Here is a 115,343-nt window from a genome sequence, read left to right as displayed (position 1 = left end):
ACAATATACTTTGGCAACAGCTGTTTTTGTTTGCCTATTGGACATATGACGATTCTCAGGCTCACGAAAATGTAATTACTTCCTTGAGAGTAATTAACCTTATAGAGTATCTAACCAGCAATGAAATCAAAACAAAGAATATTCAAGATATACATACTATTTTAAATGCATCAGTTGTTATTCCAAAGGATTTCTTCGATAATAAAACCTCCTCAAGTTCATCCCAGAATAAATATTTCAAAGTGCTGGGCGTAGGCGACCTTAAAGTTGTCAAGCAGACATATAAAGGGGCTAAAATGGGCGATATAGCTTATATTGAAAATGTGCTGAAGGGAGAATTTAAAGAGAGGATCCACCGGCGCCTTGACAGGACAGAGGATACCGCATTTCTAGAAACAGAAACAACAAAAGAGGACGAAAAGGATCTACAAAACGATGAAAGATTCAGTCTTCAAAGAGAATCCCAAAATATAATTTCTTCTAATACCGATTTTAGTGCAGGCTTAAGTGTATCTGCTTCTTATGGACAATTTGTCAAACTTACTGCAAACACAAATATATCACACTCCGGCTCACAATCAGAAACAAACAGAATAGCTTCAGACTACTCCAGAGAAATAGTGTCACGGGCAGTCTCAAAAATAACGGAAAGAGTTAAAGAGTCCCGTAAAAGTATATCAATAAGCGAGATAGAAGAAAAAAACAACCATTCTTTTGACAACAAAACAGGTGATGATAATATTGTTGGCATATACAGATGGGTTGATAAGGTTTACGAAGCAAAAATTTTCAACTATGGCAAGAGAATGCTTTATGAATTTATCATACCTGAGCCGGCCGCCTTTTATAACTTTGTAAATAAGAAATTAAAGACTGAAATGAAAAACGGCGTAAAAATGCCCAATGCACTGAATATAACACATAAAGATATAAATGAGAGCAATTTTATGAACTTTATACATCAATATAATGTAAAAGGAGTTACACCGCCACCTGTTAAGCTTGTAACAATTGGAGAATCCTATGACATACCTTCAAATCCTCCTTCTATAGTAACTAATGTAACCAAAAAACTTAAAGTGCCGGAAGGTTACAAAGCTGTGCGAGCATATGCCGGAGGCGGCGGAAATGGTAATAACACTGATTTTCAGGTAGTGATAGGAAAAGAATGGAGGGGTAAACCCCAGCTTTTTGAAATAATAAACCTTGACGGTTACATAGGTGAAATACCTGTAGCCATAATGATGAAAAATTATAGCGGAGTTGCAATAAATGTTGTAGTTGAGTGTGAAAGAACTCCAGAACTATATGAAAGCTGGCAGATAAAAACTTATACAGCCATAATGGAGGCTTACGAAGCTCAGATGGCAGAATATCATAAACAGATTTCTGAATTGGAATATACCCAACCTGTTTATAGCAATTCGGTAACAAATAGAGAAATTGAAAAGAAAGAACTAAAAAAGTGGTGTATTCACTTACTAAGGGGAGAGGAATTTAATTTTAACGCATTCAAAGAAACAAGTACCGAGGTTGAAATAAAACTAAACACTATTGAGAAAATTAGTGAAAATGTGCAATTCTTTGAGCAGGCATTCGAATGGGAGCAAATGTCATATGTTTTCTATCCCTATTTTTGGGGAAGAAATGAAGGTTGGGATGATGCAATTAAAGACGTTGAAGGCTCCGATCCACAATTCACTAAGTTCCTTCATGCCGGTGCAGCAAAGGTAGTTGTCCCTGTACGCCCCAGTTATGAAGAAGCACTGGCCTTCTATACAAGCACCGGAAAGCTTTGGAATGGAGGAACTGTACCTCTTATTGATGATGATCTTTATGTATCAATTATTGATGAAATAAAATCACAAACGAATGATACGGCGGAAGGCGAATTTACAGGTGAACAGTGGGAAGTTACAATCCCAACTTCATTAGTTATTCTTCAGAAAAGTGATGAACTGGAAGCTTAGGGACAGTGAATTTGATAATACCAGTTACTTATTTGTTTAGAACAGTCTTAGGGGGTTACTTAAGTTGAAAATTGAAAAGGAAGAGATAGAGTATCTGGCTTTAGAAGGCGGAGGCGGCCGAGGCAATGCTTTTATTGGAGCAATCAAGGCTCTCGAGGACATGAAAGTAATTCAGCATGAGAACTTCCGCCTAAAAAATATAAAAGGAGTAGCCGGTGCTTCTGCCGGCTCTATAACATCGCTCTTTCTGGCATGTGGATATAATTCCAGAGAGATAACGGACATTTTAAAGTTGGAGAACTTTAATAAATTCTTTGATGGACCGGATTTAAATAGACAGCCCTTTTTAATAAACAATAATAAAATGATTGACAAAAGGTTCCGTGATAGACAAAAACAACGTTTAACGGGGCTGGGTAACATACACAAGCTGATATTAAGTGGGCTTGGAATAGATGTATTTAGTGAAATAAGACCCATGGAACTCGGAGATTTTCAGGGAATATGGAGTTTTTTAAACTCAATTATAGACAATTTGATTATATATTTCGGCAAAAACAATCTGCCCGCTGAAGTACTCCTTAGAATTAAGAAAAGGAAAAGGGATTTAATTTGCTGTCTTTATGCCGACTTTGGAGTATTTACAGGAAATGAAATCAGAAACTTTTTTGATAAATGGATTACTATGGCGAGGGTGAGAATCGAAAACCCCGATATGTTTAGAAATGCCAGTATATCCGATTTATCTCGTATTTACGATAAAAGTAAGTCATCTATTGAATTTAACAGACAATATATGAACACTTCTATCGGTGATTTGGGTGAGTTGACTAAAATAAAGCTTGCATTTACAGGTACTAATATGTTGGATATGAAAAGTTATACCTTTTCCAGCTTTGATGATATGACAAATAAAATATCCGCCGCAGATATTGTCCGTATTTCAATGAGTATTCCATTTGCATATAAACCTATAATAATTGAACCCGAAGACCTGCAATACATCTTTAAAAGTTCAGACTGGAAAAAATACAGAGTATTAGAAGGAATATGGGTAGACGGAGGTCTTACTAACAATATTCCCATAAATGCTTTCAAAGAGTTTTCAAACAGCTCTTCCAGGCCAAATACTTTTGGCCTCAGGCTCAATACAGATGAGAAAACACCGATATTAAACATTTTAGATTTTATAAAACAATATATGAGCCTTCTTGGAGGTACCGGAGAGGCGCATATGTCAGGAACACAGTCTTTTTATGATAACTGTATTCAGCTAGACGCAAGTCCACTCAAACTTTTTAGCTTCACACCAGACCCCAAAGATTTTGATAAGGTCAATGCCAAATCTTACATGGATGTGGTAAAGTATTTTGAGTGCCAGAACGTATGTAATCCTGTCTGTGAGTTTTATTAAAACTCCATAATCCCATAAAGCAGAATTACGGTTATATTCAAGCTTTGAAGGAAGCATTGGTGAACGTGCAAGCTGAAGATTTCTCAAACTCACAAATCTCACTAGAGAACTATGAAGGAAACCATTCAATTCGTTCAATCAATTAAATGTTACAATAGCCTAAGAACGCCAAAAAACTCGCTAAAACAGCGAGTTTTTGAACAAATTTTGGTGCGGACGGTGGGACTTGAACCCACACGGTCTCCCATACGCCCCTCAAACGTACGCGTCTGCCAGTTCCGCCACGACCGCATCTATAAAATTTCTATGTTTTCGCTGTCGCATTCCGCATCAGCAAGTATGATTATACTAGCTACTATTCAGGTTGTCAATACAATATTTCAAAAAAATTTATTAAATTATATTACCATAAGATAATGTAAATTAATTATTTATTTTATTTAAAATGTGTTGAAGTGAAATGCAACGACTGGTAAAATACTATTTAATGACACAAACAAAAAGGAGAGTTATACGTGGGTTTATTTAGTGGAAATTACAATAAGCCGGGGCCAGGGGTTGATAAAGATGCACCTCCAAAACCGCGATTTTTTATATTTTTTGAGGTATTAAAAAGGAAATTTTGGCATCTTATAAAAGTTAATTTGCTGTATGTACTTTGCAATATACCCGCTTTGCTGCTGGCATTTGTTGTTTCTTCTGTTTATCTGCAGAAAATCAGTATAGATAATGTAGCAAGTGATTTATATATCAGGTTTTTTCTTGCAATCATTATGATTTTTTTATCAGTAGTAACAATTGGACCCGTACAAGCAGGTTTTACCTATATTATGAGAAATTATTCTAGAGAAGAACATGCATTTATATGGTGGGATTTTAAAGATAATTTTATTAAGAACTTTAAGCAAGGTATGATAATTACAGTAATTGATTTTGTTGTTATGTATATTTTGGGTATAGCATTGAATTTCTATCTCAGCACCCCAGGAATACTTTCAACAGTAGCATCAGCTGTTGTATTTCTATCTATAATTATATATTGTATTATGCATTTGTATTTATATCCAATGTTGGTAACAGTAAAATTAAGTATAAAAAATCTATATAAAAATGCATTTATATTTTCTATTATAAGGCTATTGCCAAATATACTGTTTCTAGTTTTAAACATTTTAATAGCATATGCAACCTTCTATAATCCAATTATTGGAATGGTTTTATATTTATTTATTATTCCTAGCTTCATTGGACTTATGAATAATTTCTTTGTTAATCCTACTATAAAGAAATATGTTGTAGAACCTATGCAGCCTACAGTAGAAGATGATGAAGACGAAGAAGAAGATTCAGATGATGACAGCGATGAAGGTTTCTACAAAAAAGAGTTACCTGAAGATAAAGAATAAAATAATTGAAAAAGAAGGTGCTGTTGCAAAACAGAAATACTCACTGTTTTAATACTAGTACTTCCGTATAATTAAATGACACATATGTGGTGCTTTGCACGTAAATCTGATTACGGTACAAAGTGTTATAATGTGTCTTTTTCATTGTCAAAAATTTAATAATCAGTAAGGTAGTTTTAATGCCAACAACAAAGTTTCAAAGAGTAGTATTTGCATTTATAATCGGTGTAATTACAGTTCACTTATTCGTATTTTATAATCTTGCCATTGAGATGGGAGGAATGTCTAATCAAGTATTTATATCATCTCGAAAAGTAGAATCAAATTAACAATAAATTAACTGTTTCAAAATACTAAATTAATACGATAGATGTAAAATAAATACAAACCTTATCCATAGGGTACATCCTTTTAACGACTTTGTGCATATCGAAGCTAAATTGCTATTAATTCAGAAAACAACAGGAGGGGGCTGCAGTATGGCTTGGAGTACATGTCCTAAATGTAATAATCATAATTTTGAGGTTGTTGAAAAATCTTTGGTAGGAAGCAGCCTCAATTTTTCATTTGTTCAGTGCTTGGTATGTGGTGCTGTTGTTGGTGTGACAGATAGTAATAATTTTGATAACAGGATTACCGAGTTGGAAAACAAGTTGAATGGCTTATTGGGTAAAATGAGCAGCTAATAAAGTTAAAGTACGGCCAGAAGGGGTCTTGGCAGTCCGACATATGGATGACAGACCCATTTGATATATTTTCCGTATTTGCTCTTCACCAATGGACAGAAGGCAGTCATACATTAGCATATGGGTACTTCAATAATGACGGAAATACAGATGTCTAGATGCTAATACTTTTTATCTGATAAGTACTTCCTCTTAAAACCTAGTTCAAATTATTTACAATAATAGTAAACATATGTATATTTATAGTATATATAGTTTTTTAGGAGGGGGAAAATGATTAAGAAAATAACAGTTTTAATTATGGTTATGCTAACTACATTAATATTAGGTACTACTGTGGCCTTTGCCGAAATCGGTATAATTAATAACGGTACGAAATTCGGAGGAGTACAGGCACACGGTGGAAGTATTATCAAAGTTGGCGATACATATTATTGGTATGGAGAAAATCGTGATACAAATAACCTGTTTGTATCAGTAAAAGTTTACTCATCAACCGATCTTGTAAATTGGACAGACAGGGGTGATGCCCTATCAAAATCATCAGCTGCAGAGCTTAACTACTGCAATATTGAGCGACCTAAGGTTATGTACAATGCCTCAACAAAGCAATATGTAATGTGGATGCATTACGAAAACGGCAGGGACTATTCATTAGCAAGGGCAGCTGTGGCATACAGTACAAGTCCCACAGGGCCTTTTATTTATCTGGGAAGCTTTAGACCCAATAATAATATGTCAAGGGATTGTACTACCTTTGTAGATACTGATGGAACTGGCTATTTTATTTCTGCTGCAAATGAAAATGCTGATTTAATTATATACAGACTGACTTCTGATTATAAGTCAATAGCGTCACAAGTGGTAACTCTTTGGCCGGGACAAAAAAGAGAAGCTCCATGTATGTTTAAACGTGACAATACATATTATCTGATAACATCCGGATGTACGGGATGGAGTCCAAACCAACAGAAATATGCTACATCCACATCTATTTCATCGGGATGGTCAAATTTAATAGATATAGGAAATTCAACCTGTTATGATTCTCAAGGGGCATGTGTTTTCCAGGTAGGACAAAATTTTGCTTTCCTTGCTGATAGATGGGCCGGTGCCTGGGGGGGAAAAGTCAATGATTCATCATACCTGATGCTGCCTTTAATTTTTAATGGTACTTCAATGTCTCTGAATTTTGCAGATACGGTAATGGTTGCAGCAGAATTTGGTGCCATTGCTAATGATTATCGTAAGTTTACTTTCGAAGGAGTACTGACAAATGCTGACCCATATCAATGGGGTATAAGTCAACCTGCATCAACTGATATACAAGTACTTTCAGTAGACGGAGATAAGGCTCTTCAAATGTCAGATAGCACTACATCTAATTATTGTTATGCTTACAAGGATTTTCCAGCGAAAAATGGTATAGTTACATTTAATGTGAGTTATAAATATGCCAATACCGGAAGATGGGATAGAATCAGATTTTACAATGGAACAAACATAGGAATAGACATTATAAATTTTGAAGAAGGGCTTGGTTGGCTTACCGGAACTTCTACAAGAAATGTAATACAAAGGATTTCTGCAAACACGTGGTATAATTTAAAAATTGTTGCTGACACTTCTACTCAGAAATTTGATGCATATATTAATGATGTACTTGTTAAATCAGGTTGCCCATTTACTGGTTATGTTACTCAGTTTGACAGAATTGCACTGGATACTGGAAACAGTTTTACAAATACTGCAGTATATGACGATATAATCATTAAATAGAATGACTTAAAAAGAACTGGTTGTTGTACTATTAAAAGTGCAACAGTCAGTTCTTTTAGACGCTGTAAATAATTTTGTGTATGAAACATAGGAAATACTCTTTTCTGGTTAAGAATTTAAGTATTAACCAGAAAGGAGTATTTTTTATGAGCGTATTATCAAAAGAGTTAGTACAGGAAATAATTGCGGAGAATGATTTTAAAAATCCCGGAGAAATAATCTCCTTTTTAAAGGAGGCATTTAAAGATGTTCTTCAGGAAATGCTTGAAGTCGAAATGGATGTTTCTCTTGGGTATTCCCGAGATGAGTCAAGACATAAAATTACCGACAACAGTAGAAACGGTTACTCAACAAAAAAACTAAAGAGTGAATTCGGTCCTGTACAGATTGATATTCCAAGGGACAGAAAAGGTGAATTTGAGCCTAAAATAGTTCCCAAGTACAAAAGGGATGTATCAGGAATTGAGGATAAGGTGATTTCTCTTTATGCCCGAGGCATGTCTACCAGAGATATTCACGATCAGGTTAAAGAGCTTTATGGAATAGATATTTCTGCTGAAATGGTTAGTAAAATAACTGAAAGAATCCTTCCTGAAATAAAAGAATGGCAAGGTAGGCCCCTTGAGGATATCTATCCTTTTGTATTTATGGATGCTATCCATTACAAGGTAAGAACTGATGGACAAATAGTAAATAGAGCTGCTTATGTTGTTATGGGTGTAGATATTTCAGGTAAGAAAGATATCCTTGGAATATGGATTGGAGAGAACGAATCCTCCAAGTTCTGGTTAGGTGTGTTAAATGACCTTAAAAACAGAGGTATAGAAGATGTACTCATATTCTGTGTGGACGGACTTACAGGGCTCAAAGAAGCTATTGCAGCTGCTTTTCCAAAGTCAGAAATTCAAAGGTGTATAATTCATCAACTAAGAAACTCATTTAAATATGTTTCATATAAGGATTTGAAGGCTTTTTCAAAGGATTTTAAAACTGTCTACACAAGCCCCAGTGAAGAAATAGCATTAAACCGGTTTGAAGACCTGAAAAACAAATGGGGCAAGGATTATCCATATGCATTTAAAAGTTGGGAAAACAATTGGGAAGTTTTATCACCATATTACAAGTTCCCGGAGCAGATAAGAAAAATAATATATACAACCAATATAATTGAAGGATTGCATCGGCAGTTCAGAAAAGTTACTAAGACAAAATCCGTTTTTCCTTCTGATACTTCTCTTGAAAAGATGCTTTATTTGGCATCAATGAATGTAATAAAAAAATGGACTCAACGATACCGGAATTGGGATCAGGTCATGAGTCAATTAATGATTATGTACGATGGGAGACTGGATAACTATATTTAAAACATAGAGCAAAGCCCCCACCGCCCTGAAGGGCTCGTCCTCATTGCCGGACGGGCTAGACCTTCAAAATACAGGTATAAGCATAGAAATACCATTTTTAAATAATTATTGCCAGATTTAATCTAAATAATGCATAAAAATAGAATAATCTGGCAATAATTTGAAATATAGTATTAAATTTTTGAGAGTTAATACTTTGGAAATACTTAGCCATCATTGAGTTTGAAAGGCTTCATACACAAAATTATTTACAGTCCCTTCTTTTAGTTTAGCTAGTTATTTATTTTTTCATTCAATATATCGCAAATAATGGTGGCATACAGGTTACCCTCGCTTTTCCTCAGCTTTGTAAGCAAGTCTTTTATAAAGGTATCATCTTTAGAAAGTCTTGCTTTTATCTTATTTTTAATGGCTTCCAGTCCTTCCACAGCAGAGCCGTATTCTTTAAAGACCCTTTCTTCCACTAAGTCAGAATAGACAAAGGTGTTAAGGGAATCTCCCTTTAGCCTAATCCAGATTCCGTTGCCGTTACTTTCTATAAATTTCCCTTCACAGATAAGCCCTTCTTTTATATCTATATAGAAAATCTTTTCGTTTTTTGAAAAACTAATCATACAAACAGTCCTTTGCAATTTATTTTAGCTAATAAATATTATTCTATATTATATAAAAACTTTCTCATATTTTGAGTATATTTGAAAAAATTACTTCGGATACCTTTTTTAAATATTCTTATACTAATTACAACTAAAAATAGATAAAGGTGAAAAAATATGAGTAAAAAGAAAGGTCTATTAAAGTCTTTTTTTTCTTGTATAACTTATAAAGAGAAAAAGCATAAAAAGAAGTTTTATATACCTGAAATAGATAATGAAGATGCCACTGAGGATAACAATGGACAAGATAAAGATACAAGAATCATGAAACGTGGCAGTTTAAAAAACAGAAGAATTAAAAGGCCCGTGCCGGTTTCAGAATCAAACAAAGAAAATAAGCCGGAATATAAAAAGGCTGATGATGAGAAGATATCTACTAATATAGAAGAAAACATAAAGTATATCGAAGACAAATTTAATTTCCCAATTAATAAAGATATTGTTATAAGGGAATTAACAGTCGCAAAAAAGTACAAAGCATTTATTGCATATATGGACGGGATGGTTGATAGAATAACCATTAACAACTTTATTTTAAGGGCGCTAATGGTAAATGATGAGAAATTCGATGAAGAATCCAATGATAAATGCAAGCTGGATTTTATATTGTCCAATATACTGCAGACCAATCAGGCAAAAAAGGTAGATAATCCCGATGAATTTATGTACGAAATTCTCTCAGGAAACACACTGCTTTATGTTGATGGTTGTGACTTTTATATTAGCAATGAAACAAAGGGCTTTGATAAAAGAGGAGTAGATAAACCTCTTATTGAAGGAGTAGTTCTTGGCTCACAGGAAGCATTCAATGAAAACCTGAGAACAAATGTAACTCTTATCAGAAAATTGATAAAGAATAACAATCTTACTACCGAATTTATTAAAGTTGGAAATGTAAACAAACAGTTATGTGCTGTTATGTCAATAAATGGGATAACTAATCCTGCAATAGTAGAAGAGGTTAAGAGAAGAATAAAAGGTATTAAAAGTGATATGGTGCTTGGAGACGGACTTTTAGAACAGTTTATTGAGGATAATCCATATTCAATAGTCCCAACTGTATTAAGTACCGAAAGACCTGACAGAGCTGCATCACATATACTGGAAGGAAAGGTTGCAATACTTGTTGAAGGAGCACCCTTTGCAAAGATTGTACCTGTTACTCTGCCATCTCTAATCCATAGTCCTGAGGATTCGTATATGAGATGGCCATATGGTACCTTAATAAGGCTGATTAGATTTGCCGCAGCCTTTATTGCAACATTATTACCGGGAATTTATGTTGCAATTACTAGTTTCCATCAGGAAATGATACCTACAGAGCTTCTTATTGCCATAGCAAAAGCCAAAGAGAATGTGCCGTTTCCAACAATCGTTGAAGTAATCCTAATGGAATTATCCTTCGAACTTATAAGGGAAGCAGGAATAAGAATTCCGGGTATAATCGGTAACACATTGGGTATTATTGGTGCTTTGATTCTGGGACAGGCAGCTGTTCAGGCCAATATTGTTAGTCCTGTTTTAATCATTATTGTTTCTGTAACAGGACTTGGCAACTTTGCATTACCCAATTACAGTCTGGCGCTAGCAGCGAGAGTATCTCGTTTCTGTTTTATTCTTTTAGGTACTTTACTTGGGTTTTATGGAATAAGTATTGGAATTGCTCTGTTTGCTATACTGGTTACCAATATTAAATCATTTGGAGTGCCGTTTTTTGCTCCTATTGCTCCGAAAACAAAAGAAAGCAGTGACTTATTCTTTAAAAAACCTGCATGGCAGCAAATTTACAGACCGGATTATTTAAATACCTTAAAACAGAAAAGGCAGGCTAAGATATCCAGACAGTGGACGGAGGAAGAGCCAAAATACAGCTATGAAAGGGATGAAGAAGATGATTAAAGAAGGAAAATTCGGAACAGCAGAAGCAGTTTACCTGATTACTCTTGCAATAGCATCAAAAACCTTTTATACAAGTATACGTGTTATGATTAAAAAAACAGGAACAGCTGCATGGTATATGACTCTTATGTCATGTCTAGTAAGTATAATATTTTTTCTTCTGATATCATTGGTTATGAAAAGATTTCCAGGCAAAAATTTGGTTGAAATATTCGAAATTGTTACAGGCAGATTTTTCGGAAAGATATTGGCGCTTATGTTTTCGGCGTACTATGTATACTATGCAGGCTCAAGCTTAAGGGAGTTCCTTGAAATGATAAAAGCATATAATCTTCCATATACCCCCCCAAGCTTAATAATTTTTGCTTTCATGACTGTTGTTGTAATTTTGGCATATATAGGTCTGGAAGGTATAGCCAGAATGGCAACAGTTAGTTTCTATCCAATATTTATAGGATTAGCTATAATCCTCTTTCTTGCATTTCCTTACTATAATGTAAGAGCTATATTTCCAATTGGTGGATATGGCATTACAGAAACATTAAAATCAGGTTTTTTCAGAAGCTCAGCATATGATGAAGTAATCATTTTAGCATTTATAATAAATTCAATTAATGGTGTAAAGACATTTAAGAAAGTCGGAGTTTATAGCATTGTTATCTCCGGCGTTGCTTTAATATTTACATGTTTATGTGTTATTATGGCTTTTGACTATACAATGGCAAGCGAAAATGTATCAGATCTTTTTCAGTTAGCCAGGATTATATATTTTAGTAGATTTTTCCAACGAATTGAATCAATATTTCTTTTTATATGGATTATTGCATCCCTGATAGCTGTTGGACTGGCATTCTATGTTTCTATTAGCATTTTTTGCAAAGCATTTAAGATTAGCAATCACAGACCTTTGATATTGCAATTTGCATTTTTAACATATATGGTGTCCCTTTTACCAGAAGGACTTATAGAGCTTGCTAAAAAAAATATTGTGGTTATGCGTGAATATAGCATGATATTAATTTATGGAATACCAATACTGGTTTTATTTATCTCCGTAATCTTTGGTAAAAAGGGGGATAGACAATGCTTAAAGTCAGTAAAGTAATTGCTTTAATACTTATATCTGTATGCATTTTATCAGGTTGTACTACAGACAGTAAAAATATTGATGAGCAGGTATATGCAATAATGGTTGGTATTGACAGGGGAGCAAATAATAAAATAAGGCTTACCCTTCAGTTTCCCACATATAAAGGAGGGGGAAGCGGCGGTTCTTCAGGTTCTGGAGGCGGCGGGGGAGAAAAAAGTGAAGAAAAAGAATCAGGTAAGGTTGACGGTACAATCGTTACAACAGTAGAATGCTCAACTGTACTGGAAGGGATAAATTTACTTAGTACTTCAACATCTAGGCATATATCCCTCGTCCATTGCAAAGCCATTATTTTTTCAGAGAAAATAGCACATGATGGAATAAACTTATATTTGTCTGATTTTGCAAGATTCAGAGAAACCAGACGTATTGGAATGATAGGTGTTTGCAGAGGAACCGCGGAAGAGTATATTATGAAGAATAAAACCCTGATAGGTGAGAATATTTCTAAATCAATAGAACTATCATTTTCACAGTCAAGAAATGCAGGGTTGTTCCCTATGACGGTGTTTACAAATTTCTACAAGAATACTATATCGCCGTATTCTCAGGCGTATTCACTATATATGGGTATAAACAACTTTAAGAACTTAGAAAAAGAGGATAAAGGTCAGGATTCTTCACTTAAAACCGAAGAGGAATATTATCCTGGTGATGTCCCTAAAAAAGGAAATTTACAACAAGAGATGATTGGAACAGCCGTTTTTAACGGTGACAAGCTAATTGGTACCTTGAATGCCGATGAAACTCGCTATTTTATGATGATAATAAATGATTTTAAACATGGAATTTTGACAGTTGAGGACAAAAAAAATCCCGGAATGGCTATACCCTTTGATTTACGTCCTGGAAGAAAACCCCATATAAAGGTGAGATTTGACAAAAGCACACCGATAATTGATGTAAAGCTTAATATTGAAGCGGATATAGTTGGTATACAAAGTGGTATGCACTATGAAAGCCTGGATAGGATAAAGGAATTAAACGGATTACTAAAAGGCTGTATAGAAGAGGGAGCAAAAAAAACCATAGAAAAAGTTCAAAAGAAAATGGGAACTGATATTTTTGGTTTTGGTTATTATGCAGCAAGCAAATTCCTAACAATAAAGGATTTTGAAAAATATAACTGGTTATCACATTTTACAGATGCAAAGATAAATTTAAGTGTGTATACCAATATAAGAAGAACCGGGCTTATGGCTGAAAGTATGCCAGTAAAATATCGTGATAAAACAGCAAAATAGGAGTTAAAGATATGATATATATATTAATGTTTTTAATGCTTTTAAGCGGATATTATACATTTACTTTTGGAATTAGCCAGATAAAACGGAAAAACAGACTTGGAGGCTTTAGTACAATCGTAGTTGCCGTATTTGGTACAATAATCCCAATGGTCATTTTGTATATAAAGAATAAATAGGATAAACCGCTGTAGTATGGAGGCAATATGAGAAAAGACAGACGATGGAAAAACTCAACAGTAGCTATTACAAGGAATACTAATGAGGCTATTGCTATAAAAGAAGCTATTGAACTCCTTCAGGTTTTGCCTGCAATTGGTAAAGAGGATGTTGTTGTTATTACTCCTAACTGGGTAAATAATAAAAAAAGTCCTGATTCAGGAGTAGTTGTAGGACAGGACAGTTTAAGACGAATTATATCCTTAATAAAGCAAAGAGAACCCAAAAGAATTGTAGTTGCAACAGGTACGGCAGATGGAGAGACAGCTGATGTAATGAACAATGTCGGGTTTGGAGAAGTAATAAGAAATGAAGGGGTAGAATTTATTGACCTTAACCATGGACCATTTATACGTATAAATCTTAACCATTCAGTAGTACCTTCCACTAATATAAACAAGCTTTTGGAAGAGGTTACAGTACTCATCTCTTTTACGCAGCTAAAACAACATGAAGAGGCAACAATATCGGCTGCAATTAAAAACATAGCATTGGGTTGGCCTCCGGCAGACGAGCATGGTCATCCAAAGAAAAACACCGGAATCCATAAAGAGCTTCATGGCTTCATATCAGCAATGGCTGAGCAAATACCTATTGATTTGTCAATAGTAAGTGCAAGTCCGGCAATGATAGGAACAGGTCCTACAAAGGGTATTGCCAGACATACAGGACTGGTTGTTGCAGGGTGTGATCCGGTAGCAACAGATACTGTGGCAGCGCGGCTTATGGGTTTTAGGCCTCAGGCAATACGATACCTATTTGAATGTAGTAATAAAAAAATTGGAGAAAGTGATATTGAAAATATTACTATTGAGGGAATACCACTGATAGAGGCAGAGAATATATTCAGTCAGGCAGCATATGGAGATGGATTTTCGGTGGACAAAGCATAGGATACTAAAAGGAGGTAATGTATGAAAAGTATAATACCAAATATATCAGTAGATAATTGTCATGAAGCTATGGAATTCTATAAAAATGTTTTTGGCGGAGAACTTAAAAATGTTAAGATTGCAGATAAACAAGAATTGTTCAAAGGACATGAAGGCAAGGTAATGCATTCAGAAATTTATATGGGTGAAAATTGTGTTATGTATTTTACAGATATTTTTGGTGCCAAGTCACAACAAGGCTCCAATATTCAAATGATACTTGGAATGGATTCGAAAGAGGAAATAGAGAAGGTATATGCAGAACTTATTAAGGAAGGAAAGATAGAATATGAACTTCAGAAAACCTTTTGGGGAGCGTATCACGCTGTAGTAAGGGATAAGTATGGAATAACATGGGGATTGGATTATAATGAAAATAACTAAAATTTAGAAAATATAGAAACCCGAAAATCTGCGTAAAAGCAAATTTTTCGGGTTTTTTACAAGACCAGTTAAAAAAATTATCTAAACACTTTTGCAAGAGCTTCAAAAGCAGGCAGAGAATTTTTAATTGTTTCAAGACTTACGCAGTATGCAAGTCTGAAATAGCCCGGAGCGCCAAACCCTGAACCAGGTACAATAAGCAGATTATATTTTACAGCTCGATTTTTAAATTCAACATCGTCAGGAATTAATGCTTTCGGAAACAGATAAAAAGCTCCATCAGGCTTAACACATTCATAACCGAATTCTGTAAGACTGTTGTACAATAAATCTCTTCTTTCTTTATAGATGTTTATGTCAACTGATGAATTAATAGATTTTGCAATAACTTTCTGGAACAGAGCAGGGGCGTTAACAAAACCTAGTACTCTGTTGCAGTAAATAAGGCCATTCATAATGGTATCTATGTCGTCGGCTTCAGGATTTGTAGCGATATATCCCATACGTTCGCCGGGAAGTGATAATGATTTACTAAAACAGTCAATCATTATGGCATTTTTATAAATGGTTAAAATATTAGGAACTTCCACATCATAAGCAAGTTTCCTGTAGGGTTCGTCAGATATAAGATAAATAGTATTTCCGTACTCCTTGCTCTTATCCTCTAAAACTTTAGCAATACTGTTTAAAGTGTCTCTTCCGTAAACAACACCTGTAGGATTGTTAGGGGTATTTATAATAATTGCCTTAGTATTAGGAGTTATTTTTGACTTTAAAACCTCCGGGTCAGGAAGGAAGGTTTTGAAATCAGTATTAATTATTACTGTTTTTCCTCCATGATTATCAATATATGAAGTATACTCTACGAAAAAAGGTGCAAATACAATTACTTCTTCACCTGGGTTAAGAAGTGTTTTAAGAACGACATTTAAAGCACCACCTGCACCAACAGTCATAACAATATTGTTAAAACTTAGATTTAGACCTGTTTCGCTGTTTATTTTCTGAGCAATAGTTTCCCTTACCTCAGGATATCCTGCATTGTTCATGTAGGCATGCATTTTTAGCTCGTGGGAGCCTGCAAGTTCCCTGAGAGCAGATTTAACCTCAGCAGGAGGCTCCGGATCAGGATTACCTAAGGAAAAGTCATAAACTTTGTCCGCACCATAAATTTTTCTTAATTTTTCACCTTCCTCAAACATTGCTCGTATCATTGATGAATTAGCCAGATTATTGCTTATCTTTTTTGATATCATTTTAAATGAGCCCTCCAATCCTACTTAGCCAAATTATTTTTATTATTAATTATTTTTGTTATTATTTCTTCTTCAGGTGTAACATTAATAGTTTTAAAATTCTCATATATAACCATTCCCGGTTTAGCACCGGATGGTTTTTTTACATTTTTGACAGTGGTATAATCTACAGGAACATTGTAAGACATTTTCGCACTGCTGTGATATGCTGCAAGAGTTGCTGCTTCCAACAATGTTGAATCCGGAACATTTCTGCGCTCAGTTCTGATAATAACGTGTGAACCAGGTATGTTTTTTGTATGAAGCCATAAATCATTGGAAGCTGCTGTCTTTAGCGTAAGCAAGTCGTTTTGCTTATTGTTTTTACCCACTAAAATCTGAAATCCGTCACTTGATACAAATTCCAGAGGGGAAGACGGCTTATCTTGCTTTTTTCTGGCATTTTTCAATGACTTTCTAATGTAACCTTGGTCAATTAACTCTTGCCTTATTTCATCGATTTCCTGTCTTGAACTGCAATTTTCAAGCATTGCCAGAACACTTTGAAGGTATTCAAGCTCTGACAAGGTTTCCTCAAGTTGTTTGGTCACATTTAAATGAGTACTTTTTGCCTTTGAATATTGCTTGAAATATTTTTGAGCGTTATCCTGAGCAGATTTATGCTCGTTAAGTGGAATATCAATATATTCTTCATTATCACTGTAATAATTCAGTACTTTCACTGATTTTGCACCTTCAGGGATGCAGTAAATATTTGCAGTAATCAGCTCTCCATATAGCTGAAGTTTATCTCTGTCTGATACTTCCTTGAGTTTTTCATCAAACATTGAGGCCTTTTTCTGGCATCGTTCAATACCGTTTTTAACAACCTTTAAAACATCACCCATTTTCTGTCCAAGACGCTCATTGGTGTCTCGCAGCATGTAGTATTCATCTAGGGCTGTGGACAAAAGGTCATAGCTTTTGTAGAAAACCTCCTTTGAAGGCTTAAAACAATAAAAGTCAATTGGTTTTAACAAACTTTTATCTTCATAAATAATACAGGGTGAGAAATTGCTGCTTTTTATTTTGTCAATATAATTTACAAGGGCAGCCTTAATTTTTTCTTTATCAGAGTCATTCAGCTCATTTAAAGGAGTTTTTGGTTGAACCCCTGCAGCAGCACATATGTCTCGGCAGGTATAAGGACTAAATCCCTTAATAGTATTTAAGAGTAAACCTTCCGGATGCTTTGCCCTTTCCATATTCTCTTCGAAAAAAATATTATCAACTTCTATATTCTCAGGAAGCTCCTTGTTTTGTGCAGGTGGTAGAATGTAAATTCTGGCAGGCATGACTTCTCTAAAACTGCTTATATCACTGTCAACATGCTTAACAGAATCAATTATTTTATTTTCGCTATTAAGTAGGATTATATTACTGTGCTTACCCATGATTTCTACAACAAGCTTTTTTACTGTAAGGTCTCCAAGCTCATTAACTGACTCTATATTTAATGTAATAACACGCTCATAATCATGGAAGCTTATATCCAAAAGCCTTCCGCCTGCAACATGTTTCCTCATAAGCATACAAAAAACAGGGGGAGTAGAAGGATTTTCCTTTTGTAAGGTAGTCAAATGAAGTCTTGGATTACTTGCATTTGCACTTGCAACAAGTCTGTAATTCTGACCTTTTGAACGTATCAACAAAACTATCTCATCGTTCTCAGGCTGAAATACTTTATCAATTCTGCCTCCTGAAAGTAAATCATTTAGTTCACTGACTATACATTTTGTTACTATTCCATCAAATGGCATTTTTAAAGCTCCTGACATGCATATTTTAATCAAACGCAATCTGTAAAAAATAAAGCTGCAATGCTTGCAACTTATTTTTAAAATCATATTTTAGTATACCATTTTACAGGCTGACAAACTAGCTCTGTTTTTGGTCCATTGAATCTACCGGCAGGCAGAAACTCTGTTTGTCAGTACTTAGAACCATGCTGGTTTCAATTTTATTTACCCCCGGAAATGAAAGGAGAGTATCAATAAGAAAGTCACGGCAATCAGCTAGATTGTGGGCAGCAATCTTAATAAGGTAATCCCAGCTCCCTGAAATGTTATAGCATTCAAGTATCTGAGGTGTTTCATTAATTTTTGATATGAAGGCATTTGTTATATCCCTGTTATGGGGTGAAAGGTTAACAAAAGTAAACGCTATTACTTCATATCCAAGCTTTTTTTCATCCATAATTGCTGCAAACTTTTTTATAACACCTATTTCCTTTAATCTTTTTGTTCGGCTAAGACATGCAGAAGGAGAGAGTCCAACCTTTTCTGCAAGGTCTTTGTTTGAAATTACGGGGTCTGCCTGTATTATTTCAAGGATTTGCTTATCTAATTCATCAAATGTAAAGTGCACAATAACCACCTCATTAAAATATTGGCTGGCATTTTATGTCTATATAATTCCATAAAAGTATTAATCTTCTAAAGCTTGTTTTATGTCCGCTATTATATCATCCACATTTTCGATACCTACGGAAAAACGAATAAGTCCAGGGTCAATTCCAGCCTGTACAAGTTGCTCATCACTCAACTGTCTGTGTGTAGAACTGGCAGGGTGCAGTACAGCTGTTCTGCAATCAGCCACGTGAACTACTATGGTTGCAAGCTTTAACTTATCCATAAACTTAACTGCACCTTCTCTGCCACCCTTAATTCTGAAGGACACAACTCCGCTGCAGCCCTTTGGAAGATATTTTTTTGCAAGTGAGTGATATGCATCGTTTTCAAGAGCAGGATAGCTTACAGATAACACCTTATCACTGGTAGAAAGATATTCTGCAACTTTTTCAGCGTTCTGACAGTGACGTTCAATTCTCAAGTGAAGGGTTTCAAGTCCAAGATTCAGTAAAAACGCATTATTTGCAGACATGTAACAGCCATAATCTCTGATAAGCTGTACTCTTGCTTTGGTTATATATGCAGCTTTACCGCAGTCTCTTGTATAAACCATACCATGATAAGTAGCATCAGGTTCTGTTAAACCCGGGAACTTACCATTATCCCAGTTAAAGTTACCCGAATCAACGATGACTCCGCCAATGCATACAGCATGTCCATCCATGTATTTACTGGTGGAATGCACTACAATATCGGCACCATATTCTATAGGTCTCAATAAAATAGGTGTTGCAAAGGTATTGTCAACTATAAGAGGAACGTTGTTTTTATGAGCTATTCTTGCAAACTTTTCTATATCAAGTACACTTATTTTAGGGTTAGCAATTGATTCACCAAACAGAGCTTTGGTATTAGGCTGAAAAGCCTTTTGAATCTCTTCTTCAGAGCTGTCTTGATCAACAAAAGTTACACTTATACCATGTTTTTTCAAGCTGGCACCGAAAAGATTAATTGTTCCTCCGTAAATAGTGCTGGAGCATACAAAATGATCTCCTGCTTCACATATATTGAGAATGGATACTAATGAGGCCGCTTGTCCGGAAGAAGTACATAGAGCACCAATACCGCCCTCTAAAGCAGCAATCTTGTTTTCAACACATTCCACTGTAGGATTGCTAATCCTAGAATACATATGACCCGGAACAGATAAGTCAAAAAGCTTTGCAACATGTTCGGTTGAGTCATATTTGTAGGTGGTACTTTGGTAGATAGGAAGCACACGTGGTTGACCGTTTTCAGGTTTGTACCCTTCCTGAAGACATTTGGTTTCAATTTTCCATGACATATAATCACCTCAAATAAAATTAAACGATTTATCACTAAAACGAATATTATTTTCACATAAGAAAAGAATATAAAATAGAATACATATTTGTCAAGTCAGGTGAGAATATAATTTAATTAAATGAGGGAAAGGGGCTGTTTAAAAATAGTAGGATATTTTACCGTCGCTCACATTCATCGTCCATGATTCTGTGTTTTGCTAATCCCTACATGGTACAGGAGGGCGGTAAAATATCCATGTTCATCTGCAAATAGCTTCAACCAAGCTGCCTTTGATACAATTTATGCTCATTTACAGGCTAGTAAAGATAAAAATTATCTAAATTTTTCGATATCTTCCTCAGACAATTCACTGTCATCATAAGAATTCTCCCTTGTTTTACTTTGAAATCTTATTGGAAAACTATTTATTATTCGTTCAAAAACGGTTAAAAGAGAATCATCGTCTATTCTTCTGTTTCTCATTTTTTATACCTCCGTCTGCCAGATTATGACTGTGCTATAATGTGAAATACCTTTAAAGATATTTTGCTAGAAAAACAGTAAATATATGCTTCCAATAAAAAACTGGCACAGCTTAATACTATGCCAGTTTGCGAAATGTTGGAAATTAATTTTGATTATGCAGAAGCTCCTTCTGATATTTTAACGAAATCGTCAGAATCGGAAGAAATGCTTCCAAATCTTAGCTTAGATACTACAAGGTTCAATATAAGGAAACCTGTCATTATGGCAACTAAAACAATTAGGTTTTGTGCCAGGAATCCATTATTGATACCTGAAATTACTTCTCTTAATGCATCAACTGAATATGTCATTGGCATAAACGGATTAAGCACATTGAAGAATTTTGGAACAAGTTCCATAGGGAAGGTTCCTCCGCAGGAAGTAAGCTGTAATATTAAAAGAAGAATTGCAAGGAACTTGCCTACATCTCTTAACTGTACCAGTAAAAATCTCATAATCGACGTAAATGACAATGATATTATTACACTAGTCAGTACAAAAAGCCCCATATTGGCAACTTCCAAGTGTAAACCTTTTACTATTACAAAGTCTAATACAAGTGCTTGAGCAATGCCTATGAAAGTATATGCCAAAAATCTCATGATGCCTTTAGACTCGGAACAGGACTTGCGGAATCTTACTTCCTCATCCAGATAAATTCCAAAGAACATCAGCAATGCACCAACCCAAAGAGAAAGTGATACAAAATAAGGTGTAAAGGCAGTACCATAATCAGGAACACTGTAAACCTTCTTTTCTGTTATTTTAACAGGTTCTGCCGCATATTCCTTCAGCCCTTCTGTACCGTTTAATTTATCGTCAGCTTTTAGAAGGGAAGAGGACACACCAGTACTAGCTTCAGTTATTCCATCCTTAAGTTTGCCTAAACCGTCCTGAATCTTTGTTTCACCGTCAAGTAACGCCCCAGAATTCTTAGATAATTCTTTGCTGCCGGCTGCCAGGGTTGAAATACCATTTGAAAGTTTTGCAACTCCATCATTAACCGATGAAGCACCTAAAGCAAGTTCTTTGGATTTATCGGAGGCAGTTTTAATGCTGGAAGCAGTATCAATGATACCTTTGTTAATCATAGGATATGATTTATTTAATTCATTTGATCCTGCAGCAAGTTTATTAATACCTTCTGTTACAGAGCCTAATTGTGCAGCTAATTGGGAAACTCCACCTGCAACTTTTCCAGAACCTTCAGCAAGCTGTTTCCCGGAAGAAGATAATTGTTCTCCGGCAGCTTTTAATTGTTCGGGAACAGACTTTGAGGCTTCCAGAGTAGCGATTACAGCTTTGAAATTTGGGTCTGTCATAGCTTCAGGATGACTCGCTACATACTTTTGTATAGAGTCTGCCAAAGAAGATTGAGCCTGAGAAACCTTATTTACTGATTCAATATACTTATCAACACCTGATGTATAGGACTGTACTCCGGTGTTCAAATCAGAGCTTCCTTTAGTCAGTTGAAGTATCTCTGGAGCAGCACTAGTAATGCCTGAATTCAACTGATTTAAACCTGAGTTCAGATTTGACAGGCCTGACATAAAAGTATTTGAACCGTTAACCAAACTAGTTATTTTATCGGAACCGCCGGATAAACTCTTGTAGAACAGTTCAGCACCGTCGCTAAGCTGTTTTGAACCTTGTGCCAGAGTATTTGAACCGGTATTGGCATCTGCAAGTCCGTTGTTCAGCTTATTGACACCATCGTTAAATTTCTTTTGACCGTCTGCAATTTTACCATTGCTGTCATAGAGTAATTCAGCACCGCTTTTTATTTCCTTTAAGCCATCATCAAGTTCTTTAAGGCTATTAGGAAGGTCCTTTATTTGATCTAAAAGGGTTCCTACAATTTCTTCTGAAACAGATTTGGAGATGCTGTCCTTAAATTCTAATGTGACCCTACTCAGTACCTGACTTGCCAAATAATTTCCCTTTTCATTCACAGTATATATCAGATTACCTTGAGTCTTCTCACTGTCTGCTACTGAAGAAATATTATTGGAGAAATCACCAGGTATAGTAATCATTGCGTAATACTTTTTGCTCTCTATACCGTCTTTTGCATCGGATTCCGACGTTATAACCCAATTAAGATTTTTATCGGTTTTTAGTTTGTCAGTAATTTCTTTTCCCAGATTTCTGTTTTCACCGCCGATAGTTGCTCCGTTATCCTGATTTACCACGGCTACAGGAAGTTTGTCAAGTTTGCTGTATGGATCCCAAAAAGCATCAAGATAGAAGAAACTGTAGACCAATGGAATTAGTATAACTGCGATGATCACGGCAAATTTCTTGTACTTTTTTAATGTTTGCATCATTTTTACCTCCTTGTTTCTCTGGATAGATGTTTGTTTTATTTTTACTTCACCACCTCGAATGTTGTAATTTTAAATAATTTGAAATTCAAAGCATTTCGACAAAAAAACTACTTACTTTTAAAAGAAAAAATATCATCAAAGTGTGAATTAAGTGATGAAAGTATATTAATCAGTGCTTTTCTGTCGTCTTCACTAAGGATACCGTATATTTTTTCAGCAAGTATATTCCTAATTGTAGTGATTGATTTAAAAACATCCTTCCCGGTTTCAGAAAGAGAAATAAAAACTCGTCTTCTGTCTTCATTATCACGCCTTCTTATGACATAACCTTTTTTTATAAGTCTGTCAACAGTTACAGTTGGAGTTCCAAAGGTTACCCCTAGAGTATTGGCAATCTCGGACATTTTCTTATCTTCTTCACCGTGGCCTATAACAACTATTGTATTGATTTCAATAACAGTAAGATCATCAAGTGTTTTGCTAAAAAATTTCTTACTTTCAAGTTTATTGTACTTATCAAAAAGTTTCCTAAATAGTTCATCCACAATAAGTAAACTATTTTCTGTTTCTGGGTTCATGATTCACATTCCTCACTTAATTTGAATTTCAAACTATTTTATTTTAATATACTACTGAAAGTTTAAAAAGTAAACTGTTTTTTGCAAAAAAATCAACGAATGTGAACTTACAAATTTTAGGATATGTATTTACTAGAATACAAAATAATGGTAAAATAATTATGTATTTTACCAAAGAAAAGAAGTGGGGTTACATAATGCAAACAAACATTTATACACTTAACAAAGAAGTCGAGTGTCTTAAGCAGCAGCTCTATGATTTGTTGGACAACGAACCATGGGCAGAACACGACATTCTTAGGATTAGTGAAAGATTAGATGACTTAATTTTGCAATTTTACAGTTTAAATTAGTAACTACGATTAATTTCCATACATTCATGAATTACACACTCAATTGATGATCTTCTTTCAGATTGTATATGCTTAAGGTTACTTTGGATATAACTGATTTTAAGCTCAGAATTGCTCTTGAAATCAGTTATATCTATCAAATTTTTTTTAAACACTTCCAATAACAATTTAAGAGTTATGAATGAACATTCAAATAGTTGCGGGTTAAATGTCTTACTCATTTTTTAATCCTCTCTGTCTTTTGTAAAATGTTTATGTGCTTATATAATTAAAATATAGTTATTTGTAACAGATGTCAAATATTTCCTATTTTAAATTGGTCTTTATGCTGAATTGTTTGGTATAATTCAATATACAGTACCTTTTGCTTAGTAAGGATATGGTAATATGCTAAAGATAGATATATTGTGTGATGATTTGCGTATAAAAAATATTAAATATGAAAGTATTGAAAATATATATTCAATATACAAAAATACAGATAGTTTCAAATATGCAACGGGAGTTAATAATTTTATAAGCTTTGATGTATTTTCCAGTCAGCTTTTTAAGTTTATATCTCAAAATAATGTGTTCTTTTTAGATATTTTCCTTGAAAAGAAGGATTCTTTATGTAGCAGCAAATCTATAGGTCTGGTTAAAGGTGCTTTAAATGTAGAGGAAAATATACTTTGGATAAATTCAATAGCTATTGATTTGCCCTACCAATCTAAAGGTTATGGTAAAAAAGTTGTTAGTACTCTGGAGAATTATTTTAAGAATTCATACAATGTAAATACTATTTGCCTTTCGGTAAGCAAAAATAATATGTCTGGTGTAAAATTTTGGGAGAAATGTGGTTATTCCGAATATGAATTTGACTCAACTTATGATTTACACAAAATAACTGATCATGCCCTGATCATGTGGAAGAAAGTGTAAAAAATCATTAATATTACAAAAATATTACCAAAAAATTGCTGTAATATTACTGAAAGTTTGACAAACTGTAATAAATTAAATATAATAATAACGAAATTAACAAGCTGAATCCTCGAAAGAGGTACGGAGGAACCAAGATTTGGGGTTAATCCATTCTTTATTTTATTGAATGGTAGGGAGGTCCTATTGCCCGAGCCCGTCAGCTAACTTCGGAAGCGCTACTATAGGAGGGGCCAATGACAGGTAAGATTACCAAGGTACTTGTCGGTTGTATTTTTGCCTTTTCGCTTGTGTTGGTATGTTCTGCTGCTATGGCTGCTTCGCAGTCAGCCCAGATTAGCGGTACTAACGTCAATGTAAGAAAAGAGCCCAATACTTCTGCAAGTATCATCACTAAACTTTCTAATAAGAGAGTTTCAGTGCTTGATAAGTCTAGCGGTTGGTACAAGATTTCTTTTGATGGAAAGACTGGTTGGGTAATTGATGACTACATAAAAGTTGTAACCACAAAAGGAAGTATTAATGCTAATGGTGTCAATTTCAGAGAAAGTGCCAGTACAAGTAGTAAAGTAATTAGTTCTCTAAAAAAAGGAACAGAAGTACAAATACTGGATACACTTACTGGATGGCACAAGGTTAAAGTAGGTTCAAAGGTTGGATACGTTTCAAAAGAATTTGTTTCTTCAGCAGCGAATTCAACAAAAACTTCCCGTTCTACGGAAGCTGCAACTATTGTCAGCGATGAGGATGATTCTCTAGTTGGCAGGATAATTGCATATGCAAAAAAGTTTATTGGTGTAAAGTATGTTTATGGTGGGAAGAGCCCAAGCGGCTTTGATTGCTCTGGCTATGTTGGCTACGTATACAAGAATTTTGGTATTAGCCTTAACAGTTCAGCATCAAGTATGTACTCAAATGGTACAAAAGTTTCTAAGACAGCTTTAAGAGCTGGTGATTTATTGTTCTTTGATGCTTCTTCCAGAAAATCGACTGGCGATATAGACCATGTAGGTATTTACTTAGGTAATAACCAATTTATTCATGCATCAACTTCCAATGGAAAAGTGCTTATTCAGAGTTTATCTGAATATCGGGGAACTTTTATTGGTGCAAAAAGAGTGATTTAAATCTTATCATAGACCACAAAAACGTCTTTTATAAGACGTTTTTGTGGTCTATATCAACTTTTAATTCTTAACGTTTCTTTTTATTTTTAAAAATTTCTAATTACTAATTCTATATAATTTAATATGGAGGTTGTATTGAATATCAAAAGACCGCTCTGTCTATTTACTGTGTCCTTTACTTTGGGGATACTTCTCGTTAGCAGTATCGGATTGAACCCATTTCTTTTAATTTCTTCAATCATGCTGTTATCTATAATCTGTTTTTTTAAAAAACTTGGCAATTTAAAAAACGTAATTTTTATCTCCCTTTCTTTTTTTATTATGGGTGGAATGCTTTTCTATAATGCAGAATATCGATATACCGGAAGCTTTAATTCATATTATGATAATCCCATAGAAGTAAGAGGTTTTATTGATAGCGAAGTACAGAATTCGGAAGATGGAAAGTCAAATTTTATTTTGCAAACGGAATCCGTAATTTATAAAAATAAGACATTCAAGGTAAAAAATAAGATAATGGTTTATGTAAACAATTTTAATATAAAAATTGGATACAGAACGAAAATTGGCTTTACGGGAGTTGTTGAAAAACCAAAGCCTGCAACCAATCCTGGAGGTTTTGACTATAGAAGGTATCTGGCATCTATAGGAATTTCAGGACGAATATATTTACAGGGTACATCAGATATTCAGGTTACTGGTCAAAAGGGCGGAGGCTACTTACATAGAATAGGATATGCAATAAAAAATAAAGTTCTAGACATAATCAGTTATTCTCTGGATAAAAACCAAGCAGGACTGTTGGAGGGTATGCTCATCGGGTATAAGGACGGCTTGGATGAAAATGCCTTTACAGCATTCAGTAAAGCCGGACTTACTCACATCATGGTAGCGTCAGGAATGAATGTAGCATTTATAATTCTTCCATTTACTTTTATTTTTAAAAAGCTGAGATTAAGCAGTTTTAAAGCAAACATAATTACTATTTTTGTACTTGTATTATTTGTATTTGTGACGGGTTTTTCAGCTTCGGTAGTCAGGGCGGTTATTATGGGAATAATTATATTGGCAGGCAGAATTATAATGCGGGAACCGGAAATATATACAAGTATTTCAGCCTCGGCACTTATTTTACTGATAATTAATCCATATACACTATTTGATATAGGATTTCAGCTTTCATTTGGTGCAACACTATCACTTGTTATGTTCTATCCCCAGATTAAATCCTTTACAGAGTGTAAATACATTCCAAATATAATTTCAGATACTCTTGCAGCAACAATTGCAGCCCAGTTAGGAGTTATACCAATTACATTATATTATTTTAACAACTTTTCAACATTTTCTATTATTTCTAACATTCTAGTTGTGCCCTTGGTTGAATTTGTAACAATAATAGGCTTTATTATGGTTTTCGCAGGTTTACTTAATATATATCTTGCGGTTATTATCGGATATATTAACAACACATTTCTATCCTTCATATTATTTGTCACTGAAGTTACTTCTAAAATACCATTTGCGTTGTTAAAATTGCCTACACCATCACTGGGAATGGTTCTATTTTACTATTTGCTTATAATTTACATATTTAAAGCCAGGAATTATTTTAAAGCCAAAAAATACACAAAACACCTTAAAATAGCAATAATTATGCTGATAATTATTTTATTCGGAGGTAGAGCATTATTACCTAAACCCCTTGAAATAACATTTTTAGATGTTGGTCAAGGTGACAGCACATATATAAGAACAGCTCATGGTAAAAAAATATTAATTGATGGAGGAGGGCGTGAAGCAAACTCGAAATCTAAGTTTGATATAGGTGAGTCAGTTATGGTACCATATATTCTTGACAGAGGGACGAAAAGGGTTGATATTGTCATTGCTTCCCACGGACACTCTGACCATACCGAGGGGCTTGAGGCAGTGCTTAGGGAGCTGTCTGTGGGGACAGTTATAGTACCTGAAACTGATGGACGGGGATTTGAGAAGATAAAAAAAATATGTAAAGAAAAAAATATTCCAGTACTTAAGTGTAAGCAAGGAGATATAATTAATCTTGATAAGGAAACGGTATTTGAAGTATTAAACCCGCTGCCTTATAAATTAGACACTCTTGCCCAAGAGGATTTGAATGAAAGCTCATTAGTGCTAAAATTAGTTTATAAGAATGTAAAAGTTTTGCTTACAGGTGACAGTGGAATTCCTTCAGAGGAAAGAATGTTAAAACAAGGTCTGGATTTAAAAGCGGACATAATAAAAGTAGGACATCATGGTTCTCCAGGTTCTTCTAGTAATGATTACATAATGGCGGTCAAACCAAAATATGGAGTTGTTTCAGTAGGAAGAAATAATTTTGGACATCCAAGCCAATTTGTTATTGATATACTTGAAAAAAATGGAGCAAAACTTTTTAGGACAGACGAAAACGGAGCAGTTATCGCAACTAGCTATGGGAACGGGTTTAACATTAGCTTAATGATGCCATAAAATATATTAAAAAGAGGGAAAATATGAGTTTTGATATTTTAAAAAAAGAATTAAAGGATAATAAACTGCGAAATGTATACCTCTTTTATGGTCAGGAAGATTATCTTATAAAATATTATATGAATACTATAGCTGACCTGATTGTTAATGAAGAAACCAAGGAATTAAATTATATATATCTTGAAGGAAAAAAAGATACGGAAACTCTTATTGAAAACTGTGAAACAATGCCTGTTTTCAGTGATAAAAAGATTGTTATTTCAAGAAATTCCGGCTTTTTCAAGTCCAAAAAAGGCGGAGGCGATAGTTCTGACAAGAAATCAGAAAATAATAAACTTGCAGACTATATTGAAAATATGCCTCCTTATACATGCCTCATATTTGTGGAACAAGAAGTAGACAAGAGGATAAAGCTGGTAAATGCTGTTAAGAAAAAAGGACTTGTTGTAGAGTTTGCTTATCAAAAACCTGCTGACCTTGTAAAATGGGTTGCAAAGGTCTTTAAAAGCCATAAAAAAACAATAGATTCTATTGCAGCATCTTATATAGTTGAGAACAGCGAATATTCCATGACAGAACTGCTGAACGAAATTGACAAAATAGTGAATTTTATTGGAGATAAACAGGAGATATCTCTAGAGGATGTTCAGTCAATATGTACGAAAACTATAAAAAGCAGGATTTTTGACCTTACAGATGCAGTAGCAGAAGGAAACATTTCAAAAGCACTAAAACTGTTAAATGATATGGCTGCTTTGAAGGAGCCAATGCAAAAAGTAATGTACATGATTGTAAGACAAATAAGAATGGTTTACAGAATGAAATTACTTAAGCAACAGGGGATGAGAGAGGATGCAGCAGCAAAGCAAATGGGATTAACACCTTTTGTTGCCTCAAAAGTCCTAGGATTAAGCAGGAATATGGAAATAGGTATTTTGGAAAAGGCCATGTATTACAGCCTTGAATTGGATGAGTCTATAAAAACGGGGAAAATGGCTGATAGAACGGCGATTGAACTTCTCATAGCCTCAATGAAGTAATACTATATACGGGGGTCAGGTAGAGTTGCAAAAGTGGATATTAAGGAATCCTAAGTTTGATTTCAAGAAAATGTCAAAGGAATTGGGAATTAGCGAACTTCTTTGTAGAATTATTGTAAACAGAGGCATAAAGGATATAGATAATGCCAGAAAATACATAAAGGCTGATTTGCAAGGGTTAAACGATCCTAAACTAATGAAAGATATGATGAAAGGTGTTTCCATTGTTAAAGAAAAAATTAAGCTCAATAAAAAAATACGAATAATTGGCGACTACGATGTTGACGGTGTTGTAAGTACTTATATATTATATAAGGCCTTGACTAGGTGTGGGGCAACCGTTGACTATGCCATTCCTCACAGGATACTGGACGGATACGGTATAAGTAACAGCTTGGTTGAAAATGCTTTAAATGACGGAATTGATACAATTATTACCTGTGATAACGGTATTGCAGCAAAAGAACAGATACAATTTGCTAAAGAATCCGGCTTGACAGTAATAGTTACAGACCACCATGATGTACCTGAGATTATTCCTGAAGCTGATGCCATTATAGATATGAAGCAGGCAGATTGTCAGTATCCCTTTAAACTGCTTTGCGGGGCAGGAGTAGCGTTTAAATTTGCACAAGTACTATATGAGCAAATGTGTATTCCCAGGGAGGCGGAAGCGGAATTTTATGAGTTTGTAGCAATTGCAACTGTTTGTGATGTAGTTGATTTGACAGAAGAAAACAGGATTCTTGTAAGACAGGGCCTTAATGCAATAGCAGATACAAAAAATATAGGACTTAATGCACTTCTAAAAAAGACCGGAATATGGGGAAAAAATATCGGTGTATATCATCTCGGCTTTATAATAGGTCCGTGTATTAATGCATCAGGTAGGTTGGACTGGGCAATGAAGGGGCTGAAATTACTACTTACTGACGATCCACAGGAAGCAGAAGTTTTGGCAGCTGAATTACATGACCTGAATAATGAACGAAAATCCATGACTGTAAAAGGTGTGGAGGAGACCATTGAAACCATAGAAAACAGCGATTTAAAAGACGACAAGGTTTTGGTTGTATATAAGCCGGAAATTCATGAAAGTATTGCAGGTATCATTGCGGGTAAGATAAGAGAAAAATATAATGTTCCAACATTTATACTTACAAAGGGTGAGAATTGTGTAAAAGGCTCAGGTCGCTCTATAGAGGAATATAATATGTTCGAAGAGCTATCAAAATGTCGAGAACTATTTACGAAATTCGGGGGACATCCAATGGCAGCAGGATTTAGTCTGGATGCTGACAAAGTTGATGTTTTAAGAGAAAGGATAAACAGTATTACTACACTTACGGATGATGACCTTATCCCTAAAATATATATTGACGCACATATACCATTATCTGCAATAAATTTAAGAACGGCTGAAGAATTAAATTATTTAGAGCCATATGGAAAGGGAAACACAAAACCTTTGTTTGCAGAAAAAAATATATCAGTAAAGCGAGCCGCAGTATTCGGAAACGAAAGAAAAGTACTAAAGCTGAGATTGAAAAGCGGAAACAGTTTTGTTGACTGCGTTTACTTTGGAAATATTGATGAGTTCGATTCATACGTTGCTCAAAGGTATGGAAATACGGAGTTGCAAAACATGTATGCAGGACGGGACAATAAAATAAAGCTGGATATGATTTTTAACATTGATATCAATGAGTATAATGGCTATAGAAATGTACAAGTTGTTTTACAACATTACAGATAATATTTTTATAAAAGTAAATAAATATACTTAGAGTATAAATTATATCAATGAAAGCTTAGAAGTAATCAAAAAAGCAATCATTGATATAATTTTATACAACAAAAGTATTTCTTTTTTCCAACAACCCCAAATAGTTACAAAATTATCATACAAAAGTCAAAAGAATTTATATTGAGATGTAAAGGGCTTACATTTTATAATGAATTAGAATGAGATTTACTAATAGGATCTTTTCATTTTGCTCCTATTCTTTATACCTGCCTATTTGAAAAAAATTTCCTTGTTCGGATCGTGGTATTAGATGTATTAAGGAAAGGTGCCTTGTTGATTCGAAAAGTTAATTTATAAAGTAAGAAGGGAGGTTAAAAATCAGAAATCGAATCACTTATAAACTTCTTTAAATTCACGCTAATTTGTGCTAATAAAGTAATTAATAACTTATCTTTATTCAAAAATGGATATAGGAGTATATTTTTAGTGCTTCACTTTTTTAATCACATTAATAATTTTAAAGGAGGCTTATTTTATGCTTAAAAAAGTTAAGAAATTGTCAGTTCTACTAGTTGTTTGTATACTGGTATCAATGTCAGGCATTAATACTGTATTTGCGGATTATCCGATTTTTTACCAGCGCTATACAGCTGATCCTACCGGAATTGAAGCCAACGGCAGACTGTATCTTTATTGCTCCCACGATGTATACAATCCGAATAACCCGGGTTATATCATGAATGATATAACTTGTATATCAACAGATGATTTGAAGAACTGGACGGACCACGGAGAGGTTTTCAAAGCATCCGGCTGGGCTTCATTGTCATGGGCTCCTTCAGTTGTAGCAAGGAACAATAAATACTATATGTATTTCGCTAATGGCGGCGGAAGTATAGGTGTTGCAGTGAGCGACAGTCCTGCTGGACCTTTTAAGGATGCACTTGGAAAAGCTCTTGTAACCGGAAGTACTCCCGGTGTAAATCCTCCTAACGGATTCTGGTGCTTTGATCCGGCCGCTTTTATAGATGATGACGGACAGGCTTATTTATATTTTGGCGGAAACGGTGAGGGAAATACAAGAGTAATTAAGCTTAACAATGATATGATTAGTGTTAACGGTTCTGCATCAAAGATTGTGGCTCCAATTTTCTTTGAAGCTTCATTACTTCACAAGTATAACGGAAAGTATTACTTCTCATATTCTACTGATTTTTCTAAGGGAGCTGCTACTATTGATTATATGATGAGCGACAACCCAATTACTGGATTCCAATATAAAGGAACAGTATTGGCAAATCCTCCATCCAATGAAGGCAATAACAACCATCATTCCATATTCTCATTTAAAAACAACTGGTACATAGCTTATCATAACAGAGCTCTTGCAATAGCTAACGGTGCTCCAAGCGGTGATGCAAGAACATACCAGAGAAGTGTGTGTATAGATAAAATAACATATAACGCAGACGGAACAATGCAGAAGGTCAATATTACAAAAGATGGACTTACACAATTAAAGTATGTAAATCCTTACGTTGTTAATGAAGCTGAAACAATGGCACAGGAAATGGGTATAAATACTGAGGCGTGCGGCGAAGGTGGCCGTAATGTATGCAATATCGAAAATGGAGACTGGGTAAAAGTAAGCGGTGTTGATTTTGGTTCTACGGGTGCTGCCTCATTTGAGGCAAGAGTTGCATCAGCAACCAATGGAGGTAATATAGAAATCCGTCTTGACAGTGTTGATGGAAAACTTGTTGGTACTTGTAGTGTTCCAGGAACCGGCGGTTGGCAGACTTACACAACAAAATCATGTGCAGTCAGCGGTGCAACAGGAGTACATGATCTCTATCTGAAATTCACAGGTGGAAGCGGATATTTGTTTAATGTAAATACATGGAAGTTTAATGCTCAAGCAAATAAAGTTGTATATGGAGATTTGGACGGAAGCGGAGACATAAATGCAATTGACTTTTCACTTATGAAGCAGTACATTCTTGGAACAATAACAAAATTCCCTTCTGCAGATGGACTTGCTGCTGCAGACTTGGATGGTAACGGTGCAATAGATGCACTTGACTATGTACTTTTAAAAGAGTACCTTCTTGGAAAAAGAACGCAGTTTCCCGTTGAAATTAAGTAGTGGGTTACAGATGTTGGAGCTAATGGATAAAGATAAGTAATGGACAACCAAACCATAAACAAAAATCATAATTTTCTTTAATATAGACTTCCGAGATTGATGTTAGAAGTAAAATCTCGGAAGTTTTTATGGTTCGTGAATTTACTTTTTCATTTTACTTTAATAAACTTAAGCCATTATATTTATTGTAATAACTTCAATATTATGTTAAAATTAACATGTTATTTAAGTTGTACAAGTTACTTACTTTTATAAACCGTAACTATTAAAGGATGTTACTTAATAAATCCATTTACCAGGATGACCCTTATGTTAAATAACTTATCAATATCCTGTGGTTAGATATGAATTATCTATGGGAATTTTATACTAACATGCTATAATTTTGGAGAGGAATATAGTACCTCAAATAGTAAGAATTTAGTACAACAAGTGAATGCAGTATTTTGCAATTGACCTATTAGAAACCTTAATATATTGAGGAGTGAATGAGTTGAACATCGTAGTATGTATTAAGCAAGTTCCAGATACAACCGAAGTAAGAATGAACAAAGAAACGAATACAATCATCAGAGAAGGCCAGAAATCCATAATTAACCCGTTTGATACTTATGCAATTGAGGAGAGTATACGGATAAGGGAAAAGTTGGGTGGAAAAGTTACGGCAATAAGTATGGGCATACCATCTGTTGAAGACTTGCTTAAACAAGCAATAGCATTGGGTGTTGACGAAGGTGTTTTGTTGAGCGATAAGGCGTTTGCAGGTGCGGATTCGCTTGCAACTGCCTATACACTTTCAAAGGGAATTATGAAGAACGGAAAATTTGATTTAATTATTTGCGGTAAGCAGGCAACAGACGGGGATACAGCACAGGTTGGTCCGGGTCTTGCTGAAAAACTAGGTATACCTCACACAACATGTGTAAGGAAAATTGAGGAAATCCGTGAAGGATATATCAGATGCCAGCGTATGAACGAGGATGGATATGAAATTATAGAGATGCCTTTGCCGGCAGTGATAACTGTTGTAAAGGAAATAAATGAACCAAGACTCTCGTCTATAAAAGGTATAATGAGGGCAAATAAAGCAAAAATTAGTGTTTGGAATGCGGAGGATATTAATGCCACTAAGTCATTATGCGGACTTAGCGGTTCACCGACACAGGTAGTGGACACTTTTGTTCCGGAACTTAATATAAAAGCTGAAATGATTGAAGGAGATTCTGATCAGCAGGCTAAAAAATTGGTAGACAAGTTGCTCTCTATGCAACTTCCTGTATTTAAATAGACGGAGGAAAATATGACTGGTATAAAAATAGAGACTGATAAATGTACTGGGTGTAAGTTGTGTATCTCCGCATGCCCTTTTGGAGCCATTACAATCAAAAATATGAAGGCTGAGATACTTAACAACTGTACATTATGTGGAGCATGTTCATCATCATGCAAATTTGATGCATTGCAATTTGAAAATGAAAAGTTACAAGTGGATAATGATATTACTGAATACAAAGGAGTATGGGTTTTTGCAGAACAAAAAAACGGGATACCTGTAAGTGTAGTTCTGGAATTACTTGGACAAGGTAGAAAACTTGCTGAGCAGCTACAGGTTCCTTTATCTGCAGTGTTGCTAGGCGAAAATGTTGAAGATGCTGCAAAAACTCTTATTACCTACGGTGCAGATGTCGTATATTTGGTAGATAGCCCGGTATTAAAACACTATAATGATGAAGCCTACACTGATGTATTTATACAAATAATTAATAAGTACAAACCGGAAATCATTTTAATAGGAGGTACTACATACGGTCGATCTCTTGCCCCAAGAATTTCTTCAAGATTAAATACCGGGCTTACAGCCGATTGTACAGGGTTGGAGATTGATAAAGATAAGAGATTATTATTGCAAACCAGACCTGCGTTTGGCGGAAACATTATGGCAACAATTGTATGTCCTAACCAAAGACCACAGATGTCAACTGTCAGGCCTAAGGTTATGAAGTCGCTTGAGCCTGATGCATCAAGAGTCGGTGAAATAATTAAAACTGATGTAACAATACCTAGTAATGTCAAGACAAAGGTTACGAAGATGGTATCGGCAATAAATGAAAAGATTAACTTGTTGGAGGCCGATGTAATTGTTTCAGCAGGTAGAGGAATAGAAGATCCCCAAAATATGAAAATAATTGAAGAACTTGCTGAAGTATTAGGCGGAGCCGTTGGGGCTTCACGGGCAATCGTTGACAGCGGCTGGATAGGCTATAATCATCAAATCGGGCAAACTGGAAAAGTGGTTAGTCCTAAAATATATTTTGCATGTGGCATCTCAGGCGCAATACAACACCTTGCAGGTATGTCATCTTCTGATGTAATAATAGCGGTAAATAAGAATCCTGATGCTCCTATCTTTAAGATAGCGAACTTTGGTATTGTCGGAGATGTTTTAGAGGTAGTTCCATTGTTGGTAAAAGAGTTCAAATCAAGAATTAGCTAATTCATAAAGATATTGAATGGAAAGAAAGCTGTTGGGAACAGAATACCCCTCTTTTCTTAATATACCTGAAACAGGAATATAACATGCATTTTGTGCATGGTCTGAAAGTACTAATTTTTACTGTAAGGATACTATACATTGTTAAATGATTAACAATAGTATTTGTTTTAATAAAAAAGATAATAAATAGGAGGATGTAATTATGGATTTCAATTTGTCGAAGGAACAGATGCAACTTAAAGAGATGGTAAGCAAATTTGTTGATAAGGAACTGATACCTTTTACAGCAGAGTATGATAGGAAACAAAATCCAAAGGATTGTATTCCTTTGCCGATTATAAAAGAAGCTATGAAGCTTGGAATTGGAAGTGCTGCTGTTCCAGAAGCGTATAACGGAAATGAACTGTCAAATCTCGAAATATTAACCATCATGGAAGAACTTGCTCGCGGTGACGCAGGGGTTGCATATACAATTTTGTCAATGATAACTGGTGCAAAGATATTAAAGAAGTTCGGGACAGATGAACAGAAGGATAAATGGCTAAGAAGGATTGCTGATGATAAAGAAGATCCATTTTTAATAGGTTTAGCCATATCTGAGCCTCAAAGCGGATGTGACAATATGTCAGGTAACCCCAATGCAGGGTTGCTAACGACTGCAGAATTAAAAGGTGATAATTATGTAATAAATGGTTCCAAAAGTTTTATTACAAATGCAGGTATTGCCGGTATATATATTGTCTGGGCCAGAACTGATAAAACAAAAGGTGCCCCTCAAGGAGGACTTAGTGCATTTCTAGTACCTGCAGATACACAGGGGTTAAAAGTGGGCAAAATAGAAGATAAGATGGGACTTAGGTTAGCACAACAGGGAGAATTGATTTTGGACAATTGTATAGTTCCAAAAGAAAATTTGCTTGGTAAGGAAGGAATGGGTTTTCCGGTAATCATGACATTTGTTGAGAATAGATTACCTGCTGTAGGTGCTATAAGTACTGGTATTGCACAGGCGGCTTTTAATGTTGCTTATAAGTATTCTAAACAAAGGGTTCAAGGTGGAACACAAATAATTAATCTTCAGGCTATTGCTCATAAACTGTCAAATATGCTACTAATGATAGAATCATCTAGGTTATTATACCAAAAAGCTGCTTTTTATCAGGATAGCGGTATACCAAGTATGATTAATTGCCAAATGAGTAAAGTGCAAGGTTCAGAAACGGCTATTATGGTAGCCAATGAGTCAATTCAAATTTTAGGCTGCTACGGATATTCAAGAGAGTATCTTGCGGAGAAGTTTTTAAGGGACGCAAGGGCATTTACAATTTGTGAAAATGGGAATGAATTTATGCGAAATAGAATAATTGCAACATACCAAAAAATGGAGGAACAAAAATAAGAAATTACAACTTCTGCTAAGTGCAAATATAATATCAGCAATTTTACACAAATACACAAAAATTCAGAGCGATAGATGTGGAAAGCCTTATAAAATTAAAGCCTCTTATGTTTGAAATGAAATATAAGAGGCTTATTTATATACGCTCAAACTAATTAAATGACAAGCTTATCAAAAAGGATAAGGTTAAATGAAATAAATTGTAATATATTTGAATTTTACAGGAAGTAAGGAAAAAACTGTAAAAATCCATAGTATACCCATAATATAACTATATTTTACTTTATATATCAAATTTCACAAATTTAACCAAAATTTTGTTGCTTATTCATGGTAAATGTTATATAATAGTACCAATGATTAGTAAAAATACTAAATATATATCAATTTTTTATCAGGGAGGAAAATATGGATATTTTTAACAAAGTGATGGATAGCATTAAACAACATGCAAAGGAGATATATCCACAAGAACTTTTTAATGAATATCAAAATTTAGAAAAAAGTTATATGGATAAAAATGAAGCTAGTATAAAAACAACTGCAGATAAAATTACAGAAATTAAGAGTTCATTGAAGAAAAGGGCAATAAGTATTGACTGGGATGTATTCTTCAAAGATTTATCAAAAAAAGTGGAAAGTGGAGAAGAGGTTTCCATAAATGATATTGTTACTTTGGAATATGCCCCTAGTGAAACGAAAGAGTGCTTAGTACAGCTGGCAAAAATAATTGCAAAACGTCGAAACGAGCAAGATGAAGAAAAAATGAGACTATGTAAATCTATTTATGGATTTACAACTTGTATGGAACCATGTGCTTACGGAGCGTACGGATCCTGTCTATTTGCATCAAGAAAGGATAACGAGCCAAGTATTGCAGAACAAATGCTCGGAAATATAACTACAGCAGACGAATATACGAAAGAGATAAAACTAGCTACAGAATACGCAACTAATCTTAAGTTAATTACCACCTCTCATAAGCCTACAAATGAGGTGTTAGATGTAATACTGGAAGCAGTAAAAAGGACTAGAGCAGATGAAAAAATAAAAGATTTTCCGATGTGTGCCTCAGTAGGAAGCTTGAACGAGGAACAAATAGTTATGGCGAGAGACGCAGGAGTAACTAGAATAAACCATAACTTAGAGACTTCTTATTATAATGCCCTGTACCTATCAAGTATTGCAAATAACAGCGGTGAAAATAATGGTCAAGGAATAAGTACTGACAGTGCAACTGAATATCAAAAAAGGCTAACGACATTAACCGCAGCACTCACAAATAAAATAGGTATTTGCTCAGGCGGTATGTTCTTTTACGGTGATGATGAAATCCCTGAAGACAGAATATTATTATATCTTACATTTAAAGAGCTTGATAAAATTTACAAAATTAATTCATCACCATTTAATGTTTATGTTCCATTGCAGGATATTATTGATGAATCAATTGGTTGGTTTAATGCGTTTTCACTGCCCTGCGTAAAAAGAGATAAAGTAATAGATAGTTTTACTATATTTAAGACACTTGTAACATTTTCGTTAGTAGTTAATGCTAAACATAAAATTATTATAAGTGCCGGATCCAAGTGGATTGGCGACGAATATTATAGCTTGGCGGTTGAACTTGGCGGTGGTGCCGGACTAAAAAGTTATTTACAACAAATGAACAGTGAGAAGTCAATAGAGATAGCTAAAGAAATTAATAGTAAATACGCAGCTTGTGATGTTTGTCCCTGAGGATAGCACATAGAAGTCCAGTAGTATTTTGAATTTGTATGTAGACGGGGTGATTTTGATAGAAAAGAAAATGAATGCAACGGCAACAGCTCTATTTGTGGCTTATTTGCGTGGCTATCATGCTACATGTGATTCACCAAAGATATTTGATGATAATCTGGCTTTTCAAATAATAGGGAAAGATGTATGTACATACTACGAGCAACAATATACAAATCCTCGGATTCTTTGGTTTTTAGAGCATTTAGGCTTCCCGGGTGCTACACAGATTACCGATAAGGCATCTGCGTTGGCTATGGCTATGCAGGGTTACTCGCCTTTATCCCTTCCGGTAAGCCGGGCGCGGTTTACAGAAGACAAGCTTGAGCAAGCTGTGGAACAAGGTGTACGTCAATACGTAATTTTAGGTGCTGGATTGGATACATTTGCTTTCCGGAGGTCATCAATGTTAAAAAACTTACAGGTATTTGAGGTTGATCATCCGGACATGCAGGAATATAAGCGCCAGCGTATTGAAGAATTGGGTTGGAATATACCTGAACAACTACATTTTGTTCCCATTGATTTTATGAAAGAAAGTCTGAATACAGCTCTTGCTAAATCTTCATATGACCCTCAGGCTCCAAGTTTTTTTAGCTGGTTGGGTGTGACATACTTCTTGCCCCGTGATACAGTGTATAATACTTTGTCTGGCATTGCCAAGATTGCACCGGCAGGTAGTACTATTGTATTTGATTATGTCCATGAAGACATATTTAATCCTGAGAAGACCTCTGAGGTTGTACAAATCGGATTGAGGATTCGTCAGCAACAAGGTGAACCTTGGATAACAGGATTTAAACCATCTGAAATTACTAAGGAACTTGAATCAATAGGTTTGAATGTTAGGGAGAATTTGGCTCCACATGATATTCAACAGAAATTTTTTCAGGAGCGCGCAGATAGATATTGTGCATATGAACATGCACATTTTATATCAGCAATAACTAAATAGTTTAGGTAATAAACGTAAAATTCAGTAAGTAGAAAATCAGATTTGCAAATATAGAGCGAAGCACAGGCTTGAATGTGTAATCAATACTGCAATTACTATAAATATAATTAAACTAAAATTTATAGTAATTGCACGCCGCTCTTATATTATCAAGATTATAAATAGAATTTTGGAGGAGAGAATTTATGCCTTATATTAATGTGAAAGTTGGCGGGCCGCTAACAAGGGAACAAAGAAAAACAATTGCCAAAGAATTTTGTGGAACATTAGCAAGAGTGGCTGGAAAGAATATAGCAACTATATATACTGTTTTTGATGAGGTAGATAGGGATTATTGGGCAGTTGGTGAAGATTTATTAACTGATAAAGATGCGAAAGCAAAATAATTATTACAATGATTTTAAAATAGGATACTGGAGGAGAGAATTCATGCCTTATATTAATGTAAAAGTTGGCGGGCCGCTAACAAGGGAACAAAGAAAAACAATTGCCAAAGAATTTTGTGGAACATTAGCAAGAGTGGCTGGAAAGAATATAGCAACTATATATACTGTTTTTGATGAGGTAGATAGGGATTATTGGGCAGTTGGTGAAGATTTATTAACTGATAAAGATGCCAAAGCAAAATGACAATGATGGTATGGAGTTGAGACAATGAAAACAAACGAAAATCAAGCGTGTGAACACGGAGATTCAGTCTTTCCTGATAGCGATAACCAACGTCTTTATGAATTAAACAACAGATATTCGTGTACCTGTGATGAATCAAAAATGTATAATCGTTTTATGGTTCCTGTTAAAGCTGAGGGAATGTGGGTTTGGGGTATGAACGATGACGAACCGTACCTAGACTTAATCATGGGCTATAGCTCAATAAATTTTGGACATAAATGCCCGGAAATTGAGAAAATTGTAATAGAAGCACTTGAATCTGTTGTCCACATTCATTCCTTTCATACTCAGTCTCAAATAGAGCTATCGTATTACTTGAGCCGAAAGCTTTCAGAAGAATTCATATACAAGGTATATTATAATCTTGGTGGGAGCAATGTAGTTTGTGACGCTATCAGATTATGTCGCCAGTTTACCGGTAGACAAAAAATTGTGACTTTTGATGGTGCTTATCATGGTTCCAACTATGCTTCGGGAGCCGTTACTGATGATAGTTTCCTTAATCCGGATCAATATGGGAATAATCCGTTAAAAAAGGATGTGGTACGGGTTCCTTTTCCTAATATGAACAGAGGCATTAATACAGATTTTTGTATTGATAAATTGGAGGAGGCACTTAAAAGTTCCGATAAACCGGCAGGTCTCATTATTGAACCTGTTCAAGGGGCGAATGGATTTATTATTCCTGATAATCAATTTATACGAGCGGTACGTGAATTAACGTTAAAATATGACGTAGTTATGGTAGATGATGAAATACAGGTTGGAGTTGGAAGGGCGGGATACCTTTACAGCATTCATAACTGGGGAGTAACTCCAGACATTGCATTGCTTTCCAAGTCACTGGCAGGTAGTTACTATCCACTTAGTGCAGTAATAGCAAAAGAAGAGATATTTAATGCTGTATCACCAAAAAGAACAGCTTTTCAGGCTACTTTTAATAATAGTCCTATTGGTACATACATAGCCTTAAGAACGCTAGAATATGCTGAAAAAAATAGTATTTTTGAAAACGTAAAGCCATTAGGAGAATTATTATTAGACCAGTTAAGTTTTCTAAATGAAATATCCTGGATTGATAATTTGCGTGGCATTGGTTTAGCCATTGCTTTTGATGTGATTGATAAAACTACAAAACAGCCGGATAGAGTATTAGCAAAGGAATTTGTCGAGTATGCCTTTTATAACCACATACTTATATATCCTTCAGGAGTCAACCAAAATGTTATTAAAATTGCACCTCCACTAAATATTACCAAACAAGATATAGAGAAAATTGTTAACTGTTTAAAAAGGTGTATTTATAAATTTAATAGGGATAGCTAGATGAATAATATAAAAATTATGGATGTTAGTCTTAGAGATGGAGGATACCTTAACAATTGGCAATTTAGCAAAGATCAAATAGAGAGAGTTTGCTATTCTTTAGATGATTTCAAAGTTGACTATATTGAAACTGGTTATTTGAGTAATGAGCTTTGTTTGGGGATGGATTATAAAGCTGCTTTGGGGCTCTTAGAAAAAATAAAGAATAACATTAGTTACTCACAGTTAGTCCTAATGATTACCCCTAAAAATAAAGCCGTAAGTAATAGAATGTCTGATTTTACAGATTATATTAGTTACGTTCGAATACCCTGCGATTTTAGTAATATACAAGACGCTTTGGTAATTGCAGAGAATGTTAAAAAGTCAAATATTAAGGTGTCATTAAATTTGATAAGTGTTACTCAATATAATTATGATGAGTTTCTCGACTTTATTTCTTCATTCAGTAGCACTAATTTGATAGATGCACTTTACATAGCTGACTCAAGGGGGGCGTTACTTCCTGATGATGTTTATGAGATTATTAGAACCTTAAAATCATACTGTAACAAACCGATAGGGTTTCATGCTCACGATAATTTAGATCTGGCACACTCAAATACAATAGCGTCTATAAAAGCGGGATGCGAATTGGTTGATGGTTCTTTAAATGGATTTGGATTAGGGGGTGGGAACACCTGTACTGAATTCTTGTTAGATTATGTTAAAGGCTTAGATATTAAAAACGACGAAGTAAAAGAAAACATTCGAGAACTTATACAGCTTTTAAATTTGGAAAAACCGAAAGGATTAGAAAAAGAACTATATAAATATTCGGGTCTTAAAAATTTAGAACAAGAGTGGGTTCCTATTCTAATTGAAAATTATTATAAAGATTCATTAGCTTTAATCAAAAGTATATCTAAGAGAAATTATAAAAACAGTGAAAGTATTCACCAAATAATTCTAGAACATGGGGCTAGAGGTGCAGATTGAGGCATAGAATTTTGAATGTTAATTTATGCCCCATTTCTTAGAATAGAGGGCAGTTTTATAGCAAAAGCAAGTAATTTACTAGTAAAAAGTAATAAAAGTGAGTTATAGATAATAGATTATCGAATTCAAGTGGAATTAGGCATTAATTTAAGGAGGTAAACCATGAGTTTTGAATATCCACTTTCACTATCACAACAAATGATTTGGAATCTTCAGCAGTCAGAACCAACAAAATCCTTTTATAATGAAGGATTTGCTTTTAAAATCATAGGTCCGCTTAATCCTTCTATTTTGGAAGAAGCTTTAATGAAAACCTTAGAAAAGCATAGCGTATTTAAATCTAGTTTCATAATTCGTGACGGCATACCAATTCAACAAGTCCAATCTCTTGAGAATTTTAAACTCAGGATTGAAGATGTAAGAAGTATCACTACATCCGATAAAGATGAGTTCCTTGAGAATAAGATATATCAAGAAACTATAGTTCCTTTTGATTTTGAAAAAGCCCCGCTTTGTCGAGCGATATTATATATTTTAGGTGACAATGAATATCTTTTTCAATTTGTAATTCACCATATGATTTGTGATGGATACGCATTAGGTGAGTTAACTAAAGAATTATCTGCTATTTATAATGCTTTAGCATGCAATGAGGAAATTCCAAATAAGCCAGCAAAAGCTGATTATTCCGATTATGTAAATTGGTTACAACAATGGGAAAAGAGTGAAGAATATTCACAACATTTGGAATATTGGAAAAAGAATTTGCAAGGTCTACCTATGAGTAATTTGCCTACAGACTATAAACGCCCTAAGGCAAATACGTACTCAGGAAAAAGATATAGTTTTTACATATCAGAAGAAATAAGGAGTAACTTAAGAGATTTATCTAAATCTTACGGGGTAACTTTGCCTGCGGTTTTTTTAACTATTTTACAAATTCTTGTTTATCGTTATGGCGGGCAGTCTGACTTTGGAATGGGGGTGCCTGTTCTCAATCGTTCAAAACGAGAGTTCAGAGGTATATTTGGTATATTTGTAAATATGATTGTGTTTCGTTGCGGTATTGATGGTCAGTCTACATTTGAAGAACACCTAAAATCTGTATGGGAGAAGCTGAAAGAAGACTACCGTCATGATTCCTTTCCATTTCACAGATTAGTGAGCGTTTTGCCGAACCAAAGAAATTCTAACTATAATCCGTTTTATGAAACTCAGTTTGTATATAGGGATTTTGGACTACCTCAAATTGACTTTAAGTCGATGCAAATTGAACGGGTATCAATGTATCAAAGAACGTCAAAAGTTGATATAAATTTTATACTTGACGAGAGACCAGATGAATTATTCTGTATGTTTGAATACAATGACAGTTTATTTCATTCATCTACGATTGAGAGAATGGTATCAAGTTTCTTTAATATAATTGATGATGTTATCAAAAATCCGAGACAAAAAATTGGTTTGTTGTCACTGATGAAAGAAGATGAAGTTCAAAACATTTGTAATAATTGGAATCATACAGAAGAAAAATATCCGCTTGAATGTATCCATGAACTCATTGAGAAGCAGGCTGCACTTACACCGGACAGATGTGCTATATGTTTTGAGGATCAAGAAATCAGTTATAAAGATCTTAACAATAGAGCTAATGCTTTAGCAAGGTTTATTTGCGGAAAAAATTCTAATCCCAATATACCAATTGGTGTTTGTCTTGATCGCTCCCCAAGTGTGATTATTGCGTTACTTGCTGTATTAAAATCTGGTCATCCATATATTGCGATTGATCCGAACTATCCTGATGAACGTATATCATACATGTTGGATGATGCAGACATTAGTTTGATTATTACGGAAAAGACTCATCAATCTAAATTTTTGACTAAAATTGATCAATGTATATTGATTGATGAACAAAGAGAGTTAATTGAAAAAGAAGATACCAGTAATCTAAATTTGAGTATAGACTTAGATAAGCTGTTTTATATTATCTATACGTCTGGGTCTACTGGCAAACCCAAGGGGGTTCCAATACGACACAGATCGATAAGTAATCTTCTATACACTATGAAGAGCAGACCGGGAATACAGAAAGATGATGTGGTGTTAGCCATGGCTAGCATTTCCTTTGATATGTCGGTACCGGAAATTTATTTACCGCTTATTACCGGTGCAAAGGTTATTCTTTTGAGAAACAATGAAGCAGATTTGGGGCCAGCCTTAATTAACACATTGGAAAAGCATGGGGTAACTATGATGTGTGCCACACCTACAGCGTATCGTATTTTAGTTGAGTCCGGATGGGAAGGAAAACAAGATTTGAAAATCCTTGCAGGAGGAGAAGGTCTTTCACCTGATTTAGCAAAAGAACTCTTAAAAAAATCTAAATCTGTTTGGAATGGATATGGACCTAGTGAAGCTGTATTTTCGTCGTTTTATGAGGTTGGCTCTAATCCCGATTATAACGACTTGAATTGTACCCCTCTAGGTTTTCCAATCGCCAACACACAATATTACGTTGTAGATGAGAATTGCCAAGTTGTACCAATTGGTGTAGCTGGTGAACTTTTAATTGGAGGAGAATGCTTATCTCCTGGTTACTTGAATAAACCTCAGTTAACTAAAGAAAAATTCATTGATAATCCATGGAATAGGTCGGCGCATGCGCCCCTTTATAAATCAGGTGATTTAGTAAAACGTCTACCTGATGGTAATATTGAATTCTTGGGAAGAATTGATCATCAAGTGAAAATAAGAGGGTTTAGGATTGAAATTGAGGAGATCGAAGCAGTCTTGAATGAGCATGAAGAAGTCATCCAATCGGTTGTAATAGCTAAAACATATAATACAAATGATCGCCGATTAGTTGCTTATATTGTTCCACGCTCTGCTAAGAATGAGAATTTAGTATTTGATTTAAAAGATTATTTAAGCCTCAAACTCCCTGCTTATATGATACCAAGTGCTTTCTGCCTAATCGAGAAAATGCCTCTTACACCTAGTGGTAAAATTGACCGAAAAAACCTACCTGAGGAAGCATTATTCCCTATTCAAACCAAAACCCATGTTGAACCTCAATCAGATGTTGAAAAGGCGATTGCTAGTGTATGGAAAGAATTTTTACATATAAGCGAAGTAGATGTAAACGATAGCTTTTTTAATATTGGTGGTGACTCTCTTGTAGTTGTCTTCGTCGCCAACAAGCTCAGTGAATTGATGGGACAAAAGATACCGGCAGTTACTATATTTGAATATCCAACGTTGAAAGGGCTAGCGGAATATTTATCTAAAAATGTATCAAAGGAAGGGACTCTAAATGAAGGAACTTAAAATATCCATAATATATCACTCTGATTCGGAAGATAAAAATACTGAGAAAATGGCCCAGTGCATCGCTGAAGGGTGTTCTATGGAGGGCATAACAGTAAGAGTTATGTCATTAGATAGTTATGATAAGGTGTTTATGTGTGATAGCCAAGCAATAATTATTGGTTCGCCAAATTGGGATGGTACATGCTGTTGGCAGATTAAACGCTTTTTAGATACAGAACTGAAAGGAAATGTTGCAGGAAAACTCTGTGCTGCTTTTATTTCCCAAAACCAACCATGTGGGGGAGGAAGTTTTGCATTGATGTCAATCATTGCAGCAGGATTAATCCATGGAATGCTTATTTATTCCGGAGGCATGTCTTTGGGAAGGCCGTTTACACATTTTGGGGCCATATCAACTAAAGCACCTATAGACAATGATCGTGAGTGTTGTGTTAAATTAGGTCAAAACATTGCCAACAAGGTGATTGAATTATTTGGGGACAAAAATTAATATCTAAGAAAGGACTAGAAGCTATGAAAAAAATTATGGTAGTTAATGGGCCTAATTTGAATTTGTTAGGACAAAAAGATCCTACACTTTATGGGTGCTTTACTTTAGATGATTTAAATCAAAAAATATTAGACTTTGCAGATAAAAATGAGTTGGAAGTTAAACTTTTCCAATCAAACTATGAAGGTGAAATTGTCGAAGAACTCCATAAGGCAAGGGGAAACTTTGATGGTATTATCATCAATCCGGCTGCTTTAACTCATAATTCGTATGTTCTCAGGTCGGCTATTGAAAGCATTCAAGTACCTTGTTTAGAAGTACACATTAGTAACGTTCATAAAGGAGACGACTTCCGTAAACAAGATGTTATTGGACCAGCATGTGTCGGTGTAATTACTGGTCTTGGTTGGTTAGGCTACTTACTCGCTTTAGAATATTTCCTTAAACTTTGAAAGAATAAACAAATATTGTGAGATTAGTTTATGTCAAGCGAATTTTGATTTTAAAGTTTTGAGACCATTGTTTTAATTGAAATCATGTATATGGTTACAAAGGACAGGTTGAAGAAATTCAATCTGTCCTTTGTAAGAATTTGCTTATAAACAAAGAGGAGAGAATTAGCATGCTAACAAAAAAATTATTAAGAGACGAGAATATAAACTTTATTAAGCTATTTCAAAGTCAGGTGGAAAGTAATTATGATAAATGTGCTATCCATTATCAGGATAATAAGGTTACTTACAAACAATTAGATTTGTATTCCAATAAAATCGCCCATATGATTAAAAAGAATTGTGCTAATCAGAACAGTGTAATTTTATTGTTAAGTAATCCAGTATCTCAAATTAGTGCTATGTTAGGTGTTTTAAAAAGTGGATTATGTTATATTCCTTTAGATCCTACTTATCCAGATATAACAAATGAGACTATCGTTAAAGATTCCTGTGCAAAACTAATTTTAGTAGAAGATGATCAATTACCTTTTGTGAAGAAATTTAATAATATGGGTATGGAAATTTTGAATCTCAGGGACGCAGAGAATTATCCTTCAGATAATTTAAATGAAAAAGTTACACTTGACGATAATTCATATATTTTATACACTTCAGGTTCTACAGGGAAACCTAAGGGAGTGGTGCATAACCATAGAAACTTACTTCATGTTATTACTGTTTATTGCGAAGATTTGAAAATTGAAAGTTGCGATAGATTTTCATATCTTTATTCATACAGTTTTAGTGCCGGTATTAAAGATATATTTGCTCCTCTGGCTTGCGGAGCTACTATATTCCCTTATTCCATAAAAAAAGAAGGTATTAAAGGTTTGATTTCCTATCTCAGGGATAATGCGATTTCTGTGTATCATTCCGTACCTACAGTTTTTCGTCACTTATGTGATGAGTTGAAAGAGGGGGACAAATTTCCGGATTTACGCTTAGTTAGCTTGGGAAGTGAGGCCATTACTAATAAAGATGTACAACTATATACCGAGTATTTCGGTGATAATGCACGCTTACATATAGAGTATGGAATAACCGAGGCAGGTGTTATTACACAAAATTTTATAGACAAGAATACTATTATTAACACAGATGGAGTACCAGTTGGAGCACCGTTATTTGGAAAACACGTAAGTTTGTTGGATGATATGGACAATCCGGTTCAACCCGGCGAAATTGGTGAAATAGTTGTAACAAGTGCATATATTGCAAAGGGGTATTGGAAACAAGGAAAATTAGAGGAACTTAGTAAAAGTAATTGCCCGGATGAATTGGAGACTAGAGTTTTCAAAACTGGAGATCTTGGGAGATGGTGTGAGGAATCGGTTCTAGAACATCTTGGAAGAAAAGATAACCAGATAAAAATATATGGACATAAAGTCAACTTAACTGAAATTGAAAAGATTTTAAATAACTTAGACTTTATAGATGAAGCGGTAGTTCTTTATAAAAAAGACAAAACAGGAGATAATAGCCTTATTGCATTTTGTGTACTAGGTGATAATAAAGAGCAAGATGCAAATTCACTTATCAGAGAACAGTTAAAGCAAAAAGTTCCAGAATACATGATCCCTGCCCGCTTTATTCAACTAGATCAAATACCAAAGCTTCCTAATGGAAAAACGGACCGCCAAAACTTGATATGTGAACTTGAAAAGCTTAAGGAAGAAAATAGAGCTTACTCATCCAACATCATCGAACAGGCCATTGCGCTCATATACTCTAGCATTTTAGATATTAACAATTTTGATATCAATGATAGTATATTCACCTTAGGAGCGAGTTCTATTAAAGTATCATTAGTTTGTAGCATGATCGAAGACTTATTTGATATCGATTTTCCTGCTTCGTATATCTTTAGCAACCCATCAGTAACCAATTTAGCGAAATTTTTGACACAATGCGAAGATATAACAAAGTTAGAAACTAAGGCTCATATGATTGTAGAAAAAGGACTGTAATGCATGACAATGCCGAAACTATGTTTAGGCATAATTGAAAGGGGGAGCAAAATGAAGATTTGCACAAAATGTATACTACCTGAAACCTATCCTGGAATAAGTTTTGACGAAAATGGGGTATGTAATTTTTGTAAGGAAGATGAGGTTAAGAAAAAAGAAGCAATAGTAAATTTCCAAACTGAGAATGAATTGAAAAATTGCCTGGAGAAGTATAAGAATATTAATAAAAAATACGATGTGTTAGTGCCACTCAGTGGAGGCGTTGATAGTGCGCATACATTGATAAAACTGGTAAAAGAGTATAACCTAAGACCTCTGGCTTATCATAATGATAATGGCTATGAGCATGAGACTGCAGTGAATAATGCAAGGAAGCTTTGCAAAGCATTGGATGTTGACTTGGTTATTACTCAGCCGGGATCAACTTTCTTGAAAAAGTTATGGAAGTATCTTCACGAGAGCAAGGCGTATGGAATTCCTAGCTGTTATGTGTGTGCCAATATTATATTTATCAGTGCTGTTGAAGTTGCGGAGCGTTACGGGATAAAGTTGGTAATTAATGGGTATTCAAAAGGACAGGCCCAGGTAATGAAAGATACCGTTATGGGTGTTAATATGCTCAAAGCAATGTACCAAATTACACGGAATAACGGTGACAAGGAGTTTTATGAAGAGTTTGTTGAAAAATTTGAAAAGCTCTCAAAAGTTATAACCTATCGTGAAAAAGAAGATTTGAAGAAAAATGTAGATTTAGATAAGATTCTTGTGGTTCCCTTTTTCATTTTTAAATTTAACAAGACTGACAAAGAGATGCTTAAAAGTGAAATACGTAAAGTGTTTAATTGGGAACATATACCGTATAGTTTTCCTTCCCGTACTACAAACTGCAGAATGAATTGGCTAAATACATATATTGACAGAATAAAAATAGGTTATTGTAGTTACGATATCGAATTTGCCGAGCTCATAAGAAGTGGGGAAATAACAAGAGAACAGGCGTTAGAAGATCTAATTTTAAATCCACCAGAAGGCATGGTGGAAAAGCTTGCTGACGAGGTAGGTGTTAATCTAAATTCCATCAAGCCACTTACAAAGAATAAGGTTTAGAACAGCATTTTGCGCCTTGATGGTAGTTGTACACCATGATATAATGGAATAAGTTTACAAATATTTAAAATGAAGGAGAATGAGCATGAAGTTTTTGTGGACAACAATCAATGTAAAAAGTTTAGATGAATCGATTGGTTTTTATTCTGACCTATTAGGGCTTAAACTGTTAAAGAGGTTTCCTGCGGGAGCTGGAATGGAAATTGCTTTTATGGGTAATGGTATTGAAAATGAAACATTAGTTGAACTTATGGTGGATAGTAACAATAATGCAGTTAATTTCAGTGAATTTATATCTATTGGTTTTGCAGTCGATTCTGTTGATGCAATGCTGAATACGGTAAAAAGTAAAAACATTCCTGTACAAAGTGGACCGGTTGATACCCCTAGTTCTAAATTTTTCACTATAAAGGATCCGAATGGTCTTAATGTTCAGTTTTTTCAGCAAAAATAACCGCTTTGAAGTATCTTTTAAGGATAGCTTAAAAATAGTATAAAGTTTAGTTTTATTATAAAAAATGATAGTATTACGTTTAAAATTGAGCAAACAAAAATACCCATTGCAATGAAGGACTGGTATTTGATTTGCTCAATTTTAAATATATACGGTTTGTTTTGCTATAAATAGTATTTTATTAACGGATTAACATATAAACTTTAATTTAAAAAATATTCTGAGTTAGTAGGTGTAAACATGACAGTTAATAAGCATCTTTGTTTTATTTCTGATGTTGTAAAAGAAAAGAATATTTACCAAAGCAAAGAATCACTCTGCCCATTTTGTGATCGCGAAGCACTTTCTGATATTATAGATGAACAAGATTCAATAATATTGGTAAAAAACAAATTTCCAACATTAGCTAATACTTTTCAAACAGTACTTATAGAAACTAACAATTGCTTTGAAAATATTTCTACGTATGATACATATCATATGAGAAAATTAATTACATTTGGAATAAACCATTGGTTAAAAATGGAGAAAAGCGGTGATTTTAAATCTGTAGTTTTTTATAAAAATCATGGACCAATGTCTGGTGGAACAGTAAATCATTCACATATGCAAATAGTAGGACTAAAAGATATTGATTATAAAATAGGCTTAAATGATGAAATTTTTGAAGGAATTGAAATTTATCAAGAAGGAAGTTGCTCTATAAACATATCTAGTAAACCCAAAGTTTGCTCAACTGAATTCAATATTATTACTACCTCTCGCAATGACAATTTTATGGCGGATAATATACAAAATATCGTAAAATATTTACTTAAACGTTGTAATAGCTTTAACTTATTTTTCTACCAATGGAAACGATCTATTATCTGTAAAATAGTTCCAAGGTATGTAACTTCTCCACTATTCGTTGGCTTTTCTATTCCTCAAACTTCCAATAGGTTGAATGAGATTGCTGAAGAAATTAAAAATACATACTATAGTATTAAAAAGTAAATAAAAAAAATATGGAAAGGTACGGTACCTTGCGTAGTAAATATTCTGATTTGCATAATAACAAAATAAAATGGATGTTTATTCTTTTAATGATTTCATCAGTAACAGATGGAATAACACAAGGGATTTTGCTTTTACAGGAGAAAATTGCACAAAACCCTCTTAAATCGTCTGACCTTGACATAACTGTGATCAGTATTATAGCTTCAGCGACGATTATTTTTTCACTACTGTTTACTGTATTGTATTCCGGTAAAAGCAAAAAAAAACTACTTGTATGGGGGTATATTATTGGTAGGTTTATTTTTTTATTTAGTTTTGTTATAAATTATTCTGCTGTATATTTAGTTTTTCTTTTTTTCTATCACTCAGTGTTTGCAATACAGTTCCCTGTAACCAATAGCTTTTTTCCATACTTTTTTAAAGAGAGAAGCGGATTATATTTTGGTATTGTACGAAGCATACTTATGTTCTCCATGATGATAACCTCATTACTTGTTGGCAAATTGTTAGATTTTAACCCCAGCATGTTCAAATGGATTTTATCGATAATAGCAGTTGCTTCACTTTTAACATATGGAGTTTTCTATTATATTGAATCAAAGGTTGATTACACTGAATTGAAAGGTACTAAACCGGTAACTTTTAAAATATCAATGACTTCAATTTTTAAAAATACTGATTTCATTGTCTTTGAGATAATATTTATGATTTATGGTTTTGCATATATGATAAGTATGCCTACTGTCAACTTATTTATGTTGAATGTTCTAAAACTGTCTACAGTAGAAATGGCTAATGCTAAGGGCATTTACGCACAACTTTTTATTATTTTGACCATGCCTTACGCAGGGAGAATTTTTGACAGAATAAACATATGGAAAGTTGGGGCAATCTCGTTCGGTATACTAATTTTATATCCTTTGTTTTTTATATTATCAGATGTAAGTATATCTAAAATTTATGCATACTTGGGACTTGCTTGTTATTCATTGGGGTTAAGTGGGATAGGTATATTATGGAACCTAGGCACAATAAAATTTTCTACAAAAGAAAACGAGCTTATTTATCAGGGATTTCACCAGACACTTACAGGAATAAGAGGCTTTATAGGACCACTACTTGGATATTATTTGCTTTTACAATTCGGATACAATTTGAACTTTTATATGGCTTTAATTCTATTTTTAATTGCTACTGTTTGGAGTGGTGGCATATATATTAAGCAAAAAATGTGCAGACAGTTCAAAGAATTGAGGAAGTAAAGAAGTGTAGAAGATTGTGTATTCTTGTGTGAACTTAAGTATACACTATAGATTAATGGATGCACTTTCCGCACTATTTTTTTACTAATTGTAACATATTTATTGCATAACTAGAAAAATTTTCCAAATTAAATTATACATCCTTGTAACTAAGAATTTATTTATTTATAATATATTTATGTGTGATATAATATTTATTTATGAGAGGAGTTTACTATGAATTTTAAAGATAAACTCAGACATGTTATGGATTTTCCTAAAGAAGGAATCGATTTTATCGATATTACTACAGTACTTCAGGATGCGGAGACATTCAGAGCATGTATGGATTCATTAAAGGCACTTTCGGAAAATATGGGAGATTTTGATATTATTGTAGGTTCAGAGTCAAGAGGATTTATTTTTGGAGCCCCCCTAGCTTACCACATGAATAAAGGCTTTGTTCCTGTAAGAAAGAAAGGAAAACTCCCATATAAAACTGTACGTGAAGAATATGATTTGGAATACGGAAAAGATGTCCTCGAGATGCACTCAGATGCAATCAAGCCAGGACAGAGAGTGTTAATAGTTGATGATCTTCTTGCAACTGGCGGAACTACTCAAGCTAACATTAGACTTATAGAGAAGCTGGGAGGAGAGGTTGCAGGTATAGTATACTTTATTGAGCTTCTATCACTAAATGGTAGAGATAAGCTCAAAGGCTATAAAGTTGATTCCATAGTAAAATTCTAACAAGATTAATAATGAATTTATTGGTAGTCATTTGGACAGGTGGAGGGACACATTGATAGACAGCTTTTCAGTACTTGTTGAGAAAGTAAATAAATATGACCCTGACTGTAATTTGGAAATGCTTAAAAAAGCATATTCTGTTTCAAAAGCTGCGCACATGGGTCAACAGAGAATATCAGGAGAGCCATACATTATTCATCCGGTTGAGGTTGCGATAATACTTGCCGAGATGGAGCTGGATTGTACGGCTCTTGTAGCTGCCCTTTTACACGATACCATTGAAGATACAACATGTACTTATGATCAACTGAAATCTCAGTTTGGACAAGAAGTATCAGAACTAGTGGACGGTGTAACCAAATTGGGAAAGATACCGTTCACTACAAAAGAAGAGCAGCAGGTTGAAAATCTGCGTAAAATGTTTTTAGCTATGGCTAAGGACATAAGGGTTATCATGATTAAACTTGCAGACAGGCTTCATAATATGAGAACCCTTAAGTATATGACCCAGGACAAACAACTTGAAAAAGCCAGAGAAACCCTAGAGATATATGCTCCACTTGCCCATAGGCTTGGTATATCCAAGATTAAGTGGGAGCTTGAAGATATTTGTCTCAGATATCTTGATCCAAAGGGCTATTACGATCTTGTTGAAAAAATTAACACCAAGCGAAAACAAAGAGAAGCATATATAGCAACAATTATTGATACTCTACGTGAAAAAACAAATGAACTTGGGATAGAAAACGCACAGATAGACGGAAGGCCAAAGCACTTCTACAGTATTTACAGGAAGATGGTAAAGCAGAACAAGACACTCGAGCAAATATACGACTTGTTTGCGTTTAGAATAATTGTAAATTCTGTAAAAGATTGCTATGCTGTTCTTGGACTTGTGCATGAGCTATATAAACCAATGCCAGGCAGATTCAAGGATTACATTGCCATGCCCAAACCAAACATGTACCAATCTTTACATACCACATTGATTGGGCCTGAAGGACAACCTTTTGAAGTACAGATAAGAACATGGGATATGCATAGGGTTGCCGAGGTTGGTATTGCAGCGCACTGGAAATATAAGGAAGGAATTAACAGCGCAAAGGATTCAGACAATAAGTTTGCATGGCTCAGGCAGCTTTTGGAATGGCAAAAGGATACCAGAGACGAAAGCGAATTTATGGAGACCCTTAAAATTGATTTGTTTACCGACGAGGTATTTGTATTTACCCCAAAAGGTGATGTAATAAATCTTCCAGTGGGCTCCACGCCTGTAGACTTTGCCTATGCAATACACAGTGCTATTGGTAATAAAATGATAGGTGCCAGAATAAATGGAAAAATGGAGCCTATAGATTACAAGCTAAAAAACGGCGATATAATAGACATTCTTACGTCATCAACAATTCATGGTCCCAGCAGGGACTGGCTTAAAATTGTTAAGAGCAGTCAGGCAAAAAGTAAGATTAATCAGTGGTTTAAAAAGGAAAAGCGTGAAGAAAATATTATCAGGGGCAAGGAAATGCTTGAGCGTGAGCTTAAAAAGCAGGGATTGACCTATTCACAGTTATTTAGAAATGAGTGGGTTGAAATTGTATTAAAAAAATACAATTTTGCATCCCAAGAGGATTTATATGCCGGAGTAGGGTATGGGGCAATTACGGCAAATAAGGTTATAACTAGGCTCAAGGAAGAATTCAAAAAGACACTTAAGCCGGAAGAATTGGAAGAAATGCTGGAAACAATAGCCCAGACCAAAAATGACAGAAAGAAAAGGCATACACTTGAAAGTGGTGTAGTAGTAAAGGGAATAGACAATTGTCTTGTACGTTTATCTAGATGCTGCAATCCGGTTCCTGGTGATGAGATAATAGGTTATATAACAAGAGGAAGAGGTGTTTCAGTCCACAGAAGCGACTGTATAAATATTTCTGCTGATAGAGAGGAAGAAGAAAGGCTTATAGACGTTAAGTGGCGTACTACCAATGATGTTGCCTATAAGGCAGACATTACACTTATGGCTAATGACAGGACTTCTCTTCTGTTGGATGTAACCAACTGTATCACAGAAGTAAAAATACCTATAAAGGCAGTTAACGCAAGGACTACCAAGGAACAGATTACGGTTATAACACTTACCCTTGAGATAACAAATACCGAGCAGCTTGAAAAAATAATTAAAAGACTGAGAAAAATAGACAGCGTATTTGACGTAACTAGAAATAAACAATAATCGGGGGTTTACATTTAAATGAGAGCAGTTGTTCAAAGAGTAAAAAAATCAACGGTTACTGTAAATGAGAATATTGTAGGAAGCATTGGACAGGGACTTTTGGTGCTCCTTGGAGTTGGTAAGGAAGATGACGACAGTGATATAGAATATCTATCAGATAAAATACTGAATTTGCGTATTTTTGAGGATGATGACGGCAAGATGAATAAGTCTTTGGTAGATATTGGAGGTCAGTTGCTGGTTGTATCACAGTTTACACTTTTCGGAGATTGCAGAAAAGGCAGAAGGCCCGGTTTTGATAAAGCAGCCAAACCAGAGATTGCGAGAGAACTGTATGAACGTTTTGTAAATAGATGTAGAGAAGCCGGCGTACTTACCGAAACAGGAATTTTTCAGGCAGATATGCTTGTAGATATAAGTAATGACGGTCCAGTTACACTTTTATTGGACAGTAAAAAGGAATTTTAGATGATGGAGGTTTGGCATAATGTTTGTAAAACCAATATACGGAGGGTTATTTGACTCTGTTTCCTATATGGTTGGAAATGAAAATGAAGCTATTCTGATAGATGCAGGAGTTCCCCCTGAAAAGGTAATTGCTGCACAAAAAGAATATAATACAAAAATAAAAAAAATAATTCTTACCCATGGGCATATTGACCATATATTACATGTTGATGATATAGTACAGAAAACAAATGCTATGGTTTATATCCATGTTGATGAAGAGCAGGCAATGACGAATGCAAGATTCAACATTTCTGCATTTACAGGAAAAGCGAAAACCTTTGAAAGCAAGTATGAAGTTCTTAGAGATGGAAACAGTGTGAACTTGGGAGAACTGAAGTTTAAGGTAATTCTTACTCCGGGACATACACCAGGCTCTATCTGTATTCAGATTGAAAACCTTCTTTTCTCAGGAGATACATTGTTTAAGTTTGGATATGGAAGAGTTGATTTACCAAATGGTAATTTTTCTGATATATATAATTCAATCGTCGAGAAACTTTTTGTACTGCCCGGTGAAACAATAGTTTACCCCGGTCATGGTGGAAGTACAACGATTATAGATGAAATAAGAGGCAATCCTATAAAAAATGCAATTCAATGGTAAAACAAAGAGGATAAAATGTTAATTTATAATAACGAGACAAAATACTTTGATTATGAATTGGAAGATGTTATAAAATTATTCTTTACTCAAAATGAAATAGTAAAATCCGATGAGCCTTGGGATGAGTGTTCCGGGGCATTTCTTTTCTGTTTTCTGTCCTATGAGGATGGAAAGGACTGTTTTAATATAAGCCTGAAGGCTAAGGATTTTAGTGAGCTTATAAGCCTCCCATGTACAGGGATAATTGGCTCTTCTGACAAACTTAAAGTAAAAGAGTTTAAGAGAATACTAAAGAGGAAGACGTTTTTGCTGCTTGCAAAATATACTAACAAGGTAATTCCTTGGGGTATTTTGACAGGTATAAGGCCTGTTAAGCTGGTAAACGAGTTGATTGATGAGAAAATGACAAAGAGTGATATTCTAACTGTTTTACAGAAGGATTATTTTGTTACGAAGAATAAATCAAGGCTTCTATATGAGGTGGCAGTCAATCAAAGGAAATTGTTTTCAGAGTCAAAGGAAAACAGCATATCACTGTACATTGGTATTCCATTCTGTCCTACCCGTTGCTTGTATTGCTCTTTTAGTTCAAGTACCATAGGGCAATATAAAAAAATGGTAGATGTTTATGTGGATACACTTTTGAAGGAAATAAAGCATACGGCCATGCTTATGAAAGATAAAGGACTAATTGCTGAGAGTATATATATTGGGGGCGGTACACCAACTTCCCTAAATGAGCAGCAGTTGAGCCGTCTCCTAAGAGGTATAGAGGACTGTATTGATATGACATACCTTAAAGAATATACCCTTGAGGCTGGCCGTCCAGATACCATAACTGTTGATAAGCTAAAGGTTATTAAAAATAGTAGGGTATCCAGAATAAGCATAAATCCTCAGACAATGAATGAAAAAACCCTTGCCAGAATAGGGAGACTGCACAAACCGGAAGATGTGGGGATGGCTTTTTATGCCGCTAGGGATATGGGTTTTGACAATATAAATATGGATTTAATATGTGGACTCCCAGGCGAAGATGTCCAAATGTTTAATGAAACTTTAAGAAAAATAAAAGAATTAAACCCGGACAGTTTAACAGTTCACACAATGGCTATAAAAAGAGCTTCACAGCTTACAAAGGAAATGGAAAAATACAATCTGGAAGCTCAATATGTTGATTCTGCCGTAATGGTTGATATGGCACGTACATGTGCAAAAGAAATGGGTTTAAGCCCATATTATCTTTACAGACAGAAAAATATTCTAGGTAATTTAGAAAATGTTGGATATAGTCGGCCTGGTATGGAATGTTTATACAACATACAAATTATGGAGGAACGTCAGACAATTCTAGCTTGCGGAGCTGGGGCGGTTACAAAGGTGATTTTCCCTATGAACAGACTGGAAAGGTCATTTAACGTAAAGAGTGTTGAGGAATATATCGGTAGAATCAATGAAATGCTGGAACGGAAAGCCAATATTCTCATGGAAGGAAATAATAAATATTGACAAGCTTAGATGTAAATTCTAAAATATATGTATGCAAATAGGGAAGTAGCCTTAAAAGGGAAGAGTAATTAGAAACTGCTATTAAGGGAAAAGCTGTCATGGACTGAGAGCAGCTTATAGTAAGACTACTGAAAGACACCCTTTAGAGCCGTAGCTTAAGGGCTGATGAGAAAGACTCATCCGTTTTCCGCGTTAAGGATATAAGTGGGTTCTGTATTGGAATCATTAGGGTGGCACCACGGGAAGTTCCTCTCGTCCCTTGTTGGGATACGGGAGGTTTTTTACTGTTCTTGGGTATGCTTTCATTAGAAATTTCATATTTCTTTTTATTTATTAATTAATGTGTTAATAATTGGTAGTGTATTATACTTTTATGATAGGAGTTGTTTAAATGGCAAAAGAAGTAATTACGCCTTCAATATTACCGGGATTTATGGAACTGTTACCGGCTGATCAGATTGTTTTTAACAATATGCTGGAAATAATTAAAAAAACATATGAAAAGTACGGTTTTATACCTCTTGATACACCGATGATTGAGAAGTCGGAAGTTTTGCTGGCAAAAAGTGGTGGTGAAACAGAGAAGCAGGTATACAGGTTTAATAAGGGAGATAATGATTTATCCTTGAGATTTGACCTTACGGTTCCCCTTGCCAGATACGTGTCACAGCACTTTGGTGATTTGACGTTTCCATTTAAAAGGTATCATATCGGCAAGGTCTTCAGAGGTGAAAAACCACAAAAGGGTAGATTCAGAGAGTTTTATCAATGTGATATAGATATTATTGGAAATGAAAGTCTTAGCGTAATTAATGATGCTGAAATATTAAGTGTTATCTATTCAACTTTTAAAGCCCTTGGATTTGATGACTTTACAATCAGGATAAATAACAGAAAGATACTTAACGGTTTTTTTGAAGCACTTCAGGTATCAGACAAAACCGAAGTTCTGCGAACTATAGACAAGCTTGAAAAAATAGGCAATGAAGCGGTTCTAAAGGAGCTTGAAGCCATAGGACTATCTAAGGAAAATTCTCAAAGAGTATTGGAATTTGTAGGTACTAAGGGCAGCTGCAGAGATATAATAAAATATCTTAAAGAAATGAATATTCAGAATGATATGTTTAATGAAGGTATAGATGAACTGGAATTGGTGGTTAACTACATAGATTCCTTCAAGGTTCCAGCTGAAAATTATACTATAGACCTTACTATTGCAAGAGGATTGGATTATTATACCGGTACGATTTACGAAACTGTTCTTAACCAGTATCCGTCTATTGGAAGTGTATGTTCAGGCGGCAGGTATGATAATCTTGCTCAAAAGTATACAACAAAGAAATTGCCGGGTGTAGGTATTTCCATAGGCCTTTCAAGACTGTTTTATCAACTGAGAGAAGCCGGAATCCTTGGAGAAATGAAAAGAGCCACTCCTTCAAAGATACTTGTAATACCAATGAATGGAACAATGGAAAATGCTTTGGAAATAGCAACAAAAATAAGGGATGAAGGCGTGTCTGCTGAAATATACTTTAATGAAGGAAAAATAGGAAAAAAGTTTTCATATGCCGATAAACTGGGTATACCTTATGTAATAGTTGTTGGTGAGGATGAGGTTAAATCGGGTATATATAAGTTAAAGGACATGGCTACAGGTGAACAGGTTAATATGACTGTTGAGCAAATAATTGAAAAATTAAAGGCACAGTATAACATATAATCAGAAAAATCTGGTGGGAGGAAATAGCAAATGGGAGAATCAATACACGGCTTGAAAAGAAGCCACAAATGTACAGAACTAAGCAGTTCAAATATAGGTGAGAAAGTAACTGTTATGGGCTGGGTTCAAAAACAAAGAAATTTAGGAAGCTTGGTTTTTATTGACTTAAGAGACAGAACAGGAATTGTACAGATTGTTTTCACTGATAAAGACGGAGAAATGTTTGACAAGGCTAAATCAATAAGAAGCGAGTTCGTAATAGCAGCTGTGGGAACTGTTGCAGCTCGTTCTCCAGAAGCAGTAAACAAAAAAATGGCCACAGGAGAAATTGAGATTATCGCCAGCGAATTAAGGATACTCAGCACTTCTGAAACACCGCCTATGTATATAGAGGAGGATTCTGAGGTTAACGAACAAACACGTCTTAAGTATAGGTTTTTGGATTTGAGAAGACCTGATATGCAAAGAAATCTTATACTTAGACACAGAGTTGCAAAAGTGGCAAGAGACTACTACGATGAAAACGGATTTCTTGAAATTGAAACTCCGATATTGATAAAGAGTACACCAGAGGGTGCAAGGGATTATCTTGTTCCCAGCAGAGTTCATCCCGGAAAGTTCTTTGCATTACCTCAGTCTCCACAGTTATACAAACAGTTACTGATGGTATCAGGATATGACAGATATTTCCAGATTGCTAAATGTTTTAGAGATGAAGATTTGAGAGCTGACAGACAGCCTGAATTCACTCAGATTGATATTGAGATGTCATTCGTAAATGTTGATGATGTTTTGGAGGTTAATGAAGGATTTGTAAAGAGAGCTTTTAAGGAAGCTTTAAATATAGACATTGAAACTCCTTTTATTAGAATGCCTTACGCAGAAGCAATGGAGAGATTCGGTTCCGATAAGCCGGATATTCGCTTCGGTATGGAACTGATAAATATGTCTGACATGGTAGCAAATTGCGGATTTAAAGTGTTTACCGATGCAATTGCCATGGGTGGTAGTGTAAGAGCAATAAATGCAAAGGGCTGCGCAAAATTCAGTAGAAAAGAAATAGATGCGTTGGTGGAAGTTGTTAAGACATACAAGGCAAAAGGAATGGCGTGGATTTCCATTAATCAGGAAAATGAGATAAAATCTTCATTTGCCAAGTTTATGTCAGAAGAGGAAATGAAAGCTATTTTGGAAAGGGCTCAGGCTGAGGCTGGAGACTTGATATGTTTTGTTGCTGATAAGAACAATGTAGTTTTTGACGCACTGGGTCAGTTGAGATTAGAAATTGCAAGAAAACTGGATATTTTAAATCTTGATGAATTCAAGTTCCTGTGGGTTACTGAATTCCCACTCTTCGAGTATGACGAGGAAGAACAGAGATGGGTTGCAAAACACCATCCTTTTACCAGTCCTATGGATGAAGACCTTGAATATTTGGATACAGACCCAGGAAAAGTACGTGCAAAGGCTTATGACATGGTTTTAAACGGTGTTGAGCTTGGTGGAGGAAGTATCAGAATTCATATACAGGAATTACAATCCAAGATGTTTGAAATGCTCGGATTTACTGAAGAAGATGCAAATAGAAAGTTTGGATTCCTACTTGAAGCATTCAAGTACGGAACTCCTCCTCACGGCGGAATGGCCTTTGGTCTTGATAGACTCATAATGCTAATGGCAAAGAGAAACAGCATTAGAGATGTAATTGCATTTCCAAAGGTACAGAATGCATCCGAACTGATGTCAAATGCACCTGACGTTGTTGATGAAAAGCAGTTGGAAGAATTGCATATAAATATAACAAATAACTAATTAATTTTAAAATTCTAGTTTGGAGAGATTAGGTCGTTAATTATGAAGAAAAAATATCATGTGGGGTTAGATGTTGGTTCAACCACAGTAAAAATGGCTGTGCTGGATAAGGATAATAGAATTGTATATTCAAAATATCAGAGACACTATTCAGATATACGTAAAACTATATTTGAATTGATGAATGAAATGTGCAATTCTTTTTACCAGGAAGAATGTACGATAATGATAACTGGATCCGGCGGATTGTTGGTTTCTCAGTGGTTGGGACTTGAATTTATTCAAGAGGTAATTGCAGGTTCAGAAGCAATTCAAACCGTCATTCCTCAAACAGATGTAGCTATAGAATTAGGTGGAGAAGATGCTAAAATAACATATTTCCGAGGAGGACTTGAACAGAGAATGAATGGTACCTGTGCGGGAGGTACAGGAGCATTTATTGATCAAATGGCTTCCTTGCTGCAGACTGACGCAGCAGGGCTCAATGAATATGCCAAAAAAAGTAGAGTTATATATCCAATTGCGGCGAGGTGTGGAGTTTTTGCTAAGACAGATATACAACCGCTGTTAAATGAAGGTGCTGCAAAGGAGGACATAGCAGCTTCAATATTTCAGTCTGTAGTAACCCAGACAATAAGCGGGCTTGCATGTGGAAAACCAATAAGCGGAAATATTGCGTTTTTGGGAGGTCCTCTTTATTTTCTCTCTGAGCTTAGAAAAAGGTTTGAGATTACACTTAATTTGAAACCGGAGCAAGTTATTTTTCCTGAAAACTCACAGCTTTTTGTAGCAATGGGTGCAGCTCTGTCTTCGAAGGAATGTAAAATAATATCCTTTAAAGAAATAAAGAATAAACTTCCGGTTTTAAACACTATATCTGTACATGAGGTTGAACGTTTAAAACCCCTATTTAATTCACAAGAAGAATTGGATGAATTCAGAAATAGACATGCCCAGCAATCAGTTTTAGTTAAACCTCTTGAGAATTACAAGGGGGATTGTTTTCTGGGGATTGATGCCGGGTCCACAACAACAAAGGCTGTTTTAATTAATAATGAGGGAGAACTTCTTTATTCCTTCTATGGCAGCAATGAAGGAAGTCCTTTGAGCTCATCTATTAAAATATTAAATGATATCTATTCCAAATTGCCTGTAGATGCAAAGATAGTTAATTCTGCTGTAACAGGTTACGGGGAAGGTCTAATTAAGGCAGGTTTAGGAGTAGACATTGGAGAGATAGAGACGATTGCACACTATAAGGCTGCGGATTTCTTTCTGCCGGGAGTAGATTTTATTCTGGATATTGGCGGTCAGGATATGAAATGCCTTAAAATAAAAGATGGTGTAATTGACAGTATTATGCTAAACGAGGCATGTTCTTCTGGGTGTGGGTCTTTTATTGAGACTTTTGCCAAGTCACTGAATTTTTCAGTTGAAGATTTTGCCGAGCAGGCATTATTGGCTGAAAAGCCTGTTGACCTTGGTTCAAGGTGTACTGTATTTATGAATTCAAGAGTTAAGCAGGCTCAAAAAGAAGGAGCTCAAGTTGGAGATATATCAGCAGGCTTATCGTATTCGGTAATAAAAAATGCACTTTTAAAGGTTATTAAAATAAGAGACCCTAAGGAAATGGGCAAGAAAATAATTGTACAGGGAGGAACATTCCTCAATGATGCTGTACTAAGAAGTTTTGAGCTCATATCAGAGAGAGAGGCTGTAAGGCCTAATATTGCTGGATTAATGGGTGCTTTCGGGGCTGCTCTTATAGCAAAAGAAAGGTATACCGGGGGAACATCAACTATTTTATCAAGGGACAATATAGGAAACTTTGTTTTTGATACAGAGCTCCAAAGATGTAAACTGTGCAGCAATAACTGTCTTCTTACTATTAATCAATTCAGTGACGGAAGTAGATTTGTATCCGGAAACAGATGCGAAAGAGGCGCGGGTATTGAAAGTACAGCACAGGATGTTCCGAATTTGTATGACTACAAATATAAAAGAATTTTCGGATACAAGCAAAACAGTGATGTTGTGCGTAGTAGGGGAACAGTAGGTATACCTCGTGTTCTGAATATGTATGAGAATTATCCGTTCTGGTTTACTTTCTTTGATGAATTAAAATTCAAGGTGGTTTTGTCACCACGTTCATCAAAGAAAATATATGAACTAGGTATTGAGACTATGCCGTCAGAATCGGTTTGTTACCCGGCTAAACTCGTACACGGTCATATTATGAGCCTTATAAACCAAAAGGTTAACTATATTTTTTACCCTTCGCTGCCATATGAGAAGGTTGAGGATGAGGAAGCCGACAATCATTATAATTGTCCGATTGTTACATCATATCCGGAAGTAATTAAAAACAATATGGATATACTTCACACTAGTGGAGTTAAATTCTTTAGTCCATTTTTACCATATGATGACAAGGAGAAACTTAAGGCACGACTTTTCCAAGTACTGGGTAAAGAATTAGGTATTTCAAAAGCTGAAATTGAACAAGCAGCAGAAAAGGCATGGGCAGAAGAAGAAAAGGCTAGGGAAGACGTCAGGAAAAAAGGTGAAGAAACCCTTAAGTACTTACAGGATACCGGTAAAAAGGGTATAGTCCTTGCAGGAAGACCTTATCATGTGGACCCTGAAATAAACCACGGGATTCCTCAGATAATTACATCCTTTGGATTTGCAGTACTTACAGAGGACTCTGTGGCTCATCTGGGAAAGACAGAAAGGCCTCTTAGAGTTGTTGACCAGTGGAAATATCATTCACGTCTGTATGCAGCGGCGACTGTAGTAAAGGAGCATCCGGAGCTTGAAATGATTCAGCTCAATTCCTTTGGATGCGGACTTGATGCTGTTACAACAGACCAAGTTCAGGAGATACTAAACTCCAGTGATGAAATCTATACTGTATTGAAAATAGACGAGGGTAACAATCTGGGAGCAGCGAAAATCAGAATCAGATCATTGGTTGCTGCCATTGAGGAAAGAGATAAGAAAACAGTTAAGCACCAGAATAAATCAGGCAGATTTGAAAGAAATGTATTTACTGAAGAAATGCGCAAGACACATACTATTCTTGCACCGCAGATGTCACCGATACATTTTCAGTTTGTTGAGGCTGCCTTCAAAAAAGCAGGATATAATATTGTTGTTCTTCAGGATGTTGATAATAGTGCAATTGAGGATGGTTTGAAGTATGTAAATAATGACGCGTGCTACCCCTCTATTATTGTTGTTGGACAGATTATACATGCACTAAAATCCGGACAGTATGATCTTGATAATACTTCTGTTTTAATTACTCAGACAGGAGGAGGCTGCCGTGCTACAAATTATATAGGCTTCCTAAAAAAAGCCCTTGTAGAAGCAGGAATGAAGCAAATACCGGTTATATCTTTAAATGCACTGGGAATGGAAAAACAGCCGGGATTTAAAATTTCTTTGAAGCTTTTAGATCTTGCTTTAAAGGCTATGGTTTATGGAGATTTGCTTATGAGGGTATTGTACAGGGTTCGACCTTATGAAAAAATACCCGGTTCTGCAAACGAACTATATAGAAAGTGGGCAGATATCTGCAAAAAGTCAATATATGAAGATAAAAAAGGTAGCTTTAAGCGGAATATAAAGGCTATTATTAAAGATTTTGACGAACTGGAAATCAGTGATGAGATAAAACCAAGAGTTGGACTGGTTGGTGAGATATTGGTTAAATTCCATCCTGATGCAAATAATGATGTAGTTGATGTTGTGGAAAAAGAGGGTGCAGAAGCGGTGATGCCTGACCTCATTGACTTTTTCCTTTACTGTGCTTATAGTCCAATCTTCAAGCGTAAGTACCTGGCAGGTACCTTAAAGAGTAAAATTGTGAGCAATGCTGTCATAAGTGGAATAGAGTGGTATAGACGTCATTTGAAGAAATATCTTCGCAAAAGCAAGAGATTTGATGCACCGCATTCAATATATCATCTTGCAAACAGTGCTTCAAAGATTCTTTCTCTGGGAAACCAGACAGGAGAGGGCTGGTTCTTGACGGCAGAAATGATTGAACTTATTAAGAGCGGAGCCGGAAATATCATATGTATGCAGCCATTTGCCTGCCTTCCTAACCATGTTACGGGAAAGGGAATGATTAAGGAGCTCAGAAGGAGATATCCTGAATCAAACATTGTTGCAGTAGATTATGACCCAGGAGCCAGTGAAGTTAACCAACTCAACAGAATAAAGCTTATGATGTCGGTTGCGTTTAAAAATATGAGAGGTGAGACTGACTTGATACAGGAGGAATATCAGGCTCCCCAGCAGGAGAAAAAGCAAGCGTAGCTTTTCAGTTTAAAAGAAATGTAAGAAGCAAAAAGGTGTAGAAGCAAAATTAGTTTTACCTTTTCTAAGCCTGTACGTTATTAAAAATTGTATCAATGGAAGCTTGGTTAAAGATATTATTGATGCAATTTTATACGGAAGTACAGGATAGAAAAGATTTATGGTTTTGCAACTACACCTTTCAACATTTTATTTTGCTTTAGGTATTACAACTGTTGCTTTAAAAAGGTCTCCATCAATATTGATTGAAAAACTTCCACCTTGAATTTCCGTAAGGCTTCTGGCTATTGAAAGGCCGAGACCAGAACCTTCACTGTTACGTGACGAATCTCCTCTTTTAAAGCGCTCCATAAGCTCATCTGGAGGGATATTCAATTCATATGCAGAAATATTTTTTATGGAAACAACTACGTTGTCATTTACATCTGACGTTTCAATATAAACTCTGGAGTTGGGCATTGCATATTTTAAAGCATTTGAAATCAGGTTTTCTATAACTCTCCAAAGAAGCCTGCCGTCAGCCATGACAAGCAGTTTGTCAGATGAAAAATTAGTCCTGAAATTTAGACCGGAAGCCTGAATTTTGTCTGATAATTCACCAAGGCCTTGATTTATTAAGGATACAATATTTATTTCTTCTGGGTTAACTGCTATACTTCCACTGGATGCTTTTGCAGCCTCAAACAAGTCTTCCGTTAATGTTTTGAGCCTTTGAGACTTTTTATCAATTATATCCAGATATTTTTGAGAGTTTTGAGAAGTAAGTTCCTCATTTTTTAACAAATCAACATAAGTTATTATAGAGGTCAAAGGAGTTTTAAGGTCATGAGAAACATTGGTAATCAACTCGGCTTTCATCCTTTCCGCTTTAACTCGACTGCTGACTGCGTGTTTTAGTCCATCAGCAATACTCTCAATGATTTCTGAGAGTTCTCTGAACTCAGGAATTTTCTGAGGTGGAATATTAGTTGACTGTTCCCCAGAGCGAATTCTTTTAGCTCCTTCCGTTATATCCTTTAAAGCCTTAAAGGCCGTCAGTACAAAATAAACTGCTGTAACATTAATACCAACCATTAGGGCCAGCCCGAAGAGTATACCAAATGATCCAGTGAACAGTAATACTACTCCAACTAATGTGACAACAGCATATATTCCGAAAATCAGAATTAATCTTATTGCAGCAGGACTGTTATCATATACAGATAGCATTTTTTCGTATAATCTCTTAAAAAAGCTGTCTTTAATCCAAATAAAAGCTTTGTAGGTAAGTGTACTCTTTATAACTTCATGCCTCTTAAGCCTTCTTACAAACATTGTAACAAAAACGATTCCGACAAGGGTTCCAAAGGATATTGCAATGCATAACAGAACAGTCAAAATGTTCATATTATAATAAGAGCTGTTTTTGAATATGATATACCCTCCATATTGGAACAATGTTGCAATACAAAGTATTATAATTCCCGCTAAAACTACCATAGCCACATCAAGATATATATCATCTATGGGTATAAGAAGGAGCCCATCTTTACGGGTGCTTCTTCCTGTGGCATAAATAATATAGGAAAGGGCAATTAGAAAGGCCACTATTCCAATACCTAAAAATCTTATTCCTGTAAGGCCTTCTCTGACATTATGGTTATAGACTGAGAGTTCAGAATCATATCTTTCCTGTGATAGTCCTATAAAGATAGTAGTATCAGAGGGGAAATTGCCTGTATAAAAAAATGTGTCTATATTATTTCCTGCTTGCTGAGTTAGTTGAAAACTTACAGGGAGTGAATTAAAGAAACCTGTAACATTACTGTTATTGGTATTAGTTAATGTTACAGTACCATTATTTACGACGGTGTAATAGATTCCTTTGATTTTATTTAGAGAATCTAGTTTCATATGGTAATCAGCCAATTGTTCTTTGATATAATCGGTTTCGATGTTAGATATCTTTGTTTTATACTCATTTTCTATTTTTTCTATTTCGCTTTTTCTTTCATCCAACAACTTCTGTATCTCAGTATTTTTTTTTAGCTGAGACTCGGTAATATCATCTAAATCATCATTAAGATTTGAAGAGTCAGCTAGTATTGAACGGTAATAATCGTTTATTCTGTTAATCTCTGTTTGCTTATCCTTAAGCAGTTGCTCTTTTCTATCATTTATATCATTTTTATCCAAACAGGTTCCTGATTTTATATTATCTTCATTTATGTAGTTAAAAGAAATATCACAAACCTGAATGTAAGTTTCGTTTAGAATGTCCCGTAGGTAAATACTTTTTTTAAAATCCTTATTCTGAATTCCTATATCAAAATAAGGGGCTTTTGTTATTCCGTACGCTGTCGTAAGCATTCCAGCAACACATACTATAACTGCCAAAGCTTTAAGCCATACGGAATAGCTATATTTTTTCAATTTTATATCCAATTCCCCACACCACCTTTAAATATTTTGGTTCTTTCGGATTGATTTCAATTTTTTCGCGAATTCTTCTTATATGGACAGCAACTGTATTTTCTGGTGAAAAGGAGGGTTCATTCCACACTTGCTCATATATTTGATCAATTGAAAACACTTTTCCGGCATTTTCACACAAAAATTTTAAAATTTTATATTCTACAGGTGTTAACCTTACCAGTTTATCGTCAACTTTTACTTCTTTTGCATCATCGTTAATAACAAGGTCTCCTGTTTTGAATACACCAGATTGTGCTACAAAACTGCCCAATGATAAATATCTTCTAAGTAGTGACTTTACTCTAGCAAGAAGTTCTAGGGGGTTAAAGGGCTTCGTTACATAATCATCCGCCCCCATGTTAAGACCTATAATTTTATCAGTGTCTTCTGATTTTGCACTTAACATTAAGACAGGAATATTATATTTTTCACGAATTTTCATTGTAGCACGGATTCCATCCATTACAGGCATCATTATATCAATAATGAGCAGATGTATTTCTGTATTATCAAAGACTGAAAGGGCTTCAGAACCGTTATATGCCTTATAAACACAATAACCTTCATTTTTAAGATAAATCTCGATGGCATCCACAATTTCCTTATCATCATCACAAACAAGAATATTCACAAAATACCTCCCAAAAAATGTTGCTAAAATTGATTTATCAATTCAATTTATTCTCAGCAAACATTATATCACATCCTTTTTTTCGATTTTGACCAATGTAAAATATAGCTATAATCTACAATACACAATATAGCAGTACAATCTTACGGAACTATTGATAATATTCTTAAGAAATTCTTAACATAAGGGATTAGTTACAAATGGAAGGAGATTCATATAAAAAATAAGTACCATTACTGTAGTTTGGTAATGGCACTCCCGTTTTGTTAGATATTCAAGTCATATTTATACAGATTATAAAATGTATCAGTACTAATGTCCTTTGATACATTTCTTCCTTCAAGTAAAAGTTTATGCCCGCAACTTTCACACCTGAAAGTAAGTCCGTTCAGCCTGCTTATTTCTTCTTCCGGAAGGTTTAATAACACACTTTCACAAATGCAGCATCTAATTGTGCAAAAATTCAAAATATCGTCCCCCATTTCAATTATATTCTATAAGGTATATTTAGAATTGACTATTTTTAGAACTTCATTCATATAAATAGTACTAAGATATATTACAATATTTCCCATAAATACGTTACAAATATTTTAAAGTATGTACAAGCCAGTAATATTTCTATTTTATATGAATATAGTTTTTATAACCCGAAATTTATGAGGATTTTACTGTTAGATATGGAGGTCAGTGCTATGAGAGATACTATTTACGATAATACCTATCTGGAAGGAAATAAGGGTAATCTGACAAAGCTACCTATAATTTTGTGTGCCGTTGGCGGTATTGTACTGGGGGGGTTAGCCTTTAGTTTGGCAAATGGAAAGGTAAAAATACCTATTGATTTAAAACAGATTAGCTCGGGAAATGTTACAACAATACAATCATCTGAAAGCATAAAAGAGTATGTTTTTAAGCTTTTTGGAATTGACATTTACAATCCTATAACAATATTAAATACAAATTATCCATATTTTAAAATGTTTTACGATGAAAAGTATCAGCCTCCTGCTTCTGAAAAAGTGCAGCAGGAGATTAAGAAAATCCAAAATGCACAGACAGAATCCATACAGCCTCAGGAAAATTTAGCACAAAAGCCTTCAGATACTTCTACAGTACAATTTAAAGAGGCATCAAGCAGTATAACCTTTGAGGGGGATGTAGAAGAAACAGATCAAAATAATAATCCTATTGTTTCAAGCGGAAAAATCAACATTAAAAACGAAACAAGCCTAAAAATTGATATAAAGAAATTGCTAAATGAGCCTTTAAAGCTTGCTCCTGATAAAAAAGGTCCCAAGATATTAATTTATCATACCCACACAACGGAGTGCTTTTTAAAGAGTGCGGACGAAATTGGTAAGAGCAATACTCCTTCAAGGACTACCAATAATAAATACAATGTTGTCAGAGTGGGAGAGGCTTTAATAAATAATCTGAAAAAATATAATATAGATGTTCTACATAATACTACAATTCATGATGCCGACTACAACAGTTCCTACATAAAGTCTCTTAATACGCTGACAGGCTATGTTGAAAAGTATTCTTCTTTAAAAATGGTCATAGACCTTCACCGTGATGCTGCAAGCGAAGGAAAGCTAAGAGCAGTGCAGAATATTAACGGCAAAAATGTAGCAGAAATAATGTTTGTTATTGGAACAGATGCCAAGCTGAACAATCCTCGGTGGAAGGAGAATTTAAAACTTGCAATTAAAGTTCAGGCTAGACTTAACGAAATTTGCCCAGGAATCGCTAAGCCAATCTACGTAAGTAAAAACAGGTACAACCAGCATTTGTTAAACGGTTCGGTTATAGTTGAAATAGGAGGGGACGGAAATGTAATAGATGAATGTGTCCGCAGTACATCGTATCTAGCACAAGCTATAAATGATGTTATATTCAAAAAGAAATAGGATTAAAATAACTTCGTATTGTTAAAAATAATACATAAGGGTTTAGATATAATAAAGACTTGAACCCGAAAACATTAAATGCGGGGTTATATATGCCAAGAAAAACAAGATTTAAGCAAAGGAGATTGTACAGATTAAAAATTACACTTGTATCAGCAGTATTTGTGTTGATTCTTATATTCGGACTTTTAGCAGTGGATTATAGTAAAAGTTTTATTTACTATGGTGAACCCAAAATGGAAATTATGCAAATATCGCCTGTTGATACTGATATATATCGAATAACCCTGTTAGGTAAATATTTTGATCTCAATTTAAAGTATTTAAAGGGTAGTGTAATGAAAATAAGAGCTTTTTTTATTGCTGACAGGTAGTGTAACCATATTGTTACCATTATATCAATAGGATGTGCTAAGCTAAATTAAGTAATAAACATAATAAAAGAAAGGGTCTGACACAATGAAAAAAGCATTATTATTCTTTATCATTATTGCAATTACACTAACTTTATTTCCAGGTGTTTCCTCTGCTGCTGCGGATTCAAAAACCTTAGCAAAAGTTGAGACTGCAAAGATTGAAAAACTTGATGGCATCTGTTCTATTAAGATTATATATCCTGTTTTAAGCGGTTTTGATTCAGCTAAAAAAATCAATGATTTACTAAACGACGAAAACCTTGATTCTATCGGATATATCAGAAGAGAACAGGTGTATTTAGAAGAATACATAAAAGATATGCCCCAAAGAGAGCAAAATCTTCCTTTGGCTTCCATAGACTCATTATATGATTATAACACAAGCGGAGATATTCTCTCTTTGGTTACAAATACATATGTATACACCGGTGGTGCACATGGTACAACTACACTTGAAGCTTACACAATGAATACCAAAACTGGTGAAATATATACCTTTAATTCTTTATTTAACCCTAACTCGAACTACAAGAAAGTTATTCAGGATAAAATAAAGAAGTCAATAGATAAAGAAAAGGATTTGTATTTTGATGATGCAAAGACTACTGTAGATGAAGCAAACAGTAATTACAAATTTTATATTGACGGAAACAACCTTGTAATATACTTTGGATTATATGAATTAAGACCATATGCAGGTGGGATAGCAAAATTCAGCATACCTGCCAAGGAACTTAAAGGATTGCTTAAAGATGATGTCTATAATCAGATGATAAATGCAAAAGCTTTGGAGAGAATTAGATTAAACGGTATAAGTATAAAAAACCAGTTTAAAACCTTTGATAAAGACTATGTATTAATGGTACCCCTTAAAGCTGCTGCTGAAATTCTTGGCTACAAAGTAGGATGGGATTCAAAAAAAGGAGCAAGCATAGCCGGCGGATATATTAAGAATAATGTTGGCACGTATTATACAGCAGATTCTAAAAAAATAAAGCTTACTCCGGCCCAAATAGTTGAGAATGTAATGTATGTACCAATAACATTTTTTTCAGAGGTTCTAAAAGAGGATGTAAGTTATGACGGGGAAGCAATAAGGTTTTTTACCAAATCAACAGTAGCCCCAAGTCAGTTTGACTTACAGAGCACTGAGTTTATGAGAGCTGACAGTGCAAAAGAATGTGCTGAGCTATATGCAAAAGCAATAGAAGAACGTAAAGGAGTACTTCAATATGGTCTTATGTCACCACAATTAAGGGCTGTTAAGAAAACTTACTTTGAAGAATTGGATTGGGTAACAGGAGTATCCAGCCCATGGATTACAACATACAATATTAAAGATAATGGAGATGGTACTTTTAAAATAACATTCCATTGGACTACATCTGCAGGAAAATCACCTGACACAATAGTAACCCTATCCATAAGTAAGGTTAAGGATCAGGATTACTTTGAGATTACTGACATTAAAGAGTAATTAATATTTAGAGCTTAGTTCAAAAGCTATAGTTACCTGCAAAAGTGGTGACTATAGCTTTGTTTTTTAAGACAATAAGTACAAAATCACTATATTGCACCTTTAAAAGTATATGGTATAATTAAATGCGCATAATTGTATTTATGTGGAATCAAAGCTTTGGAGGTAATAAATGCCTAGTGAACGACAGAAATATATAAGAAATTTTTGTATAATAGCACATATAGACCATGGTAAGTCAACTCTGGCAGACAGATTATTGGAAAAGACCGGAGTTCTGACAACCAGAGAGATGCAGGAACAGGTTCTAGACAATATGGAGCTTGAAAGAGAACGTGGGATAACCATAAAGGCCCAAGCGGTCAGAATGGTTTATAAAGCCTCTGACGGTCATGAATACATTTATAATTTAATAGATACTCCCGGACATGTTGACTTTAACTATGAGGTATCAAGAAGCCTTGCAGCGTGTGAAGGTGCAATTCTGGTTGTTGATGCAGCACAGGGTATAGAAGCTCAGACTCTGGCAAATGTTTATCTTGCACTGGAGCATAATCTAGAGATAATGCCGGTTATAAATAAAATAGATCTTCCAAGTGCCCAACCTGACGTTGTAAAGAAAGAAATAGAAGACGTAATAGGTCTTGATGCTTCGGAGGCGCCAATGGTATCAGCTAAGAATGGGCTAAACATTGAGGAGGTTCTTGAGAAGATAGTTGATATGATTCCGTGCCCTGATTCTGATGAAAATGCTCCTCTTCGAGCATTGATATTTGACTCATTCTATGACAGCTATAAGGGTGTTATAGTTTATATGAGGGTTAAGGAAGGTACTGTAAAAACAGGTGACACAATAAGAATGATGTATACTAAAAAAGAATTTGTTGTCACCGAGTTGGGATATTTAAGACCGGGAGGACTATCTCCTTCCGATGAATTAAAAGCCGGTGATGTAGGATATATAGCGGCAAGTATCAAGAATGTAAGGGATACCCGTGTTGGTGATACCATAACTCTTGCTGACAATCCTGCAAAAGAACCGCTTCCGGGATATAAAAAAGTAAATTCCATGGTTTTCTGCGGTATTTATCCTGCCGACGGCTCAAAGTACGGCGATCTTCGCGATGCTTTGGAAAAGCTTCAACTAAATGATGCGGCCCTTACTTTTGAACCTGAGTCATCGGTGGCTCTTGGTTTTGGTTTCAGATGCGGATTCCTTGGATTACTTCATATGGAAATAATTCAGGAGAGGCTTGAAAGAGAATATAATTTTGACTTGGTTACAACTGCTCCAAGTGTTATATATAAAGTTACTACCACAAATGGTGATGTCATTGAGATAGATAACCCTACAAATCTTCCGCCAGTTACTGAAATTGATATGATGGAGGAGCCTGTGGTAAAGGCAACAATTATGGTGCCCACAGAATATGTAGGTAACATTATGGAATTGTCACAGGAGAGAAGAGGGGTATACAAGGACATGTCCTATATTGATGAGGGCAGGGCTGTGCTTACTTATGAAATGCCTCTGAATGAGATAATATATGACTTTTTTGATGCGTTAAAATCAAGAACAAAGGGCTATGCATCCTTTGACTATGAGCTTATCGGTTACAGGGAATCCGACCTTGTAAAGCTTGATATAATGCTAAACGGTGAAATAGTGGATGCTTTGTCCTTTATAGTACACCGTGAAAAAGCTGTGTCAAGAGGCAGAAGAATGGCGGAAAAGCTAAAGGAATCAATACCAAGACAGATGTTTGAAATACCTATTCAGGCATGTATTGGAGGAAAAATAATAGCACGTGAAACCGTTAAGGCATTCAGAAAAGACGTATTGGCAAAATGTTACGGTGGTGACATAACCAGAAAGAGAAAACTCCTTGAAAAACAGAAGGAGGGGAAGAAACGTATGCGTCAGGTAGGCTCAGTAGAAGTTCCACAGGAAGCATTCATGAGCGTTCTGAAGCTTGATTAAAAAAATAAAAAAGCCAAAAAAGACTGTGCAGATATATTCGCACAGTCTTTTTTTAATTTTAAATCAAAATATCATTACCAAATATTCCGTAAAGCTAGATAGAATAGTTTCTATACATAAGGTAAAAATAATTTCATTATCATATTTGGAACAATTAATTATAAAAACAGTTCCATAGGCTCTCATTCAAATTTTGCAGTTTTATTGGACATACCAAAAGGTTATACAAAAACATTTTGAAAGGATGGATCTGATGAAAGCTGTGATTATGGCAGGTGGAGAGGGATCACGTCTAAGACCGCTGACCTGTAATAGGCCAAAACCTATGGTGCCAATTGCCAACAAGCCTGTGATGGAGCATATTATTGAGCTTTTGAAAAAATATGGGATTAGGGATATAGCAGTAACCTTGCAGTACATGCCAGAAAAAATAAAAGATTATTTTGGTGATGGAAGAGAGTATGGAGTTAACCTTAAATATTTTACAGAAGATGTTCCCCTTGGCACTGCTGGAAGCGTAAAAAATGCTGAGGAATTTTTGGATGAGACATTTATAGTTATAAGCGGGGATGCCCTTACCGATATTAATTTGCATGAGGCTTTTGAGTTTCACAAAAAGAACAAATCTATTGCTACACTAGTTCTAAAGAAAGTTGAGTGTCCCATAGAATACGGAGTTGTTGTAACAGATGCAGACGGAAAAATTAGAAGGTTCCTTGAAAAACCAAGCTGGGGAGAAGTTTTTAGTGATACTGTAAACACTGGTATTTATGTCTTGTCCCCTGAGGTACTTAAATATTTCCAAAAGGGAGTTGTTTTTGATTTCAGTAAGGATTTATTCCCAATCCTTTTGGAAGAAGAACAGCCAATGTATGGTTTTGTAACCAAAGACTACTGGTGTGACATTGGTGATTTAGATGCATATGTCGGGGTACATGCTGATATTCTTGATAAAAAAGTTAACATAAGTATTGATGCCCGGGAAATTAGACAAGGGGTTTGGGTTTCGGAAGGAGCAGTAATATCAAAAGAAGCTGTTATCAAGCCTCCCGTATTAATAGGTAAAAATTCTGTTATAAAGGATGATAGTGTACTGGGGCGTTATACAGTTGTAGGAGAAGAATGTCATATTGGTGAAGGCAGCACCACCAAAAGGAGTATCCTGTGGAATAATTGTATTTTGAGAAATAAAGTTGAGTTAAGAGGTAGTGTACTTTGTAATAGTGTTAAATGTAGAGAAAAAACAGCGGCTTTTGAAGGAACCGTTGTTGGTGATAATTGCATTTTAGGTGAAAATGCCTTAATTAAGCCCGGAATAAAAATTTGGCCGGAAAAACATATAGACATGGGTACGGAAGTATGTACAAACATTGTTTGGGGTTCTAGATATTCAAAAAACCTTTTTGGAAACAGAGGAATTTCAGGTGAAATCAATGTTGATATAACACCTGAATTTGCATCAAGACTGGCTGCAGCCTATGGTGCTGTATGTAAAAAAGGTTCGGGACTGGCTGTAAGCTGTGAAGAAGTTGATGCTTTAAAAATGGTGAAGAATTCATGTATCTCAGGCGTACTTTCAGCAGGTACGGAAGCCTACGATTTAGGAACATGCCTGTTGCCGGTTACAAGGTCTGCTATACGCTATTACAATTTATCCGGTGGAATTCATATCTCGGAAGGAAATAAAAAAGGCAAAATTGTAATAGATATTTTGGATAATTTGGGAAGAAACATTTCCAGAAATATAGAAAGAAAAATTGAAAACTGCTATATAAGAGAAGACTTTGCTAGATGTGAGGCAGATGAAATAAAAGCAGTTATTAATGTACCTGATCACAAAGTTTTTTATATTCGAAGTATAATAAACCATACAATGGCGGAAAAACATGATTTGAAAATTGCTTTAATAGCACCTTCTGGTGATTTGAAGAATATAGTGTCAACGATATTAAACGAGTTGAATTGCCGATATGAATTTGCTAATACAAAAGAAGTCCATGATAAAAGAAAAAGCCTTTTTTCCGATTTGAAAACTCTTTCGCAAGTTGTAAAGCACGGAGGCTTTGATGTGGGAGTTTATTTTGCAAATTCCTATGATAAAATATTCCTTATAGATACAAAAGGCAGGATAATAGCTGATGACATGTATATTGCACTTATTTCATACATTCACTTAAAATCAAAAGCCTGCAACAAGGTTATAGTGCCATTGAATGCCAGTACTGTAATTGAGAAAATGGCTGGAGAGAATAAAGAAAGGGTTATAAGAACAAAAACATCAACAACAGAGCTGATGAACAAGATATTAGATGAGGAATTTGACGAAAGTATGTTGGATTTCTTTGCAATGAATTTTGACCCTGTTGAAGCTTTTGTCAGGATAATAGACTATATGATGCTTAATGACATAAGCCTTGCAAAGATAGTGGACTCGATACCCGATTTTCATATAATAAAAAAAGAGGTGAAATGCTCCTGGTCTGCAAAGGGAAAGGTCATAAGAGCTATTATTGAGGAAAATTCAAACAGTGTTGAAACACTTGAAGGAGTTAAAGTAGTGGGTGATAAGGGCTGGGTTCTGGTATTGCCGGACGCAGAAAAACCAGTTTGTAAGGTAATAGGAGAAGGTTATACCCAAGAATTTGCACATGAATTAACAGATATTTTTGTAGACAAGGTAAAAGCAATCAGTGAGAATAAGATAACTTGAATGTTTATATTTAGTGCATCTGAATCTATAAGCTTCAGATGCATTTTTTAGTTATTTAGTATAATGAATAAGCGGCATCATATATGCTAAGATTAATAATGAAAAATAAATATTTATGATAATAATTACTAAAACATAATGGAGTAAGTTGCTATGAGAGTGTTTTTTGCCATTGAGTTAGACGAGGCCATAAAGGACTATTTATATGAAATTCAAAAGGAAGTTAAATCCCATTGCATATCCGGAAATTTTTCATTTAGAGAAAATTTCCATCTTACACTAAGATTTATAGGTGAGCAAAATATTCAGCAAGTTGAAAATCTAAAACAGGTATTAAGAGATGCAGCCAAGACTTCAGAATTTGAACTTAAGCTGGACAAATTAGGGAGTTTCAGGAAGGGAAACAGAAGTGTAATGTGGGTAGGTTTGGAAAAAAGCTTACATCTTCAACAGCTTTACAATAATTTAGAAAACATTCTGGTTAAAAATGGATATCAAATAGAGGAAAGAAGCTATAATCCTCACATAACTCTGGCAAGAGAAGTAAAAATAGAGGATTTTAATTTTTTAACAGAAAAAACTGATATTGAGAGACTTATTATTAAAGTGAAATCAATATCACTTATGGAAAGTAAACGTATTAATAATAGTCTTGCATATGTTCCAATTGAAAGAGTTGAACTTCTTTATAACATATAAATTTAACTAAAAAGGTTACAGATTAGTCTAATTGTATTCAAAAGATTATAATGATAAAATGTTACTTAAATAGCATTTTTGGATATGGTTTACAAAAGAAAACTTATATGGAGGTAAAAATGAAAAGAATCAATATTGCAAAATGCGTAGTACTCCTTTTGATTTTTGCTTTTTGCACTACGAATACCTTTGCAGCCGGAACTACCCTTAGGATAAACGGACAGGAATTCTCTAGCGGAATAAAGACAATAGAAGGCAAGCAGTATATATCCGTTGATGCATTGTCATCCTATTTGGAAGGTGTCTCAATTACTCAGGAGAACAATTCTATCGATATAAACTCCTTGAATAGAATTTCAAATGTAGTATCAAAAGTAAGTCCTTCAGTAGTTGGGATTATAGGTAAATTGAAAGAAAGTAGTTACGAATATGATGAAACTTCAGATAATATTATATTCGGAACAGGAGTCATATATCGCAGTAATGGTTACATAATAACAAATGCTCATGTGGTAAAAGACATGGAAAGTATTGTTGTAGTGCTTTCGAATAGTAAAGCATACAAGGCAAGGCTGAAAGCTATTGATGAGGACCTTGATTTGGCGGAGATAAAAATTGATAAAGGCGGGCTCCAACCTGCAACATTCGGAGATATTTCAAAAGTTGCTGTGGGTGATGAAGTTGTAGCAATAGGAACACCTTTGTCATTTGGACTGAGAAATTCTGCTACAAGGGGAATAATCAGTGGGATGAACAGGTCTGAGAATAGACAGTATAGATTTTTGCAGACCGATGCTGCCATTAATTCGGGAAACAGCGGCGGTCCGTTGGTGAATATGAAAGGTGAAGTTGTAGGTATTAATTCATGGGTTTATGCAGGAATAGGTGTACAGAGTATGGGATTTTCAATACCTATTGATACTGTTAAATATGCCATAGACCAGTTTGAAAGGTTTGGAAAAATCAGACGTCCATATCTTGGGCTTGTTTTTTCTGACAGTATAACTTCCCTGTATGGCTTACCCAATACCGCAGAAGGAGTAACTGTAAAATCTATTGAAAAAAACTCCCCTGCACAGAAATATAATATTAAAGTTGACGATAGGCTGATTTCCATAAATGGTGTTAAGATTAACTCAACTACAGACTACAACGAAGAAATGAAGAAGTACCTGCCTGGCGACATTGCTGAATTCAAATTGCAGCGTGACAACAGAGAATTTAATATTACTGTTACTTTTGGTGAAAAATAATTCTAAGAATAAGGGCGTGCAAATATGAAAATTAAGAAATATGTAAGTATTCTCATTGTTTTGGCAATTCTTTTGACAAGCATTTCAAATATGTATGCAGCTGATGATGACAAAACTGTAATAGAATTTAGGACAGGCATAAATCAGATTTGTGTAAATGGTAATTATACTAATATAACCGAAACACCTTATATTATTGACGGTACTTTTATAGTACCTCTTGAGTGCTTTGCAGATACCATTGGCGCTGAAGTAAGCAAAAACTCCGAGGATAGTGAGCGTATCAGTATAATTTACGGCGGGAATACTGTTGAAATAACTATAAGCAAAACTGAATACATAGCAAACTATCAACAAAAGACCATGTCTGTTGCTCCTTCGCAAAAAAACAACAGTACAATGGTTCCTATTGATTTTATTGCATCCAATTTTCCTGTTACGGTTAAAAGTGATGTGAGTAGTGGCATAGTAAAAATTGTTCTTGAAGACGATGGCGCATTGAGTGATTTGTCATTTCTTACAGGCGGAATAAGCACTCCTAAAATCGGTAACAGCTTTTTTGGATGGAGTCTTAGTGTACCTTCCGGTTCCAGAATTATATCCAACAGCTTCAAGTCAGACTTTATTCAGGTAACAAACGAGGGCAGAGGATTATATTTTGAAATTAAGGTTGAAGCTAAAAATAACAGAACATTGACACAGTATTTAAATACATTTAAGCTTGAGAACAGTACAGAAGAGTCTAACTTGAACTTAAAAGCCAAAGTTCCATACTTTGAGTGCTCTGGTATATCCGAATACGATGAACCCACAAGAACCAGAGTATATGATAAGGGACAGTACTTTTACTCTTTGACAATAGGATGCTATGATGGGAGTGTGTCTTCAAAACGTCTGATGTCAGAGAAGTATTATTCAGATATTGTAGACTCCTTTAACCTTGAATACAAAGGCAATGTAAAAGGAATACAGGACCTTTCAAAAGTAGTTAACGGCAAAGTTAGTTATTATAATTACATTTCATTTTCATCCCGTAATAAGTACCTTTCATGGTCTATGGATATTCCGGCTAACTGGAATGTTCTTAAGATTTCAGGAGATCAGTTAACAACTTTTCTGGGCCTTGATACAAAACACTATGTGCAGATTACTGTAAACATATTGGGAGAAAAGACTTTAGGACAATATGTAGAAAATATTAAAAAAGGTTATGATAAAAATTTTAGCCCAAAGACATATACCTTTGTCAGTACCGGAGAAAGAACTTTAGTTGGAACCATAGCTAAAAACCTAAAGTTCAAGATTAAGCAGGGTGGTAAAAGCTATGTTATTGACGAATATTATTTTCAGAAAGGGTCTTTTGTATATGAAATCTCAGTAAAGCTTCCTGAAAATGAGTATTCCAAAGCAAAAAATGAATACCTGAATACAGTTGATAAAATAATATTATTCAGTGATACAGGGGATAAGTTGGCTGACGAAATCAGTGAATTTAATGCAAAAAATGAGGATAATAGGGTCTCTTCAAGTGACAAACCTTTTAATTATGTAAATAAAACTTATAAATGGAATTTGAAGATACAAGGATACTGGATGGATTCCAGCATGTTCAACATTATACAATTCAGCAACCCTAATTCAAATGCGTTTATAATGATTGAGGCTACACCCAATAATGCTCAAACCAAAAATCTTCAGGATAAGGAAAAGTTTTATCTAAGTTCGGTTATGACTTCAACAGGTTTTAAACAAACATCAAAAAGTACGACTACGGACAAGGGGACAAAAGTCAGAAATTATACATACCGAGTTGAGGATGAAGAGCAGGATTTGTACGGGACTGCGCAAATCCACATTTTTGAAAAAGAAAGTTATTCATATTTCTTTATGAGTTTCGTACCGGACTTGACTGCAACTGATAAGGCAGTTAAGGAGGTTAATGACATATGGAAATCATTTACAATTACAAAATAAAAGGTGCAAAATGAGAGATAGAATACAACCTTTAGCGTACAGGATGTCGCCAAGGACAATTGATGAATTTGTGGGACAAAAACATATAATTGGTAAGGACAAGATGCTCTACAGAATGATAAAGGCTGACAGAATAACCTCTATTATTTTGTACGGCCCGCCGGGGACAGGAAAAACCTCTCTGGCAAGAATAATAGCAAACACAACCCAATCCAGTTTTGAAAAGCTGAATGCCGTTACTTCTGGAGTAGCAGATATAAAAAGAATAGCCGCTGATACACAAAACACCTTGCTGAATCCAAATGGAAGGACAGTATTGTTTATAGATGAAATTCACAGGTTCAACAAATCACAGCAGGATGCACTGCTTCCATTTGTTGAAGATGGCTCTATTGTACTTATTGGTGCTACTACGGAAAATCCGTTTTTTGAAGTAAATAAAGCATTAATATCAAGATCTACGGTATTTATGCTTAAACCTCTTGAAAATGATGATATAAGAGAGTTGTTAAAATATGCTCTTGAGGATAAGGAGAGAGGATTGGGAAACTACGATATTAATATATCGGATGAAGCTATGGATTACCTTTGTGAGGTTAGCTCAGGAGATGCCAGAACTGCTTTGAATTCTCTTGAGTTGGCAGTTCTTACCTCGGAGCTGGGGCAAGACGGAAAAATAGACATTGGAATTGATACCATAGAGCAATGTGTCCAAAAGAAGGCTATACGTTTTGACAAAAACGGTGAAGAACACTATGATAACATCAGTGCGTTTATAAAGTCCATGAGGGGAAGTAATCCCGATGCAGCTGTATTTTATTTGGCTAGAGCTCTTTATGCAGGTGAAGACGTTGAATTCCTTGCCAGAAGAATAATTATATGTGCTTCAGAGGATGTAGGAATGGCAAACCCTACGGCATTACAGGTGGCAGTAGCTGCAGCTCAGGCTGTTAAAATGATAGGTATGCCGGAAGCAAGAATAATACTTGCTCATGCTGCTGTAACTGTAGCTTGCAGTCCAAAGTCCAATTCGGCATATGTGGCAATTAACAAGGCATTATCAGATGTAGAATCAAAAAATACCGGAAGTGTTCCTATGCATTTAAGAAATGCGGCAGCCAAGGGCATGGAACAACTGGGATATGGTATAGGATATAAATACGCACATGACTATAAAAACAACATAGTCAAGCAAGAGTTTTTCCCTGAGGAAATGAAGGGAACAATCTACTACAATCCAACTCAAAATGGGTATGAAGCCAGAATAAAAGAATGGCTTGAAAAATGGAGGTAAAAATGGAAACTAGTACTTTTAAAAGAGTTTTGGCATGGGTATTACTTGCAGGTTTTGTACTTCTGCTGTTAAATATAACAATATTCCATGTTTTAATTGTGCCAAGTATGGCATTGTATTTAATAATAGCCGTATTTTATCTGTTTTCAGGGCCAAGGTTGGCTAGAGAAAACAAAAACTACAAAGATGCTAACGTGTATCAGGAAATAGAGGCTGATGTCGAAAAAAATAAATATAACTAAGAATAAAAATAAATCCGCAGCAAATAATATCCTGGTATAGACTATTGGATGTTTGAGGTGGATTTATATGGTTGTTGCGGTTTCTTCAAATCTTACAGATATTGCAGAAGGACTAAAAAAAAGAGGTTATACAGTTGTTGACCTGTATTCTTATAAAAAACCTGTGGATGCAGTTGTTTATCAGGGTAAAAACTTTGATTTCTCAGCAATTACCGAAGATAATGTAAGCTCAAATGATGGTACAGGCAGTACGGGTTACGGAGTATTTATAGTATGTTCAAACGGTAAGAGTATTGACGAAATTGATTATATGTTAAAGACAAGGTGTTATAGTTCGTTTATTTAATTAAAAAAAGGCAATAAAAAAATTAGCAGATGCTTGCATTAACTTTGTTAATGTGTTAACATCTGATTAAATCATAGTAATTTAATTGGAATTGAGGTGATTGGCTTAAAAAACACAGAGTTTAGTAGCCGATTGCCTAAATTATTTTTTATAAGGGGCGTGAAGGTAAGTGAAAGTATCAACAAAAGGAAGGTATGGACTTAGGGCTATTGTTGATCTTGCTGCCCATGAAAGTGAAGGACAGGTTTCTCTGAAAAGTGTTGCCGAAAGGCAAGGACTTTCAGAAAACTATCTGGAACAGTTATTTTCATCCCTGAAAAAGTCAGGTCTTGTTAAAAGCATAAGAGGGGCTCAAGGCGGCTATCTTCTAGCAAGGCCGGCTGATAAAATAACTGTTGGAGATATTTTGAGATCTCTTGAAGGAACATTATGTCCGGTAGAGTGTATTGACCCTGATGTGCCAACAAATTGTGACAGGGCTGATGAGTGCGTTACGGCAGATGTCTGGGCTAAAATACGAGATAAAATTAACGAGGTAGTTGACTCAATAACTCTGGCGGATCTTGTTTCGGAGTTGGGAAATAAGACTAATAATAATTATATTTACTACATATAAGCTGTTTTTGTTGCTTCTTGCAGGGGTATAATTAGAATAAATACAATTTAAAGATATATAAAAGGGAGTGTTAGTGATGGAGGACAGAATAGTATACTTAGATCATGCTGCAACCACATATGTGAAACCTGAAGTATTTGAAACTATGAAACCGTATTTCAGTGAGCATTTTGGAAATGCTTCGTCTATATATAGTTTGGGCCGCGACAGCAAAAAAGCTGTGGAAGATGCCAGAGAAAAGGTTGCTAAGGCAATAGGTGCAGAACCTAGAGAGATATATTTCACAGGATCAGGGAGTGAAGCAGATAACTGGGCACTTAAAGGAATAGCTGCTGCATACAAGAATAAGGGAAACCATATTATTACATCAGCTATTGAGCATCCAGCAATCATGAGTTCATGCAAATATCTTGAAAGTGAAGGTTTTGAGATAACATATGTTCCTGTAGACAGTGATGGACTTGTATCTCCCGAACAGGTAAGAAATGCAATTAAGGAAAATACAATACTTATCAGCATAATGTTTGCAAATAATGAAATAGGTACTATTCAGCCTATAAAGGAAATCGGTGCCATCGCAAAGGAAAAGGGAGTTTTATTCCACACAGATGCTGTACAGGCGGTTGGAAATGTAAAGATAGATGTTAAGGATTTGAATGTTGACCTCCTTTCTTTATCAGGTCATAAATTCTATGGTCCAAAGGGCATAGGAGCATTGTATATAAGAAAGGGTGTTAAGATTTCTTCATTTATCCACGGAGGACATCAGGAGCGTGGAAAAAGAGCCAGTACAGAAAATGTTCCGGCAATAATAGGTTTGGGGAAAGCTATTGAGCTAGCTACTGAAAACCTTGATGAATATAATAAAAAATTGATAGAACTTAGAGAAAGAACTATAGAGGGTTTGCTTGCAAAAGTTCCTTATATCAGGTTAAACGGACATAGACATAACAGACTGCCCGGTAACGTAAATATTTCATTTGAGTTTATAGAGGGAGAATCACTTCTTCTTATGCTTGACATGAAGGGAATATACGGCTCCAGCGGATCTGCCTGCTCATCGGGGTCACTTGATCCTTCTCATGTCCTATTAGCTATAGGGTTACCCCATGAAATTGCACATGGTTCACTAAGGCTTACTTTTGGAGATGAAAACACTCAGGAAGATGTTGATTATATACTCGAGGTGATACCTCAGATGGTTAGCAAACTAAGAGATATGTCACCTCTTTGGGAAGCAGTAAAAGATAAAAAGTAAAATAAATAACACATATTAATATTATTTGTATAGAAATGAGGTATGTAAAATGTATAGTGAAAAGGTTATGGATCATTTCTCAAATCCGAGAAATGTTGGAGAAATAGAAGATGCTAACGGCGTGGGCCAGGTTGGAAATCCGAAATGCGGAGATATAATGAAAATGTATCTTAAAATTGAAGACAATATAATTGTTGATGCAAAGTTCAAGACCTTCGGATGCGGAGCCGCTGTTGCTACTAGTAGTATGGCTACTGAGTTGGTTAAGGGTAAAACAGTTGAAGAAGCTATGAAAATTACTAATAAAGCGGTTGCTGAGGCTTTGGATGGGCTACCTCCTGCAAAGATGCACTGTTCAAATCTTGCAGAAGAAGCAATTGCAGCTGCTTTGTACGACTACAGAAAAAGAAACGGATTAGTTGACCCAAATGAAGATGAAGGTTGTACAGGAGAATGTTCAGCTTGTCACCATAGCCATGGACGTGAGGAAGACTTTGATGATGAAGAATAGAATTATAGCAGGAGATATATAATGGGATCAAAGAAAGTAATGCTTGGTATGAGCGGCGGCGTTGACAGTTCTGTAGCTGCCGCCATTTTATTGAGACAGGGTTATGAGGTTATAGGAGTTACTTTGCAAATATGGCAGGATATGGATGAAGAGCGGCAGAAGTCTGAAGGCGGCTGCTGTTCACTTTCTGCAGTTGATGATGCCAGAAGGGTTGCAAACAAATTAGGTATACCTTATTATGTTTTAAACTTTAAAGACATTTTTAATAAAACGGTTATTGAATATTTTAAGGAAGAGTACTTTAGAGGAAGAACACCAAACCCATGTATTGCCTGTAACAGGCATGTTAAGTGGCAGGCTATGCTAGATAAGGCTCTTTCCATGGGAATTGACTATATTGCCACAGGACATTATGCAAAAGTAATCCAAGATTCAAAAAACGGAAGATTTATTCTAAAGAAATCCGTTACTGACAGAAAAGATCAGACGTATGCACTATATAATTTGACACAGAAGCAATTAAGCCATACCCTTATGCCAGTAGGTGATTATACAAAGGATGAGATCAGAGAAATTGCAAAGGAAATAGGCCTTTCTGTGGCAACGAAACCTGACAGTCAGGAAATTTGCTTTATACATGATAATGATTATGGAAAATTTCTAAGTGAAAACTGTGACAAAAAGATTATTCCTGGAAAATTTGTAGATACAAAGGGGAATGTGTTGGGTGATCACAAAGGAATTGTTCATTACACTGTAGGACAAAGAAAAGGACTTGGCATTGCTTTTGGAAAACCAATGTTTGTAGTAGCCGTAAATCCCGAAAATAATACAGTTGTTCTTGGAGACGATAGCGAGGTGTTTTCCCAAACACTTACGGCATCTGACCTGAATTTTATTTCAATTGAGAAGCCGGTCGATGGAATGAGGGTAAATGCAAAAATCAGATATTCGGCAAAAGAAGCACCTGCAACAATAAATGTAATTGATGAAAACCGTATAAAGGTTGTATTTGATACACCTCAAAGGGCTATTACTCCAGGACAATCAGTAGTTTTCTATGACGGAGATGTAGTTGTGGGCGGCGGTACAATAGATTAAAAATTAACATTAATATAAATATACATTAAAAAATCTCCATGGAAGTTGATTATATAGCTTTCATGGAGATTTTTTCGTATTATAATAAATGGTTGAATTTCCATGAAACTACTGGAGATATATACAAAATACAGTAACAGAGGTATTCATGAAGAAAAATAAGCTTCAACTTTTATTTCTATATGACCTCCAAGATTTATATACTGGTACAGTATATAAACTGCAAAAAACGGGATATGTTAACCTTACTCTGAATAGTCTCAGCGATAATAATAATTGGATGTTTTTTGTTAACAAATACAATGTTGAAAATGGATTTTGAATCAGGTGCGATTTTTTTAGCGATGGATTATACAGGGAAAACATGTATAATTATGTTCCACGGTCAAACAGCGTAAGAACTTATTTTAAGAATCCGTCAGTTCTTCAAGTAAGAGCATGCAAATGGGTATTGGTACTTCGCTGATATACATATATAAGGACTATCCTGATAAATACGTACTCGAAAAGCTTAATAAATATATTGCTTTTTACAAAAATTATTACAAGACAAAACAGTATAAGGTTGGGAAAGCTATATTTGTACCAGATTACATGGATATCAGCGGTAAAAACAAGATTAATCCTACTTCTCTTAATCATTTTATTGCGGAAACAGAGGTAATGTTTCTTTACTATTGCTTAACTCCATTAAGCTGACCAGCAGCAAGTGGATACGTCCCAATGGTGATTTATGGTATAGGGTTACACCAAATGGGGTATTCACGACTGATTATAATGACCTTGTGTTTTTCAGACAGATTTTAAAAACCGTTGAAGGCAAAATTCCTGCTGAAATAGAAAAAATGTATCAAAGTAAAGAAAAATGGGCAAAGAATCATGGATTTTTATGATACTGCTTATTTACTAATTTATTTTATTTAAATTATTTTTTCAAAGACAGGTTTTCTATTCTTGAAATGCGCCACATGTTTAAATCCTATATTTGCAATATGTTCCAATACTTCCCTGAAACTATGTCCAAGATGCTCGGTTGAGTGAGAATCTGACCCTATGGTAATAATTTCTCCACCTAACTCAAAATAACGTTTGAAAACATCATAACCGGGTAGTGTACATCCAAGGTCGCTTCTTAAGCCGGAAGTATTTAGTTCAATACCTTTTCCCTTTGCTATAACTGCTTTTAAAATCTCGTCAATAATATCGCTGTAATCCTTGTATCTTAAAGGTTTGTCTTCAAAGTTGCCGTAGCGAGCAGCATAACCTATATGACCTATGACATCATAATTATCATAAGCATTTACTGAGCAAAGGATTTCCTCCAAATATCTTTCATAAGCCTGCTGCTGTGTCCTGCCTTTAAAGAAGGCTCCGGTATAAGGGTCCTTGTGCTCTATTATGTGCACTGAATTAATGATAAAGTCGAAGTCATAACGATTTAATATATCATTAATTTTATCAAGCACATGAGGCTGAAAACCCATTTCAACACCTATAAGTACTTCAAGTTTTGATTTCCACTTATCTTTGAGTTTATTAAAAAAAGGGAAATATTCATTATAATCTATTAAAAAGCTTTCATCAAAATCCGGATAGTCATAATCCACATGGTCAGTGAAAACTAATCCTTTAAGGCCTATTTCGACTGCTCTTTTACAGGCTTCTTCAGCGTCCATGTGTGAATCTGTAGAAAATTTTGAATGAATATGGTTATCATGCATTGTAACTTTCTCCTTTGAAAAGTATAATAAAACTAAAATTAACCATCCTATAAAGTATGATGTGTTATTGACTACTAATAATTAATATTATCTACATTTTAAACTAAAAGTCAAAAAAGAGAGGTTATCATATGAATAATGAAAAGACACAGGGTGAATTATTAAAAGAAAAACTTACCTACAAGCAAAAAAATGCTTGGGAGCATAGCGAAAAAGAGATACAACAAGCTTTTGAATTATGCGATGAGTATAAGAAGTACCTTGATGAAGGAAAAACAGAACGTGAATTTTGCTCAGTTGTAGAAAAACAGTTAGTTAAAGCGGGATATGAAAATCTTAATGAACTTATGATAAAAGGTACAAAATTGAAACAAGGTGACAAGGTGTACTACATAAACAAGGGTAAGTCTGCGATTTTTGCTGTAATCGGGCAAGAGCCGCTGACTGGAGGAATAAATATGGTAGGAGCACATATAGACTCTCCACGCCTTGATTTAAAGCCAAATCCTCTTTATGAAGGTGCGGGAATGGTTCTTCTCAAGACACACTATTATGGTGGCATAAAGAAATATCAATGGGTAACTATTCCTTATGCATTACATGGTGTAGTTATTAAGGCAGATGGCACAAAGGTTGAAATCAGTATTGGTGAGGATGACAAAGACCCTGTATTTACAATAACAGATTTACTTCCTCATTTGGCACAGGAGCAGATGCAGAAAAAAGCTACAGCTGTTATTGAAGGTGAAAGTCTTAACATATTATTTGGCTCAATGCCTTTAAAGGATGATAAGGTAAAAGATAAGATTAAGCTGAATATTTTAAAACTCTTAAACGAAAAATACGGAATGGTAGAAGAAGATTTTATATCAGCAGAACTGGAGGCAGTACCTGCATACAAAGCAAGGGATATCGGACTTGACAGGAGTATGATAGGAGCTTACGGTCAGGATGACAGGGTTTGTGCATTTACATGTGTAAAAGCAATGCTTAATCTTGTACAGCCTGAAAAAACAGCACTGTGTATTCTTACTGACAAAGAAGAAATTGGAAGTATGGGAAACACTGGAGCCCAGTCCAGTCTTCTTAAGAATTTTGTATCAAAGTTATTGTATTTATCTACAGATAACTATTCAGACATTTTAACAAATCAATGTCTGGAAAATTCAAAAATGCTTTCAGCAGATGTTAATGCAGCTGTTGATCCAACATATGAAAGTGTAAATGAAAAGTCAAACTCATCATATATGGGAAATGGTATTGTAATTCAAAAATACACGGGTTCACGAGGCAAATATGATGCAAGTGATGCTAATGCTGAATTTATGGCAGAAATAAGAAACTTGTTTAATAAAGAAGGAATTATATGGCATTCATCAGAAATGGGTAAAGTTGACTTGGGCGGTGGAGGAACTATTGCTCAATATGTTGCTAACCTTGGTGTTGATGTACTTGATTGTGGGGTGCCGATACTCTCTATGCATTCCCCAATTGAAATATCAAGTAAAATAGATGTTTACATGAGTTACAAGGGCATGAAAGTTTTCCTTGAAAGCAAATAAACGTTATTAGGAGAAAAGGACATGATAAGATTCGGACCATCCGGAAATTCAGACGGCTTTTATGAACAGGGATACAAATCGTCGGCACAAATGCCTTCATGGCTTGCTTCAATGGGCTTGAATGCTTATGAGTACTCCTGTACAAAAGGGGTAAAGATTGGAGAAGCAACTGCAAGGGAAATAGGTCAACAGGCAGAAAATAACAATATTTTTGTCAGTATCCATGCCCCGTATTATATAAACATGTCAAGTGAAGAAGAGGACAAAAGAGAAAATTCTAAGAGATACATTATGGAAACTTTGCAGGTTGCAAAGTGGATGGGCGCCAAAAGAATAGTTGTTCATACAGGCTCTACCAGTAAACTGGGCCGAGAAAAGTCTCTTGAATGGGCAATACAGATTCTTAAAGAAACTTTGCAAATGTCTGATGCTGCGGGTTTTGGCGATATAAATATATGTCCGGAGGTCTTAGGCAAGCATAACCAGTTGGGAACACTTGAAGAAATAATGGAAATGTGTAAAATTGATGAAAGGCTGATACCTACTATAGATTTTGGACATATCCATGCCAGAGGACTGGGTATACTGAATTCACAGGAAGATTTCGAAAAGGTTATAGATTTTATAGAAAATTCCATAGGTAAGGAAAGAACTAAAAGCATCCATTGTCATTTTAGCAGAATAGAGTTTACCAAAGGCGGAGAGAAAAAACACTGGAATTTTGCAGACAAGCAGTTTGGACCTGAATTCGAACACCTTGCACCTGTACTGATTAACAGGAAAATGGAACCTGTGATTATTTGTGAATCAAGAGGAATGATGGCAGAGGATGCTATAGAAATGAAAGATATTTACTATGGTATTTTGGAAAGTCAAAATTTATTCTAAAGTACTATATAAGCCTGTTTGGATAAAACACAAACAGGCTTATATATAAAATGTGGAGGTTAAAATGAAAAAAATACTTGTTATAAATGGACCTAATCTGAATATGTTAGGAATCAGGGAAAAAGCTGTTTATGGGAGTGAAACACTTCTTGATATTGCAAAGGAGGTTAATATTGTATCCCAAGAGCTTGGCCTTGAGTCAGATTTTGTACAATCAAACCATGAAGGGGAAATAATAGACAAACTCCATGCAGCACGTGGAGTATATGATGTTGTAATAATTAATGCAGGAGCATATACACATTACAGCATTGCTATAAGAGATGCAATTAAGGCAATAGAAATACCTACAATAGAGATACACCTTTCAAACATACATAGCAGAGAAGAATTTAGACATACATCCATGATAGCGCCCGTTTGTGTAGGGCAGATATGCGGATTTGGTAAGATGAGCTATATCTTGGCACTTCATGCTGCAGCGAACATGTAAAGGTTATTAGAGTATATATTAAAATAGGGATTTATGGAGGTAGTTAAATGATTGACAAGCAAATATTGTCTAATAGGCTCAATACTTTTAGAAAGGAACTGAAAAACCTTGGTCAGGATGGTGCATTGATTACAAAGAGAGAAAATTATATGTATCTATCAGGGTTTTCAGGTACTTCAGCAAACCTTATTATTACTGATAAAAAAGCATATCTGCTGACTGACTTTAGATATGTTGAGCAATCGGCAATGCAGGCACCAATGTTTGAAATAATTCAGCATAAAACAGATATAAAAGATACTATCCTTGAAATATTAAACTCTGAAGGAATTAAAAAACTTGGATTTGAAGACGAAAGCCTAACTTATGCGGAATATAAATCTTTTACAAGCAAGTTTAAGGATACTGAATTGGAAGGAATAGGCTCTGTTGTTGAAAAGTTAAGGAGTATAAAGGACTCCTATGAAATAGAAACTATAACTAAGGCTGTAGAAATTGCGGATGGCGCGTTCAAGTATGTTCTTGGTATCATAAAACCCGGAATTACAGAGCTTGATGTTGCTGCTGAACTAGAATATCAAATGAAAAAATTAGGGGCGTCAGGTGCTTCTTTTGAAACAATTGTTGCATCAGGATTGAGGTCATCCATGCCTCATGGAGTAGCATCTGAAAAGAAACTGGAAATCGGTGATACAATTACAATGGATTTCGGCGCATTATATAACCATTATTGCTCCGATATAACAAGAACGGTTTTTCTTGGACAGCCGGATAAAAAAATGATACACATTTATAATATAGTTTTAGAGGCTCAATTAAATTCAGAGAGAGGTGCCATACAGGGTAAAACAGGAAAAGAAATAGATAAAATAGCAAGAGATATTATATATGGCAAGGGATTTGAAGGTAAATTCGGTCACGGACTTGGACATGGTTTAGGACTTGAGATACATGAAAATCCACGCCTTTCCCCAAGCGGAGAAGCAGTACTAAAAAACAATATGGCAGTTACTGTAGAACCAGGTATTTATGTTGAGGGACTCGGAGGAGTGAGAATTGAGGATACTATAATAATCAGGGATGATAACCCTCTTGTTTTAACCCAATCTAAGAAGGACTTGATTATTCTATAAACTCAAAAATTAAACTTTTTCGGTGTTTTATTGACTTTTATCATTAAAATGAAAATTTTTCTTGCCTAATGGAGAAATTTAATTTAATATAAACTAGGATAGTATTAAAAATAAAATAAATTTTTATGCATTTTTATATTATGGAGGTAAGGTATGATAGTAGCTGGTGATTTTAAAAATGGTGTAACATTTGAATTGGATAATAATATATTTCAGGTAGTTGAATTCCAACATGTAAAGCCGGGAAAAGGAGCTGCGTTCGTAAGAACAAAGTTAAAGAATATAATAACAGGTGCAACAGTTGAAAGAACTTTCAATCCAACAGATAAAATGCCAAAAGCTCATATCGAAAGAAAAGATATGCAGTATTTATATAATGATGGTGATTTGTACTACTTTATGGATGTTGAATCATATGAACAACTTCCTTTAAACAAAGAAACAATTGGAAATGCTCTTGACCTTGTTAAGGAAAATGAAATCGTAAAGATTCTTTCACATAAAGGAAATGTTTTTGGTATTGAGCCTCCAACATTTGTAGAGCTTGAGGTAACAGAAACAGACCCTGGATTCAAGGGTGATACTGCTACCGGTGCAACAAAACCAGCTACAGTTGAAACTGGTTATGTTATAAAAGTGCCTCTTTTTGTTAACACTGGAGATATAATAAGAATTGATACAAGAACAAATGAATACATGGAAAGAGTTAAATAATAAAAATACCTAAGTGGTAATGAGGAGGTAAGTATGAGCTATATAAGCGAACGTGTAGCATTCATTAAAGGTTTGGCAGAGGGTATGAAAATTAATGATTCAACCGATGAAGGTAAGCTGTTAAACGCTATAATCGATGTTCTGGATGACATTTCACTTGCAATTGAAGATATTGAGGAAATTCAGGATGATCTTGGTGAGCAGGTAGACAGCATAGATGAAGACCTCGCAGAGATTGAAAAGATTATTTATGATGAGGACGGCATTGAGTTTGAAGAAATTGAGTGCCCTAACTGTGGCGAAAAAATCGAAGTTGATCTTGATATGATTGATGAAGATGCTGAAACCATTGAGTGTCCCCATTGCCACGAGAAGATTGAATTGGAATGGGATTGTGAATGTGATGATGAATGTGGCTGCGGTTGCGAGCATGATCATGATGAAGAGTAATTTAATATAATTCCTATAAAAAGCTTCCAACAAATATATTGTTGGAAGCTTTTTTAGTGGTTTACTATTGACACATTAATAATTTAACTGTATTATTGTATTAAGCGATTAATACAATAATACAGTTTAGGGAGAATAGGCCTATGACAAATAAAAAGCACATATTATTAGTAATTGTTTCAGCAATAATTTTATTATCCGGATGTACTTATGGAAGTTATACTAGTTTGAAATCTGTTGAAAGTAACACTTCAAGCATGATGTCAATGAGGTATGAGAGGTTTAACGGATACAAAGCTACCAATATTAAAGTAAAAGAAGATAATCCTATTGATGTCAATTTTGATATTGTTTCAGATAAAGGAAAACTGAACATGTCAATTACAGATGAAGAAGGAGAAAGTGTTTATGAAGGGAAGGAAGTACCTACATCCTCATTTGTAGTAAGACTGGATAAGTCTGGCAAATACAAGTTGAAAGTCCAAGGTGAAAAACATTCCGGAAGCTACAAAATTACGTGGGGAAAGGCAAGTGAAGATAATGAAAAATAACTGCAAGGAGGGATTTGATGGCTAATGATTTTTCATCTAATATTCCCATATATATTCAAATAATGAATGAAGTTAAGCTAAAAATAGTTTCAGGAGTATGGGAATCAGGGCAAAGACTTCAATCTGTCAGAGAACTAGCTGTAGAGTTTTCAGTTAATCCCAACACCATGCAAAAGGCCTTATCTGAACTTGAAAGAGAGGGATTGCTGTATACCGAAAGAACATCGGGAAGATATGTTTCACAGGACAAGGAAAAAATAAAAAAAGCACGAGATGAGATGGCTAAAGAATACACCGAGAATTATTATAATTTGATGAAGAAACTGGGTTATGCAAAAGATGAAATAGTATATGTAGTAACCAGCAGATTGACTGAAATTGAATAAGGAGGTCTTAAAAATGAGTAAAGTTATAGAAATAAATGCACTCCATAAATGTTATGGAGAAAGAAAGGTTCTGGAAAATGTCTCTCTATCCTTAGAAAGTGGAACAATAGTAGGTTTGCTGGGACCAAACGGATGCGGTAAGACATCAATAATCAAGATAATTGCAGGTATTATACAGGATTATGAAGGACAGGTGTTGATTGATGGAAGAGCGCCTGATGAATACACAAAATCCATTGTTTCTTACTTACCTGAAAAAACATATCTTGCTGATAACTTAAGAGCTAAGGACGCTCTGGACTTCTTTGAAGATTTTTACTCCGACTTTGACAAGGAGAAAGCAACGAGAATGCTTTCCCAATTCAAACTTGATCCAAATCAGAAGATTAAAAGTATGTCAAAGGGAATGCAGGAAAAGGTTCAGCTGATTCTTGTAATGTCAAGAAAAGCAAAGGTATATTTATTAGATGAGCCGCTAGGAGGACTTGACCCCTCTTCACGTAAAGCAATGCTTGACATTATACTGAACAATTATTCAGAGGATGCGGTAGTACTTCTTTCAACTCACCTGATAAATGATGTTGAAAGAATATTTGATAGGGTAATCATGATGGGAAATAATGGAATCTTGGTAGATGATACTGTTGATAATATACGTGAGAAAAATGGCAAATCTGTTGAAGAGCTTTTTGAGGAGGTGTTCAAATGTTAGGGAAATTAATCAAATATGAGGTTAAGGATACATCAAGGATAATACCTTTCTTTTATGCAATAACAGCAATACTAGCTGGTTTGTCCATGCTTGCTGGAAAACTGGAGCTGGGTTGGTTCAAGGTAACATCTTCGGTGTTGCTGTTATTAGTTGGTATTACAGTATTTATTGTTACAATGGTTGTTATATGTATGAGATTTTATAAAAACTTATACTCAAGCGAAGGATACTTGAGTTTTACACTACCCCTAAAACCTCACCTTCACCTTGTTTCAAAGGCAATTGTATCATTTATTTGGATGATATTGAGTGTTTTGATTTGTATGGGAGCTTTTTATGTTGGATTGTGTGGACTGGGAATAGATTGGATAGTATGGTCTTCGGTGATTGAGGAAATGAAAAGTTATGGTATGGAAAACTATATATATCTATTTATACCTATGGTATGTTTAGGAATTTTGTACTTAATGAGCCAAATTTACTTTTCTATAACCTTGGCAAATCGTCCAAGATTTCATAATATAGGGGCGGTAGGAGCTTCGATTCTATTGTTTCTTGCTACAAATGTATCATTAAAGATAGTAGAGACTATATTTACCATAGTATTTCCTATTTCAGTAAAAGTAAGTCTGACGGATGGCTTTGATATTTCATTAACTGCACAAAATATGGTGGGATATTTAATAAATAACATAAACAACCAAAACCCATCAAATTTGGTTGTTGGACTGGGTGGATATATATTCGATGTAATAATGGTATGTGTTCTCTTTTATATAACTGGTAGAATAATGAATAAGAAGGTTTCCTTGAGATAAAGAAATTATATGAAATTAAACAGGACACCCGATGGAGCTGTAAAACGGTTTCGTCGGGTGTTTTTTATACCTTTTTTATTTTTGTCATAATGTTGGACAAAGCCTAATATATATAAATAAATAAATTTCTTATATGATTTATTAGGCGGTTTCTTAACACGAGGGTGTTAACTAAAGAAAAGAAAGGAGTGATTAACACATGACTAACGTACAATATGAAATATTGCCTTTCCTTGTTCCCAGTATCGGGAAGATTATTCAAAAAATTAATATCAATGAGTTAGACGATTTAGAAGAAATACGGTTGCGGGCAGAAAAACCCTTAATGGTATTTTGCAGGAAAAGAGACTGGTTTGTCACTCAAAATGGGCAGTTAACACGTTCTTTAAGTGAGGCATATATAGTGAATCAGAAAGAGATAGTAAAAACACTGGAACTGATGAGTGAAAACTCTATTTATGCATATCAGGACGAAATAAAATCAGGTTATATTACTTTACGGGGAGGACATAGAGTAGGACTCAGCGGTAAGGTTATATTGCAGGAAAGTAAAATAAGAAATATAAAGGACTTTAATGGTCTAAACATACGTATAGCAAAAGAGATAAAGGGTAGTGCAAAACATATAATAAACTACATAATAAAAAACAGCTTTGATATTTATAACACACTTATCGTAGGGCCGCCTCAATGTGGAAAAACTACTATACTTAGGGATTTGTCCAGAATGTTGAGCAACGGTGAGCCGGAATACGATTTTAACGGTATTAAGGTGGGAATAGTTGATGAAAGGTCTGAAATCGCTGCATGCTGTAAAGGTGTACCTCAGAATGATGTAGGATATAGAACCGATGTATTGGATGGTTGTCCAAAAGTATTGGGAATGGAAATGTTACTGAGAAGCATGTCACCTGGGATAATAATTACAGATGAAATAGGAACTCACGGGGACAAGGATGCCATTCTTAAAGTATTAAATTCTGGAATTAAAATAATAGCTTCAGCACATGGCTATAACATAACAGAGCTAAAAATGAGAGACGAACTTCTGTCTTTGATTAAATCCGCGGCATTTGAAAGGTATATAGTACTAAGTGCCAGAAATGGACCGGGTACCCTTGAAGAAGTTGTAGACTCAGATATGACACCGATTTACAGGGTATCACAATAGGAGGAGCAGCGAAAATGATTATAAAAATTATTGGCTCGGCTCTATTAATATGTGCTACCAGTCTTATGGGTTTTTCTATGGCAGCAGACTGCTCAAAAAGGCCTAAAGTGCTAAGAGAACTTCAGGTACTGATGCAAATGTTTGAAAATGAGATAAGTTATTTGTCAAATTTATTGGCATTGTCCTTTGAACGAATATATACAAGCTCTAAAACAGATGCTTCACTACTCTTCAAGGAAGCGGCCGAAAACTTATCCTTGCCAGGTATAACTGCAGATATGGCATGGGAAAAGGCAGTGACTAACACTTATTCAAGGCTAGGTTTAAATAAGGAAGATAAGGCTATTTTGATTACCTTTGGTAAAATGCTTGGAAGTTCAGAGCTAGAAGGTCAGATTAACAATATAAATCTTGTCTCATCCCAACTAAAGCTTCAGGAAATGAAAGCGGAGCAGATGAGGCAAAAAAATGAAAAAATGTACAAAAGCCTTGGTGTACTAAGCGGATTGGCAATAGTAGTTGTATTATTTTAGGTACAAAGGAGTGTAGTTTTATGGAAGTAGATCTCATATTTAAAATTGCAGCAATAGGCATATTAGTGTCAGTATTGAATCAAGTATTAATCAGGTCAGGCAGAGAAGAACAGGCCATGATGACTACTCTTGCAGGAATAGTTGTTGTACTTTTAATGGTGTCAAAACAGATTGCAGGGCTTTTTGAGGCAGTAAAAACCATGTTTCAGTTTTAACAAAAGCATTATGGATACGAGGGTACATATGATATGGACATACTTCAGATTGTTTTTATTGGTATAGTTGCGGTAGCACTTTCATCAGTGATAAAGGCACAAAAACCGGAGCTTGCGTTGCAGGTTAGCATTATTACCGGGATTCTTATATTTATGCTTGTGGCAGTAAAGCTATCCGCAGTGATAGATTTTATAAAGACCTTTAGTCAGAAAGCTGATATAGATTCGACATATATTGCTATCTTGCTTAAAATAGTGGGAATCGCATATATAGCAGAGTTTGGAGCGGAGGTTTGCAAAGATGCAGGAGAATCCTCAATTGCCTCTAAAATAGAACTTGCCGGTAAGGTTACCATAGTAGTTCTGGCCGTACCGATAATAACATCACTCCTGGACTTGGTAATTAAACTGATGCCATAGCAGGTATCCTACATTCATCACGTTAATGGCTGCTTTCAGCCTCGGAGGATATACCAATGAAATTAAAAAAACTTGTATTTGCATTTTTATTTCTTGTAACTATTTTCTCCCCACTTTGCATACATGCAGAGACAATACAGAAAAATACAGAGAGTAGTGCCGAAAATGAAAAGATTCTAAATGATCAACTTAAGGATAACTCCGGCATAAGTGACAATGTAAGAAAGTACTACAGTGAAGATTCGCAAGAACTCTTTCCGGACTTTGACCCTGGGAAATTTGTTTCTGATGCGGCAAAAGGAGATTTGAAATTCAGTTTCACTGGAGTTATTAACAGAGTAATCAGATACTTGCTAAAAGAAGTATTTTTAAATGCGGATATATTGATAAAGATAATAGTTCTTTCTATTATTTGTGCTATATTAAAAAACCTGCAAAGTTCATTTTTAAGTGAAAGTGTGGGTGAAATGGCTTTTTTCGTGTGCTACATTGTATTGGTTTCAGTGCTGATGGTTAGTTTCAGTACGGCTATGAAAATGTGTATGGACATTATTGATAGTATGGTATCATTTATGCATTCAATAATACCGCTGCTAATAACACTTCTGGCAACATCAGGGAGTATATCTTCGGCGGGTGTTTTCCAACCTGTGTTGGTAATGCTGATTGAAATAGGTGCCACAGTAATTAAAAATTTTTTTATCCCGCTTATTTTTCTTATTACAATACTTAACATCGTAAATAATATTTCAGATAAGATTCAATTAACCAAACTTGCTGGCTTTATGAAACAAATCTGTACCTGGGGGCTAGGACTTATTCTTACAATATTTATAGCAATTGTATCAATACAGGGCTCAATGGGTGCAGTTGTAGACGGGGTGACAAGTAAAACAGCAAAGTTTGCACTGGGAACGTTTATCCCGGTAGTAGGAAAGTATCTGGCAGATGCAGCTGAAACAGTAGTAGGCTGTACATTGGTAATTAAAAATGCATCGGGACTCATTGCAATGATAGGAATCCTTTTAATATGTCTTGCGCCCCTTTTGAAGATTCTTGCAGTAGTTGTGTTGTACAAGCTGGCCTGTGCATTTGTAGAGCCTATATCAGATAAGAAGATTACAAATTGCCTTAATGATATGTCAGGCTCACTGACATATATATTAGGAGTAACGGCGGCAATAGCAGTTATGTTCCTAATAGCAATCACAATCGTAATAAGTACTACTAACATGTCTGCCGCAATAAGGTAGGGGGGAGTTAAATGCTTGAATTTTTAAAAAGCTGGATTATCAATATTGTAACAATTACTATCATTCTTATTTTATTTGAAATAATAATGCCTTCAGGAAAAATAAAAAAAGTAATAAGCCTTATAGCAGGGTTCATTTTGTTAATTGCAGTTATAAACCCTTTTTTAGCTCTTAAAAATAAGAATTTTGATCTCGGACAAAATGTAATATCAGATAGCATGTATATTGATAAAAATGAACTTGAAGCCAGCAGCAAACTGCTAAAGGACAAGCAGATGAAACAAGTATCTCAGGTATACAAGGAAAAGGTTATTAACAGTATCCAGGAGCAAGCCTTAAAGGTTGATGGAGTTTCCCAGGCAAAAGCAGATATTGAAATCAATGAGGATTACTCTTCAGATAAATTCGGAGAAATAACCAGAGTAAACCTGCAAGTAAAACGCGGTAAAAAGAAGTCGGACAGTGTAAAAATTATTTCAGTAATGCCTGTTGAAAAGGTAGATATTTCATTACCTTTTATAAAGGGAAAAAAGAATAATAAAACAGTTGAAGCTCCTGTAGATGAGGAGAGCAAAAAAATAACCGAGCAGTTAAGACAGACCATAAATAAATCCTTTGAAATAAAGAAAGACAATATTATTGTTACAGTAAATTAATTTGGGATAATCCATAAGTTTTCGGAATAAATGGTGCAGGAGGGAATATAAATGTATAAATTTGGTAAGCTTATAATGGATTTGAAAAAAAGAATAACTGCCGACGGAAGCAAAAAGATTATTCAAAATGCCGTAATAGTTGCAATTATAGGAATAATTCTACTCATTGCAGGCAGCGTATTCTTCCAAGGAACACCTGAGAAAAAAGAGCAGGTTACTCCCCAGCCAAAAAACGGGACAGAGGCTGTGGAAACATTGAACCAGAAGGAAGGTGAAACAAAGGATAAACTGGAAAAAAGTCTGGAGGCTATCCTGTCTCAAATAAAGGGAGCAGGGAAGGTTAGTGTTATGGTGACTTTTTATTCCGGTAATGAATCTGTGCCGGCATATAACACCAAAAACAGTACAAGCGACACCCAGGAGAAAGACAAGGAAGGAGGTACAAGGTCAGTTAAACAGTCAGAAAGGGAAAATAGCATTATTTTCGAGGAAAGCGATGGTGTAAAAAAACCATACATAACAAAGGAACTGCTCCCAAAAGTAAAAGGAGTTGTCATAGTTGCAGACGGGGCCGGAGATGCAGAAGTCAGGAGCAGTCTTTCAAAGGCTACAGAAGCACTTTTTGAAGTAGCTTCTCACAAAATACAGGTATTTGAGAGAAATAAAAACTAATTTTAAAAAATAGAAATAAACTTTAATATACATGAATATACATAATGTGTGAGACGAGCAAAATCCTTCAGGTGAAAAGCCAAGGAGAAACAATAAACTAAAAGATTGTTAGGAGGGTCTATGTAATGAATTTTTTAAAAAGAAAACAAATAATTGTACTTTCCCTTGTACTTATGTTGTTAGTGGCAGGATATCTGCAGTATAACTACAACAAAAGCTCACAATACAGCGAAGATGACTCCGCTCAAATTGGCGATGCAGTATATGTAGATAATCAGGATGCATCTGATAAGGAAAATATCGACACTGCTGCTGCCGGGGATGAAGAGAAAACAGCTACCGCTTCAAAGGAAGCAAACACCTTTTTTGCTCAGGCAAAAATGGATAGGGATGTTACAAGAGACAAGGACATTGAAACAATGAAAAGTATTTATCAAGATGATATGGCCAGCAAAGATGCTAAATCCAAGGCATATGAAAAAATGATGAAAATAGTTGAAACGTCTCAGAAAGAAACAAATATTGAAACCCTTATAAAAGAAAAAGGTTTTAATGACGTAGTTGCATTATTTTCTGACGACGGAAGTGTAGATGTTGTTGTTAAAGCTCCTGCAATATCCAAGGCTGACTGGGCTAAAATAGCTGATATTGTTTCAAGACAGGGAAATGTTCCTTTTGATAAGATTGTAATCAAGAATATGTTTTAATTCTTATAATTTTATATATAAATGAGCTTAAAAGGGGTTATCTTGGGAAAGATAGCCTTTTGTTTTTTAGTTACTTAGGACAAGCAGTTGCATTATTCAAAATGATTACACACCACGATTATTTAAAATACTAGTATAGATTGATAATTAAAGTTTGAAGTGATATAATTTTACAAGCTGTTATCCAGAAAAAATGGTAATATTGCCTGACTGATATAATGGAGGTATTTATGGAAGAGAATAATATAATCGACGACTATGGTTCTGTAAAAATATCTGAGGAAGTTGTTGCCATTATTGCGGGAATTGCTGCAACTGATGTTCCTGGGGTAGCGGGAATGAGTGGCGGTATAGCAGGAGGAATCGCTGAGATTCTGGGAAGAAAAAACCTTTCAAAAGGAGTAAAAGTAGAGGTTGGAGAAAAAGAGGCAGCTATAGATTTATATATAATTGTAGAATATGGTGCAAGAATACCTGAAGTGGCATGGGATATACAGGACAAGGTAAAAAACGCAGTTCAGGAAATGACTGGACTCAATGTTGTTGAGGTTAATATTCACATTCAGGGAGTTAACTTTGACAAAGAGATAAAAAAGGATCCTGAAACTAAGTAGAGTATCAATATCGGTATTATTGGAAATAATTAAATAAAGTATATGAGAATGATTATTATCCAAACATTCTCATATACGTTTGATTTTTATACATAATTGAAATATAATGAAATTAATTACGAATTTTTGGTATTGTTCGCTTGAAATAAAAAGAATAGAGGTGAAGTTAATATGAACATAATTTTACGTGTACTATTAGCTGTATATGCATTTTTCCTGACAATAGCATCTATGTTTGCAATGCTTGTTACAATCAAGTCTGACATATTGTCGGAGGCTTATACATACTTATATAACGATGTGTTGGCGCATCGGAATCCGTCCATTATAATGTTCATTGTTTCTTCAATATTTTTCTGTTTGAGTTTGACATTCCTTCTTTCTGGTTTTAAGCCTGAAGGAGATAAAAAAGCTATAATTAAATACAATAAGAACGGCGATATCAGAATTACTTTAAACTCAATAGAGAACATTGCATTGGCTACATCCAGAAAGCTTAACGGGATTCGTGATTCCAAGGCATTTGTTACAAAAGTAGGCGAAGGTGTAAGCATTACTGTGAAAGCGATTGTTCTTCCTGACATAAATATTCCGCTCCTGTCTGAAGATATGCAGCAAAAAGTAAAATCAGCGGTTGAAGATTGCACGGGAGTGCAGGTAGATAGTGTCAGAGTTTTAGTGGAGAGCATTTTCACTGGTTACAAATCTGCTAGAGTTGAGTAACAATTGGAGGTGTTACCATGGATAAACAGGTATTAACCGAATTTTACAATCAACACAAGGGCGAAATACTTGGTGCTGCAATTGGTTTTGTAATTGCAGTTGTCGTATTGATTCTTGGATTGTTAAAGGCATTATTTGTAGTGCTGTGTGTAGTATTTGGATTTTATGTTGGGAAAAAATTGTACCAGGACAAAGACTATATCAAAAATCTTTTAGACAGGATACTGCCTCCTGGTACATACAGATAGTCAGAAATAACTTAATTTAAGGAGGAATATTCAATGGGACGCCGTGCATCCAGGGAATCTGCGATGAAGCTGTTGTATCAATTGGAAATACAGAAAACTGACAGAGACGATCAAATTAACATGGCCCTGGAAGACGAAAGTTTAACTGAAAACGATAGGGAATACATCAAAGGAATCGTTTATGGGGTATACGAAAAAATACCGGTATTAGATAGTATAATAGAAAAAAAGGCTACCGGATGGAAAATAAATCGTTTATCAAAAATAGATTTATCAGTTTTAAGAATAGGAATTTACGAGATATTGTACAGGGATGATATACCATTTAGTGTCTCTGTAAATGAGGCTGTAGAATTGGCTAAAAAGTATAGCAATGAGGATGCAGGAGCGTTTGTTAATGGCCTTTTGGCTAAGGTATCAAAGAATGATATACCTCAAGAAACGCCAGTAAGTGAAAGTGATTCTGAATAATTGAAGCTTTAAAGGGTAATGTGATACATTTGACATTATCCTTTTTTGGAATATAGGAGTTTTTTGAATAATGAATAGAATTTACTCGGTATCTGACATAAATAACTATATAAAGCAGTTGATATCAAGGGATTTAATATTATCGGATGTTTCAATTAGGGGTGAAATATCTAACTTTAAGCACCATTATACAGGGCATATGTATTTTACCATTAAAGATGAAAATAGCCTGTTAAAATGCGTTATGTTCAAGTCGCAGGCTATTACACTTAAGTTTGCCCCCGAAAATGGCATGAAGGTGATAGTATCAGGCTATATCTCTGTTTTTGAAAGAGACGGGCAGTATCAGCTGTACGCAAGTAATATGCAGCCGGATGGAGTAGGTGCTCTACATATTGCATTTGAACAGTTAAAAGAGAAACTGCAGCTAGAGGGGCTATTTGACCCCGAGAAAAAGAAAAGCATACCTATGTTGCCCGGAAGTATAGGTATTGTCACATCTTCAACAGGTGCAGTTATAAGGGATATTATAAATGTAACCTATAGAAGAAATAGTAAAATGAAACTGGTTTTGTATCCTGTAGCTGTTCAGGGACCACAAGCAGCAGGGCAGATAGCTGAAGCCATAAAGCGGCTAAATGAGTATAATAAGGTTGACGTAATTATTGTAGCCAGGGGCGGAGGCTCACTAGAGGAACTGTGGGCATTCAATGAGGAAATTGTTGCAAGAAGCATATATGCATCAAATATTCCTGTTATATCTGCCGTTGGACATGAAACAGATTTTACTATATGCGATTTCGTAGCGGATATGAGGGCGCCGACTCCTTCTGCAGCCGCTGAACTTGCAGTTCCTGATATAGAAGTTCTTTTATATAAGCTGGAAAGTTACAAAATGAGAATGAAAAATGCTCTTGTAAAAAAAGTCACAACATTGCAGAATCAACTGCAAAAAATAAACTCAAGACCTTTTTTTACACAGCCCTTTGACAGAGTAAATCAGCAAAGGCAAACATTGGATAATTTAATTAAAAATCTTGTAAGAGAGAATCAATCCATTATAAAAGATAAAAAATCACAGTTTGGAATCCTAGCAGGAAAGTTGGATGCCTTGAGCCCCTTGAAAATTATGGAGCGGGGGTACAGTGTTGTTAAAAATTCTCAGGGCAATGTTGTAAATAGTGTAGGGCAGGTTAATGTTGGAGATAATGTAAAAATATTACTAAATAACGGGTTAGCAGAGTGCGACGTTAAATCGGTAAGAGAGGGAAAAATATATGAGTAAGAGTGTTAAAATTGAAAAGAGTTTTGAAGAGGCTATGGCAGAACTTGAACAAATTGTTGTGAAGCTTGAAAAGGGTGAGGCCACTTTGGAGGAATCCATCACCAGCTTTCAGCAGGGAATAGAACTGTCAAGATACTGTGCAGCAAAGCTGGATGAAGCTGAAAAGCAAATAACAATGCTGATTCAGAATGAAGAGGGTAAATTGGAAGAAAAAGAATTTAACATATAATTGGGAGGAAATATGAATTTTAAGGAAAAAAATGATATATATGTGAATATTATTGAAGAGAGGCTTCATAATATTATTCCAGAAGTTAACGGATACTGCCTTGATATAAAAGAAGCAATGTCATACAGTCTTTTAGCCGGAGGCAAGAGATTGAGACCTTTATTGGCACTTGCTGTTGCTGATTTGCTAGATAAGCCTCTTCAAGAGGTAGTTAATTTTGGCTGTGCAATTGAAATGATTCATACATACTCACTGATACACGATGATTTGCCGGCTATGGATAATGATGATTTCAGAAGGGGAAAGCCGACAAACCACAAGGTGTTTGGTGAAGCCATGGCAATACTTGCCGGAGATGGACTATTGAATATGGCTTATGAGATAATGATTAATGATGCAGTGGAGTCCAAGAGTATTGAAAAAATGCGGGCTGCCGGAATAGTTGCCAAATATGCAGGGGCATTAGGAATGGTAGGAGGTCAGGTAATTGATCTTCAATCAGAAGGAAAAACCATTGAAAGTGAAAGGCTAAAAACAATGCATAAACTAAAAACAGGTGCGTTGATAAAAGCTCCGGTGGAAGCTGCAGCAGTAATATGCGGTGCAGAGAAAAAGGAATTTGAGCTTCTGTCAGGATATGCAGCAAATTTAGGTTTAGCTTTTCAGATAAAGGACGATATACTTGACATAGAGGGAACCGTTGAAAATATGGGGAAGAATCCCGGAAAGGATTCTTCATGTAATAAATCAACTTATGTAACTATGTACGGTATTGAGGAGTCAAAAAAGCTCTTAGAAACGGTAACTCAAGAAGGCATTTCATGTTTAGAAGCATTCGGGAATAAGGCACAGTTTTTAAAAGAACTTGCATTATCACTGGTCGTAAGGGACAGATAATACAAATTTTGGGGAATAATATTCTCTTTGTTTATCAAGATTTTTATGTTATAATGATGTCTCGATGACAGTTAAGTTATTTTATTATTACTATTGACAAAAAAACAGGGTGGCGCAGTATTCTAGTCAGTACTGATGATTCTGAAGACGGGCCTAAAAATCCGTTTAAGGGCACATCGATGAAGTTCCTGGTGTCGGCTTGCTACGCCCAGTGGTGGGTTGATGCTGGGAGTTAAGGATTAGGGGCGATCCGCAATGGCATGCGGGCGTTGACCCCTTTTCCGTGGAGACCCTTACTTGTGGAAGAAAAGTCAAGCTTTTTGCTTGCCACCTCGACTACGAAAAGGGATTAAACCTGTTATGCGGTGTCTATATGATGGCTGTGAACAGTGTAGCCTGCCTTGAGTGAAATTCGGTGAATAACGGATCAGATGCTTCATGTATTGGCCGATATATAAGCATTATTGCTGTTTGAAACCCTTTTTGCAAAAGAGGCTAGGAATCATTTTGACTGTTGGGGAAAACCCCTAGACTGTTCTTATAAGTGGTTTGTTGGGGATTAAAGTGTGGACTAAGTGGTAATCAGGCCCCGTAAACGGAGACGCACGGTGATATGTTTAAAGGGAAACCACTGGTTTGGCGACATTCCAGCACATGTCAGGGAAATCCTGCCTGACCTAAGCCGCAAAATTTACTCAATAAACTGCCACCTGTTTTTCTAATAAATTTGGAGGATTGGTGTGGAAGATAATTTAAAACATCCAGCCGATGAAAAGAAAGTTAAATTCAGGGCTAATGCAGTTAGCTCTAAAAAAGAAACAAGAGTTTGGACATTATCAATAACGGTAATAACTTTTTTCATTTCAATTTTTATGTCTTTTTTTTCAAATGAAACATTAGGCAATGCTACCACAGTTGTTTCATTTCTTATTGTTTTTGTTATAATAATCATAAGTATATTATTTGACCTTATAGGTACAGCTGCAACAGCTGCGGATGAGGCACCATTTCATTCTATGGCATCAAGAAAGCTTTATGGTGCTAAACAGGCTGTTATGCTAATAAGAAATGCCGACAAGGTCTCAAATTTCTGCAACGATGTTGTTGGGGATATTTGCGGTGTAATAAGCGGTACGGCGGCTGCCTTTATTGTATACAAGTTTTCGGGAGGCGGTACGGATGCACAAAATTCTATTTTTGGACTTTCCATTACAGCAATGGTTGCATCCCTAACAGTTGGAGGAAAAGCACTGGGTAAATCCATAGCATTGCAAAACAGTAATTACATAATATACAAAGTAGCAGTAGTTATAAAATTTCTATTTGGAAAAATAAATTTTAAAAAGAAAAAGAAATGGAATAATAAAAAAAAACGCGCTAACAAAGGTACTATAAAGGAGTAATTCAAGTGGGGTATCTCAATGGTATAAACTCTCCTGAAGATGTAGCAAAATTGGAGATAGAAGAATTAAAGGTTCTTGCAGAAGAAATTAGAACGTTTCTTATAAATAAAGTTTCAAAGACTGGGGGGCATTTGGCTTCTAATCTGGGAGTTGTTGAACTGACACTTTCGATTCATAAAAACTTTAATACAAATAAGGACAAAATTGTTTGGGACGTAGGGCATCAATCTTATGTCCACAAGATATTGACAGGCCGAAAGGAAGATTTCGATACATTACGAAAATTTGGAGGCTTAGCCGGATTTCCAAAAACCTGTGAAAGTGTACACGATTGCTTTAACACTGGGCATAGCAGTACTTCTATTTCTGCAGCGCTGGGTATTGCCCGTGCAAGGGATATAAAAAAAGAAAACTACAGTGTAATGGCTATTATAGGCGATGGGGCAATGACTGGCGGAATGGCTTATGAAGCCTTAAATGATGCTGGGAGACTAACAAGTAATTTCATTGTAATACTTAATGACAATGAAATGTCTATAGCACAGAATGTTGGTGGAATGTCAAGATATTTAAGTAAACTGCGTACTGACCCAGTTTACACAAAAACTAAAGAAGATATAGATAAATTTCTTGACAAAATGCCTAATATTAGTAAAAAGGCTAGGAAGGCTGTCCGTAAATTAAAAGGTACTGTAAAATACCTGATTACGCCGGGAGTATTTTTTGAGCAATTAGGTTATAAGTATTACGGACCTGTAGATGGGCATAGCCTAGATGAGTTGAACAAATCAATTCAGGCAGCAAAGAAAATAAAAGGGCCTGTGCTGATTCATGTATGTACTCAAAAAGGGAAGGGCTATTCCTATGCGGAAGAAAGTCCTGACAGATTTCACGGAATAGCACCTTTTGAGATAGAGACAGGAGAAACGTACGGTAAGAAGCTACCGGATTATTCTGAAGTTTTTGGAGAAGCGGTTTTAGAAGCAGCTGATATAAATAACAGAGTGGTTGCCATATCAGCAGCAATGGCAAAAGGAACTGGGTTATCCAAATTCAGCGAAAAGTATCCCCAAAGGTTTTTTGACGTGGGTATAGCCGAACAGCATGCAGTTACATCAGCGGCCGGAATGGCCATTAACGGTATGGTCCCTGTTGTTGCAGTTTATTCATCATTTTTACAAAGGGCATATGATCAGCTTATACACGATGTAGCAATTCAGAAACTGCATGTAGTTTTAGGTGTTGACAGAGCTGGAATTGTAGGTGAGGATGGAGAAACTCATCAGGGAGAATTTGATATATCATTTTTGAATCACATACCTAATTTTACAATAATGGCTCCTGCCGATTATTATGAACTTAAAGCAATGGTTGATTATGCCATAAACAAACATAACGGACCTATAGCTGTCAGATATCCTAGAGGCAGAGGAAAGGATTTAATTAAACAGGAAATGCCTATAATACTAGGTAAAGGAGTAGTACTGGAAGAGGGACAGCATGTGTGTATACTCGCTGTTGGCAGTATGGTTGAGACAGCTTTACAAGTGTCTGAAAAGCTGAAAGAGCAAGGTATTAGTGCAGGAGTTGTCAACGCTAGGTTTATTAAGCCTTTGGATGTTGAATTGGTTAAGAAATGTGCAGATAAATATCAAAACCTTGTAACATTGGAGGATAATTGTGTAATGGGGGGATTCGGCAGCAGAGTACTTGATACCCTTAACACTCTTAATTATAAAACACGGTTACTAATAAAAGGTTTGCCGGAGCAGTTTATACCTCATGGTTCCAGAGAAGAACTTATGAAAAAAATCAGATTAGATACAGACTCTGTAACAAATGATATAATAGATTTGTTAAAAAATACCGCGTTATAATAAATATTTTGGAGGGTATATTTTGGAAAAGGAAAGACTTGATGTACTACTTGTAAATAAAGGCTTCTTTTCAAGCCGTGAAAAATGCAAGAGTGCAATTATGGCTGGTCTTGTGTGGATTGATGGAATCAGAGAGGACAAGCCGGGAACAAAAGTCCCTGTTGAATGTGAGGTTGAAATAAAAGAAAATATTAATCCTTACGTTAGCAGGGGAGGATTAAAGCTTGCTAAAGCCATTAGTGCTTTTAATATAAATCTTACAGATAAGACATGTCTGGATATTGGCGCATCTACAGGGGGATTTACGGATTGTATGCTTAAAAACGGTGCAACAAAGGTAGTTGCTGTAGATGTTGGGTATGGTCAGCTGGCATGGGAGTTGAGAAATGACCCCAGAGTCGTATGTATGGAACGTACCAATGTCAGATATGTTAAGCCTGAGGATATCGGATTTTTATCTGATTTTGCATCAATAGATGTTTCCTTTATATCACTTACTAAGGTGCTGCCGGCAGTTTTGGCACTTTTAAAGGACAATGCGGAGTTGGTATGTCTTATAAAACCTCAGTTTGAGGCGGGGCGTGAAAAGGTTGGCAAGCACGGTGTTGTAAGAGACAGTGCTGTTCATAAAGAAGTTATATTTAATATAATTAATTTTGCTATTGCTAGTAAATTATTTATAAAAGAGTTATCCTTTTCACCCATTAAAGGGCCTGAAGGCAATATAGAGTATTTATTATATACGACAAAAAAAGAAAATCAGGATTCAAAAGATATTAATGAACTTGTAGAAAGTGTTGTTGCTGAAGCACACAACACACTGGTAAAAAGCTAAATAATCTGTTAAAGTGTAAAAAAAGATAAACTATGTTATTGCACGGCTCATGGAGGCTGATGACTATGAAAAGAATCGGAATTATAACAAATAGAGAAAAAGACAAAGGTTTAGAATTTACAAATCAATTGGTTGAGAGCATTCAAAAATACGGTGGTCAAGCTGTATTGCCTACTTATGACGGCTCTTTTGAAATGGATGATATTGACAACCTGGTAGTTGAAATTTGTGATAATTGCGATATGATCATATGTCTCGGGGGAGACGGCACTTTTTTGAGAACAGCCAGAACTGCATATTTGTACGGACTCCCTATGTTGGGTATTAACCTTGGTTCCCTTGGGTTCTTAACTGATGTAGAAAAGGGTGAAATAGACAAAGCGGTAGAAAACATATTGAATGACAGGTATACTTTAGAAGATAGAATAATGTTATCATCAAAATTGTACAAGGATGGGAAATTGGTTGCCCAAGACGTTGCAATAAATGATGTTGTAATTTCAAGAGGAGGCATTCCCAGAATACTTCACCTTAGTACTTACATTGATGATAACCTTGTTGAAATGTATCCGGGAGATGGTATTGTTGTGGCTACCCCAACAGGATCCACGGCGTATTCCTTATCGGCAGGAGGCCCCATAGTTGAGCCTACATCGGGACTGATTATAATAACTCCCATTTGTCCGCATATTTTGTCATCAAGACCATTAATTACATCGGATATGCGAAAAATAAAAATATGTGTATCCCAGGGGTTTGAGCATAAAGCTAAGGTGACTGTGGACGGACAGAAAAATCTTGAAATAACAGGTGGAGATTATCTTGAAATAGAGAAAACAGAGAGTACAGTAAAAATAATCAGAGTAAATTCCAAGAACTTTTTTACCGTACTCAGAAGTAAAATTTACGGGAGAAAAGAGGAGTAAGATTATGAAATATAACAGACACGCAAAAATTTTGGATATTATTGAAAATAACGATATTGAAACACAGGAAGAGCTTGCAGAAAAGCTTAAGGAGCAAGGAATGGATGTAACTCAGGCTACAGTTTCTCGTGATATTAAGGAACTAAGGCTTATTAAGGTTATGACTCCTGAAGGCAAATATAAATATTCTGCCTTTGCTCAGTCTGAAAATCAGGTTTCAAACAGATTGATAACTATACTTACAGAAGCATATGTTTCCAGTGATTATGCTAATAATATCGTTGTTGTTAAGACACTCTCAGGTATGGCTCAGGCAGCGGGTTCTGCCATTGATTCCCTTAAATGGAATGAAATACTAGGAACAATAGCTGGAGACGATACATTAATAATGGTCTGTAGGGCTGAAAAAATAGCTGAGGATATAGTTAACAAATTTAATAAAATGATAAAATCATAAATTATTTATAAACAGGCAGGTGTTTTTGTATGCTGTTACAGCTGGATATCCAGAATATTGCACTTATTGATAAGATAAGTCTTGAAATTGCGCCAGGGTTAAATGTATTAACTGGTGAAACTGGTGCAGGAAAGTCCATTCTTATTGATTCAATAAATGCTGTCCTAGGAGAACGTGTAAACAGGGACATAATTAGAAATGGTAAAGAAAAGGCATTTATTGAAGCTGTGTTCGAATATGACAGTACATATATAAATGAAATTTTGGATGAACTGGGTATCGAACATGAGGATGGCAGCTTAATTCTATCAAGGGAAATAAGCTTAAGCGGAAAGAATGCATGCCGAATAAATGGAAGACTGGTGAATGTTTCTGTACTCAAACAGGTAGGACAACTTCTTTTGGATATCCACGGTCAGCACGACAATCAATCATTGCTTAAAACAGAATCACATATTGAATTGCTGGATGCTTTTGGCGGAGAAGCTATTCAAAAAGTTAAGTCTGAATATCACAGTCTCTTTGAGGAATACAAATCAATAAAATCAAAACTTAAAGGCATTGTCGGAGATAAAGGTGAAATTGAGCGCAGGATGGATATGCTTAAATTTCAGATTGATGAAATAAAAAATGCCAAACTCAAGGAAGGCGAGGACGAAGAACTATTAAAAAGAAGACAATTACTGGCTAATTCTGAGAAAATAATGAATTCTATACATAGTTCTTATGAATTGCTCAGTGATGGAGGAAACACTGGTAATTCAGCTTTATACAATATTAACAAGGCACTTTCAGAGCTTACAGCTGTTCAGAAGTACGATGAAGGGCTCATTCCTTTGTCTGAAAAACTGGAATCCGTTGTTTACCAGCTTGAGGATATTTGTGAAGAGTTGAGAGCAAGAAGGGATGAAGATGATTTTGACCCAAATGAACTGTCCGTAATAGAAGAAAGACTTGATATTATTACTAGAGTAAAGAGAAAGTATGGCTCAGGCATTTTGGAGGCCTTGGATTTTCTTAAGAAATCTCAGATTGAATATGACGAATTACTTCAAAGTGAAAGCCTTGCTGAAGATTTAAAAAAACAGCTGGTATCCATAATTAAAAAATTACAAGAAATAGCTGCTAAACTGCATTCTCAGAGGGAAAAGGCTGCTCTGGTTCTTGAAAGTAATATAACCGCTGAACTTGAAAATCTTGAAATGAAAAATGCCCGTTTTAAAGTTAATATTGTAATAGATGAAGCAAAGAATAATTTTACTAAAAATGGTTTGGATAATGTGGAATTTCTGATTTCAAGTAATGTGGGAGAACCTTTGAAACCCCTTAGCAAAATAGCTTCAGGTGGTGAAATGTCAAGAATTATGCTTGCCATAAAAACAATTCTTGCTAATGTGGATGAAATCCCAACACTTATATTTGATGAAATTGATACTGGAATCAGCGGAAAAGCAGCTCAAAAGGTTGGAGAAAAGCTGTCCTACATATCGAGAACCCACCAGGTTATATGTGTAACCCACTTGTCCCAGTTGGCTTGTATGGCTGATAATCACCTTTATATTGAAAAAAATTCAAACGGTGAAAATACATATACAACTGTAAGAATTTTGGATAAAAAAGGCCGTATACAGGAAATAGCAAGAATAATAGGTGGTTCTGACATAACATCCATTGCTTATAAGCATGCGGAAGAATTACTTCTTGCTGCTGAAAATTTTAAGAAAAAATAATTGCAGAAATCATTTCCAAATTCGAAAATCGCTAAACATGACAGATATGAGTTTTAATTACCTGTCATGTTTTTTTTTACTTGAATAATAAAAAAGCATAAAGGTTAACTTATGATTATGATTTTGAGATCACGCTTTAATGGGCGTGATTTTATTATCCGCAAGCAGCCGTAAAGATATTTTAAATATCGGGAGAGTGAAAATAAATGCACTATATCAAATCAAATAAGAAAAAGCTGTTTGTATTATTATTTGTTTGTTTTTGTGTTATTACACTCAGTTACTTGCAGGCATTTTCCGTAATTCCAGAAAAACTAATTCTTCTGGAAGGTGAGGAGTATATTTACAATTTTAAAAGCTTCTATTTTGTAAATATAAAGGCTGATAACAGAGCAGTTTTAAAACTTAATAATGCGGATATTAAAGTTCAGGGGAATTACTTGGAATTAATATCGCCCCTTTCTTTTAAAACACAAAAGAGAGGCTCGGTGAAGCTTAATTTCAAAGCTTTTGGAGTTATACCATTAAAGACTATGCAAGTAGACATAATTCCTAGCAAAAAGCTTGCTGCATGCGGAAATACTATAGGTGTAAAAATTAGAATGGATGGGATTTTAGTAATCGGTCTTAGTGAAGTTGATAAGGCTGACGGTTCTAAATCTGCACCTGCCAAGGACGGAGGGATAAAGACTGGAGATATCATTTATGAAGTAAATAACAAAAAGATGTTATGTATTAAAGATTTGATTAATCAGATTGATAACAGTAAAGGAGACAAGCTGACAATTAAATTCAAACGAGGAAATGAATTAATGACTACTACCATTAATCCAATTGAAGGCGTAAATGATAAGAAATATCATATTGGATTATGGGTAAGAGACAGCACAGCGGGTATAGGAACAATGACATTTTATGATCCTGAAACTCATGGATTTGGTGCACTGGGGCATGGAATAACAGATGCTGACACAGGAACATTAATGCCTGTTAATAGCGGAGAAGTAATGGAATCAAACATTATTTCGGTAAGAAAAGGTGAGCAGGGAACACCTGGAGAGCTTAAAGGTATATTTATGGAAAACAAGCCTCCAATGGGGAAAATATTTGCAAATGCAGAATGCGGAATATATGGACAGATGTTTGAAGATTTTCATGTTGACAAAAACCGATTATATCCAATAGGTCTGCGAGGACAAGTAAAAGTTGGACCAGCAACAA

Annotated in this window: 106 protein-coding genes, 1 tRNA gene and 1 riboswitch (1 of these 108 running past the window's edge); of the genes, 93 read left to right on the top strand and 14 right to left on the bottom strand. The window is 35.2% G+C overall.

Annotated features, from left to right (window positions below; translation table 11 throughout):
• Together K412_RS21245 and K412_RS0100540 are read left to right on the top strand one after the other, a co-directional pair.
• A protein-coding gene (locus K412_RS21245) for a hypothetical protein (RefSeq protein WP_024831292.1) crosses the window boundary here: on the top strand, positions 1–1,970 show its 3' portion. It extends 370 nt beyond the left edge of the window; only the last 1,970 of its 2,340 coding nucleotides appear in the window; the start codon falls outside the window, past its left edge; it ends in the stop codon at positions 1,968–1,970.
• A gap of 64 nt (positions 1,971–2,034) precedes the next feature.
• On the top strand, positions 2,035–3,384 hold the full coding sequence (locus K412_RS0100540; RefSeq protein WP_024831291.1) for a patatin-like phospholipase family protein: 1,350 nt from the start codon (positions 2,035–2,037) through the stop codon (positions 3,382–3,384).
• 208 nt (positions 3,385–3,592) lie between these two features.
• Here the strand turns inward: K412_RS0100540 and K412_RS0100535 are convergent.
• Positions 3,593–3,675, bottom strand: a tRNA-Leu gene (locus K412_RS0100535).
• 224 nt (positions 3,676–3,899) lie between these two features.
• On the opposite strand from K412_RS0100535, the gene K412_RS0100530 reads away from it, so the two are divergent.
• The 4 genes from K412_RS0100530 (at position 3,900) to K412_RS0100515 (ending at position 8,619) form a co-directional block, all read left to right on the top strand.
• Positions 3,900–4,790: a YesL family protein gene (locus K412_RS0100530; RefSeq protein WP_024831290.1), complete on the top strand. Its 891-nt coding sequence runs from the start codon at positions 3,900–3,902 to the stop codon at positions 4,788–4,790.
• Between the two features lie 479 nt (positions 4,791–5,269).
• Positions 5,270–5,476 carry a zinc ribbon domain-containing protein gene (locus tag K412_RS0100525; protein ID WP_024831289.1) on the top strand — a complete coding sequence of 69 codons (207 nt, stop codon included), beginning with the start codon at positions 5,270–5,272 and terminating at the stop codon, positions 5,474–5,476.
• 273 nt (positions 5,477–5,749) lie between these two features.
• Positions 5,750–7,255, top strand: a complete 1,506-nt coding sequence (locus K412_RS0100520) for a family 43 glycosylhydrolase (protein WP_024831288.1) — start codon at positions 5,750–5,752, stop codon at positions 7,253–7,255.
• Positions 7,256–7,401: 146 nt separating this feature from the next.
• The gene (locus tag K412_RS0100515) at positions 7,402–8,619 is read left to right on the top strand and encodes an IS256 family transposase (RefSeq protein ID WP_024831287.1); all 1,218 of its coding nucleotides are present in this window, start codon (positions 7,402–7,404) and stop codon (positions 8,617–8,619) included.
• A 272-nt stretch (positions 8,620–8,891) separates the two neighbouring features.
• On the opposite strand, the gene K412_RS0100510 is transcribed toward K412_RS0100515, so the two are convergent.
• Positions 8,892–9,233, bottom strand: a complete 342-nt coding sequence (locus tag K412_RS0100510; protein WP_024831286.1) for a hypothetical protein — start codon at positions 9,231–9,233, stop codon at positions 8,892–8,894.
• A gap of 159 nt (positions 9,234–9,392) precedes the next feature.
• Between K412_RS0100510 and K412_RS0100505 the strand changes: the two genes are divergently transcribed.
• The 6 genes from K412_RS0100505 to K412_RS0100480 are packed head-to-tail and all read left to right on the top strand — an operon-like array spanning position 9,393 to position 15,103.
• Complete coding sequence (locus K412_RS0100505) at positions 9,393–11,174, top strand: spore germination protein (protein WP_024831285.1); 1,782 nt, start codon at positions 9,393–9,395, stop codon at positions 11,172–11,174.
• Entirely contained in the window at positions 11,167–12,279 is a 1,113-nt protein-coding gene (locus K412_RS0100500; protein WP_024831284.1) for a GerAB/ArcD/ProY family transporter, read from the top strand. The genes K412_RS0100505 and K412_RS0100500 overlap by 8 nt, the downstream gene beginning before the upstream one ends.
• Entirely contained in the window at positions 12,258–13,568 is a 1,311-nt protein-coding gene (locus K412_RS0100495) for a Ger(x)C family spore germination protein (RefSeq protein ID WP_024831283.1), read from the top strand. The genes K412_RS0100500 and K412_RS0100495 overlap by 22 nt, the downstream gene beginning before the upstream one ends.
• An 11-nt stretch (positions 13,569–13,579) precedes the next feature.
• On the top strand, positions 13,580–13,747 hold the full coding sequence (locus K412_RS21590) for a YczI family protein (RefSeq protein WP_081741708.1): 168 nt from the start codon (positions 13,580–13,582) through the stop codon (positions 13,745–13,747).
• Positions 13,748–13,774: 27 nt separating this feature from the next.
• Positions 13,775–14,680 carry a DUF362 domain-containing protein gene (locus K412_RS0100485; RefSeq protein WP_024831282.1) on the top strand — a complete coding sequence of 302 codons (906 nt, stop codon included), beginning with the start codon at positions 13,775–13,777 and terminating at the stop codon, positions 14,678–14,680.
• Positions 14,681–14,701: 21 nt separating this feature from the next.
• Entirely contained in the window at positions 14,702–15,103 is a 402-nt protein-coding gene (locus K412_RS0100480) for a VOC family protein (protein WP_024831281.1), read from the top strand.
• Positions 15,104–15,180: 77 nt separating this feature from the next.
• Here K412_RS0100480 and K412_RS0100475 read toward each other — a convergent pair whose 3' ends face one another.
• From K412_RS0100475 to K412_RS0100445, 7 genes are all read right to left on the bottom strand, one after another.
• Positions 15,181–16,359, bottom strand: coding sequence for a pyridoxal phosphate-dependent aminotransferase (locus K412_RS0100475; RefSeq protein WP_024831280.1), 1,179 nt, complete (start codon positions 16,357–16,359; stop codon positions 15,181–15,183).
• 20 nt (positions 16,360–16,379) lie between these two features.
• The gene (locus K412_RS0100470) at positions 16,380–18,158 is read right to left on the bottom strand and encodes an Rqc2 family fibronectin-binding protein (protein ID WP_024831279.1); all 1,779 of its coding nucleotides are present in this window, start codon (positions 18,156–18,158) and stop codon (positions 16,380–16,382) included.
• Between the two features lie 118 nt (positions 18,159–18,276).
• Complete coding sequence (locus tag K412_RS0100465) at positions 18,277–18,765, bottom strand: Lrp/AsnC family transcriptional regulator (protein WP_024831278.1); 489 nt, start codon at positions 18,763–18,765, stop codon at positions 18,277–18,279.
• Positions 18,766–18,825: 60 nt separating this feature from the next.
• Positions 18,826–20,094: an O-acetylhomoserine aminocarboxypropyltransferase/cysteine synthase family protein gene (locus K412_RS0100460; protein ID WP_024831277.1), complete on the bottom strand. Its 1,269-nt coding sequence runs from the start codon at positions 20,092–20,094 to the stop codon at positions 18,826–18,828.
• A gap of 314 nt (positions 20,095–20,408) precedes the next feature.
• The gene (locus K412_RS22445; RefSeq protein ID WP_173585619.1) at positions 20,409–20,558 is read right to left on the bottom strand and encodes a hypothetical protein; all 150 of its coding nucleotides are present in this window, start codon (positions 20,556–20,558) and stop codon (positions 20,409–20,411) included.
• 155 nt (positions 20,559–20,713) lie between these two features.
• A complete protein-coding gene (locus K412_RS0100450) occupies positions 20,714–22,930 on the bottom strand; it encodes a YhgE/Pip domain-containing protein (protein WP_242835494.1) in 2,217 nt (738 codons plus the stop codon).
• 107 nt (positions 22,931–23,037) lie between these two features.
• On the bottom strand, positions 23,038–23,508 hold the full coding sequence (locus tag K412_RS0100445) for a MarR family winged helix-turn-helix transcriptional regulator (protein WP_024831275.1): 471 nt from the start codon (positions 23,506–23,508) through the stop codon (positions 23,038–23,040).
• Positions 23,509–23,705: 197 nt separating this feature from the next.
• Here K412_RS0100445 and K412_RS0100440 point away from each other — a divergent pair, with 197 nt between their 5' ends.
• Positions 23,706–23,861, top strand: a complete 156-nt coding sequence (locus K412_RS0100440) for an aspartyl-phosphate phosphatase Spo0E family protein (protein WP_024831274.1) — start codon at positions 23,706–23,708, stop codon at positions 23,859–23,861.
• On the opposite strand, the gene K412_RS0100435 is transcribed toward K412_RS0100440, so the two are convergent.
• Positions 23,858–24,082: a hypothetical protein gene (locus K412_RS0100435; RefSeq protein WP_024831273.1), complete on the bottom strand. Its 225-nt coding sequence runs from the start codon at positions 24,080–24,082 to the stop codon at positions 23,858–23,860. The genes K412_RS0100440 and K412_RS0100435 overlap by 4 nt on opposite strands.
• Positions 24,083–24,248: 166 nt before the next feature.
• Between K412_RS0100435 and K412_RS0100430 the strand changes: the two genes are divergently transcribed.
• The 31 genes from K412_RS0100430 (at position 24,249) to K412_RS0100280 (ending at position 66,493) form a co-directional block, all read left to right on the top strand.
• Entirely contained in the window at positions 24,249–24,782 is a 534-nt protein-coding gene (locus K412_RS0100430) for a GNAT family N-acetyltransferase (RefSeq protein WP_024831272.1), read from the top strand.
• A 92-nt stretch (positions 24,783–24,874) separates the two neighbouring features.
• Positions 24,875–25,014, top strand: a riboswitch (cyclic di-AMP (ydaO/yuaA leader).
• Positions 25,015–25,018: 4 nt separating this feature from the next.
• Positions 25,019–25,909: a C40 family peptidase gene (locus K412_RS0100425; protein WP_024831271.1), complete on the top strand. Its 891-nt coding sequence runs from the start codon at positions 25,019–25,021 to the stop codon at positions 25,907–25,909.
• A gap of 135 nt (positions 25,910–26,044) precedes the next feature.
• The gene (locus tag K412_RS0100420) at positions 26,045–28,405 is read left to right on the top strand and encodes a DNA internalization-related competence protein ComEC/Rec2 (RefSeq protein ID WP_024831270.1); all 2,361 of its coding nucleotides are present in this window, start codon (positions 26,045–26,047) and stop codon (positions 28,403–28,405) included.
• 23 nt (positions 28,406–28,428) lie between these two features.
• Positions 28,429–29,445 carry a DNA polymerase III subunit delta gene (gene holA, locus K412_RS0100415; RefSeq protein WP_024831269.1) on the top strand — a complete coding sequence of 339 codons (1,017 nt, stop codon included), beginning with the start codon at positions 28,429–28,431 and terminating at the stop codon, positions 29,443–29,445.
• 25 nt (positions 29,446–29,470) lie between these two features.
• Positions 29,471–31,201 (top strand): single-stranded-DNA-specific exonuclease RecJ, encoded by a 1,731-nt coding sequence (gene recJ / locus K412_RS0100410; RefSeq protein WP_024831268.1) that lies wholly within the window; start codon positions 29,471–29,473, stop codon positions 31,199–31,201.
• 526 nt (positions 31,202–31,727) lie between these two features.
• Complete coding sequence (locus tag K412_RS0100405) at positions 31,728–33,338, top strand: carbohydrate-binding protein (protein ID WP_024831267.1); 1,611 nt, start codon at positions 31,728–31,730, stop codon at positions 33,336–33,338.
• A 493-nt stretch (positions 33,339–33,831) separates the two neighbouring features.
• Positions 33,832–34,626: an electron transfer flavoprotein subunit beta/FixA family protein gene (locus K412_RS0100400; RefSeq protein ID WP_024831266.1), complete on the top strand. Its 795-nt coding sequence runs from the start codon at positions 33,832–33,834 to the stop codon at positions 34,624–34,626.
• 12 nt (positions 34,627–34,638) lie between these two features.
• Positions 34,639–35,832, top strand: a complete 1,194-nt coding sequence (locus tag K412_RS0100395; RefSeq protein ID WP_024831265.1) for an FAD-binding protein — start codon at positions 34,639–34,641, stop codon at positions 35,830–35,832.
• Positions 35,833–36,034: 202 nt separating this feature from the next.
• Positions 36,035–37,231, top strand: a complete 1,197-nt coding sequence (locus K412_RS0100390; protein WP_024831264.1) for an acyl-CoA dehydrogenase family protein — start codon at positions 36,035–36,037, stop codon at positions 37,229–37,231.
• A gap of 408 nt (positions 37,232–37,639) precedes the next feature.
• A complete protein-coding gene (locus tag K412_RS0100385; RefSeq protein ID WP_024831263.1) occupies positions 37,640–38,971 on the top strand; it encodes a biotin synthase BioB in 1,332 nt (443 codons plus the stop codon).
• 55 nt (positions 38,972–39,026) lie between these two features.
• Complete coding sequence (locus tag K412_RS0100380; RefSeq protein ID WP_024831262.1) at positions 39,027–39,965, top strand: class I SAM-dependent methyltransferase; 939 nt, start codon at positions 39,027–39,029, stop codon at positions 39,963–39,965.
• Between the two features lie 185 nt (positions 39,966–40,150).
• Entirely contained in the window at positions 40,151–40,351 is a 201-nt protein-coding gene (locus K412_RS0100375) for a tautomerase family protein (RefSeq protein ID WP_024831261.1), read from the top strand.
• Positions 40,352–40,394: 43 nt separating this feature from the next.
• On the top strand, positions 40,395–40,595 hold the full coding sequence (locus K412_RS0100370) for a tautomerase family protein (protein ID WP_024831261.1): 201 nt from the start codon (positions 40,395–40,397) through the stop codon (positions 40,593–40,595).
• A gap of 24 nt (positions 40,596–40,619) precedes the next feature.
• Entirely contained in the window at positions 40,620–41,963 is a 1,344-nt protein-coding gene (locus tag K412_RS0100365) for a class-III pyridoxal-phosphate-dependent aminotransferase (protein WP_024831260.1), read from the top strand.
• Positions 41,964–42,941: a beta/alpha barrel domain-containing protein gene (locus K412_RS0100360; protein WP_024831259.1), complete on the top strand. Its 978-nt coding sequence runs from the start codon at positions 41,964–41,966 to the stop codon at positions 42,939–42,941.
• Between the two features lie 162 nt (positions 42,942–43,103).
• Positions 43,104–46,271, top strand: a complete 3,168-nt coding sequence (locus K412_RS0100355) for a non-ribosomal peptide synthetase (RefSeq protein ID WP_024831258.1) — start codon at positions 43,104–43,106, stop codon at positions 46,269–46,271.
• Positions 46,258–46,764: a flavodoxin family protein gene (locus K412_RS0100350; RefSeq protein ID WP_024831257.1), complete on the top strand. Its 507-nt coding sequence runs from the start codon at positions 46,258–46,260 to the stop codon at positions 46,762–46,764. Before K412_RS0100355 ends, K412_RS0100350 begins: the two co-directional genes overlap by 14 nt.
• 23 nt (positions 46,765–46,787) lie before the next feature.
• Positions 46,788–47,216, top strand: coding sequence for a type II 3-dehydroquinate dehydratase (gene aroQ, locus K412_RS0100345; RefSeq protein WP_024831256.1), 429 nt, complete (start codon positions 46,788–46,790; stop codon positions 47,214–47,216).
• Between the two features lie 170 nt (positions 47,217–47,386).
• Positions 47,387–49,225: a non-ribosomal peptide synthetase gene (locus K412_RS0100340; RefSeq protein WP_024831255.1), complete on the top strand. Its 1,839-nt coding sequence runs from the start codon at positions 47,387–47,389 to the stop codon at positions 49,223–49,225.
• 51 nt (positions 49,226–49,276) lie between these two features.
• Entirely contained in the window at positions 49,277–50,332 is a 1,056-nt protein-coding gene (locus K412_RS0100335) for an adenine nucleotide alpha hydrolase family protein (RefSeq protein WP_024831254.1), read from the top strand.
• Between the two features lie 85 nt (positions 50,333–50,417).
• A complete protein-coding gene (locus tag K412_RS0100330) occupies positions 50,418–50,786 on the top strand; it encodes a VOC family protein (protein WP_024831253.1) in 369 nt (122 codons plus the stop codon).
• 240 nt (positions 50,787–51,026) lie between these two features.
• Complete coding sequence (locus K412_RS0100325; RefSeq protein WP_024831252.1) at positions 51,027–51,782, top strand: DUF4931 domain-containing protein; 756 nt, start codon at positions 51,027–51,029, stop codon at positions 51,780–51,782.
• Positions 51,783–51,871: 89 nt separating this feature from the next.
• Positions 51,872–53,047 (top strand): MFS transporter, encoded by a 1,176-nt coding sequence (locus tag K412_RS0100320; protein WP_024831251.1) that lies wholly within the window; start codon positions 51,872–51,874, stop codon positions 53,045–53,047.
• A 216-nt stretch (positions 53,048–53,263) separates the two neighbouring features.
• A complete protein-coding gene (locus K412_RS0100315) occupies positions 53,264–53,779 on the top strand; it encodes an adenine phosphoribosyltransferase (RefSeq protein ID WP_024831250.1) in 516 nt (171 codons plus the stop codon).
• A gap of 52 nt (positions 53,780–53,831) precedes the next feature.
• Complete coding sequence (locus K412_RS0100310; RefSeq protein WP_024831249.1) at positions 53,832–56,012, top strand: RelA/SpoT family protein; 2,181 nt, start codon at positions 53,832–53,834, stop codon at positions 56,010–56,012.
• 18 nt (positions 56,013–56,030) lie between these two features.
• Positions 56,031–56,480, top strand: coding sequence for a D-aminoacyl-tRNA deacylase (gene dtd, locus K412_RS0100305; RefSeq protein ID WP_024831248.1), 450 nt, complete (start codon positions 56,031–56,033; stop codon positions 56,478–56,480).
• Positions 56,481–56,499: 19 nt separating this feature from the next.
• A complete protein-coding gene (locus K412_RS0100300; protein WP_024831247.1) occupies positions 56,500–57,126 on the top strand; it encodes an MBL fold metallo-hydrolase in 627 nt (208 codons plus the stop codon).
• 15 nt (positions 57,127–57,141) lie between these two features.
• Positions 57,142–58,635, top strand: a complete 1,494-nt coding sequence (hemZ, locus tag K412_RS0100295; RefSeq protein ID WP_024831246.1) for a coproporphyrinogen dehydrogenase HemZ — start codon at positions 57,142–57,144, stop codon at positions 58,633–58,635.
• 391 nt (positions 58,636–59,026) lie between these two features.
• Positions 59,027–60,355, top strand: coding sequence for a histidine--tRNA ligase (gene hisS / locus K412_RS0100290; protein ID WP_024831245.1), 1,329 nt, complete (start codon positions 59,027–59,029; stop codon positions 60,353–60,355).
• Positions 60,356–60,385: 30 nt separating this feature from the next.
• Positions 60,386–62,167 (top strand): aspartate--tRNA ligase, encoded by a 1,782-nt coding sequence (aspS, locus tag K412_RS0100285; RefSeq protein WP_024831244.1) that lies wholly within the window; start codon positions 60,386–60,388, stop codon positions 62,165–62,167.
• Positions 62,168–62,209: 42 nt separating this feature from the next.
• Positions 62,210–66,493, top strand: coding sequence for a 2-hydroxyacyl-CoA dehydratase (locus K412_RS0100280; RefSeq protein WP_024831243.1), 4,284 nt, complete (start codon positions 62,210–62,212; stop codon positions 66,491–66,493).
• Positions 66,494–66,682: 189 nt separating this feature from the next.
• Here K412_RS0100280 and K412_RS0100275 read toward each other — a convergent pair whose 3' ends face one another.
• The 3 genes from K412_RS0100275 to K412_RS0100265 form a co-directional block, all read right to left on the bottom strand.
• Positions 66,683–68,917: a histidine kinase dimerization/phospho-acceptor domain-containing protein gene (locus K412_RS0100275; RefSeq protein WP_024831242.1), complete on the bottom strand. Its 2,235-nt coding sequence runs from the start codon at positions 68,915–68,917 to the stop codon at positions 66,683–66,685.
• On the bottom strand, positions 68,892–69,578 hold the full coding sequence (locus K412_RS0100270) for a response regulator transcription factor (protein ID WP_024831241.1): 687 nt from the start codon (positions 69,576–69,578) through the stop codon (positions 68,892–68,894). The genes K412_RS0100275 and K412_RS0100270 overlap by 26 nt, the downstream gene beginning before the upstream one ends.
• 266 nt (positions 69,579–69,844) lie before the next feature.
• Positions 69,845–70,045 carry a hypothetical protein gene (locus tag K412_RS0100265; protein ID WP_024831240.1) on the bottom strand — a complete coding sequence of 67 codons (201 nt, stop codon included), beginning with the start codon at positions 70,043–70,045 and terminating at the stop codon, positions 69,845–69,847.
• A 228-nt stretch (positions 70,046–70,273) separates the two neighbouring features.
• Between K412_RS0100265 and spoIIP the strand changes: the two genes are divergently transcribed.
• From spoIIP to K412_RS22620, 17 genes are all read left to right on the top strand, one after another.
• The gene (spoIIP, locus tag K412_RS0100260; RefSeq protein ID WP_024831239.1) at positions 70,274–71,494 is read left to right on the top strand and encodes a stage II sporulation protein P; all 1,221 of its coding nucleotides are present in this window, start codon (positions 70,274–70,276) and stop codon (positions 71,492–71,494) included.
• 92 nt (positions 71,495–71,586) lie between these two features.
• A complete protein-coding gene (locus tag K412_RS0100255) occupies positions 71,587–71,868 on the top strand; it encodes a hypothetical protein (protein ID WP_024831238.1) in 282 nt (93 codons plus the stop codon).
• An 85-nt stretch (positions 71,869–71,953) separates the two neighbouring features.
• Positions 71,954–73,387 carry a stalk domain-containing protein gene (locus K412_RS0100250; RefSeq protein WP_024831237.1) on the top strand — a complete coding sequence of 478 codons (1,434 nt, stop codon included), beginning with the start codon at positions 71,954–71,956 and terminating at the stop codon, positions 73,385–73,387.
• Positions 73,388–73,559: 172 nt separating this feature from the next.
• Positions 73,560–75,368, top strand: a complete 1,809-nt coding sequence (gene lepA, locus K412_RS0100245) for a translation elongation factor 4 (protein ID WP_024831236.1) — start codon at positions 73,560–73,562, stop codon at positions 75,366–75,368.
• A 253-nt stretch (positions 75,369–75,621) separates the two neighbouring features.
• Positions 75,622–78,078 carry a mannose-1-phosphate guanyltransferase gene (locus tag K412_RS0100235; protein ID WP_024831234.1) on the top strand — a complete coding sequence of 819 codons (2,457 nt, stop codon included), beginning with the start codon at positions 75,622–75,624 and terminating at the stop codon, positions 78,076–78,078.
• A gap of 153 nt (positions 78,079–78,231) precedes the next feature.
• On the top strand, positions 78,232–78,777 hold the full coding sequence (gene thpR / locus K412_RS0100230; RefSeq protein WP_024831233.1) for an RNA 2',3'-cyclic phosphodiesterase: 546 nt from the start codon (positions 78,232–78,234) through the stop codon (positions 78,775–78,777).
• Positions 78,778–78,896: 119 nt separating this feature from the next.
• Positions 78,897–80,030 carry a S1C family serine protease gene (locus tag K412_RS0100225; protein ID WP_024831232.1) on the top strand — a complete coding sequence of 378 codons (1,134 nt, stop codon included), beginning with the start codon at positions 78,897–78,899 and terminating at the stop codon, positions 80,028–80,030.
• A gap of 24 nt (positions 80,031–80,054) precedes the next feature.
• Positions 80,055–82,004: a stalk domain-containing protein gene (locus K412_RS0100220; protein ID WP_024831231.1), complete on the top strand. Its 1,950-nt coding sequence runs from the start codon at positions 80,055–80,057 to the stop codon at positions 82,002–82,004.
• A gap of 10 nt (positions 82,005–82,014) precedes the next feature.
• Positions 82,015–83,298: a replication-associated recombination protein A gene (locus tag K412_RS0100215; protein WP_024831230.1), complete on the top strand. Its 1,284-nt coding sequence runs from the start codon at positions 82,015–82,017 to the stop codon at positions 83,296–83,298.
• Between the two features lie 2 nt (positions 83,299–83,300).
• Complete coding sequence (locus K412_RS0100210; protein WP_024831229.1) at positions 83,301–83,540, top strand: hypothetical protein; 240 nt, start codon at positions 83,301–83,303, stop codon at positions 83,538–83,540.
• Positions 83,541–83,607: 67 nt separating this feature from the next.
• On the top strand, positions 83,608–83,886 hold the full coding sequence (locus tag K412_RS0100205) for a YkuS family protein (RefSeq protein WP_024831228.1): 279 nt from the start codon (positions 83,608–83,610) through the stop codon (positions 83,884–83,886).
• A gap of 169 nt (positions 83,887–84,055) precedes the next feature.
• Positions 84,056–84,502 (top strand): RrF2 family transcriptional regulator, encoded by a 447-nt coding sequence (locus K412_RS0100200; protein WP_024831227.1) that lies wholly within the window; start codon positions 84,056–84,058, stop codon positions 84,500–84,502.
• Between the two features lie 76 nt (positions 84,503–84,578).
• On the top strand, positions 84,579–85,760 hold the full coding sequence (gene nifS, locus K412_RS0100195) for a cysteine desulfurase NifS (protein WP_024831226.1): 1,182 nt from the start codon (positions 84,579–84,581) through the stop codon (positions 85,758–85,760).
• A 49-nt stretch (positions 85,761–85,809) separates the two neighbouring features.
• Entirely contained in the window at positions 85,810–86,271 is a 462-nt protein-coding gene (gene nifU / locus K412_RS0100190; protein WP_024831225.1) for a Fe-S cluster assembly scaffold protein NifU, read from the top strand.
• 21 nt (positions 86,272–86,292) lie between these two features.
• Positions 86,293–87,372 (top strand): tRNA 2-thiouridine(34) synthase MnmA, encoded by a 1,080-nt coding sequence (gene mnmA / locus K412_RS0100185; protein ID WP_024831224.1) that lies wholly within the window; start codon positions 86,293–86,295, stop codon positions 87,370–87,372.
• Positions 87,373–87,520: 148 nt separating this feature from the next.
• Positions 87,521–87,694: a hypothetical protein gene (locus K412_RS22625; protein WP_242835492.1), complete on the top strand. Its 174-nt coding sequence runs from the start codon at positions 87,521–87,523 to the stop codon at positions 87,692–87,694.
• Between the two features lie 122 nt (positions 87,695–87,816).
• Positions 87,817–88,071: a hypothetical protein gene (locus K412_RS22620; protein ID WP_024831223.1), complete on the top strand. Its 255-nt coding sequence runs from the start codon at positions 87,817–87,819 to the stop codon at positions 88,069–88,071.
• A 221-nt stretch (positions 88,072–88,292) separates the two neighbouring features.
• Here K412_RS22620 and K412_RS0100165 read toward each other — a convergent pair whose 3' ends face one another.
• On the bottom strand, positions 88,293–89,093 hold the full coding sequence (locus K412_RS0100165; RefSeq protein ID WP_024831221.1) for a histidinol-phosphatase HisJ family protein: 801 nt from the start codon (positions 89,091–89,093) through the stop codon (positions 88,293–88,295).
• Positions 89,094–89,224: 131 nt separating this feature from the next.
• On the opposite strand from K412_RS0100165, the gene K412_RS0100160 reads away from it, so the two are divergent.
• The 32 genes from K412_RS0100160 to K412_RS0100005 all read left to right on the top strand — a co-directional run.
• Positions 89,225–90,655: an aminopeptidase gene (locus K412_RS0100160; RefSeq protein WP_024831220.1), complete on the top strand. Its 1,431-nt coding sequence runs from the start codon at positions 89,225–89,227 to the stop codon at positions 90,653–90,655.
• Between the two features lie 21 nt (positions 90,656–90,676).
• Positions 90,677–91,543 carry a TIM barrel protein gene (locus K412_RS0100155; protein ID WP_024831219.1) on the top strand — a complete coding sequence of 289 codons (867 nt, stop codon included), beginning with the start codon at positions 90,677–90,679 and terminating at the stop codon, positions 91,541–91,543.
• Between the two features lie 64 nt (positions 91,544–91,607).
• Positions 91,608–92,036, top strand: a complete 429-nt coding sequence (gene aroQ, locus K412_RS0100150) for a type II 3-dehydroquinate dehydratase (RefSeq protein WP_024831218.1) — start codon at positions 91,608–91,610, stop codon at positions 92,034–92,036.
• 47 nt (positions 92,037–92,083) lie between these two features.
• Positions 92,084–93,169: an aminopeptidase P family protein gene (locus K412_RS0100145; RefSeq protein WP_024831217.1), complete on the top strand. Its 1,086-nt coding sequence runs from the start codon at positions 92,084–92,086 to the stop codon at positions 93,167–93,169.
• A gap of 153 nt (positions 93,170–93,322) precedes the next feature.
• Positions 93,323–93,883 carry an elongation factor P gene (gene efp, locus K412_RS0100140; RefSeq protein ID WP_024831216.1) on the top strand — a complete coding sequence of 187 codons (561 nt, stop codon included), beginning with the start codon at positions 93,323–93,325 and terminating at the stop codon, positions 93,881–93,883.
• A 33-nt stretch (positions 93,884–93,916) separates the two neighbouring features.
• On the top strand, positions 93,917–94,333 hold the full coding sequence (locus K412_RS0100135; protein ID WP_024831215.1) for a CD1247 N-terminal domain-containing protein: 417 nt from the start codon (positions 93,917–93,919) through the stop codon (positions 94,331–94,333).
• A 143-nt stretch (positions 94,334–94,476) separates the two neighbouring features.
• Entirely contained in the window at positions 94,477–94,884 is a 408-nt protein-coding gene (locus K412_RS0100130; RefSeq protein ID WP_024831214.1) for a hypothetical protein, read from the top strand.
• 17 nt (positions 94,885–94,901) lie between these two features.
• A complete protein-coding gene (locus K412_RS0100125) occupies positions 94,902–95,270 on the top strand; it encodes a GntR family transcriptional regulator (RefSeq protein WP_024831213.1) in 369 nt (122 codons plus the stop codon).
• 13 nt (positions 95,271–95,283) lie between these two features.
• A complete protein-coding gene (locus K412_RS0100120; protein WP_024831212.1) occupies positions 95,284–95,982 on the top strand; it encodes an ABC transporter ATP-binding protein in 699 nt (232 codons plus the stop codon).
• Complete coding sequence (locus tag K412_RS0100115; RefSeq protein WP_024831211.1) at positions 95,976–96,800, top strand: ABC transporter permease; 825 nt, start codon at positions 95,976–95,978, stop codon at positions 96,798–96,800. Before K412_RS0100120 ends, K412_RS0100115 begins: the two co-directional genes overlap by 7 nt.
• Before the next feature lie 199 nt (positions 96,801–96,999).
• Positions 97,000–97,971, top strand: a complete 972-nt coding sequence (gene spoIIIAA, locus K412_RS0100110) for a stage III sporulation protein AA (RefSeq protein ID WP_024831210.1) — start codon at positions 97,000–97,002, stop codon at positions 97,969–97,971.
• Between the two features lie 14 nt (positions 97,972–97,985).
• Positions 97,986–98,504, top strand: a complete 519-nt coding sequence (gene spoIIIAB, locus K412_RS0100105; RefSeq protein ID WP_024831209.1) for a stage III sporulation protein SpoIIIAB — start codon at positions 97,986–97,988, stop codon at positions 98,502–98,504.
• A 20-nt stretch (positions 98,505–98,524) separates the two neighbouring features.
• The gene (gene spoIIIAC / locus K412_RS0100100) at positions 98,525–98,719 is read left to right on the top strand and encodes a stage III sporulation protein AC (protein ID WP_014313799.1); all 195 of its coding nucleotides are present in this window, start codon (positions 98,525–98,527) and stop codon (positions 98,717–98,719) included.
• A 33-nt stretch (positions 98,720–98,752) separates the two neighbouring features.
• Positions 98,753–99,139, top strand: coding sequence for a stage III sporulation protein AD (gene spoIIIAD, locus K412_RS0100095; protein ID WP_024831208.1), 387 nt, complete (start codon positions 98,753–98,755; stop codon positions 99,137–99,139).
• 56 nt (positions 99,140–99,195) lie between these two features.
• Positions 99,196–100,392: a stage III sporulation protein AE gene (gene spoIIIAE, locus K412_RS0100090; protein ID WP_024831207.1), complete on the top strand. Its 1,197-nt coding sequence runs from the start codon at positions 99,196–99,198 to the stop codon at positions 100,390–100,392.
• 11 nt (positions 100,393–100,403) lie between these two features.
• Positions 100,404–101,048 carry a stage III sporulation protein AF gene (locus tag K412_RS0100085; RefSeq protein WP_024831206.1) on the top strand — a complete coding sequence of 215 codons (645 nt, stop codon included), beginning with the start codon at positions 100,404–100,406 and terminating at the stop codon, positions 101,046–101,048.
• A 51-nt stretch (positions 101,049–101,099) separates the two neighbouring features.
• Complete coding sequence (locus K412_RS0100080) at positions 101,100–101,720, top strand: stage III sporulation protein AG (protein WP_024831205.1); 621 nt, start codon at positions 101,100–101,102, stop codon at positions 101,718–101,720.
• Positions 101,721–101,845: 125 nt separating this feature from the next.
• Complete coding sequence (locus tag K412_RS0100075; protein WP_024831204.1) at positions 101,846–102,427, top strand: SpoIIIAH-like family protein; 582 nt, start codon at positions 101,846–101,848, stop codon at positions 102,425–102,427.
• Between the two features lie 230 nt (positions 102,428–102,657).
• Complete coding sequence (locus K412_RS0100070; protein ID WP_024831203.1) at positions 102,658–103,041, top strand: Asp23/Gls24 family envelope stress response protein; 384 nt, start codon at positions 102,658–102,660, stop codon at positions 103,039–103,041.
• 171 nt (positions 103,042–103,212) lie between these two features.
• Entirely contained in the window at positions 103,213–103,764 is a 552-nt protein-coding gene (gene amaP / locus K412_RS0100065) for an alkaline shock response membrane anchor protein AmaP (RefSeq protein WP_024831202.1), read from the top strand.
• A gap of 17 nt (positions 103,765–103,781) precedes the next feature.
• Complete coding sequence (locus K412_RS0100060; protein ID WP_024831201.1) at positions 103,782–104,012, top strand: DUF2273 domain-containing protein; 231 nt, start codon at positions 103,782–103,784, stop codon at positions 104,010–104,012.
• 33 nt (positions 104,013–104,045) lie between these two features.
• Positions 104,046–104,483, top strand: a complete 438-nt coding sequence (nusB, locus tag K412_RS0100055; RefSeq protein WP_024831200.1) for a transcription antitermination factor NusB — start codon at positions 104,046–104,048, stop codon at positions 104,481–104,483.
• Positions 104,484–104,553: 70 nt separating this feature from the next.
• Positions 104,554–105,768, top strand: a complete 1,215-nt coding sequence (gene xseA, locus K412_RS0100050; protein ID WP_024831199.1) for an exodeoxyribonuclease VII large subunit — start codon at positions 104,554–104,556, stop codon at positions 105,766–105,768.
• Positions 105,761–105,997, top strand: coding sequence for an exodeoxyribonuclease VII small subunit (gene xseB, locus K412_RS0100045; RefSeq protein ID WP_024831198.1), 237 nt, complete (start codon positions 105,761–105,763; stop codon positions 105,995–105,997). Before xseA ends, xseB begins: the two co-directional genes overlap by 8 nt.
• Positions 105,998–106,009: 12 nt before the next feature.
• Complete coding sequence (locus K412_RS0100040) at positions 106,010–106,894, top strand: polyprenyl synthetase family protein (protein ID WP_024831197.1); 885 nt, start codon at positions 106,010–106,012, stop codon at positions 106,892–106,894.
• A 740-nt stretch (positions 106,895–107,634) separates the two neighbouring features.
• Positions 107,635–108,297, top strand: a complete 663-nt coding sequence (locus K412_RS0100035; RefSeq protein WP_024831196.1) for an Mg2+ and Co2+ transporter CorB — start codon at positions 107,635–107,637, stop codon at positions 108,295–108,297.
• Between the two features lie 5 nt (positions 108,298–108,302).
• A complete protein-coding gene (dxs, locus tag K412_RS0100030; protein ID WP_024831195.1) occupies positions 108,303–110,174 on the top strand; it encodes a 1-deoxy-D-xylulose-5-phosphate synthase in 1,872 nt (623 codons plus the stop codon).
• Between the two features lie 22 nt (positions 110,175–110,196).
• Positions 110,197–111,009, top strand: a complete 813-nt coding sequence (locus K412_RS0100025) for a TlyA family RNA methyltransferase (protein WP_024831194.1) — start codon at positions 110,197–110,199, stop codon at positions 111,007–111,009.
• 65 nt (positions 111,010–111,074) lie between these two features.
• Positions 111,075–111,935, top strand: a complete 861-nt coding sequence (locus K412_RS0100020) for an NAD(+)/NADH kinase (protein ID WP_024831193.1) — start codon at positions 111,075–111,077, stop codon at positions 111,933–111,935.
• Between the two features lie 4 nt (positions 111,936–111,939).
• A complete protein-coding gene (locus tag K412_RS0100015) occupies positions 111,940–112,392 on the top strand; it encodes an arginine repressor (RefSeq protein WP_024831192.1) in 453 nt (150 codons plus the stop codon).
• Between the two features lie 29 nt (positions 112,393–112,421).
• Positions 112,422–114,122: a DNA repair protein RecN gene (gene recN / locus K412_RS0100010; protein ID WP_024831191.1), complete on the top strand. Its 1,701-nt coding sequence runs from the start codon at positions 112,422–112,424 to the stop codon at positions 114,120–114,122.
• Between the two features lie 206 nt (positions 114,123–114,328).
• On the top strand, positions 114,329–115,343 hold a 1,015-nt coding region (locus K412_RS0100005; RefSeq protein WP_024831190.1), incomplete at its 3' end, for a SpoIVB peptidase S55 domain-containing protein.

This window comes from Ruminiclostridium josui JCM 17888, from assembly GCF_000526495.1.
In the GTDB taxonomy this organism is placed as follows: Bacteria; Bacillota; Clostridia; order Acetivibrionales; family DSM-1351; genus Ruminiclostridium; species Ruminiclostridium josui.
This window is presented reverse-complemented; position numbering and strand designations above follow the sequence as displayed.

Bases quoted from the DNA above. Each gene is read 5' to 3' on its own strand.
- spoIIIAA (WP_024831210.1), top strand. From the start codon at position 97,000: ATGACTAACGTACAATATGAAATATTGCCTTTCCTTGTTCCCAGTATC.
- K412_RS22620 (WP_024831223.1), top strand. From the start codon at position 87,817: ATGGGTATTGGTACTTCGCTGATATACATATATAAGGACTATCCTGAT.
- K412_RS0100255 (WP_024831238.1), top strand. From the start codon at position 71,587: ATGCCAAGAAAAACAAGATTTAAGCAAAGGAGATTGTACAGATTAAAA.
- K412_RS0100375 (WP_024831261.1), top strand. From the start codon at position 40,151: ATGCCTTATATTAATGTGAAAGTTGGCGGGCCGCTAACAAGGGAACAA.
- K412_RS0100130 (WP_024831214.1), top strand. From the start codon at position 94,477: ATGACAAATAAAAAGCACATATTATTAGTAATTGTTTCAGCAATAATT.
- holA (WP_024831269.1), top strand. From the start codon at position 28,429: ATGAGTTTTGATATTTTAAAAAAAGAATTAAAGGATAATAAACTGCGA.
- K412_RS0100250 (WP_024831237.1), top strand. From the start codon at position 71,954: ATGAAAAAAGCATTATTATTCTTTATCATTATTGCAATTACACTAACT.
- K412_RS0100080 (WP_024831205.1), top strand. From the start codon at position 101,100: ATGTATAAATTTGGTAAGCTTATAATGGATTTGAAAAAAAGAATAACT.
- K412_RS0100495 (WP_024831283.1), top strand. From the start codon at position 12,258: ATGCTTAAAGTCAGTAAAGTAATTGCTTTAATACTTATATCTGTATGC.
- K412_RS0100210 (WP_024831229.1), top strand. From the start codon at position 83,301: ATGGAAACTAGTACTTTTAAAAGAGTTTTGGCATGGGTATTACTTGCA.
- K412_RS0100510 (WP_024831286.1), bottom strand. From the start codon at position 9,233: ATGATTAGTTTTTCAAAAAACGAAAAGATTTTCTATATAGATATAAAA.
- K412_RS0100215 (WP_024831230.1), top strand. From the start codon at position 82,015: ATGAGAGATAGAATACAACCTTTAGCGTACAGGATGTCGCCAAGGACA.
- K412_RS0100355 (WP_024831258.1), top strand. From the start codon at position 43,104: ATGAGTTTTGAATATCCACTTTCACTATCACAACAAATGATTTGGAAT.
- K412_RS0100145 (WP_024831217.1), top strand. From the start codon at position 92,084: ATGATTGACAAGCAAATATTGTCTAATAGGCTCAATACTTTTAGAAAG.
- K412_RS0100205 (WP_024831228.1), top strand. From the start codon at position 83,608: ATGGTTGTTGCGGTTTCTTCAAATCTTACAGATATTGCAGAAGGACTA.
- K412_RS22445 (WP_173585619.1), bottom strand. From the start codon at position 20,558: ATGAGAAACAGAAGAATAGACGATGATTCTCTTTTAACCGTTTTTGAA.
- K412_RS0100325 (WP_024831252.1), top strand. From the start codon at position 51,027: ATGACAGTTAATAAGCATCTTTGTTTTATTTCTGATGTTGTAAAAGAA.
- aroQ (WP_024831218.1), top strand. From the start codon at position 91,608: ATGAAAAAAATACTTGTTATAAATGGACCTAATCTGAATATGTTAGGA.
- dtd (WP_024831248.1), top strand. From the start codon at position 56,031: ATGAGAGCAGTTGTTCAAAGAGTAAAAAAATCAACGGTTACTGTAAAT.
- K412_RS0100505 (WP_024831285.1), top strand. From the start codon at position 9,393: ATGAGTAAAAAGAAAGGTCTATTAAAGTCTTTTTTTTCTTGTATAACT.
- aroQ (WP_024831256.1), top strand. From the start codon at position 46,788: ATGAAAAAAATTATGGTAGTTAATGGGCCTAATTTGAATTTGTTAGGA.
- K412_RS0100335 (WP_024831254.1), top strand. From the start codon at position 49,277: ATGAAGATTTGCACAAAATGTATACTACCTGAAACCTATCCTGGAATA.
- K412_RS0100405 (WP_024831267.1), top strand. From the start codon at position 31,728: ATGCTTAAAAAAGTTAAGAAATTGTCAGTTCTACTAGTTGTTTGTATA.
- xseB (WP_024831198.1), top strand. From the start codon at position 105,761: ATGAGTAAGAGTGTTAAAATTGAAAAGAGTTTTGAAGAGGCTATGGCA.
- K412_RS0100485 (WP_024831282.1), top strand. From the start codon at position 13,775: ATGAGAAAAGACAGACGATGGAAAAACTCAACAGTAGCTATTACAAGG.
- K412_RS0100125 (WP_024831213.1), top strand. From the start codon at position 94,902: ATGGCTAATGATTTTTCATCTAATATTCCCATATATATTCAAATAATG.
- K412_RS0100115 (WP_024831211.1), top strand. From the start codon at position 95,976: ATGTTAGGGAAATTAATCAAATATGAGGTTAAGGATACATCAAGGATA.
- K412_RS0100480 (WP_024831281.1), top strand. From the start codon at position 14,702: ATGAAAAGTATAATACCAAATATATCAGTAGATAATTGTCATGAAGCT.
- K412_RS0100370 (WP_024831261.1), top strand. From the start codon at position 40,395: ATGCCTTATATTAATGTAAAAGTTGGCGGGCCGCTAACAAGGGAACAA.
- K412_RS0100430 (WP_024831272.1), top strand. From the start codon at position 24,249: ATGCTAAAGATAGATATATTGTGTGATGATTTGCGTATAAAAAATATT.
- lepA (WP_024831236.1), top strand. From the start codon at position 73,560: ATGCCTAGTGAACGACAGAAATATATAAGAAATTTTTGTATAATAGCA.
- recN (WP_024831191.1), top strand. From the start codon at position 112,422: ATGCTGTTACAGCTGGATATCCAGAATATTGCACTTATTGATAAGATA.
- K412_RS0100475 (WP_024831280.1), bottom strand. From the start codon at position 16,359: ATGATATCAAAAAAGATAAGCAATAATCTGGCTAATTCATCAATGATA.
- K412_RS0100500 (WP_024831284.1), top strand. From the start codon at position 11,167: ATGATTAAAGAAGGAAAATTCGGAACAGCAGAAGCAGTTTACCTGATT.
- K412_RS0100320 (WP_024831251.1), top strand. From the start codon at position 51,872: ATGATTTCATCAGTAACAGATGGAATAACACAAGGGATTTTGCTTTTA.
- K412_RS0100445 (WP_024831275.1), bottom strand. From the start codon at position 23,508: ATGAACCCAGAAACAGAAAATAGTTTACTTATTGTGGATGAACTATTT.
- aspS (WP_024831244.1), top strand. From the start codon at position 60,386: ATGGGAGAATCAATACACGGCTTGAAAAGAAGCCACAAATGTACAGAA.
- K412_RS0100040 (WP_024831197.1), top strand. From the start codon at position 106,010: ATGAATTTTAAGGAAAAAAATGATATATATGTGAATATTATTGAAGAG.
- K412_RS0100085 (WP_024831206.1), top strand. From the start codon at position 100,404: ATGCTTGAATTTTTAAAAAGCTGGATTATCAATATTGTAACAATTACT.
- K412_RS0100135 (WP_024831215.1), top strand. From the start codon at position 93,917: ATGAGCTATATAAGCGAACGTGTAGCATTCATTAAAGGTTTGGCAGAG.
- K412_RS0100060 (WP_024831201.1), top strand. From the start codon at position 103,782: ATGGATAAACAGGTATTAACCGAATTTTACAATCAACACAAGGGCGAA.
- K412_RS0100435 (WP_024831273.1), bottom strand. From the start codon at position 24,082: ATGAGTAAGACATTTAACCCGCAACTATTTGAATGTTCATTCATAACT.
- K412_RS0100460 (WP_024831277.1), bottom strand. From the start codon at position 20,094: ATGTCATGGAAAATTGAAACCAAATGTCTTCAGGAAGGGTACAAACCT.
- spoIIIAC (WP_014313799.1), top strand. From the start codon at position 98,525: ATGGAAGTAGATCTCATATTTAAAATTGCAGCAATAGGCATATTAGTG.
- K412_RS0100520 (WP_024831288.1), top strand. From the start codon at position 5,750: ATGATTAAGAAAATAACAGTTTTAATTATGGTTATGCTAACTACATTA.
- K412_RS0100395 (WP_024831265.1), top strand. From the start codon at position 34,639: ATGACTGGTATAAAAATAGAGACTGATAAATGTACTGGGTGTAAGTTG.
- mnmA (WP_024831224.1), top strand. From the start codon at position 86,293: ATGGGATCAAAGAAAGTAATGCTTGGTATGAGCGGCGGCGTTGACAGT.
- K412_RS0100015 (WP_024831192.1), top strand. From the start codon at position 111,940: ATGAAATATAACAGACACGCAAAAATTTTGGATATTATTGAAAATAAC.
- K412_RS0100525 (WP_024831289.1), top strand. From the start codon at position 5,270: ATGGCTTGGAGTACATGTCCTAAATGTAATAATCATAATTTTGAGGTT.
- K412_RS22625 (WP_242835492.1), top strand. From the start codon at position 87,521: ATGAAGAAAAATAAGCTTCAACTTTTATTTCTATATGACCTCCAAGAT.
- K412_RS0100280 (WP_024831243.1), top strand. From the start codon at position 62,210: ATGAAGAAAAAATATCATGTGGGGTTAGATGTTGGTTCAACCACAGTA.
- K412_RS0100330 (WP_024831253.1), top strand. From the start codon at position 50,418: ATGAAGTTTTTGTGGACAACAATCAATGTAAAAAGTTTAGATGAATCG.
- efp (WP_024831216.1), top strand. From the start codon at position 93,323: ATGATAGTAGCTGGTGATTTTAAAAATGGTGTAACATTTGAATTGGAT.
- K412_RS0100515 (WP_024831287.1), top strand. From the start codon at position 7,402: ATGAGCGTATTATCAAAAGAGTTAGTACAGGAAATAATTGCGGAGAAT.
- nusB (WP_024831200.1), top strand. From the start codon at position 104,046: ATGGGACGCCGTGCATCCAGGGAATCTGCGATGAAGCTGTTGTATCAA.
- K412_RS0100360 (WP_024831259.1), top strand. From the start codon at position 41,964: ATGAATAATATAAAAATTATGGATGTTAGTCTTAGAGATGGAGGATAC.
- K412_RS0100070 (WP_024831203.1), top strand. From the start codon at position 102,658: ATGGAAGAGAATAATATAATCGACGACTATGGTTCTGTAAAAATATCT.
- nifU (WP_024831225.1), top strand. From the start codon at position 85,810: ATGTATAGTGAAAAGGTTATGGATCATTTCTCAAATCCGAGAAATGTT.
- K412_RS0100120 (WP_024831212.1), top strand. From the start codon at position 95,284: ATGAGTAAAGTTATAGAAATAAATGCACTCCATAAATGTTATGGAGAA.
- hemZ (WP_024831246.1), top strand. From the start codon at position 57,142: ATGTTAATTTATAATAACGAGACAAAATACTTTGATTATGAATTGGAA.
- spoIIIAB (WP_024831209.1), top strand. From the start codon at position 97,986: ATGATTATAAAAATTATTGGCTCGGCTCTATTAATATGTGCTACCAGT.
- K412_RS0100235 (WP_024831234.1), top strand. From the start codon at position 75,622: ATGAAAGCTGTGATTATGGCAGGTGGAGAGGGATCACGTCTAAGACCG.
- K412_RS0100020 (WP_024831193.1), top strand. From the start codon at position 111,075: ATGAAAAGAATCGGAATTATAACAAATAGAGAAAAAGACAAAGGTTTA.
- K412_RS0100340 (WP_024831255.1), top strand. From the start codon at position 47,387: ATGCTAACAAAAAAATTATTAAGAGACGAGAATATAAACTTTATTAAG.
- K412_RS0100225 (WP_024831232.1), top strand. From the start codon at position 78,897: ATGAAAAGAATCAATATTGCAAAATGCGTAGTACTCCTTTTGATTTTT.
- K412_RS0100470 (WP_024831279.1), bottom strand. From the start codon at position 18,158: ATGCCATTTGATGGAATAGTAACAAAATGTATAGTCAGTGAACTAAAT.
- nifS (WP_024831226.1), top strand. From the start codon at position 84,579: ATGGAGGACAGAATAGTATACTTAGATCATGCTGCAACCACATATGTG.
- K412_RS21590 (WP_081741708.1), top strand. From the start codon at position 13,580: ATGATATATATATTAATGTTTTTAATGCTTTTAAGCGGATATTATACA.
- spoIIIAD (WP_024831208.1), top strand. From the start codon at position 98,753: ATGGACATACTTCAGATTGTTTTTATTGGTATAGTTGCGGTAGCACTT.
- spoIIP (WP_024831239.1), top strand. From the start codon at position 70,274: ATGAGAGATACTATTTACGATAATACCTATCTGGAAGGAAATAAGGGT.
- K412_RS0100165 (WP_024831221.1), bottom strand. From the start codon at position 89,093: ATGCATGATAACCATATTCATTCAAAATTTTCTACAGATTCACACATG.
- K412_RS0100315 (WP_024831250.1), top strand. From the start codon at position 53,264: ATGAATTTTAAAGATAAACTCAGACATGTTATGGATTTTCCTAAAGAA.
- hisS (WP_024831245.1), top strand. From the start codon at position 59,027: ATGGCAAAAGAAGTAATTACGCCTTCAATATTACCGGGATTTATGGAA.
- K412_RS0100425 (WP_024831271.1), top strand. From the start codon at position 25,019: ATGACAGGTAAGATTACCAAGGTACTTGTCGGTTGTATTTTTGCCTTT.
- K412_RS0100450 (WP_242835494.1), bottom strand. From the start codon at position 22,930: ATGATGCAAACATTAAAAAAGTACAAGAAATTTGCCGTGATCATCGCA.
- spoIIIAE (WP_024831207.1), top strand. From the start codon at position 99,196: ATGAAATTAAAAAAACTTGTATTTGCATTTTTATTTCTTGTAACTATT.
- K412_RS0100385 (WP_024831263.1), top strand. From the start codon at position 37,640: ATGGATATTTTTAACAAAGTGATGGATAGCATTAAACAACATGCAAAG.
- thpR (WP_024831233.1), top strand. From the start codon at position 78,232: ATGAGAGTGTTTTTTGCCATTGAGTTAGACGAGGCCATAAAGGACTAT.
- K412_RS0100220 (WP_024831231.1), top strand. From the start codon at position 80,055: ATGAAAATTAAGAAATATGTAAGTATTCTCATTGTTTTGGCAATTCTT.
- K412_RS0100390 (WP_024831264.1), top strand. From the start codon at position 36,035: ATGGATTTCAATTTGTCGAAGGAACAGATGCAACTTAAAGAGATGGTA.
- xseA (WP_024831199.1), top strand. From the start codon at position 104,554: ATGAATAGAATTTACTCGGTATCTGACATAAATAACTATATAAAGCAG.
- amaP (WP_024831202.1), top strand. From the start codon at position 103,213: ATGAACATAATTTTACGTGTACTATTAGCTGTATATGCATTTTTCCTG.
- K412_RS0100155 (WP_024831219.1), top strand. From the start codon at position 90,677: ATGATAAGATTCGGACCATCCGGAAATTCAGACGGCTTTTATGAACAG.
- K412_RS0100365 (WP_024831260.1), top strand. From the start codon at position 40,620: ATGAAAACAAACGAAAATCAAGCGTGTGAACACGGAGATTCAGTCTTT.
- K412_RS0100440 (WP_024831274.1), top strand. From the start codon at position 23,706: ATGCAAACAAACATTTATACACTTAACAAAGAAGTCGAGTGTCTTAAG.
- K412_RS0100160 (WP_024831220.1), top strand. From the start codon at position 89,225: ATGAATAATGAAAAGACACAGGGTGAATTATTAAAAGAAAAACTTACC.
- K412_RS0100350 (WP_024831257.1), top strand. From the start codon at position 46,258: ATGAAGGAACTTAAAATATCCATAATATATCACTCTGATTCGGAAGAT.
- K412_RS0100300 (WP_024831247.1), top strand. From the start codon at position 56,500: ATGTTTGTAAAACCAATATACGGAGGGTTATTTGACTCTGTTTCCTAT.
- K412_RS0100075 (WP_024831204.1), top strand. From the start codon at position 101,846: ATGAATTTTTTAAAAAGAAAACAAATAATTGTACTTTCCCTTGTACTT.